This window comes from Pseudomonas orientalis, from assembly GCF_002934065.1.
Lineage (GTDB): Bacteria > Pseudomonadota > Gammaproteobacteria > Pseudomonadales > Pseudomonadaceae > Aquipseudomonas > Aquipseudomonas orientalis_A.
This window is the reverse complement of record NZ_CP018049.1, coordinates 1496183-1610866: the sequence shown is the minus strand read 5'-3', so window position 1 is coordinate 1610866 and position 114684 is coordinate 1496183. Positions and strand designations below refer to the sequence as shown.

At 56.8% G+C, this 114684-nt stretch carries 109 protein-coding genes, 2 tRNA genes and 2 pseudogenes (2 of these 113 only partly in view); 53 read left to right on the top strand and 60 right to left on the bottom strand.

Annotated elements, in window-relative coordinates:
- Both BOP93_RS07205 and BOP93_RS27310 read right to left on the bottom strand, forming a co-directional pair.
- Positions 1-447: the start of a hypothetical protein gene (locus BOP93_RS07205; RefSeq protein WP_157943462.1), read on the bottom strand. The gene continues 1956 nt to the left of window position 1, outside the view; 447 of the gene's 2403 nt are visible here — the first part of the coding sequence; the start codon lies at positions 445-447; its stop codon lies beyond the left edge, outside the window.
- A gap of 39 nt (positions 448-486) precedes the next feature.
- Positions 487-870, bottom strand: coding sequence for a hypothetical protein (locus BOP93_RS27310; protein WP_157943461.1), 384 nt, complete (start codon positions 868-870; stop codon positions 487-489).
- A 168-nt stretch (positions 871-1038) separates the two neighbouring features.
- On the opposite strand from BOP93_RS27310, the gene BOP93_RS07200 reads away from it, so the two are divergent.
- Entirely contained in the window at positions 1039-1416 is a 378-nt protein-coding gene (locus BOP93_RS07200) for a hypothetical protein (RefSeq protein WP_157943460.1), read from the top strand.
- 92 nt (positions 1417-1508) lie between these two features.
- Here the strand turns inward: BOP93_RS07200 and BOP93_RS07195 are convergent, their stop codons facing one another.
- The 3 genes from BOP93_RS07195 to BOP93_RS07185 all read right to left on the bottom strand — a co-directional run bounded on the left by BOP93_RS07195 (position 1509) and on the right by BOP93_RS07185 (position 5294).
- A complete protein-coding gene (locus BOP93_RS07195; RefSeq protein WP_104502068.1) occupies positions 1509-1727 on the bottom strand; it encodes a hypothetical protein in 219 nt (72 codons plus the stop codon).
- Complete coding sequence (locus BOP93_RS07190) at positions 1714-2043, bottom strand: hypothetical protein (protein ID WP_104502067.1); 330 nt, start codon at positions 2041-2043, stop codon at positions 1714-1716. Before BOP93_RS07190 ends, BOP93_RS07195 begins: the two co-directional genes overlap by 14 nt.
- Positions 2044-2129: 86 nt before the next feature.
- A complete protein-coding gene (locus tag BOP93_RS07185; protein ID WP_157943459.1) occupies positions 2130-5294 on the bottom strand; it encodes a hypothetical protein in 3165 nt (1054 codons plus the stop codon).
- A gap of 120 nt (positions 5295-5414) precedes the next feature.
- On the opposite strand from BOP93_RS07185, the gene BOP93_RS07180 reads away from it, so the two are divergent.
- Complete coding sequence (locus tag BOP93_RS07180; protein WP_157943458.1) at positions 5415-6290, top strand: hypothetical protein; 876 nt, start codon at positions 5415-5417, stop codon at positions 6288-6290.
- Positions 6287-6805 (top strand): hypothetical protein, encoded by a 519-nt coding sequence (locus BOP93_RS07175; RefSeq protein ID WP_104502064.1) that lies wholly within the window; start codon positions 6287-6289, stop codon positions 6803-6805. The genes BOP93_RS07180 and BOP93_RS07175 overlap by 4 nt, the downstream gene beginning before the upstream one ends.
- Here the strand turns inward: BOP93_RS07175 and BOP93_RS07170 are convergent.
- Positions 6784-7560, bottom strand: coding sequence for a hypothetical protein (locus tag BOP93_RS07170; RefSeq protein ID WP_104502063.1), 777 nt, complete (start codon positions 7558-7560; stop codon positions 6784-6786). The two genes, BOP93_RS07175 and BOP93_RS07170, sit on opposite strands and share 22 nt — an antisense overlap.
- A gap of 1 nt (position 7561) precedes the next feature.
- A complete protein-coding gene (locus BOP93_RS27305) occupies positions 7562-9139 on the bottom strand; it encodes a hypothetical protein (RefSeq protein ID WP_157943457.1) in 1578 nt (525 codons plus the stop codon).
- Between the two features lie 263 nt (positions 9140-9402).
- Between BOP93_RS27305 and BOP93_RS07160 the strand changes: the two genes are divergently transcribed.
- On the top strand, positions 9403-10143 hold the full coding sequence (locus tag BOP93_RS07160) for a hypothetical protein (protein WP_157943456.1): 741 nt from the start codon (positions 9403-9405) through the stop codon (positions 10141-10143).
- Positions 10144-10198: 55 nt separating this feature from the next.
- Here the strand turns inward: BOP93_RS07160 and BOP93_RS27300 are convergent, their stop codons facing one another.
- Together BOP93_RS27300 and BOP93_RS07150 are read right to left on the bottom strand one after the other, a co-directional pair.
- A complete protein-coding gene (locus BOP93_RS27300; protein WP_157943455.1) occupies positions 10199-12844 on the bottom strand; it encodes a hypothetical protein in 2646 nt (881 codons plus the stop codon).
- 78 nt (positions 12845-12922) lie between these two features.
- Positions 12923-15676 (bottom strand): hypothetical protein, encoded by a 2754-nt coding sequence (locus BOP93_RS07150; RefSeq protein ID WP_104502059.1) that lies wholly within the window; start codon positions 15674-15676, stop codon positions 12923-12925.
- Between the two features lie 115 nt (positions 15677-15791).
- Between BOP93_RS07150 and BOP93_RS07145 the strand changes: the two genes are divergently transcribed.
- From BOP93_RS07145 to BOP93_RS27290, 3 genes are all read left to right on the top strand, one after another.
- Positions 15792-16334: a hypothetical protein gene (locus BOP93_RS07145; RefSeq protein ID WP_162303208.1), complete on the top strand. Its 543-nt coding sequence runs from the start codon at positions 15792-15794 to the stop codon at positions 16332-16334.
- A gap of 11 nt (positions 16335-16345) precedes the next feature.
- Positions 16346-16870 (top strand): hypothetical protein, encoded by a 525-nt coding sequence (locus tag BOP93_RS27295; RefSeq protein ID WP_157943454.1) that lies wholly within the window; start codon positions 16346-16348, stop codon positions 16868-16870.
- A gap of 457 nt (positions 16871-17327) precedes the next feature.
- Positions 17328-18761: a hypothetical protein gene (locus tag BOP93_RS27290; protein WP_157943453.1), complete on the top strand. Its 1434-nt coding sequence runs from the start codon at positions 17328-17330 to the stop codon at positions 18759-18761.
- Positions 18762-19016: 255 nt separating this feature from the next.
- Here the strand turns inward: BOP93_RS27290 and BOP93_RS07135 are convergent, their stop codons facing one another.
- The 6 genes from BOP93_RS07135 to dapA all read right to left on the bottom strand — a co-directional run bounded on the left by BOP93_RS07135 (position 19017) and on the right by dapA (position 23948).
- A complete protein-coding gene (locus BOP93_RS07135) occupies positions 19017-19913 on the bottom strand; it encodes a hypothetical protein (protein ID WP_104502056.1) in 897 nt (298 codons plus the stop codon).
- 346 nt (positions 19914-20259) lie between these two features.
- Positions 20260-20349: transfer RNA gene (locus tag BOP93_RS07130), tRNA-Ser, on the bottom strand.
- 83 nt (positions 20350-20432) lie between these two features.
- Positions 20433-21146, bottom strand: coding sequence for a phosphoribosylaminoimidazolesuccinocarboxamide synthase (gene purC / locus BOP93_RS07125; RefSeq protein ID WP_065886242.1), 714 nt, complete (start codon positions 21144-21146; stop codon positions 20433-20435).
- Between the two features lie 27 nt (positions 21147-21173).
- Positions 21174-21932, bottom strand: coding sequence for an MBL fold metallo-hydrolase (locus tag BOP93_RS07120; protein WP_104502055.1), 759 nt, complete (start codon positions 21930-21932; stop codon positions 21174-21176).
- A gap of 4 nt (positions 21933-21936) precedes the next feature.
- Entirely contained in the window at positions 21937-23052 is a 1116-nt protein-coding gene (bamC, locus tag BOP93_RS07115; protein WP_057723052.1) for an outer membrane protein assembly factor BamC, read from the bottom strand.
- 17 nt (positions 23053-23069) lie between these two features.
- Entirely contained in the window at positions 23070-23948 is an 879-nt protein-coding gene (dapA, locus tag BOP93_RS07110) for a 4-hydroxy-tetrahydrodipicolinate synthase (protein ID WP_104502054.1), read from the bottom strand.
- 262 nt (positions 23949-24210) lie between these two features.
- Here dapA and BOP93_RS07105 point away from each other — a divergent pair, with 262 nt between their 5' ends.
- Both BOP93_RS07105 and BOP93_RS07100 read left to right on the top strand, forming a co-directional pair.
- Positions 24211-24771, top strand: a complete 561-nt coding sequence (locus BOP93_RS07105) for a glycine cleavage system protein R (protein WP_003189463.1) — start codon at positions 24211-24213, stop codon at positions 24769-24771.
- Between the two features lie 9 nt (positions 24772-24780).
- On the top strand, positions 24781-25254 hold the full coding sequence (locus tag BOP93_RS07100; RefSeq protein ID WP_104502053.1) for a peroxiredoxin: 474 nt from the start codon (positions 24781-24783) through the stop codon (positions 25252-25254).
- Positions 25255-25273: 19 nt separating this feature from the next.
- On the opposite strand, the gene BOP93_RS07095 is transcribed toward BOP93_RS07100, so the two are convergent.
- A complete protein-coding gene (locus tag BOP93_RS07095; protein ID WP_104502052.1) occupies positions 25274-25513 on the bottom strand; it encodes a sulfurtransferase TusA family protein in 240 nt (79 codons plus the stop codon).
- 95 nt (positions 25514-25608) lie between these two features.
- Here BOP93_RS07095 and BOP93_RS07090 point away from each other — a divergent pair, with 95 nt between their 5' ends.
- Positions 25609-27042: a M48 family metalloprotease gene (locus BOP93_RS07090; protein ID WP_057723056.1), complete on the top strand. Its 1434-nt coding sequence runs from the start codon at positions 25609-25611 to the stop codon at positions 27040-27042.
- A 64-nt stretch (positions 27043-27106) separates the two neighbouring features.
- Here BOP93_RS07090 and BOP93_RS07085 read toward each other — a convergent pair whose 3' ends face one another.
- The 4 genes from BOP93_RS07085 to rpoE all read right to left on the bottom strand — a co-directional run bounded on the left by BOP93_RS07085 (position 27107) and on the right by rpoE (position 30957).
- Positions 27107-28546, bottom strand: coding sequence for a DegQ family serine endoprotease (locus BOP93_RS07085; RefSeq protein WP_104502051.1), 1440 nt, complete (start codon positions 28544-28546; stop codon positions 27107-27109).
- Between the two features lie 233 nt (positions 28547-28779).
- A complete protein-coding gene (locus BOP93_RS07075) occupies positions 28780-29739 on the bottom strand; it encodes a MucB/RseB C-terminal domain-containing protein (RefSeq protein WP_104502049.1) in 960 nt (319 codons plus the stop codon).
- A 16-nt stretch (positions 29740-29755) separates the two neighbouring features.
- Complete coding sequence (locus tag BOP93_RS07070; protein ID WP_104502048.1) at positions 29756-30343, bottom strand: sigma-E factor negative regulatory protein; 588 nt, start codon at positions 30341-30343, stop codon at positions 29756-29758.
- A 32-nt stretch (positions 30344-30375) separates the two neighbouring features.
- The gene (gene rpoE / locus BOP93_RS07065; protein WP_003172477.1) at positions 30376-30957 is read right to left on the bottom strand and encodes an RNA polymerase sigma factor RpoE; all 582 of its coding nucleotides are present in this window, start codon (positions 30955-30957) and stop codon (positions 30376-30378) included.
- Between the two features lie 461 nt (positions 30958-31418).
- Here rpoE and nadB point away from each other — a divergent pair, with 461 nt between their 5' ends.
- Positions 31419-33035, top strand: coding sequence for an L-aspartate oxidase (nadB, locus tag BOP93_RS07060; RefSeq protein WP_104502047.1), 1617 nt, complete (start codon positions 31419-31421; stop codon positions 33033-33035).
- Here nadB and BOP93_RS07055 read toward each other — a convergent pair.
- Positions 33004-33450: a protein YgfX gene (locus tag BOP93_RS07055; protein WP_104502046.1), complete on the bottom strand. Its 447-nt coding sequence runs from the start codon at positions 33448-33450 to the stop codon at positions 33004-33006. The two genes, nadB and BOP93_RS07055, sit on opposite strands and share 32 nt — an antisense overlap.
- Entirely contained in the window at positions 33434-33688 is a 255-nt protein-coding gene (locus tag BOP93_RS07050) for a succinate dehydrogenase assembly factor 2 (RefSeq protein ID WP_003189444.1), read from the bottom strand. The genes BOP93_RS07055 and BOP93_RS07050 overlap by 17 nt, the downstream gene beginning before the upstream one ends.
- 140 nt (positions 33689-33828) lie before the next feature.
- Between BOP93_RS07050 and BOP93_RS07045 the strand changes: the two genes are divergently transcribed.
- Positions 33829-34770, top strand: a complete 942-nt coding sequence (locus BOP93_RS07045) for a YgfZ/GcvT domain-containing protein (protein ID WP_104502045.1) — start codon at positions 33829-33831, stop codon at positions 34768-34770.
- A gap of 37 nt (positions 34771-34807) precedes the next feature.
- Complete coding sequence (locus BOP93_RS07040) at positions 34808-35629, top strand: HDOD domain-containing protein (protein WP_104502044.1); 822 nt, start codon at positions 34808-34810, stop codon at positions 35627-35629.
- Here BOP93_RS07040 and BOP93_RS07035 read toward each other — a convergent pair.
- Entirely contained in the window at positions 35623-37014 is a 1392-nt protein-coding gene (locus BOP93_RS07035) for a sensor histidine kinase (RefSeq protein ID WP_104502043.1), read from the bottom strand. The two genes, BOP93_RS07040 and BOP93_RS07035, sit on opposite strands and share 7 nt — an antisense overlap.
- Positions 37007-37678: a response regulator gene (locus BOP93_RS07030; protein WP_057723066.1), complete on the bottom strand. Its 672-nt coding sequence runs from the start codon at positions 37676-37678 to the stop codon at positions 37007-37009. The genes BOP93_RS07035 and BOP93_RS07030 overlap by 8 nt, the downstream gene beginning before the upstream one ends.
- A gap of 230 nt (positions 37679-37908) precedes the next feature.
- Here BOP93_RS07030 and BOP93_RS07025 point away from each other — a divergent pair, with 230 nt between their 5' ends.
- The 5 genes from BOP93_RS07025 (at position 37909) to BOP93_RS07005 (ending at position 43124) form a co-directional block, all read left to right on the top strand.
- A complete protein-coding gene (locus tag BOP93_RS07025; RefSeq protein ID WP_104502042.1) occupies positions 37909-38892 on the top strand; it encodes a Bug family tripartite tricarboxylate transporter substrate binding protein in 984 nt (327 codons plus the stop codon).
- A gap of 148 nt (positions 38893-39040) precedes the next feature.
- Entirely contained in the window at positions 39041-39499 is a 459-nt protein-coding gene (locus tag BOP93_RS07020; RefSeq protein WP_104502041.1) for a tripartite tricarboxylate transporter TctB family protein, read from the top strand.
- 1 nt (position 39500) lies between these two features.
- Positions 39501-41015, top strand: coding sequence for a tripartite tricarboxylate transporter permease (locus BOP93_RS07015; RefSeq protein ID WP_104502040.1), 1515 nt, complete (start codon positions 39501-39503; stop codon positions 41013-41015).
- A complete protein-coding gene (locus tag BOP93_RS07010) occupies positions 41008-42036 on the top strand; it encodes an AbrB family transcriptional regulator (protein WP_104502039.1) in 1029 nt (342 codons plus the stop codon). The genes BOP93_RS07015 and BOP93_RS07010 overlap by 8 nt, the downstream gene beginning before the upstream one ends.
- Positions 42037-42191: 155 nt before the next feature.
- A complete protein-coding gene (locus BOP93_RS07005; RefSeq protein WP_157943452.1) occupies positions 42192-43124 on the top strand; it encodes a YncE family protein in 933 nt (310 codons plus the stop codon).
- 11 nt (positions 43125-43135) lie between these two features.
- On the opposite strand, the gene ung is transcribed toward BOP93_RS07005, so the two are convergent.
- The gene (gene ung / locus BOP93_RS07000) at positions 43136-43828 is read right to left on the bottom strand and encodes a uracil-DNA glycosylase (protein ID WP_104505246.1); all 693 of its coding nucleotides are present in this window, start codon (positions 43826-43828) and stop codon (positions 43136-43138) included.
- Positions 43829-43962: 134 nt separating this feature from the next.
- Here ung and BOP93_RS06995 point away from each other — a divergent pair, with 134 nt between their 5' ends.
- Positions 43963-45075 (top strand): enoyl-CoA hydratase/isomerase family protein, encoded by a 1113-nt coding sequence (locus tag BOP93_RS06995; RefSeq protein WP_104502037.1) that lies wholly within the window; start codon positions 43963-43965, stop codon positions 45073-45075.
- A gap of 4 nt (positions 45076-45079) precedes the next feature.
- Here the strand turns inward: BOP93_RS06995 and BOP93_RS06990 are convergent, their stop codons facing one another.
- Positions 45080-45514 (bottom strand): DUF3757 domain-containing protein, encoded by a 435-nt coding sequence (locus BOP93_RS06990; RefSeq protein ID WP_104502036.1) that lies wholly within the window; start codon positions 45512-45514, stop codon positions 45080-45082.
- 144 nt (positions 45515-45658) lie between these two features.
- Positions 45659-46012 carry a hypothetical protein gene (locus BOP93_RS06985; protein WP_104502035.1) on the bottom strand — a complete coding sequence of 118 codons (354 nt, stop codon included), beginning with the start codon at positions 46010-46012 and terminating at the stop codon, positions 45659-45661.
- Between the two features lie 282 nt (positions 46013-46294).
- Here BOP93_RS06985 and BOP93_RS28105 point away from each other — a divergent pair.
- The 10 genes and pseudogenes from BOP93_RS28105 to BOP93_RS06940 all read left to right on the top strand — a co-directional run.
- A pseudogene (locus BOP93_RS28105) lies at positions 46295-47059 on the top strand (MCP four helix bundle domain-containing protein); the annotation flags it as partial.
- Positions 47054-47917, top strand: coding sequence for a methyl-accepting chemotaxis protein (locus BOP93_RS28100; protein WP_370671218.1), 864 nt, complete (start codon positions 47054-47056; stop codon positions 47915-47917). The pseudogene BOP93_RS28105 and the gene BOP93_RS28100, both read left to right, overlap by 6 nt.
- A 72-nt stretch (positions 47918-47989) precedes the next feature.
- Complete coding sequence (locus tag BOP93_RS06975; protein ID WP_104502033.1) at positions 47990-48202, top strand: cysteine-rich CWC family protein; 213 nt, start codon at positions 47990-47992, stop codon at positions 48200-48202.
- A complete protein-coding gene (locus BOP93_RS06970; protein WP_104502032.1) occupies positions 48192-48884 on the top strand; it encodes a pseudouridine synthase in 693 nt (230 codons plus the stop codon). The genes BOP93_RS06975 and BOP93_RS06970 overlap by 11 nt, the downstream gene beginning before the upstream one ends.
- A gap of 303 nt (positions 48885-49187) precedes the next feature.
- The gene (locus BOP93_RS06965) at positions 49188-50072 is read left to right on the top strand and encodes an alpha/beta fold hydrolase (protein WP_104502031.1); all 885 of its coding nucleotides are present in this window, start codon (positions 49188-49190) and stop codon (positions 50070-50072) included.
- Between the two features lie 134 nt (positions 50073-50206).
- A tRNA-Gly gene (locus BOP93_RS06960) sits at positions 50207-50280 on the top strand.
- A gap of 172 nt (positions 50281-50452) precedes the next feature.
- Positions 50453-50587: pseudogene (locus BOP93_RS06955) on the top strand (DUF3833 family protein); the annotation flags it as partial.
- 21 nt (positions 50588-50608) lie between these two features.
- Positions 50609-50914: a DUF6482 family protein gene (locus tag BOP93_RS06950; RefSeq protein WP_104502030.1), complete on the top strand. Its 306-nt coding sequence runs from the start codon at positions 50609-50611 to the stop codon at positions 50912-50914.
- A 124-nt stretch (positions 50915-51038) separates the two neighbouring features.
- The gene (locus BOP93_RS06945) at positions 51039-51362 is read left to right on the top strand and encodes a hypothetical protein (protein ID WP_104502029.1); all 324 of its coding nucleotides are present in this window, start codon (positions 51039-51041) and stop codon (positions 51360-51362) included.
- Between the two features lie 87 nt (positions 51363-51449).
- Positions 51450-51950: a methylated-DNA--[protein]-cysteine S-methyltransferase gene (locus BOP93_RS06940; RefSeq protein ID WP_104502028.1), complete on the top strand. Its 501-nt coding sequence runs from the start codon at positions 51450-51452 to the stop codon at positions 51948-51950.
- On the opposite strand, the gene BOP93_RS06935 is transcribed toward BOP93_RS06940, so the two are convergent.
- On the bottom strand, positions 51951-52733 hold the full coding sequence (locus BOP93_RS06935) for a GNAT family N-acetyltransferase (RefSeq protein ID WP_104502027.1): 783 nt from the start codon (positions 52731-52733) through the stop codon (positions 51951-51953).
- Between the two features lie 180 nt (positions 52734-52913).
- On the opposite strand from BOP93_RS06935, the gene BOP93_RS06930 reads away from it, so the two are divergent.
- The gene (locus BOP93_RS06930) at positions 52914-53339 is read left to right on the top strand and encodes a low affinity iron permease family protein (protein ID WP_065893454.1); all 426 of its coding nucleotides are present in this window, start codon (positions 52914-52916) and stop codon (positions 53337-53339) included.
- 52 nt (positions 53340-53391) lie between these two features.
- Here BOP93_RS06930 and BOP93_RS06925 read toward each other — a convergent pair whose 3' ends face one another.
- The 3 genes from BOP93_RS06925 to BOP93_RS06915 form a co-directional block, all read right to left on the bottom strand.
- A complete protein-coding gene (locus tag BOP93_RS06925; protein WP_104502026.1) occupies positions 53392-53919 on the bottom strand; it encodes a DUF4142 domain-containing protein in 528 nt (175 codons plus the stop codon).
- Between the two features lie 120 nt (positions 53920-54039).
- A complete protein-coding gene (locus BOP93_RS06920; RefSeq protein WP_104502025.1) occupies positions 54040-54681 on the bottom strand; it encodes a LysE family translocator in 642 nt (213 codons plus the stop codon).
- Between the two features lie 147 nt (positions 54682-54828).
- Complete coding sequence (locus BOP93_RS06915; protein ID WP_420220223.1) at positions 54829-55737, bottom strand: LysR family transcriptional regulator; 909 nt, start codon at positions 55735-55737, stop codon at positions 54829-54831.
- A gap of 77 nt (positions 55738-55814) precedes the next feature.
- Between BOP93_RS06915 and BOP93_RS06910 the strand changes: the two genes are divergently transcribed.
- Positions 55815-56303, top strand: coding sequence for a DMT family transporter (locus BOP93_RS06910; RefSeq protein ID WP_065893448.1), 489 nt, complete (start codon positions 55815-55817; stop codon positions 56301-56303).
- Here the strand turns inward: BOP93_RS06910 and BOP93_RS06905 are convergent, their stop codons facing one another.
- A complete protein-coding gene (locus tag BOP93_RS06905; RefSeq protein WP_104502023.1) occupies positions 56304-56978 on the bottom strand; it encodes an NAD(P)H-binding protein in 675 nt (224 codons plus the stop codon).
- An 83-nt stretch (positions 56979-57061) separates the two neighbouring features.
- Positions 57062-58210 carry an L-threonine dehydrogenase gene (yiaY, locus tag BOP93_RS06900; protein WP_065886202.1) on the bottom strand — a complete coding sequence of 383 codons (1149 nt, stop codon included), beginning with the start codon at positions 58208-58210 and terminating at the stop codon, positions 57062-57064.
- 123 nt (positions 58211-58333) lie between these two features.
- Between yiaY and BOP93_RS06895 the strand changes: the two genes are divergently transcribed.
- The 4 genes from BOP93_RS06895 to BOP93_RS06880 all read left to right on the top strand — a co-directional run bounded on the left by BOP93_RS06895 (position 58334) and on the right by BOP93_RS06880 (position 63740).
- Positions 58334-59350, top strand: coding sequence for a DUF4917 family protein (locus BOP93_RS06895; RefSeq protein ID WP_104502022.1), 1017 nt, complete (start codon positions 58334-58336; stop codon positions 59348-59350).
- Positions 59351-59561: 211 nt separating this feature from the next.
- Positions 59562-60101 carry an RNA polymerase sigma factor gene (locus BOP93_RS06890; RefSeq protein ID WP_104502021.1) on the top strand — a complete coding sequence of 180 codons (540 nt, stop codon included), beginning with the start codon at positions 59562-59564 and terminating at the stop codon, positions 60099-60101.
- The gene (locus tag BOP93_RS06885) at positions 60098-61063 is read left to right on the top strand and encodes a FecR family protein (protein WP_104502020.1); all 966 of its coding nucleotides are present in this window, start codon (positions 60098-60100) and stop codon (positions 61061-61063) included. Before BOP93_RS06890 ends, BOP93_RS06885 begins: the two co-directional genes overlap by 4 nt.
- 118 nt (positions 61064-61181) lie before the next feature.
- Complete coding sequence (locus tag BOP93_RS06880; RefSeq protein WP_104502019.1) at positions 61182-63740, top strand: TonB-dependent receptor; 2559 nt, start codon at positions 61182-61184, stop codon at positions 63738-63740.
- A gap of 145 nt (positions 63741-63885) precedes the next feature.
- Here the strand turns inward: BOP93_RS06880 and BOP93_RS06875 are convergent, their stop codons facing one another.
- From BOP93_RS06875 to BOP93_RS06860, 4 genes are all read right to left on the bottom strand, one after another.
- Positions 63886-65103, bottom strand: a complete 1218-nt coding sequence (locus tag BOP93_RS06875) for a class I SAM-dependent methyltransferase (protein ID WP_104502018.1) — start codon at positions 65101-65103, stop codon at positions 63886-63888.
- A 220-nt stretch (positions 65104-65323) separates the two neighbouring features.
- Positions 65324-65941 (bottom strand): TPM domain-containing protein, encoded by a 618-nt coding sequence (locus BOP93_RS06870; RefSeq protein ID WP_104502017.1) that lies wholly within the window; start codon positions 65939-65941, stop codon positions 65324-65326.
- Positions 65942-65972: 31 nt separating this feature from the next.
- Positions 65973-66725 carry a TPM domain-containing protein gene (locus BOP93_RS06865; protein ID WP_104502016.1) on the bottom strand — a complete coding sequence of 251 codons (753 nt, stop codon included), beginning with the start codon at positions 66723-66725 and terminating at the stop codon, positions 65973-65975.
- Between the two features lie 18 nt (positions 66726-66743).
- Positions 66744-67355 carry a LemA family protein gene (locus BOP93_RS06860; RefSeq protein WP_065886194.1) on the bottom strand — a complete coding sequence of 204 codons (612 nt, stop codon included), beginning with the start codon at positions 67353-67355 and terminating at the stop codon, positions 66744-66746.
- Positions 67356-67593: 238 nt separating this feature from the next.
- Here BOP93_RS06860 and bglX point away from each other — a divergent pair, with 238 nt between their 5' ends.
- Positions 67594-69885: a beta-glucosidase BglX gene (bglX, locus tag BOP93_RS06855; RefSeq protein ID WP_104502015.1), complete on the top strand. Its 2292-nt coding sequence runs from the start codon at positions 67594-67596 to the stop codon at positions 69883-69885.
- A gap of 144 nt (positions 69886-70029) precedes the next feature.
- Here bglX and BOP93_RS06850 read toward each other — a convergent pair whose 3' ends face one another.
- The 4 genes from BOP93_RS06850 to BOP93_RS06835 all read right to left on the bottom strand — a co-directional run bounded on the left by BOP93_RS06850 (position 70030) and on the right by BOP93_RS06835 (position 73322).
- Entirely contained in the window at positions 70030-71187 is a 1158-nt protein-coding gene (locus BOP93_RS06850) for a phospholipase D-like domain-containing protein (RefSeq protein ID WP_104502014.1), read from the bottom strand.
- Position 71188: 1 nt separating this feature from the next.
- Positions 71189-71767: a YceI family protein gene (locus BOP93_RS06845; RefSeq protein WP_104502013.1), complete on the bottom strand. Its 579-nt coding sequence runs from the start codon at positions 71765-71767 to the stop codon at positions 71189-71191.
- Positions 71768-71937: 170 nt separating this feature from the next.
- Positions 71938-72252: an amidase gene (locus BOP93_RS06840; protein ID WP_104502012.1), complete on the bottom strand. Its 315-nt coding sequence runs from the start codon at positions 72250-72252 to the stop codon at positions 71938-71940.
- Positions 72249-73322, bottom strand: coding sequence for a serine hydrolase domain-containing protein (locus tag BOP93_RS06835; protein ID WP_104502011.1), 1074 nt, complete (start codon positions 73320-73322; stop codon positions 72249-72251). Before BOP93_RS06835 ends, BOP93_RS06840 begins: the two co-directional genes overlap by 4 nt.
- 185 nt (positions 73323-73507) lie before the next feature.
- Here BOP93_RS06835 and olsB point away from each other — a divergent pair, with 185 nt between their 5' ends.
- Both olsB and BOP93_RS06825 read left to right on the top strand, forming a co-directional pair.
- Positions 73508-74263: an L-ornithine N(alpha)-acyltransferase gene (gene olsB / locus BOP93_RS06830; RefSeq protein ID WP_065886188.1), complete on the top strand. Its 756-nt coding sequence runs from the start codon at positions 73508-73510 to the stop codon at positions 74261-74263.
- On the top strand, positions 74263-75054 hold the full coding sequence (locus BOP93_RS06825) for a lysophospholipid acyltransferase family protein (protein ID WP_104502010.1): 792 nt from the start codon (positions 74263-74265) through the stop codon (positions 75052-75054). Before olsB ends, BOP93_RS06825 begins: the two co-directional genes overlap by 1 nt.
- A 113-nt stretch (positions 75055-75167) precedes the next feature.
- On the opposite strand, the gene BOP93_RS06820 is transcribed toward BOP93_RS06825, so the two are convergent.
- A complete protein-coding gene (locus BOP93_RS06820) occupies positions 75168-75752 on the bottom strand; it encodes an ACP phosphodiesterase (RefSeq protein ID WP_104502009.1) in 585 nt (194 codons plus the stop codon).
- A gap of 154 nt (positions 75753-75906) precedes the next feature.
- On the opposite strand from BOP93_RS06820, the gene BOP93_RS06815 reads away from it, so the two are divergent.
- Positions 75907-76227, top strand: coding sequence for an ArsR/SmtB family transcription factor (locus BOP93_RS06815; protein ID WP_065897035.1), 321 nt, complete (start codon positions 75907-75909; stop codon positions 76225-76227).
- A 132-nt stretch (positions 76228-76359) separates the two neighbouring features.
- Entirely contained in the window at positions 76360-77415 is a 1056-nt protein-coding gene (locus tag BOP93_RS06810; protein WP_104502008.1) for an alkene reductase, read from the top strand.
- 304 nt (positions 77416-77719) lie between these two features.
- Here BOP93_RS06810 and BOP93_RS06805 read toward each other — a convergent pair whose 3' ends face one another.
- Positions 77720-78352, bottom strand: coding sequence for a TetR family transcriptional regulator (locus BOP93_RS06805; RefSeq protein WP_104502007.1), 633 nt, complete (start codon positions 78350-78352; stop codon positions 77720-77722).
- A 286-nt stretch (positions 78353-78638) separates the two neighbouring features.
- Here BOP93_RS06805 and BOP93_RS06800 point away from each other — a divergent pair, with 286 nt between their 5' ends.
- The 3 genes from BOP93_RS06800 to adeC are packed head-to-tail and all read left to right on the top strand — an operon-like array spanning position 78639 to position 84409.
- Positions 78639-79790, top strand: coding sequence for an efflux RND transporter periplasmic adaptor subunit (locus BOP93_RS06800; protein ID WP_104502006.1), 1152 nt, complete (start codon positions 78639-78641; stop codon positions 79788-79790).
- Positions 79791-79793: 3 nt separating this feature from the next.
- Positions 79794-82955, top strand: a complete 3162-nt coding sequence (locus tag BOP93_RS06795) for an efflux RND transporter permease subunit (protein WP_104502005.1) — start codon at positions 79794-79796, stop codon at positions 82953-82955.
- Positions 82952-84409, top strand: a complete 1458-nt coding sequence (adeC, locus tag BOP93_RS06790) for an AdeC/AdeK/OprM family multidrug efflux complex outer membrane factor (protein ID WP_104502004.1) — start codon at positions 82952-82954, stop codon at positions 84407-84409. The genes BOP93_RS06795 and adeC overlap by 4 nt, the downstream gene beginning before the upstream one ends.
- Before the next feature lie 46 nt (positions 84410-84455).
- On the opposite strand, the gene BOP93_RS27585 is transcribed toward adeC, so the two are convergent.
- The gene (locus tag BOP93_RS27585) at positions 84456-84605 is read right to left on the bottom strand and encodes a hypothetical protein (RefSeq protein WP_167400611.1); all 150 of its coding nucleotides are present in this window, start codon (positions 84603-84605) and stop codon (positions 84456-84458) included.
- Here BOP93_RS27585 and BOP93_RS06785 point away from each other — a divergent pair.
- Both BOP93_RS06785 and BOP93_RS06780 read left to right on the top strand, forming a co-directional pair.
- A complete protein-coding gene (locus BOP93_RS06785; protein ID WP_104502003.1) occupies positions 84591-85841 on the top strand; it encodes an OprD family porin in 1251 nt (416 codons plus the stop codon). The genes BOP93_RS27585 and BOP93_RS06785 overlap by 15 nt on opposite strands.
- 84 nt (positions 85842-85925) lie before the next feature.
- Positions 85926-86825, top strand: coding sequence for a polysaccharide deacetylase family protein (locus BOP93_RS06780; RefSeq protein ID WP_104502002.1), 900 nt, complete (start codon positions 85926-85928; stop codon positions 86823-86825).
- A gap of 171 nt (positions 86826-86996) precedes the next feature.
- On the opposite strand, the gene pcaC is transcribed toward BOP93_RS06780, so the two are convergent.
- From pcaC to pcaR, 11 genes are all read right to left on the bottom strand, one after another.
- Complete coding sequence (gene pcaC / locus BOP93_RS06770) at positions 86997-87392, bottom strand: 4-carboxymuconolactone decarboxylase (protein ID WP_065893425.1); 396 nt, start codon at positions 87390-87392, stop codon at positions 86997-86999.
- A gap of 10 nt (positions 87393-87402) precedes the next feature.
- The gene (pcaD, locus tag BOP93_RS06765; protein ID WP_104502000.1) at positions 87403-88194 is read right to left on the bottom strand and encodes a 3-oxoadipate enol-lactonase; all 792 of its coding nucleotides are present in this window, start codon (positions 88192-88194) and stop codon (positions 87403-87405) included.
- A 10-nt stretch (positions 88195-88204) separates the two neighbouring features.
- A complete protein-coding gene (locus tag BOP93_RS06760) occupies positions 88205-89569 on the bottom strand; it encodes a 3-carboxy-cis,cis-muconate cycloisomerase (protein WP_104501999.1) in 1365 nt (454 codons plus the stop codon).
- Between the two features lie 10 nt (positions 89570-89579).
- Positions 89580-90875: an MFS family transporter gene (locus BOP93_RS06755; protein WP_065886164.1), complete on the bottom strand. Its 1296-nt coding sequence runs from the start codon at positions 90873-90875 to the stop codon at positions 89580-89582.
- Between the two features lie 188 nt (positions 90876-91063).
- Positions 91064-91630, bottom strand: coding sequence for a protocatechuate 3,4-dioxygenase subunit alpha (gene pcaG, locus BOP93_RS06750; RefSeq protein WP_065886163.1), 567 nt, complete (start codon positions 91628-91630; stop codon positions 91064-91066).
- A gap of 1 nt (position 91631) precedes the next feature.
- Entirely contained in the window at positions 91632-92336 is a 705-nt protein-coding gene (pcaH, locus tag BOP93_RS06745; protein ID WP_104501998.1) for a protocatechuate 3,4-dioxygenase subunit beta, read from the bottom strand.
- Between the two features lie 17 nt (positions 92337-92353).
- Positions 92354-93556, bottom strand: coding sequence for a 3-oxoadipyl-CoA thiolase (gene pcaF, locus BOP93_RS06740; RefSeq protein WP_176717566.1), 1203 nt, complete (start codon positions 93554-93556; stop codon positions 92354-92356).
- Entirely contained in the window at positions 93553-94332 is a 780-nt protein-coding gene (locus BOP93_RS06735) for a CoA-transferase subunit beta (RefSeq protein ID WP_065936434.1), read from the bottom strand. The genes pcaF and BOP93_RS06735 overlap by 4 nt, the downstream gene beginning before the upstream one ends.
- The gene (locus BOP93_RS06730; protein ID WP_065886159.1) at positions 94332-95189 is read right to left on the bottom strand and encodes a CoA transferase subunit A; all 858 of its coding nucleotides are present in this window, start codon (positions 95187-95189) and stop codon (positions 94332-94334) included. The genes BOP93_RS06735 and BOP93_RS06730 overlap by 1 nt, the downstream gene beginning before the upstream one ends.
- 270 nt (positions 95190-95459) lie before the next feature.
- Positions 95460-96800 (bottom strand): MFS transporter, encoded by a 1341-nt coding sequence (locus BOP93_RS06725; protein WP_104501997.1) that lies wholly within the window; start codon positions 96798-96800, stop codon positions 95460-95462.
- A 144-nt stretch (positions 96801-96944) separates the two neighbouring features.
- Positions 96945-97787, bottom strand: coding sequence for a pca regulon transcriptional regulator PcaR (gene pcaR, locus BOP93_RS06720; RefSeq protein ID WP_104501996.1), 843 nt, complete (start codon positions 97785-97787; stop codon positions 96945-96947).
- 508 nt (positions 97788-98295) lie between these two features.
- Here pcaR and BOP93_RS06715 point away from each other — a divergent pair.
- Both BOP93_RS06715 and BOP93_RS06710 read left to right on the top strand, forming a co-directional pair.
- Entirely contained in the window at positions 98296-98496 is a 201-nt protein-coding gene (locus BOP93_RS06715; protein ID WP_003172389.1) for a hypothetical protein, read from the top strand.
- A 326-nt stretch (positions 98497-98822) separates the two neighbouring features.
- Positions 98823-100298, top strand: a complete 1476-nt coding sequence (locus BOP93_RS06710) for an inorganic phosphate transporter (protein ID WP_057723136.1) — start codon at positions 98823-98825, stop codon at positions 100296-100298.
- A 156-nt stretch (positions 100299-100454) separates the two neighbouring features.
- On the opposite strand, the gene ccoM is transcribed toward BOP93_RS06710, so the two are convergent.
- Both ccoM and BOP93_RS27580 read right to left on the bottom strand, forming a co-directional pair.
- Positions 100455-100571, bottom strand: coding sequence for a cytochrome c oxidase subunit CcoM (gene ccoM, locus BOP93_RS28035; RefSeq protein ID WP_017530457.1), 117 nt, complete (start codon positions 100569-100571; stop codon positions 100455-100457).
- 143 nt (positions 100572-100714) lie between these two features.
- On the bottom strand, positions 100715-100876 hold the full coding sequence (locus BOP93_RS27580) for a hypothetical protein (RefSeq protein WP_090408332.1): 162 nt from the start codon (positions 100874-100876) through the stop codon (positions 100715-100717).
- Between the two features lie 132 nt (positions 100877-101008).
- On the opposite strand from BOP93_RS27580, the gene BOP93_RS06700 reads away from it, so the two are divergent.
- From BOP93_RS06700 to BOP93_RS06690, 3 genes are all read left to right on the top strand, one after another.
- Positions 101009-101881 carry a LysR substrate-binding domain-containing protein gene (locus BOP93_RS06700; protein WP_104501995.1) on the top strand — a complete coding sequence of 291 codons (873 nt, stop codon included), beginning with the start codon at positions 101009-101011 and terminating at the stop codon, positions 101879-101881.
- A 90-nt stretch (positions 101882-101971) separates the two neighbouring features.
- Positions 101972-102442: a RidA family protein gene (locus tag BOP93_RS06695; protein ID WP_104501994.1), complete on the top strand. Its 471-nt coding sequence runs from the start codon at positions 101972-101974 to the stop codon at positions 102440-102442.
- On the top strand, positions 102439-103620 hold the full coding sequence (locus BOP93_RS06690) for an aminotransferase class V-fold PLP-dependent enzyme (RefSeq protein ID WP_104501993.1): 1182 nt from the start codon (positions 102439-102441) through the stop codon (positions 103618-103620). The genes BOP93_RS06695 and BOP93_RS06690 overlap by 4 nt, the downstream gene beginning before the upstream one ends.
- On the opposite strand, the gene BOP93_RS06685 is transcribed toward BOP93_RS06690, so the two are convergent.
- Positions 103617-103958 (bottom strand): aspartate-semialdehyde dehydrogenase, encoded by a 342-nt coding sequence (locus BOP93_RS06685; protein WP_104501992.1) that lies wholly within the window; start codon positions 103956-103958, stop codon positions 103617-103619. The genes BOP93_RS06690 and BOP93_RS06685 overlap by 4 nt on opposite strands.
- A 219-nt stretch (positions 103959-104177) precedes the next feature.
- On the opposite strand from BOP93_RS06685, the gene rapA reads away from it, so the two are divergent.
- The gene (rapA, locus tag BOP93_RS06680; protein ID WP_065886151.1) at positions 104178-107024 is read left to right on the top strand and encodes an RNA polymerase-associated protein RapA; all 2847 of its coding nucleotides are present in this window, start codon (positions 104178-104180) and stop codon (positions 107022-107024) included.
- Positions 107025-107751: 727 nt separating this feature from the next.
- Here the strand turns inward: rapA and BOP93_RS06670 are convergent.
- Complete coding sequence (locus tag BOP93_RS06670) at positions 107752-109098, bottom strand: spinster family MFS transporter (RefSeq protein ID WP_104501991.1); 1347 nt, start codon at positions 109096-109098, stop codon at positions 107752-107754.
- A gap of 248 nt (positions 109099-109346) precedes the next feature.
- Here BOP93_RS06670 and BOP93_RS06665 point away from each other — a divergent pair, with 248 nt between their 5' ends.
- Positions 109347-109703, top strand: a complete 357-nt coding sequence (locus BOP93_RS06665) for a YkgJ family cysteine cluster protein (RefSeq protein ID WP_104501990.1) — start codon at positions 109347-109349, stop codon at positions 109701-109703.
- A gap of 137 nt (positions 109704-109840) precedes the next feature.
- Entirely contained in the window at positions 109841-112105 is a 2265-nt protein-coding gene (locus tag BOP93_RS06660; protein ID WP_104501989.1) for a putative bifunctional diguanylate cyclase/phosphodiesterase, read from the top strand.
- 34 nt (positions 112106-112139) lie between these two features.
- On the opposite strand, the gene BOP93_RS06655 is transcribed toward BOP93_RS06660, so the two are convergent.
- Positions 112140-114684, bottom strand: partial view of a dermonecrotic toxin domain-containing protein gene (locus BOP93_RS06655; protein ID WP_104501988.1) — the 3' portion only. It continues 1691 nt past the right edge of the window; 2545 of the gene's 4236 nt are visible here — the last part of the coding sequence; the start codon falls outside the window, past its right edge — the gene reads right to left on this strand; the stop codon is at positions 112140-112142.

The following is a 114684-nucleotide window of genomic DNA, read 5'->3' as shown; positions in this document are numbered from 1 at the left end:
AACCATAACAATATTGAAATTCGTTAAGAAGAATCCCCAATTGTTACCCGGCAAATTTCCTTTTTTCGCCATTTTTGCTAAATAGATTGGAAGAACCAGAACACCCATAATGGCAAATGCAATACCATGGAAGACTTGCATATAATCCATTATGGCTGTTACCACCTGATTTTTCTTTGCATTAGCATCGAAAATAAATCTGTCTTTGTCGTCATTGAAAATGCCACGCAAAACAATATTAGCCATACTGGCTGTAGTATCAGACATAATCAATTGGGAGTATTGACCCATTATCGCGTTGTCTTTTATTGCATCATGACATTCTGATAACGAGGCTTCATCTGAGATTCTTGAACAATCATTTGAAGAATTAGCTGAATAGCTGAAATCACTTAATCCAAACGAAAGCAACAACAGAAGTGGTAAGAGTATTTTTTTGATAGACATTCTAAATGCGTTTTATTTACTATCATCTTAACACTTACATTAGTTTTTGCTTGAAAGCATGTCATGCCTGATTTTTGAGTTGTATTCAACAACAATCATCTTTGTTTTAGTTTCTTGAATAGTCTGATTGTCAGCCTTTGCTATGTTCAAAATCAATGATCGCAAGGATTGAACACAACGTTCTATGGATAAATCGTCGTTTGAAACGATTGGGTAATAAATCACAAACTTGTTTTTGATTGCTGCTTCGCAAACTCTACGGCTATAGGTGTGATTGACGTTTTCGATTGTCCAAAATCTTTTTGGGAATTCACTAGCCGCATGGTGCTTCAATCTGAATTCTTCACCGAACTTTTCTGTAATCACTTGCTGTGCTTGATCTTTTAAAGCATTTAATATTTCTACTTTGTCGAGAATCTTCATAATTAATGTAATAGTTGTTGTTTTATATAGTCAGTTTACACTATTAAAAAATAATTGCTTGAAGACTAATCATATCGACATAAACGCAATTTAGTGCGCAAAAACTATGACTTAACGCAGTAATTCAAAAAATAAATGATATGATGATTAAAATAGACATTATTTATCATGAACTACTACACAGCCATACGCTATAAAGGAAGAGAAAGTCTTAAGGAAACCATGACAGCAGAAGAAAAAACAGCTTTGATGTTAGACCACTCAGTTGGTTATGATATTGAACAAACACTAGGCACATACCAAACTAAAATATATCTTAAAAAAGATGGCAAAAGGGTCTTAAAATTTAATGAGCGTAAAATTTCCACTGTTGTTAAAGCAGTAAGATTAGAGTTCGTTTGCGAAGAAATAGACATTAGGGACACCGATTTAAAAAATGCAATGATTGGTTCAAAAGCTTATTATGCGATGAAATCACTTTACGAGAGAATTGATAGCACTATCCAAGAAAATAAAGAGTTCCTAGAAAAATCTAGAATCATCTAACATAAACAAAGCCCCGCACAGGGGCTTTAATGCATCTATCCGTAAAGTCCTCACCATTGACCACCAACCTACCCTACCCGCCTCAAATCACATCACAGAGGCTCACCCAAGAGGATTTTCAGCACGTTCGTTTTCACAAACACAGGTTCAGCTTTGGCGATCTGAACGCCATGGATTGCAGAACCTGGAGCTAGAACGAGATCCGCCTCGAGGCGCTGTGATTGCTTGCTGGAGACGTTCATAGACGTGATGCACATCAACGCACCACAGAGCATGGATAGAAGCTTGTAGGACGTTTTAGAAGGCTTCATTGTCATCACCTTTCTTGAAAAGCTTCGATTTGTCTTTATTCAGAAGAAAATCTTTAGCCGCCTCTTTCCTTTTATTATTCTCAATTTCTATTCTTAATTCTTCCAACCTTTGTTTTTCAGCAATTTCAAATTCAGCTTTTGCTTTTTCAAATTTATCAATCCTTTTTAACTGATTAAAATACGACCAAATTGCAAACCCCAAGATCGGCACAAAAAAGATTAGGCAAAGAATGAAATTCCAGAATTCTTTTATCGAATGAAAAAGAACCATCAGAATCGAACATATTGAAATTATCAAACCCCATTTTGCATTCATAAATATTTTCTATTGTTTGTTATTACCATGTTAACACTTAACAAACTTTTTGCTTGGAACAAAACAAAACCCCTGCCGGGGCTTTATTATGCTTGTGTGCCTTGCGCACCTTTTTTCCTCATTTGCTCAAATTCTTTGTAAGCTTGTTCTTTTTCGACTTTGCTCATGTTTTTCATTACATTTTCTTTTACTGCATTACCTTGCGTGATGATTTGAGAACCAGCAGAAATAACCATTGGGTTTTGAATTCCTTTTATCATTCTATCTATCAAGTCATCCTTTAAATCACTTCTGTAAGAAAATGCAGCAGAAAGCGCCTTATTCGTATTAGGAGTAATGTTGTTTATGTTCGTCAAAATCACAAACACTAGGAACCAGAAAACTGAAATCAAGCTCATGATACCGCCTATAACAGTACCGTCAGAGGTGCTTAATAGGTAAATAGCTGGTGTAGACAAATCAATATTATCGTTGATGAAAAGCGCAAGGAACATAAAGAATGCCAAGAATGGTAAATGACAAACCACAGCGAAAATATCGAAGATGATTGTTTTAACTTCTTTTATAGCTTCATCTTTTGTCAACAATAGACATTTCATCAATCTTATTGGCACGCTTAAAACTTGCAATTCAGCAGTAAACCAGATCACGTACAAGATACCGTTAATGATGATAAACGTTGTTAAAATCGGAATTATATAAGCAACGAATGCACCAGCAATTAACATTATAGTTACTAAAGGCATGAACACAGAAAGGATTGCGTCAATCGTTTTAATAGCAATAACCAAAGGTTTACCGACAAACGTAGCTACGATTTTAAATCCAGACCATTTGGAGCTTGAAGAACCTTGACCTACAAACCCTGTTGAAACCTTGTCTACAACAGTTGGTAATGAATCAATTCCCAAAACTGCAGTTGACGTAACACCTTTTGCAAGAGCCATTGTTTCAGCCCACTCTACCCAGTCCAAGCCCATCTGTGTAACTGCCTGACTTAAAGGCGGACGTACACGAGCCTTACAAGTTGCCATGTCTTTTATACAAGCACTTGCACCATCGTTTATAGCCAAGTCTGGATTAAGTCCAAGATATGATTTAACGCTTCTTGGGTCCATCGCTACGAATGACATGGCCCATTTTCTTAACTGGAATGTAGCCATAAATGACTGATCATCTAAACGTTCAGGGCTTATGTTCATAATTCCTGTAACACGAAGATTTGTTAAATCCACTATAGGGAAATTTACTTCACTTTGGCTTTTAACCATCTTTTTCTGATCTTCTGATGTACTAGTATTAAACATTTCTTGGTTTACATAATTTGAAGCCTCACCATTAGCGCCGTGATAAGAATAGCTTAATGCTGAACTGAGGATTTGCCCTTTAACCGCTTCTGCAGTTCTGTACATTGTCATTTGCTTTTGAGCAATGGCAATACTTCCCATAAAACCAAGCTTGGACGTTTCAATCATCTGCGCAATTAATGCATTGTATAGATTGTTTTCAGAAGCTAATGCTTGTTTTACACCAACAAAATAATTCTGCCATACTAACTCAACAGCCATTTTGTAAGCCAATTGTTGACGCTTAAACTTAATAATATCCTTAACATCTGATGAGCCAAAGATTAACAGTTTCTTGCTATCAGCATCTGGATAGATACAACCACCGCCAAAAGGCGAAACCCAGTTACGATCTTTTCTCTGTAAATCATAAAGCTCAGTATCTGGAGCAGAATTATAGTAATTAGCGAATTTACGCTCATTAACGTTTAACTCCCAATCCTTTGTACACATCTCATTCATTTTTGCTACATAAATGTTTTTACGGAAACCTTCGATAATGTTCAGTATTCTTGTACCCTTCTTATCATGCCCATGAAGAACAGAAATCACGTTTGAATAGAAATAGCCTTTCACCAATGGAGCAGATGAAATAGAAGATAATTTAAGAACATCTAGTTTTGCCGTTGAATCCACAACAGCTTTAGCCAAGGTTTTAATATCGCCTTGTAATCCCTCGTTATAACTAATCAAAGACGGATTTTTCAACATGGTTGTAGAATCTACAGACTCGCCCTTTTCGAACAACCCATAGATCAACTCATAAGCATTTTTAAAATCCCCTTCCATTCTTTCACCAGCCATTTCAGAAGCTTTAGCATTAGCGTTATTCAATTGATCAACTAAGTTACCATCATTCATTCTTTCGCCGGTTTGGTCTTCAAAATCCTGACCATTTGAACCTACATCAACAGTACCTAAAACGGTTTGAGCACCAAGAATCTGTTTGTTTTTTGTTGTATATGGAGTTACTTTCTTAATGTCGTATGAAGTAACCAAGCTGTTTGGATTGAAAACATCGCTTGCGGCTTCTGTCATGTCCATCCCTATAGTCCAACTTGTATTAGTCTTTACTTCATAATCACAATACTTAACAACATCAGCTAACAAAGCCGTTGGAGTGTAGTTAGTTGTTGATTCCCAGAAAGAAGCACTGTAGTTCGAAACAGAATTTACCGCATTGAAAAATACGTTCTGACAGCTTCTACCTTTTTCAAAAGCCATTCCCATAATTTGATTAGTATCTATGGAAATTTTCGTAACGTCCTGAGTTGTAATTGTTTCACTTTCTGAATTCATTAACTCTAAACTATGCATCATCGAAGCAAATCCAATCATATTGGCGAAAGCAATTGACCAGAATATTGCATACAAAAGAAGAACTTTTAAAACGTAAATCAACACTAAACCAGCTATGATAATAAAGGGCTTATGGATATGCGGCGCTATGAAAGACTGGTCATTAACACCGAAATGAAAAAGCAACATAAACGTACCAATGACAGATACGATTGCAAAAACACCGATATAAATATCTCGCATCTTGTCGTAAGCTGTGGTCAACATGATTGACCCTTCCTTTATTAGTTTATAACCGTATGCGCCTTCTATCTTGTGCATTCCAATTAGGTTTGCCATTGTAGAGTCATTACCCTGAATGTCTGTATAGATGCCATACAAAACATCTTCATCACAGACAGAGGGACCAACTCTTATTGAAGAAAGGTCGATTGCAGATTTTGAATCAGCATTTGAGGCTTGAAAATCACAGTTGTTGCTTGCAGTGAACAGGCTGATTTCAGCATTGTTAACTAGCTCAGGAACACTGACAGTTGTATCAGCGTTGGCAGTAACAGCAGAAAAGAGCAACACTGTACTTATTATAATTCGTTTCAGAAATTGCATAAAAAAGAATTCGTTGTTGATATTTAAATCTTAACACTTTTAAAAGATTCTGCTTGAAGCCCCTTCAAGCAAAAAAATACAGGTATGTTAATATTTAAGTAACAATCAATATCAATTATTATGAGAACATTTTCTAAAGGGCGAAAAACCCCAATCAATGACTTTGATGATTTGTCTTATGTAAAAGTCGCAACGCCATACATCAGACAAACAAAGGAGGAAATTCTAAATGCCAAGAGTTATCACGATCTTAAAGACGATCTGATAAGACACAAAGTCGGGCGTGAAGTTGGCTTTCTACTGCCTTTAAGCACCTGTGCAACTTCATCTGATTTATTCACTTATCTAACATATGAATTTATCCAAGAAAACCTAAAGAAACTCAGCATTGTTCAGCGCATCAAATGGCATTATGAATTAGACATTAAGGGGTTTTTCAGAAGACTTATGAATGATAATGATTTTGGGATTGATTACTTTGACATTCTTGGTCATTCATTCACAAATGATAAATTAGCGATAAATAAACGTCATAGAATCATCAGTGATGATTACCAAGAGGACGACATACTTTCGTGGACGAATGAAGAATTGATGTTGCAGTTTGACGCATTGCGTCTTGCTCAGTACGTTCTTCCTGAACACAAGCGCCCTTCATGCCTCAGTGAACTGACCAATTATCTTGTTGAACGCAAATTTCAAGAATTTTGGACATATTACGAAAACCAGTATAACGCATTGAAAGATGAATTCTTTCTAAAAGATCCGTTTGAATTTGTCTTTTACTCTGTTTCTATAAGGTCGAAACTTAAAACCGACTTAAAAATAGATCATGGCGCTATTCTTAACAAATACAGCAAACTCATCAATAAGAACTTTTCCACTGCAGAAGAAGAATTTCACAGATGCAGGAGCTATTTGCAAATGAATAAGCAACAAAGGTTGATATACAATATAAAACGTATACCAGCTAGACTTTTGGAGATAATTGAATGAGCAAGAAAAAAAGAAATTTTATGCAGGAAGAATTAGAGCTTGAAAACGATGTTAAAAAAAGCGGATTGGATCTTTATTCATTCATTAAATATCGAATAATGAACATGCCAGTTGATCGAAATTGCAACACATCGACTTATCTGGATATGGTACGCGCATATGCAAGAGAACAAGGCAGAAGCTACTCTTATCTAAAAGATGATTATCAATTCGTCAAAGACGTTAAGAAAATAATAGAATTTCTGGACGAGAGGTTTACAGTTTTTCCCTACACCTATTTTGAACAAAATATTGAAAATCCTTACTTTCTTAACAACCTAATGGCATTAAACCTGAATTTTGAGTTTTATGATAAGCCTGCAAGGTTTAGAAATATGCCCGCATTTGAAATAATTGACCTACTCCAAAAACTTCAAGAAGAAAGAGGAACAATCAAGAAAAAGACTTTCTATGATATGTTCCCCGATCTACAAGCTAACGGTGAAGACAGTAGTTATTTCCCCGAACCTGATTGACGATTTGCCCAATCATCCTTAACAGCACCAAAATACTGGCTCATCTTCTCTTCTGCTGATAGAGACACTTCCTCTTTGTCAGAAGCTTTGGCAATCAGAGGCACATTAGCGGGTTTATCATTATACAGTTCACTGAATGTATCCGAATGACCTTTCTTGAGTGAACGACTTAGGATATTTTTTATTTCATTTGAACTGATATTTACAGACTCTACAAAATTCACGGCTTTGTAATGAGTTAGTGCAGAAGGTACACGTTCATTTTCGGAAAAATACTTTCTGAATTCTTCACGCATATAATTATTCAATCCACGTTCAAATTTTTGTTTAGCAACAAGATGGGTATCACTTTTCTTAATACCTTTGAAAATTTCATTGATTGACCTATACACAATTTTCAGAATATCTTGCATGTCATCATCAAGCAGTACAAGAATCATCTGCCCTTCATCCGTAGCGCCAATTTTGTTAGCTTTATGAAGATGTGAGTTGATGCCTTGTGCAATTTCAAATAGTAGAAATGCAGGTTGGAGCGCTGAATAATTACCTTCTGACGTTATCACTAGGTTTCGCCCAGTGATGGCATGAGGCACCACAGGTGTGGGCTTTCGAATAATCCCCACACCCACGATGCTATCAACAATACAATCTATGACATGCTCAACATCTTCATTGAGCATATCAGGTGTAATTTCGGTTTTAAGGTCTTTCTTGCTGGTCTTTGAAAAAAACCAGCTTGCTAATAACTTCTTCATATTACGCCCCCGGAGATGTCAATATTACTTTTCTTATCTCCTTATTCAGTTCACCTTTTTCTTTCATTTCGTTGGTTTTAGTCGTGAACGTCATGTGAGCATCATCACCAATGTTTTTAATCAATGCTTGACCCATTCGTGATTTACTCAAATCCAAATCAAATGTTTTGCTCGGTTCATCAGTGAAATTTGCTGTGATTGTTTTTTTATCTTTATTATACCCAAATGATAAACTTTGTTTCTCAGCTAGATTTTCAAAATTGGTGATAATACCGGCAGATTGGTTTAAAACATTTTCTAGGGTTTTGCTCAAATCTCGTTCTGCCGTAACACCTTTCACTGTTACTGAATCAGCAGCCGGAGCCTTGGCTCCAGGTTCTTCAACCTTAGCAGTAGGTGCTTCTGGCCTAGGAGCATCAGCAGGAGGTTGAACGCCCTGTACTGGCGGATTAGCAGGTTCTTGGGGCTTCTGTTCAGCAGCAGTAGCTTTGCTATCATTCGTTGCTTGTAGCGCATCAGAGAAGATCTTATAGACGTGTTGACCCTTGGAAGGCTCATCGCTGGCAGGTTGACCCTTCACTACTTCCTTCTTACCAAGATCAGCCGTTTTCACGATGGTTGAAAGGGTTTCGCCATCAGGTTCAGCATCAAGCTTTGTGATTTTTGTAAATTCCCCCTCATTTAAATGCTCTACTTTGATACGTACTTTTTCAAAAATATCATCTAAATTCGCTTTGGATGTTTTTTCGTTGACAACTTTTGTACCGAAATTAAAAGACCCTTCAATACGTTTTAGTTTTTTCTCAGTTTCTGGCTCACTCTTATTAGCTTGCTCAACAACATCACCATCTTGATTTATTTCAAAACGTGGAGAATCATTTATTGTTGGATCTTTTTTTAAGAACTCATCAAGAATAAATTTGTACTCAGGATTGACTATATTGATACGGTACATTTCAATACCAGAATCTTTGAGCGTGTTAATAGTATTTCTAAAAAATGCTTCACCTACTTTTGTATCTGTAATCAGATCTGTGTTTAATTTTAGATTGATTTGCTTGTTGTTCTTTGAGAATTTATGCCTTGCGTTTAATCCAACATAGCTTTGGATCTGAGGACCGTCTACATCCATTCGTTGATATTTTATGGTTCCTTTCGTATCTAAAACCAAATCCATATTTTTACCAGACATGATTTCGTACTGGCTTCGACGAGTGAACATTTCTTGACCATTCGCTTTCACAAGCTTAATTAATTCCCCAAGATAATCTTCTTCTATGAGATCTTCAGTTTTTGGTTTAGGTGGCGCACCTTCTATTTCTTTACCCTGCCAGATTTTCGCGTATTCGGCTTTTTCTTTTTCTTCTTGCTCTCGCTTGTAACGTGAAGAATCTAACGAGCTAGCAGGATCATCATTAGTAGTCGGTTTTGAAACCTCATCGCCTTCTGAAATAGTTATAAGGTTTGGTACAGCACCAGTTGCGCTTTCTACATCAATACCGTTGAATTTGAGAATTTGCGGGTTAGTAATAGCTTTGTTAGAAAGGCTATCTATTTTATCTTTTGTGTCTTGACTCATGATCAATAAATGTTTGTTTAATACTAAGATTATAGCATTTTTAAAATTATCTGCTTTAGCGCCGTCTAAGAGATTTTTGGCACGGATCTTGGATCTTTTATCTTTAAGTAATATCTTAAGGTTTCTTTTTGAAAATGATTAAAGATTCTTTTGAAAATGATTTGACTACAGTTCGAAATGCTTTAAAATTGATTCCAGAAAGGCAAAAACACAAACCCTAATCAACATAAACCTTAATCATCTGAAATAAAGGAACAGAATCAATGAACGCTAAAGCCACTGAATCGAAAGCTGTTGAAACCCCTGCTGTTTCTGCCGCAAAGGAAAAATTCGAATCCAACGCATCAGCACCTTCTAATCACAATCTGGCTGTAGCTATCGCCCGCCGTGTTGTTGACCGCCTCGAGTCTGCAACAGTCTCCACAGCGATCTCTGACATTAAGGGTCAGATTCAAGAGTTGTTGAGTGCCAAAGACACAGACATTGCCAAAATCATCGAACTGACTGAAAAGCTGAAATCCAGCGACACCGACCAGCAAACAAAGAACACTAAGGCTCAGGCACTCACCAAGCAATTCACCTTGGCTGAGGTTCTGGTAGCGTTTAAGCCCCAGTACGAAGAACTGGTGTACACCGTTGCAAATGAGCTTCTAGACCGTGCCAACGTCCTTGCAACGTCCGGTGGCAAAGGTGCCAGCACCGGCAAGAAGAAGGGTTTGGATCACATCATTCAGAACACAAAAGGTGAAACCGTAACGCTTCCATCGCGTGCCGGTCGTGCCAGCAGCAACCTTTCACAAGACCGTGCTGTTTGGGACTTCCTGAACCTGCAGATCGAGACAGAAGACGGTAAAGAAGTGTTTGTACCCGGTACGCTCAACCTCAACGAAGGTGGCGAAATCCCAACGACCCGTAAGACAATCATTGAAAGCCTGTTCACTGGCAATGTGAAAGAACTCCAAGGTTTCACCATCCGCAAGGACGAAGGTGAAAACGACGAATAAAAGTAATCCCTAACACAAGAAAGCCCCTCTATAGGGGCTTTTTTTGCGTTCGATATTATAAATTCAATTTCTTCAAGGCTATTGAATAATCATCATCAGCTTCATTCCAATCCTTTACGTTACCAAAAATATGCCCATTTATGATGTTGGGTGTATTTCTTGCGACTTTCAAAATTGAGCCAATCAAAAATATTGGTAATGCCATCTTTATAAATTGCAATGCGAGAACGTTTGCTATTGACGAAAAATTACCCAAATCAGAATCTATTCCGTTTGAAATCTGAATCATTGAAGTAACGTCAAATAATTGGAATATGAAAATTGCAGATATAAAAGCAATGCAGATTGTGAAAACTACAGGATACATAAGAATCGCAAAGAATGTTCTTGTGAATTCATCCAATGGTTTGAACCAGTCAGTTGTTGGGTTTACACCATTATTATTAGAAAGAAGTATTATAAAATAAAGCATGAAAGTGTAAGTGAAATAAACGAATCCAACCAGAACGCTCAACATCACACCAAGATTTGTCATTACCACTATCAGTTGTGGGGCGTAAGCAGCGAATGCGCCCATAGCCTGCAACGTGCTACCTACTGAACTGATGAATGAAGCGAACTCAGGGACCGCCATAGCCACGGCAAGCCCTGACATAGCAACAGGTGTTAGGTGATTGCCGTACTCTGAATAACTGTTCTGTACAGACGAATCAAGAGCTTTGGCACCTACAATTTTAGCGATGATTGAAGCAGTTCCAGCTATTGATACGTTCTGTAATCCAGTCTTCACAGCCCCTATCACAGCAGTCTCTTCAGCCTTCTCTACGGCGCTTTTACGTCTGGAATTTGATAGAGCAGCCATGATTTTCAACTCAACCCCAGCGGCTAACCAACGTTCTCCTTGGAGGTGAATTGTCTGGAAGACAGAACCACAGTTGTATTTGTTAGGTGAAATCTGATTTGGGTAACTCATACATTCCGTTGTGTATTTTTCACCGAAATAACCATCATCACCGATCTGACCCCAATCTTTCAGACTTTGTAGCATTTGTGTAGCTGTTGAGATTGCCAAAACTTGTGGCTGAATAATGTCTTGTGCCCTTGCAATACCTGTATTTCTAACTCCCACAGTAAAAGGAATACTGGCAACTGTTGTCATATTCAATTCAGTTGAAGAATCCAAAAGGCTTGTTGCTGTACTGCTAGTCATTGTCAATGAATTCAACAATGATTGACCATCATCCGCAAATTTGCTTGACTGAATTTCTTGCGAAATAAAATAGGCTGGCAGTGTGATAATACTAGGATTTGTTAAATGTCTATTCCCTGCAGTCATTGCATAGTAATTGATTGAAGCAGAACAAACGTATGGAGAACTTGCGTCTGAACACATTGAAGTAACACAAGCAGCAGCCTTAGCCTGTATCGAATTTAGAGAATCTCCAGGTTTCCTGAGTGATGGTGTTGTGTCCATGTCTTCATCAGAAATACCCCCACCAGCAACAGAATTTGAGTAAGTGTTTTGCTCACATAAATGAACCAAACGCCCTTTCAAAACTTTTCCATAAACATCTTCATCAATGTTTGGGTAACGTGAAAAACCTTGAACCATATCGTTTTGAACACATTCAGCAGCAGCATAGAGATAATCAGTCATTCCGTAATACGATAATTTATCTACGGGATAATCAAGCCTATTAGCACAGGTGAAATTTTCCGCAACGAAGCTTTCAGGTTCTTCTTTTGGTTTACGCCCTCTTGAACTCAACACATGATCTACAACGTTACTAGAATCTTGAACAAGCTTTGTAAATATCTCACCTACCTTTTTATCAGTAAAAGCAGTATACGTTTTTGGCAATCCAACCTTTGATTCAAGATTTACAGTTTCCATGTTCAAATTCATGCTCATGTCAAAAGTACAATCTCCAAACTGACTGAAAATACTGTACGTATCAGAATCACGCATCAGCTTGAAAACACCAGATCTAGAAGCGCCAATATTGATATTATCCGCCCTACATAATAGGTGTTGCATCAACTCAACAACGTCATTTGTCTTTTGTCCTTTGTTGGCAGGAATGCTAATAAATGGATAATCAGTTTGGTTCAACTCCGCATTACTTGTTAGAAATTGATTAGCACCTTCAAGTGCAAAAGCTGTAAAGGCAAGATAACCAATCACAGCAAGGCTATAAGCATTCTCGCCTTTGTCATTTTTATAATATGGAATACAAGCAACGGCTAGAATAACAACGAAGAACACGAAAGAAAAAGCCATTCCCTTTTTTTGACTCTTTGAATGTTTATGACCAGAGGAAAGTTTTAACACTATAATAGCTATTAGAATTGCAATGATAGCGCCAGTGAATTTATAGATAAATTCATAGTTCAAATCATTACCACCGTTCATTGGTAGAGCAGCACCGCTATTGAACATATTGTCTACGGTAATACATTCCCATTCGCCGTGAAATAAAGGCAATCCCACAATTGAAAAATTCCTAACTGATTGAGTACCTACACAACCGATGGTTGATTCTATGAGTGGGAAAATCCCTTCTAAACGTCTTTCAGTAACTGTCTTTTCGCCTTCAACCTGTCGGTTAATTTGGGCTTGTTCTAAAGGATTTGGTAGTGCCATAGCGACATTTGAAAATGCGCCAAAGGCTAGCAGTAAATATAAAATGATTGATTTCATTGCTGTTCATATATTAGATACTTTCATGTTAACACTTCTATAGAAAATTTCTTGAACACCCATCCACCACCAAATCCGTTAGGACTTGATGGCTCTTTTGTAGTTGAATCTTTTAATCAATCCGCCCATGAAACCTTGACCTAATCTGTACCCGCCCATTGTCATAAGATTAAGTACAGCAACCATAGCATCAAGCGAATTGATTGTGCTGGTAACGAATGAACTATGTTTATCAATGCCTAATCGTTTAAAGGACTTGCTAATCATATCTAACATGAATGTTAATGATGTTAGCTGTATGCAGTAGATAGAAACATTCAAGATTACAATGAGCATTATGTATTTATTCAAAGCAAAACCGCCGATCATATCACCCATATACATATAGACAATTAAAAGAACTCTTTGAGTAACAATGCTTGAAATCTCGACGTTTGCAACGAACATTGCTAATATTGCTGTACCGCTGATCCAAGGCATCATCAATATAGCGACTATGTTATTTCTGATTCTTGTCAAGTTATTTAGGTCATTTGCTCTTAAAGCTGTAACAGCGCTTAAAACAACAAACACCATTGAAAAACAAATCCATAATTTTGAAAGAATATAAAGAAGCTGAGGAATGTATGAAGTAACTGTTAGGATCAAATACATACCTGAAATTGCAAACATCGTTGCATACAAAACGGCATTCATTAATAAATCAGCAATTCCATCCAAACCGATTAGGTACGATTGAAAGTCAAATCCTGAACGTTTACCCTTTCCTTTTTTTACTTTACCAACTTGTGCAACGTCATCGGTTTTTGCGCCATTCTGTTTCATTTCTAAAACACTGATACCAGTAATCGCAGCCGCTTTAATCGTCAAACCTACTGTTAAGGTTTTTGAAGCTGTTTCTAGAATACTTTGGCAATAGATATAATAGCTACGAACAACGTCTTGATCTGACATTAACATTCTTTTAAATTGAACGTCAGGCATTTCCATGTTCATGCCATTTGCTTTTAATAAATCGTTGTCCTGGCCTCCTGAAATTCCGTTCTGAACTATGGCTTTTTGAACCACAGCATCACCATCCATCACCGGCAATCCAGCCGAAACCACTTTCAATTGGTCTTTCAAATAATTTTCGATGCGCAATTCAGAATCTATTGTTCTACCAATGCTCTGATAATAAGCAGTATCAAGATAATCACCCTTTGCGTTTGTCTCAAACAAGCCGATAAATGGTGTAGCATTGAAATTCTTTAGTACAACAGTTTGGTAAGCCGTTAGGTTTCTCATTGTTCTATAGTTATTGAAGAAACAGAATGCACCGCACTGTATTGTCTGTTCAAACATTTTGCTCAATTGCTCAGTTTGCATTGCTTCCATATAGCTAGTGTTGAGATCCATAAGATCAGTATAAAGACCGTCTACAAGCTCTTTACGAGCCACTACATACGCTTTTTGGTAAGACTCTGCAGTGTCAGTACCTAACAGTGAGTTGCCTTCTCCAACGCAGTCTACAGAGCCACTTTCGTTTTTGATGTAATGCTCTGCTTTCATTCTTAAAGATTTATCATCAGCACACATTGCGTTAAGGGCAAGCATATTAAGCTTGAAAGTTTGACCCAACAAATCAGGGATTTTCTTACGAATCCAGTTTGCTCTAACGTCTGTATAATAAATGGTTTTAGCAGTGTTAATCACAGCCCTATATTCACCTTCTCTATCTACAAGTGAAGGAGCATTTTTTAACGCTTCTGCTAACTGGTCGCTTCTTGATTTAGCTTGATTAATATCATCATTATTAGCGTAATCTGTAGAGTACCCAATTTCGTTCATTGTTTTATAAACTGAAGAAGCCTTGTAATAGGCGTTAGGAATAGTGATTAAATCGGATTGATAAACCAAAGCAGCCGGATCTTCTGGATTAAAAGCAGAGAATTCGTAATTAGAACCAACAGCCTTGATAGTCATTGCTGGATCATTGAAGATTTTAGTAGAAATCAAACTAGCATTCTTCTTGTTGAAAACTGTGTTTAACTGGCGTGAGTTAACAGCTTCAAACATGCTTTTATTAGAAATACCGTCTATGATATTTTCAGCCATGCCGTAGGTTTGTTTACCTTGTGTAATCTCATCTTGCTTTATTGACTTGTCAATTTGTGCTTGAGTAGAAGTAGCCAATTTAGGCTTATTAACTTCCAAACCAGCCCTTTGTTGAGCAGCCATCTGATTGTTCATAAATCCTTGTTCATTCATCAAACCATGATTGTCTGAGTAAGATACAAGATATGACAATGCTGAATAATTAGCGCCGGGACCAATAAACGGCAAACATAGGGCAATAAATAAAATAGGAACTCCTACTTCCAAAATCCAATTATACCTTTCAAGATAATCACCACTTGCAACATCTAAAAGTGTTTTTATAGGAATTTGAATCAAAGACAAGACACCAAATACCCACATCCACTGATAAACGAATTTCACAGCATTGCTAATAATCTTGTTAGTTTTTAAGATGAAATTCTGAATGGCTGGGTTATAGGAATTGAATCTAGAATCATAGCTATCAATGTCTACACCTTCTTGCAATCCTATTTGTGTCATATCTCCAAACAGCGCCGTCTTTAGCATAACGCTTTTGTTTTCAGCACAAAGACGCCCGGAATCCCCATCTATTTGATCTGAGTTATCTATATAGCCACACTTGTTGAAATTCACGTTTTCAGCCGAATAGGCATGAAATGAAAATGAAAAGAGGATTGAAAGAAATACTGCCTTAATTGTGACGCTCATTTTTAATGTGTTTGTCTGATATTTCAATATTAACATTTGCATATTTTTTTGCTTGAAGCCCAAACCTGCAATTAGATTCTTTCAGTGGGAATATATACCCACTCATTCAAAGCAAATTCTCTATCATTTGTTATTATAGTAGTAACAGACAAACACATTGAAAATGAGTATCACACTATTAGATCCAGATTTTGACCCTTCGAAATTAACGGAAGCTGAAATTGACGAAGCGAAAAACAACACAATCGTTGCATTAATCCATCAAAGAAACCTGTATGAAAAAGGCTATAATAAAGTCATCAAGCTATATTTGATGTGCATTGTCAGTTGTTATTTCAGCCCTGTATTTATTTACGCATTCATTTTGGGCTTCAATATTCGTAATGGCGATAATCCTTACATTCAGAACAAAACAATCCTTCCCTTGGTAATTGGGGGGATTATTTCTACGTTCCAATTTGGCTTGTTGCTCTTTTTAATCGTTCAGTTGCAATCAGGTATACCCATAGCAGGGGCTTTTGCGCAGCTAATACTTCCATCACTTTTAGCAAGCATATTAATTCTGTGTTTCTTGTTACTTTCAAATTTGAAATATCGCGTAGAACGCAAAAGAAGAGACGTGATCTTCAATCCCGGCAGCTCCACAAAAACTAAATTCAGAACCGCTACAGACGGTTTACTAACCAAAATAATTAAATAAGAGGCTATATAATGTACAAAGTAATAAACACCAGACTTGATCCAATCTATGGTAAACGTGAAGAATTTGAATATATCTATACTCCCCATGCACCAAGCGTTTCGCCATTTGCATCTAAATTTATTGGGGAATGGTTAAAGGACAATCTTATCCAAGAATTACAAAGACGAGATATATTTGCTAAAGACATTCAGATAAGAACCTGCTTCATTGGAGCTTTTAAACCAAATCTTAAAGAGCAAGATATTCAGTATCATTACTTAATACTTAACAAAAGGAATTTTACAAGGGGTACTTGTTTTTTGATGGTAGCTACTCAAAGCCTATATAGACCTGATGTATTTGAATGGTCATTCAGCCCGATTGATCAAGACCATGAAATTAGCTTCACAATGAAAGGGTTTGAATTTGAATACGAAGAACTTCTAGAGTTCTATTTCTTGAATCCGAAAAACACAACGGCTTGTGATAACTTTTATGATTTTTTAATGGATTATGAAGACTTAATTATAATGCATTTCTCTACAAACAGATAAAGCACCCTATGGGTGCTTTTCTTATGCACAATGTAGAGAGCATTCCTAGAACTCTCTGAGCCAAAACATGAAATTAACTATGCATACTCACAGATTAACATTTTGATTTATGTTTTTAGGCTCTTGTCAAAAATATCTTTGCTTCCACTTCATCACTTTCAAAAAACCTCTGAATCTGCATATTTGATAGGTGCTTCTTTATTTTCTTCTCAATGCTGTATTTGTACTGCCTAACCTTTAAGCCCTGATAGCCGTTGTATTTCTGCTTTTTATCTTTCATTTTAGAGAATGGTTGTTGTTAATTTCAGTTTATCATAATCAAAAAATATTGCTTGGCGGCTCATAAACAGTTCAACAGGATTGGCGTACTATAATAAAGTCAATAAAAAAGCCCCGTTAGGGGCTTGTGTTTACGTTTCAAATGTTATACTAAAATCACCACAAAATTAAACAACAGATGAACTTACAATATCAGTCTACCATTTCTGTAGAAAAAACAAGCTTTAATGAAAAATATTTTGCAACTTTATTGCTCCATGGCGATTGCAAGAAAGGTTTCTTTTCCATACTCAGAGGAAAGGACAAAAAGCAATTCACGTACCCTATGTCAAAATTGCGTGATGTTCTTGAAAACCTTGATCCGCATGACGATACCTATATTACTATAAACAGATTTTTCTCTTTCGGAAGAAAGAAAACTCAATGCTCACACATCACATGCTTCTTCACTGATTTAGATACTTATAAAACTGAATATAAGGATATGCAGCCAGAAGCCATTTTAGAGCTTGTATTAGCTGAATGTGAAAAATTCCACCTACCAAACCCTACCCTTGCGCTATTCAGCGGACGTGGACTTCAATTGAAATGGTTGTTCGATGAACCAGCAAGGGCGAACTTCTCGAATATCAAGCAGTTTGAAGACGCTCAGCATTCGCTACAGGTGCTTTTGAGAAAATTTGGTAGTGATACCGCAGCTAAAGATCTATCGCGCGTGTTCAGGCTTGAAGGCACCTTGCACACTGGTGCAAAAACGTACACTCGTAACCTTCCATTGCCTACGTGCAACAGACACACATTCAGCAAATTACATCTATTGCTTACTGAATTAGTACCTGCACCGCCAGCCGCAAGAATCAAAGAAAAAAGAGTTAAAAAGGAAAAGGTCAAAAAGATTCGTATTCAGAAGGTGAAAGCAGTTAAAGAAGTTGCACCTGAAGAAGAATTCGCAAGAGTAAAATTAAGCCTTGCCGTTAATAATACTTCAAAAGGAAACAAAGCCAGCTTTCAGAAGAAAGGTTTATTGAGTCTCAACACTCAACGTTACCTTGATCTGAAAAGACTTTATAAAATGCGCGGCAATGTTACTGGTATGAGAATGCATTTCCTGATGTGGATTATGAATTTCAAAGCACTGGCTGGACAAGTAGACCTAAATAACTTTGACGAAGAAGCAAAGAAAGAGGCTGCTTTGCTTTTTGAAGATGGTGATTATAATTTGTCTGAATTGCTTTCTGTTCTGAAGAAGATGAAAGATCAAATTGCAGGGGAACACGTTGTTTTTAACGGTAAATTTTACGTTCCTTTATACACACCTAAAAACAGCACGTTGATTAACATTTTTCAAATCAATGAAGAAGAACAATCGAAAATGAAAACTATCATTGATGATGAAGAACGTGATGAAAGACATAGAGCAAGAGAAATGCAAAGAAGAAGAGAGAAAGGAGCTATTAGCAGAGAAGAATATTTAGGGAATTCAGTTTCAAAATCTAAGCCATGGGAAGCTTTAGGAATTTCTAGACCTACTTATTATAGAAGGGTTAAGGCAGGGTTAATAGTAGAAGATACTAATGAAAGTAGTGTGAGACAAGTGCGTGCTGTTATCTAGAACGAGAGATTGCATGACACAAAAAAAATGAGCCTTAAAATCTAAATAAAAATCAAAGGCTCGGAACCAAAATCAACCGCCAAATCTTTCATTAAACCAATCTTTAGCGTCCTCATGCTTAAACTTTGTAAAACAGTGTTAATCATAGTGTTCTCTGTGAGACAAGTCCGTGCTGTTATCTAGAACGAGAGACTTGCACGACAAAAAAATGTGAGGTTAAAAAAACTTGTATCAAAACCCAAAAACAAAACCGAATTAATTTTGATAAATTATTGCCGTAAACATTTCATAAGCATAATCACCTGCCTTTCCCGGACCATCTTTTGCGATATGCAAAGCTACAGCGTTTGGATTTTCATCGAAAAAATAAATAATTTCCTCATGGTCTTCAAATCGCTTCACTTCAGCAGCTTTCAAACGCAATATATCATCACCCATCATACTAACTCTATAACCGAGTGAAGTGTATTCACCAATTATTGGGATCTGATTATTTTCATCAACGAGATTGATTAACAAGCTTTTTGATTCGCCGCCTCCAATATTTACATATTCAACTGAAAACTCATCCGCGCCTCCAATATTCATGGAGTAAAGACCGATTTTATCCCAAAACTGTGTTATCTCTTTGTTTTCAATCCCAGCTAGACTTACTTCTCTACGCATTGAATCCCATTTCATACGCTCAATGATATTTCTTGCCGCTAAATATTTCAGATTAAGAGAATCACCCTTTGTTGAAATATAATGACTCATCCTTTCAGGATTCATTTTTAGCTTATGCTGTTTTATTTTTAACTTTAAATTGAAATCTTCCATTTCAAAGTCAATTACAACAACATCACCTAATATTTCATTTACCCTGATTTCCGATTTGTATTTTGACCTGCCCATTTTAGAAGGCTTGTCATCGCCCAAATCAAGTATAAAAATATCCACCCTATCTTTTTCAGTAACATAAAACTCAAGACATTTACTGTCTGACATTATGGCGAACGCGAATCCAAGCGGATTGTTTGACTTACAAAAGAAACAATCTTCATACGTTGTTAATAGCTCCCCATTTGAATTCGAAAATTCAACATCAAGTTTATTGCTCAACTCAATAAATTGATAAATCTCGGCTAAACTCAAAGCTGGCTGAATCCCCATCAGAAAATCCTCAAAAACGAGCCTGTAAGGCTCTACATAACGTTCTATTGGTGCAAGCCTACCCTTTTCACCACCGGCATAGCAAAGCGCCTCCAGGCTCTCAGGAAGGGCTTAGATTCTGTAGCAAATTCTGTAGCAAGGTGCATTGACTGGATCGAGAAGACAGACCAAAGCAACTGGTCAAATTTTGAGCAAAAAAAAGCCCCGATCCGTAGATCAGGGCTTCTTTCGTATGGTTTTGAGCTTTTCTGTAAAAATATTTGCTACAAATTTTGCTACAGAAGTTTGCTACAGAAATCTCAAAACCGACCCTCATAAGTGCTTGATTTATAAGGGTTTTTTGTAATGGCGGAGAGATAGGGATTCGAACCCTAGGTACCGGTGAAGGTACAACGGATTTCGAATCCGTCCCATTCGGCCACTCTGGCATCTCTCCAACGGCGCGCATCATAACAGTGTGTTTCACGGAAGCAAACCCCAAAGGCGATTTTTTTCCGTGCTATCAGATGCTTGCGTCGATTAAAGCGGTACGCCGAGGCGCTTGGCGACTTCTTCGTAGGCTTCGATGACGTCACCGAGGCCCTGGCGGAAGCGGTCTTTGTCCATCTTCTTCTTGGTGTCCTTGTCCCACAGACGGCAGCCGTCCGGGCTGAACTCGTCGCCCAGGACGATGGAGCCATCGTGGAATACGCCGAATTCGAGCTTGAAGTCCACCAGCAGGAGGCCGGCGTCGTCGAACAGCTTGCTCAGCACGTCGTTGACCTTGAGGGACAACTCTTTCATGCGTGCCAGTTGTTCAGCGGTGCCCCAACCAAACGCCACGACGTGGGATTCATTGATGAACGGGTCGCCCTTGGCGTCGTCCTTCAGGAACAGCTCGAAGGTGTAAGGGTTGAGCTTGAGGCCCTCCTCCACGCCCAGGCGCTTGACCAGGCTGCCGGCGGCGTAGTTACGCACGACGCATTCGACCGGGATCATGTCGAGCTTCTTGACCAGGCATTCGTTATCGCCCAGCAGTTTGTCGAATTGGGTCGGCACGCCGGCTTCTTCGAGTTTCTGCATGATGAAGGCGTTGAACTTGTTGTTCACCATGCCCTTGCGGTCCAACTGTTCGATGCGCTTGCCGTCGAACGCCGAGGTGTCGTTGCGAAACAGCAGGATCAGGCGGTTGGCGTCATCGGTCTTGTACACCGACTTGGCTTTGCCGCGGTAGAGTTCTTCACGTTTTTCCATGATGGGCTCCGCTTTGAGTGAGGTGGGCTAGGCGATGTGGCGCCAGTCGAGCCCTGAATCTTGATCGGCCAGTTGCAGCCAGTCCGGGTCGCACCCGAGGGTGTCGACGAAACATTGCCGGGCAAGCGTCGGCAGGTTGTTCTTGCTGCTGAGGTGAGCCAGGACCAGGTGTTGCAGGTCTTGCCAGCCCAACTCGTACACCAGGTACGCCGCCTGGTGGTTGTTCAAATGTCCCAGTTCGCCGCCCACCCGCTGCTTGAGAAAGTAGGGGTAATGACCGCGAGCCAGCAAATCTCGGCAGTGGTTGGACTCGATCATCAAGGCATCGAGGTCGCGGTAACCGTCCAGCACCTTGGCGCAGTAGGAACCCAGGTCGGTGAGCACACCGAAGCGCCGCTCGCCGTCACTGAACACATATTGCGTCGGCTCCTGGGCGTCGTGAGCAACGGCGACAACATTGATGCTCAGGGCACCAATCTGCAGTTGCTCGCCACCGGCCAGGAAACCTGCGGGTTCAATGGGTTTGCGCATCCCGCGCAACGTGCCGCGACTCAAGTACACCGGAAGATTGTAGCGCCGAGACAGCAAACCCACGCCATGCACGTGGTCGGCATGTTCGTGGGTCACCAGAATCGCGCTCAGCTGCGCGGGGTGAACCCCCAGGCGCAGCAGGCGCCGCTCGGTTTCTCTTAACGAGAAACCACAATCGACCAATATGTACGTGTCGTCATGGGCGACCAGCGTGCCGTTCCCTTGGCTACCACTACCGAGAACAGCAAAACGCATCGGATCAGCCCAGATTGTCCTGAATCACGCCCAACACTTTGCGCGCTGTTTCAGCCGGCGCGACAGTGTTGATGTTCTTCTCGACGGTGACTTGCACGCTCTCGCCAACCTTGCTCAAACGAACCTGGTAACGCTCGGCGCGGGTCTCGACCTCTTCCTTGGTCGGCTGGCTGCCGAACAATTTGCCGAAGAAACCTGGCTCGTCGTCTTTTTTCTCGGCCTTTTCAGCCACGTTGATGTAGTACAGACCCAGGCTGCGGTTGATGTCCTCAACGCGCCAAGGGCCTTGCTCCAGGGCGCGACCTACGCTGGCCCAGGCACGGTCCAGGTCTTCACCCAGGTTCAGCACCACGTTGCCGCTGCCATCCTCGGTGAGGCTGACGCGGCTAGGGGTATCGTAATCACGTGCGGCGAGCAGGGAAACCGAGCCGCCCTTCTCGGAGATGCGGCTCATGCTAGCCAGCATCTCGTCGACCAGCGCGGCGTCGACACCGGTATTGACCGAGCGCGGGGTGAAATCGACGCTGGCCGTGCTGCCGGCAGGCCGCTCGGCGCTGACCACATAGACTTCACTGGTATTGCGCTGTACGCCTGGCTCGATGCGCACACGTACACGGGCTTCGCTGTCGGCGGCTACACCGCCGGCCAGCAGGCGCTGGGCCATGTTGGCGGACAACTCACGGCCTTGCTGCCACGCCGTGGTGAATTCACCGGTTTGCGGGCGCTGCTCGTCGATGCGGAAACCATTGTCCTGGAAAAACTGCACCGCCACCGGCCAGACTTCGGCGGGTGGGCGCTGCGCCACGATCCAACGGTTGTCGCCACTCTTCTGCAAGCTGTAGTCGCTGGCATCAGCCACTGCCGTGATCGGCTGCGGACGTGGCACCACGTATTCACCCTTGACGGTGTCGTCGGCGACATTGCGCGGAATTGGCAGCAACGGGTCGAGGCGTTTGGCGACGCTCACGTCAGGCGGCAGTTGCATCGGTTTGGTTGCTTGTGCTTCCAGGTAATCGCTGCCGCGGTCACGGAAGTAGCCTTCCGGGCCCCATACCCAACCGCAGCCACTGGTGCTGGAGATAATCAAGGCAAGTGCGGAAAGTCCGGCCAATCGCTTCATGCGTAGTGCTTCCTCAATTAAACCAGGACGCCGGACTGGCGCAGGGCCTGTCGCAGCGGTTCGTGAAAGGCTTCGCTGAGACGGGTGAGCGGCAGACGGATACCGTCCGGCATCATGCCCATTTCAGTCAGCGCCCATTTCACGGGAATAGGGTTGGATTCGATAAACAATGTCTTGTTGAGCGGCATCAGCCTCTCGTGGATCGCGCGTGCGGTCACGGCATCACCGGCAATGGCGGCGGCGCACAGGTCGCTCATGGCACGCGGGGCCACGTTGGCGGTCACGCTGATGTTGCCTTTTCCGCCCAGCAGGATCAGTTCCACAGCGGTGGCGTCGTCACCGGAATACACCAGGAAGTCGCTGCTGACGCCGGCCAGGATGTCCTTGGCGCGCTGCAGGTCGCCCGTGGCTTCCTTGATGCCGATGATGTTCGGCACGGTGGACAGGCGGATCACCGTCTCGGCCTTCATATCGCACGCGGTGCGACCCGGTACGTTATAGAGGATCTGAGGGATCTGGACGGCTTCGGCGATGGCCTTAAAATGCTGGTACAAGCCTTCCTGGGTCGGCTTGTTGTAATACGGCGTTACCAGCAGGCAGGCGTCGGCGCCGGCCTTCTTGGCATTCCTGGTCAATTCGATCGCTTCACGCGTCGAGTTGGCGCCGGTACCGGCGATCACGGCGATGCGGCCTGCGACGCGCTTGACCACGAACTCGATTACCTGGATGTGTTCTTCCACGTCGAGGGTGGCCGACTCACCGGTGGTGCCGACCGCCACGATGGCGTTGGTGCCTTCTTGCAGGTGGAAGTCCACCAGTTTGCCCAGGCTGTCCCAGTCAAGACGACCTTGTGCATCCATGGGTGTGACCAGTGCCACCATACTGCCCGCAATCATGCAACCGCTCCTGCCGGAAAAAGAGAGCCGTAATGGTACTGGCGCCAAGATGCTTGTACAAGCGAAGTACCGTGCGAGGATGCGTTATGGCGCAACTAAACGACGGGCAATGCCATCATTGGGCCAAAGCAGCGCCTGAATCACGTCGTTCACGCAATGAAAACGCCACCTCCTAGCCCTTGGCGACGCTTTTCGCTACCCTTGATCCTTTGATCGGTACCGCCCTGGCGGTATCGACCGCTCATCGCTTTAGGAAGGCTGCATGTCCACCCCCACAGTTCGCGAACAATTCCTTGTTATCAGTGCCCTCGGCGCCAACCCCATGGAGCTGACCAACGTCCTGTGCCGCGCCAGCCATGAGAACCGCTGCGCCGTGGTGACCTCGCGCCTGACCCGCCATGGCGAGTGCAGCGCGCTGGTGCTGCAGATTTCCGGTAGCTGGGACGCCCTGGCGCGCCTTGAGACCGGCCTGCCGGGCCTGGCCAAGAAGCACGACTTCACCGTCAATGTAGTGCGCAGCGCTGCCCTGGAAAATCGCCCGCAGGCCCTGCCTTATGTGGCGTATGTCAGCTCGGCCTACCGCTCGGACATCGTCAACGAGCTGTGCCAGTTCTTCATCGACCACAATGTCGAGCTGGAGAACCTGACCTGTGACACCTATCAGGCACCGCAAACCGGCGGCACCATGCTCAATGCCACCTTTACCGTGACGTTGCCGGCCGGCGTGCAGATCAGTTGGCTGCGCGACCAGTTCCTGGATTTCGCCGACGCCCTGAACCTTGACGCGCTGATCGAGCCATGGCGCCCACAGAATCCCATGTAAGGACGTACCATGCCGGTAGCCATCGACACACCTGTAGCCGATTTCCAAGCCCAGTCCACCAGCGGCCAGACCTTCAGCCTCGCAGCCCTCAAGGGCAAGCAAGTGGTGATCTACTTCTACCCCAAGGACAGCACGCCGGGCTGCACCACCGAAGGCCAGGGCTTTCGCGACCAGTACGCAGCGTTCAAGGCCGCCAACACCGAGGTGTTCGGCGTGTCGCGTGACAGCGTGAAGTCTCACGAGAACTTCAAGGCCAAGCAGGCGTTTCCCTTCGAGTTGATCAGCGACAAGGACGAGGCGGTGTGCCAGCTGTTTGATGTAATCAAGCTCAAGAAGCTCTACGGCAAGGAATACCTGGGCGTGGATCGCAGCACCTTTCTGATCGACAGCGAAGGTGTGCTGCGTCAGGAATGGCGCGGCGTGAAAGTGCCGGGGCACGTGGACGCAGTGTTGGCGGCGGCACAGGCGCTGAACAAGGACTGATTTTGCGTTTACAAGGCCATCAGGCCTTGCGCAACCAGTAACGATACACACCGGCAGCTTCTTCTTCCTGGACCAGCGTGTGGCCCGCAAGCCTGGCAAAGGTGCGAAAATCTCGCTGGGAGCCCGCATCGGTGGCGGTGACCTTGAGTACGGCACCGCTGGCCAGTTGGTTGAGTTCCAACTTGGCCTTGAGCAAGGGCAGCGGGCAATTGAGGCCGCTGGCATCAAGTTCGGCGTCAAAGGCAACAGCGTCGGTCATGGTGTTACTCCAGGCAAACATTTGAGCGGCTTAGAATATCTGGTCCCAAGCTCAGTGTCCGGCTACAGTAAGCTCTTTGTCGAAAGGCTTTGTGCATGACTTTTTTGCGCCCTACCCTGCTGACGCTGGCCTGCCTGCTGGCCTCCCCGGCCTTCGCTGATGAGCTGCCGTCACTCGGCGACGCCAGTTCTGCCATTGTCTCGCCGCAGCAGGAATATCAACTGGGCCGCGCATGGCTGGCCTATCTGCGCGGCCAGGTCTCGCAGCTCAATGATCCACAGCTTAAGGATTACGTCGAAACCAGCGTGTACAAACTGGTCGAGACCAGCCAGGTCAATGACCGACGCCTGGAATTCATCCTGATCAACAGCCCGCAGCTCAACGCCTTCGCCGCACCCGGCGGGATCGTCGGGGTCAATGGCGGCCTGTTCCTCAATGCCCAGACCGAAGGTGAATACGCATCGGTGCTGGCCCACGAATTGGCGCACTTGTCCCAACGCCACTTTGCCCGAGGTGTGGAAGCGCAGTCGCGTATGCAGATCCCGATGATGGCTGCCCTGCTCGGCGGCATCATTGCAGCCGCGGCGGGCGCCGGCGATGCGGGCATTGCCGCGATTGCCGGCTCCCAGGCCGCCGCGATCCAGGAGCAGCGTCGATTCTCCAGGCAGAACGAACAGGAGGCCGACCGAATCGGCATCGTCAACCTGGAAAAAGCCGGCTACGACCCGCGCTCCATGCCCACCATGTTCGAGCGCCTGATGCGCCAGTACCGCTTCGACGCCAAGCCACCGGAATTCCTGCTGACGCACCCGGTCACCGAATCGCGGATCGCCGACACCCGCAACCGCGCTGAACAGGCCAAGCCTGGCGGCAAGGAAGACAGCCTGCGCTATCAGTTGATCCGCGCGCGAGTTCAACTGAAGTACGAAGATACCCCGGGCCTCGCGGCCAAGCGCTTCCAGGCACAGCTGGACGAGAACCCGAAAAACGATGTGGCGCGCTATGGCCTGGCCATCGCCCAGATCAAGGGCACCCAGCTCAAGGAAGCACGGGAAAGCCTGGCGCCATTGCTGGCCAAGGCGCCCAACGACATTACCTACAACCTGGCGCAGATCGAACTGGACATCACCAGCAACCGCATGCCGGACGCACAACAACGCACCGACCGTATGCTCACCCAGTACCCCAGCAACTATCCACTGAACCAGGTACGCGTCGACTTGCTGCTCAAACAAAATCGTACCGCCGATGCGGAAAAAGCCCTGGATGGCTTGCTCAAGTCCCGCCCGGATGATCCGGACGTGTGGTATCAGGTCGCCGAAACGCGCGGCTTGTCGGGCAATATCATTGGCCTGCATCAGGCGCGCGCCGAATACTTCGCCCTGGTGGGCGATTTCCAGCAAGCCATCCAGCAACTGGACTTTGCCAAGCGTCGCGCCGGCAACAACTTCCCACTGTCCTCGCGAATCGATGCACGCCAGCGTGAGTTGATCGAACAGGAACGCCTGGTGAAAGGGATGATGAGCTAAACCCATCGCCCACAAAAAAGCCCCGCCATCATTCGATGGCGGGGCTTTTTATTGGGCTGGAAGGTTACTCGGCCAGCTTGAAGGTGATGAAGCTGGCACGCCCCTGACGCAACACGCGCATCGACACCGAACGATTCTTCGGCAACGCCTTGGCGATGTCGGTGAATTCCTTGGTGTTATCGATTGCCTGGTTGTTCAGGTGGGTGATCACATCACCCGGCTGCAGGCCGATCAAGGCGGCTGGGCCATCCTGGACTTCCTTGATCACGACACCGCTCTTGAGGTCGAAGGTCTTCTTCTGCTCAGGCGTCAGCTCAACCACGGCAATGCCCAGGCGATTGCTGCTGCGCTCGGCACCCGGCTTGGCGTTACCCAGGGCATCCAGGGTCGCACCCTCTTCCGGGATTGCGCCAACAGTGAGCTCGACATTCTGGCGCTTGCCGTCCCGAATCACTTCCAACTTGGCTTTGCTGCCCGCTTTCAGCGCGCCCACCAGATGCGGCAAGTCGGCCGACATGATGATCGGCTGGCCGTTCATGCTCAGGATAACGTCGCCGACCTGCAGGCCACCTTTGGCAGCCGGGCCGTCATCCTGGATCTGTGCGACCAGCGCACCCGCCGGCTTGTCGAGACCGAACGACTCTGCGAGGTCCTTGTTCACTTCCTGGATCACCACACCCAGCCACCCACGGCTGACTTTGCCACCGGCCTTCAGCTGATTGGAGACGTCCATGGCCACATCGATCGGAATCGCAAAAGACACCCCCATGAACCCACCGGAGCGGGTGTAGATCTGCGAGTTGATCCCTACCACTTCGCCAGCCAGGTTGAACAGCGGACCACCGGAGTTGCCCGGGTTGATCGGCACGTCGGTCTGGATGAACGGTACGTAGTTTTCGTTTGGCAGGCTGCGACCGATGGCGCTGACGATGCCCTGGGTGACAGTGTGGTCAAAACCGAACGGCGAACCGATTGCCACGACCCACTGGCCCGCTTTCAGGTCCTGGGACTTGCCCAGTTTAAGCACCGGTAGGTCCTTGCCTTCGATTTTCAGCAAGGCAACGTCCGAACGTGGGTCGGTGCCGACCAGCTTGGCTTTCAACTCACTGCGATCGGCCAGGCGCACGAGGATCTCGTCGGCATCGGCAATTACGTGGTTGTTGGTCAGGATGTAGCCGTCAGGCGAAATGATGAACCCCGAACCCAGGGACTGCGCTTCACGCTGGCCACCGCCACCGCCACGCGGGGTGCGTGGTTGCGGCATGCCGCGCTCGAAGAATTCGCGCAGCATCGGCGGCAGGCCTTCCAGATCGGGCATTTGCTGGTTCGATACTTTGCGATCCGGCAATTTCTGCGTGGTACTGATATTCACCACCGCAGGCGAAGCCTGCTCTACCAGTTGGGTAAAGTCAGGCAGCTCGACCGCTTGCGCGGGCACGGCCTGACCCAGCACCAGCACCGTGGCGACTATGGATAGGTAAGACTTCAAACGAGGTATCGACATACAGCTCCCGTTACGACGAGCAGGGTTGAGCGACAGGGTTCAAAAAACGCCGAAAACCGCGACCGACATTTTTTGTTCCGCGAACAAACAAGGCCAGGGCCGAGAAGCCCTGACCTATAAAAAACATATAAGTTTTTTGCAAGTGAAAATGCTGATCCAGACATTTCATGCTCTCGGCAGGTACCCGGCATTAGCGCAGAGTGAAAGATCAGGATGAACACTGGATTAACGGCTCAAGGCTTGGCCGCGGTCTTTTCACCGCGAACCGACAATGCGATGCGCTCGGCGGTGCCAATCGGGATTTCACCTACAACCGTCACCATTATCTCGCCGTCCACCGTATTTAGATGGCGGGACACTGCAACCGTAGGTCCAAGCTGAGTGCGGGTCTCCGTTACGCTCGCACCGTCGGTAGATTCCAGAAACACCGAAAAGCGTGCGAGCCCATCGTCGTACATCAAGCTGTCGATGGTGGACTTGGTCTGAGGGTCTTTGCGAGATGTATTCCCAGTCAGCACAAAGCCAGGTGGCAACCAATCCAGGTGCCACGTGTTGGAGGCGGGCGTTTGCGCTGCCTTGCTTCGACCAGGCGCAACAGGCGTGCATTCGCTGCCGGGCTGCAAATCACGATCAGTGGGGGCGGAGGACGTATTCAGTCGAACAAACTGAAAGCGCTCCAACAGTCGCCCCTGCTCACTGAGCAGCAACGACTTGAGGGGTAATGCAGTGTCACGATCCAGGTGCAGCTCGAAACCATAGCGATAATGGTCACGCGGGGTGATGGACACAACCACGGCATTACGACCGGCCACGCGAGATTTTCCGATCACGGCCAGTTCGTAGAATTGATTGAGTTTTTGCGGGTCCAGCGAACGTGACGCAGCGTCACGAGAATTCCCCAGGCCGGCCACAAGTGTGCCGCTGACGCACTGGGCATGGCCGTCCACCCGTACGACTTCCTGGGCAGAGCCATCGAGCTGCAATAGCCGCTCCCGGACCTGACCGTTCTGGACGAGATGCCAGATGTCGTGGGTCGAAAAACTGCCGTTACGCTCATAAATGAACGTACCTTGAAAGCTTTGCTGCTGCTCTGCACGCCCAAGTCGAGTCAGCCAGTCTTGGGCGTCATCGGCATGGGCGGGTAGTGCAAACCAACTACTGAGCAAAAGCGTAAGGAGCGGTATGGCGCGCATAGGGCTCCTTAACGGTTCAGCGGTTTTCCAGGCTTGCTGCGCGAGCGTATGGAAGGGCACTTTCAGCATTCTTGCCAGCCGCTTCCTGCGCATGTTGACGCAGGTAGCCGGGTAGACGCTGATCCTGCCAGCCGGCTTGCCCCTGAAGCACACCGTTGGCCATAGGGCCAGCGGTATCAGAGCTTTCCTTGTAGCCAGCCAGTACTGCCGGGCCTTTGACTTGCGGACCGGCCATAACCGGTTGCTGAGTCTGCTGGGCCAGCTCGGCACCGGCGATTTCGTCCTGGTTGTACAGACGAACACCGGCCAGTACGGCGACGGTCACCGAAGCAGCGACTGCCAGGCGACCCAGGCTACGCCATGGACCACGAGCAGCTTTTGCCGGAACGGCTTCATCGGCCAACGCGGCAGAAACGGCCGCAGCAATATCCAGACGAGGGATTAGAAGATCCTTGTGCATCACCGCCCGAGCGACTTGGTAACGAGACCAGGTATCACGGGTTTGGGCATCATCAAATGCGTTGAGCACTCGACGAAGTTCCAGTTCATCCGCTTCGTTATCCATCACTGCGGACAGCGATTCCTGCAGGGCATCACGACTCATGGCGGTTCCTCTCTTGGCTGTCGCCGCTGTCTTTAGTTTTCCTGCAACAACGGTTGCAAGGCTTTGTCGATGGCTTCCCGGGCCCGGAAAATCCGTGACCTTACAGTCCCCACCGGACATTGCATGACGCTCGCAATGTCTTCGTAACTCAGACCATCGAATTCACGTAAAGTTAACGCCGTACGCAAATCTTCTGGCAGTTGCTGAATCGTTCGATGAACGGTTCCCTCGATCTCGTCGCGCAGCAAAGCACGCTCCGGCGACTCGAGATCTTTGAGGCCGTGATCACCATCATAGAATTCAGCATCTTCTGAACTGACATCACTGTCTGGTGGGCGGCGACCGCGAGACACCAGATAGTTCTTCGCCGTGTTGATGGCGATGCGGTACAGCCACGTATAAAACGCGCTATCACCGCGAAAATTGCCCAGTGCACGGTATGCCTTGATAAAGGCTTCCTGTGCAACGTCCTGCGCTTCATGGGTGTCGTGCACAAACCGCACGATCAACCCGAGAATTTTGTGCTGATATTTCAGCACCAACAGATCAAATGCGCGCTTATCGCCGCGTTGTACGCGTTCGACCAGCTGCTGATCCTCTTCCTGGGTTAGCATGAACACTCCTCGTTGTACTCGAAGGAGGCTTGCATAACTAAACGATCAGGCTTGCAAACATAGACTCGGGCTTTTCGCAAAAGTTCTCCCCCTTCAAGCAAGTTTCCGGCACGCACTGATTTGGCACACACGAAAAACGCAGCTCAGGCAACGCCGGCTGCGCGAATAATCTTGTCGTCGGTCTTCTGACGCGTCCAATGCTCCCGACGGGCCAATAAACACAACGTCTTCCCAGCTTTCGGGCAACCTGCTATTGAGTCGGGGCCTATGCAAAAAGTTCCCGCTCGCTGACCGGCTGTGAAACCGAAGCTGTGCACCGTAATCTCACAATGCCACGAATGCCTGGCTATTGTGCCGCTCCACCCCTCTATATACTAGTGGCCTGTGTGCCCCTTTGATTCGCCGATCCAGGCGTCCTGCTTGCGCCTCCTCTCCGGATCGCTTTTTGCGGAATCCATTCAATGAGCCAACAGTTTCAACACGATGTCCTGGTGATCGGCAGCGGTGCCGCCGGCTTGAGCCTGGCGCTGACCCTCCCCGGCCATCTGCGCATTGCCGTCCTGAGCAAGGGCGACCTGGCCAACGGTTCGACATTCTGGGCGCAAGGCGGTGTTGCTGCCGTGCTGGACGACACCGACACCGTCCAATCCCATGTCGAAGACACCCTCAATGCCGGCGGCGGCCTGTGCAATGAAGACGCGGTGCGCTTCACGGTCGAGCATAGCCGGGAAGCCATTCAATGGTTGATCGACCAGGGGGTGCCCTTCACGCGCGATGAGCATGCAGGCAACGACGACGGTGGATTCGAGTTCCACCTGACCCGTGAAGGCGGCCACAGCCACCGCCGCATCATCCACGCCGCCGATGCCACCGGCGCCGCCATCTTCAAGACGCTGCTCGATCAGGCCCGCCAACGGCCCAATATCGAATTGCTGGAGCAGCGCGTCGCGGTCGACCTGATTACCGAAAAACGCCTGGGCCTTGCCGGCGAGCGCTGCCTCGGCGCCTATGTGCTGAACCGCGCCAGCGGTGAAGTCGACACCTATGGCGCGCGCTTCACCATCCTTGCCTCGGGCGGCGCAGCCAAGGTCTACCTCTATACCAGCAACCCTGACGGGGCCTGCGGCGACGGCATCGCCATGGCCTGGCGCTCGGGCTGCCGAGTGGCGAACCTGGAATTCAACCAGTTCCATCCCACGTGCCTGTATCACCCCCAGGCCAAGAGTTTCCTGATCACCGAGGCGTTGCGCGGCGAAGGTGCGCACTTGAAGCTGCCCAATGGCGAACGCTTCATGCAGCGCTTCGACCCACGCGCCGAACTGGCGCCGCGCGACATCGTCGCCCGCGCCATTGACCATGAAATGAAGCGCCTGGGTATCGACTGCGTCTACCTGGACATCAGCCACAAACCGGAGGCCTTCATCAAGACGCACTTTCCCACCGTCTATGAACGTTGCCTGACCTTCAACATCGACATCACCAAAGGCCCGATCCCGGTGGTACCTGCCGCGCATTACACCTGCGGCGGCGTGATGGTCGACCAACACGGCCGCACCGACGTGCCCGGCCTGTACGCCATCGGCGAAACCAGCTTCACCGGCCTGCACGGCGCCAACCGCATGGCCAGCAACTCGCTGCTCGAATGCTTCGTGTACGCGCGCTCGGCAGCGGCGGACATCCTTGAACAACTGCCGCGCATCCCGGTACCCGCCGCCCTGCCCCGCTGGGATGCCAGTCAGGTAACGGATTCGGACGAAGACGTGATCATCGCGCACAACTGGGACGAGCTGCGGCGCTTCATGTGGGACTACGTGGGGATCGTGCGCACCAACAAGCGCCTGCAACGGGCACAGCACCGGGTGCGATTGCTGCTGGATGAAATCGACGAGTTCTACAGCAACTATAAAGTCAGTCGCGACCTGATCGAACTGCGCAACCTGGCTCAAGTCGCCGAGCTGATGATCCGCTCGGCCATGGAGCGCAAGGAAAGCCGGGGCCTGCATTACACCCTGGACTACCCGCAGATGCTGCCCGAGGCCCGCGACACTATTCTGGTGCCAGCCACCTACGGCGACTGAACTTCAAGCGGACGCGCAGGCGCCGGTGCATATCGGCGCTCTGCGAGTCGCGAGGCACACAAAGGGAGCGCACCCACCGCTCACCCTGCACGCGATAACGCAGCACCACCACCAGCGGCAGCGCCAGGCTGTCGGGCCGTAACTGCACGCTGTGCCAGCCGCGCTCGGCGCTGAACAATTGCCAGCCCTCTTCATCGCGGCGCAGGCCGCGAATCGACGAGCGATGAGTCAGCAGGATATGTCGCGGCAACACCCACGTGGCGTGGGCCAGGCACACCAGCAGGCCGAGGGAGGCAAAAGGCAGGTCGACCACCAGGCAGGCACCCAGCGCGAGCAGCTGGGCAAGCAGATACGCCGCCAGCAACAGCCGTGAGGCCTGCCAGCGGCATTCAAAACGGTTACTTGGGCTGGACACGGTCCAGGATCATCCGAACCATGCGCTGCAGCTCCGGATCTTCCGATTCGGCGCGCTCCATGAACCAGCCGAACATGTCCTGATCCTCGCATTCCAACAATCGGACGTAAAGGTCGCGATCCACCTGGTTGAGCGTTGCATAGACTTCTTTGGTGAAAGGCACCAGCAACACGTCCAATTCCAGCATGCCACGACGGCTGTGCCAGTAGAGGCGATTGATTTCTACATCTTCGACCATGGAACGCTCCTCAAATAGAGCGCAAGTATACAGGCCCGACGGCACCGGACCAGTCGGCTTTGGTCGCGCCCCATGGAAACTATGCATTTGCCGGGCGCCCCTCTATGATGCACCCATGACTTTTTAACCTGCGATGACCCATGGCCGACTCTGCTTTCTTCTGCTCCCTGACCCACGAAGGCGTTCTTGCCGTCCGCGGTGCTGACGCTGCCAAGTTCCTGCAGGGCCAGTTGACCTGCAACCTCAATTACCTGAGTGACACCCAGGCCAGCCTGGGCGCGCGCTGCACGCAAAAAGGCCGGATGCAGTCCAGTTTTCGCATCCTGTTACAAGGTGACGGCGTGCTCCTGGCCATGGCCAGCGAACTGCTCGAACCGCAACTGGCGGACCTGAAGAAATACGCGGTGTTCTCCAAATCCATACTCACCGATGAAAGCGCCACCTGGGTGCGTTTTGGTCTGGCGAATGCCGATCAGGCTTTATCCGCCCTTGGCCTGGCCTTACCGATCGAGACGGACAGCGTGGTACGTACCGAGGCGCTCATCGCCATCCGCGTCTCGCCCGACCGCGCTGAACTTTGGGCACCCGCCGAACATACCGAGAGCCTGCTCAGCCAATTGACGGTCACCCTGCCGCAAGCCGAGCTGAACGAATGGCTGCTGGGCCAGATTCGCGCCGGCATCGGCCAAGTGATGCCGCAGACCCGCGAACTGTTCATCCCGCAGATGCTCAATCTGCAAGCCGTGGGCGGGGTCAGCTTCAAGAAAGGCTGCTATACCGGCCAGGAAATCGTCGCGCGCATGCAGTACCTCGGCAAACTCAAGCGCCGCCTGTACCGCCTGAGCCTGGTTGCAGCCCAATTGCCCGAGCCAGGCACCGCACTGTTTGCCCCCAGCCATAACAGTTCGATTGGCGAAGTGGTCATCGCGGCAAAAGCCGACCAGTCAATTGAACTTCTTGCCGTGCTGCAAGCCGAAGCTGCCGACAATGGCGACATCCGTTTAGGTAGCCTGGAAGGCCCCGGCCTGCAGTTGCTCGACCTGCCCTACGCGCTGGATCGCGATCGCGAGATCCAGCGTTGATCGCTGCACCTTTTTTGCGACACCCTAGAGAGCATGAATGAACCAGCTGGCGGAAAAAGTCCAACAGGCTTTGGTGAAGGCCATCGACAACGATGACCTGGTTCTGCCGACATTACCGGAGGTGGCCATGAAGATTCGTCAGGCCGCCGAAGACCCGGAGATCAGCATCAGCCACTTGAGCAAGGTGATCGGTCGTGATACGGCCCTGTCGGCGCGCCTGATCAAAGTGGTCAACAGCCCGTTGCTGAGGGCGACTCAGGAAGTCACCGACCTGCACACCGCCATCACGCGGCTTGGCACCAATTACAGCAGCAACCTGGCCATCGGACTGGTCATGGAACAGATCTTCCACGCCCGCTCCGAGGTGGTGGAACAGAAAATGCGCGATGTGTGGCGCCGCAGCCTTGAAGTAGCCGGCGTCAGCTATGCCTTGTGTCGCCGGCACAGCCAGCTCAAGCCGGACCAGGCGGCCCTGGGAGGCCTGGTGCACCAGATTGGCGTGCTGCCGATCCTCACCTACGCCGAAGACCATTACGAGTTGCTGTCCGATCCGGTCAGCCTTAACCACGTGATCGACAGCATCCATCCGATACTGGGCGACAAGTTGCTCAGTGGCTGGGACTTCCCGGAAATGCTGGCAAAACTGCCGGGCCAGTACCTGAACCTGGAACGCGACAGCGGCCCGCTCGATTACATCGACCTGGTGCAGGTCGCCGTGCTGTTCTGTCACAACAACACTGAACATCCATTGGCGAAAGTCGACATGACGAGTGTGCCGGCGATGAAAAAACTGCGGCTCGACCCCTCCAGCGAGAAACTGCACCTTGAGCTGCATGAAGCACGCTCGATGTTCTATTGATCGCCGGCAACAAAGCTCACTCGCACTTTCAAGCCCGCCGACGCGCCATCATGCAGGCTGATCTGCGCCAGATGCGCACGGCAGATCTCGCCGACAATCGCCAGCCCCAGGCCGGACCCCATACCCTGCTGACTGCGTCGATAAAATCGCTCGAACACCCGGTCCCGCTCCTCCAGCGGGATACCCGGGCCATCGTCTTCGACTTCCAGCACCGCCGGCGCCGTGACCCGTAAAATCACGTTGCCACCCGGTGGGGTGTGGGCCAATGCGTTGTCCACCAGGTTGCTCAGCAACTCATTGAGCAGCGTCGGTTCGCCACGCAGCCACACCGGTTCGTCCGCCTCCAGCGCCAGGGCAACGCCGCGCGCATGGGCCAGCGGCGCCATGGCCATGCCCAGCTCCCGGGCCAGTTGACTGAGGTCGAGCAACTGCGCGCCGCCTTCGGCAATGGCCCTGGCGCCGTTTTCGATGCGGGCCAGGGACAACAATTGATTAGCCAGGTGAGTGAGCCGATCGGTGCCCTGGGCGGCGGTTTCCAGGGTGCTGCGCCACGTGGCCGGTTCTTCGGCGCGCAGGCCGAGTTCCAGGCGGGCCTTGAGCGCGGCCAGCGGCGTGCGCAACTCGTGGGCGGCGTCGGCAATAAACTGCGCCTGGCGTTCGAACTGGCCGCGCAGGCGTTCGGTGAAATGATTGAGGGAGCGCACCAGCGGGCCGAACTCATCCTGCACCTCCACCAGCGGCAAGGGCCGCAGGTCGTCGGGCTGGCGCTCTTCCACCGCCGTGCGCAGGCGCTCCAGCGGGCGCAACGCCGCGCTGACGGCAAACCACACCAGCAGCAGCGCACCAATGGCAAGCATGCCCAGGCGTAACAAGGTGTCGGCCATCAGGCTGCGCGCCATGGCGACACGGGCTTCGTCGGTCTCCGCCACACGCACCTCCGCCATGCCGTTCATGTTCGGCTCGGAGACAGCCTTGAGCAGGCTCACCACGCGCACCGGCTGGCCCTGATACACAGCGTCGTAGAACCGCGCCAGGGCCGGGTAATCGTCGGTACGCGGGGTGCCGGGTGGCGGCCCGGGCAGGTTTTCATAACCGGAAATCAGCTGCTGGTGGATGTCGTTGACCTGGTAATAAATACGCCCGGCACTGTCGTAGGCGAAGGTATCCAGGGCCACATAAGGCACATTGGCGCTGAGCGTGCCGTCCACCTGGGTCAAGCCGGCGGCAATGGTGCGCGCCGAGGCCAGCAGCGTGCGGTCGTAGGCGGTGTCGGCGGCTTCGCGACCGTTCCAGTAGGCGCTCATGCCGCTGGCGAGCATCAGCAGCACCAGCAACAGCGCCAGATTCCACAGCAGGCGCCAGCGCAGGCTGCTGGGCTTATGCATCGCGGGCTTCCAGCAGGTAGCCGAGACCACGGAAGGTGACAATGGCGATGGGCTGGCCATCGAGCTTCTTGCGCAGGCGGTGCACGTAGATTTCGATGGCGTCGGGGCTGGCTTCTTCGTCGAGACCGAACACCTGGGAGGCCAGTTGCTCCTTGCTCATCACCCGACCAGGCCGGGCAATGAGCGCCTCAAGCACGGCTTGCTCACGAGAGGTCAGGGTCATCAATTCGCCACCAACCGTGAAGCGCCGCGTATCGAGGTCGTAAACCAGCACGCCGCACGCCTGCTGGCGCTCGCCGCCCAACACGCTGCGCCGCAGCAGCGCCTTGACCCGCGCTTCGAGTTCCGTCAGCTCAAACGGTTTGGCCAGGTAATCGTCGGCGCCCAGGTTCAAGCCATGCACGCGGTCCTTTACATCGCTGCGGGCCGTCAGCATCAACACCGGCACATTTTTTCCACGGGCGCGCAAGCGTGCCAGCACTTCGAAACCGTCCATGCGCGGCAGCCCTACATCGAGGATCACCGCGGCGTATTCCTCACTGCTCAGGGCCAGGTCCGCGGCCACGCCATCGTGCAGTACATCGACGGTCAACCCCGTGCTCTTGAGCGCCTGGGCGACACTTTCGGCAAGTTGCAAATGGTCTTCAACCAGGAGGACGCGCATGGATTTCTACCTTATTCGGGGTGGTCGGCGCCACGCTTTGCGAGGCAGTTTACAGGCGCCGACTGCCCTGTGAAGCCCGAAAACCGTGAAAGGCAGTTGAAAGGATACTGAAAGCTTCGCCGGTTAGCATCGGGCGACGGCAGGTTACGCCTGCCAAGCTATTGAGCGATAGCACCCGAAAAACGCCTCGAAGCGTTTTCGCCAAATAAGAACAATAAATGGAGACACACATGACGTTCCCCCTACGTAAGCTCGCCCTCGCCGCCGGCTGCATGCTGTTTGCCGGCCACCTGCTGGCCGCCGACGAACCCAAGCGCCCTGAATGCATCGCCCCGGCCTCCCCTGGCGGTGGTTTTGACCTGACCTGCAAACTGGCGCAAAGCGCGCTGGTCAACCAGAAGCTCTTGAGCAAGCCAATGCGCGTGACCTACATGCCAGGCGGCGTGGGCGCCGTGGCCTACAACGCGGTGGTCGCTCAGCGCCCTGCGGATGGCGGCACCCTGGTGGCCTGGTCCAGCGGTTCGCTGCTGAACCTGGCCCAGGGCAAGTTCGGTCGTTTCGATGAAACCAACGTGCGCTGGCTCGCAGCGGTGGGCACCAGCTACGGTGCCATCGCGGTGAAAAGTGATTCGCCCTACAAGTCACTCGATGATCTCGTAAAAGCCTTGAAGAAAGACCCAGGCAGCGTGGTGATCGGTTCCGGCGGCACGGTCGGCAGCCAGGACTGGATGCAAACCGCACTGATCGCCAAGGCCGCCGGGATCAACCCGCGCGAGCTGCGTTACGTCGCACTCGAAGGCGGCGGCGAAATCGCCACCGCGTTGCTCGGTGGCCACATCCAGGTGGGCAGTACCGATATCTCCGACTCCATGCCGCACATCCTCAGCGGCGACATGCGCCTGTTGGCGGTGTTCTCCGAGCAGCGCCTGGACGAGCCGGAAATGAAAGACATCCCCACCGCCAAGGAGCAAGGCTACGACATCGTCTGGCCTGTGGTGCGCGGTTTCTACCTCGGGCCAAAAGTCAGCGATGCCGACTACGCCTGGTGGAAAGAGGCGTTCGACAAACTGCTGGCCTCCGACGAGTTCGCCAAGCTGCGTGACCAGCGCGAGCTGTTCCCCTTCGCCATGACCGGCCCGGAGCTGGACACCTACGTGAAGAAACAGGTGGCTGACTACAAGGTGCTGGCCAAAGAGTTCGGCCTGATCCAGTAAACGCCCCCTCTTTTGTGTAATGCCCCTGTAGGAGCGAGCTCGCTCGCGAAGAACTCAAAGACACCCCGTGCATCCAGACCGCACGCGTTACCGTTGACGTTCTTCGCGAGCAAGCTCGCTCCTACAAAAAGTGGCCTTGGAGTTTTCTATGCTCTTACAACGCATTTTTGCCGCCGTGCTGTTGCTGGCCTGCGCCGGCCTCGCCCTGATGGCCTGGCCGTATCAGGCGGCGTTTTCCTACGAGCCGGTCGGGCCTCGCGCCTTTCCGCTGCTGATGCTCGGGCTGATGAGCCTGGCGCTGATCTACATGCTGTTTCGCCCGCAAGCGACCAAACACACCGAAGAAGACCCGGCGCTGGACCGCGACACCCTGATCAAGATAGGCATTTGCGTGGTGCTGTTGCTCGTGTTCGCCGCCACCTTCGAATCCCTGGGTTTCATCCTCAGCAGCCTGTTGATCGGCATCCCGATGGCGCGCCTGTATGGCGGCCGCTGGATGCCCAGCGTGTTGATCGTTGGCCTCATGGCTATCGGCCTGTACCTGCTGTTCGATAAAGCCATGGATGTGCCGCTGCCCCTCGGCCTGCTCGACGTTCTGGAGAACTGATATGGATACTTTTGGCTATTTGGGCCAGGGTTTCGGCGTCGCGCTGAGCCCGTACAACCTGATCACCGCGTTGTGCGGCACGCTGATCGGCACCGTGGTCGGCCTGTTGCCGGGCCTGGGCCCGATCAACGGCGTGGCGCTGTTGATCCCCATCGCCTTCGCCCTCGGCCTGCCACCGGAGTCGGCGTTGATCCTGCTGGCCGCCGTGTACCTGGGCTGCGAGTACGGCGGCCGTATCAGCTCGATCCTGCTCAATATTCCGGGTGAAGCCTCCACCGTAATGACCACCCTCGACGGCTACCCGATGGCTCGCAAAGGCTTGGCCGGCGTGGCACTGTCGTTGTCGGCCTGGAGTTCTTTCATCGGTGCCTTTATCGCCACCTGCGGCATGGTGCTGTTCGCACCGCTGCTGGCCAAATGGGCGATTGCCTTCGGTCCGGCGGAATATTTCGTACTGATGGTATTTGCGATTGTGTGCCTGGGCGGCATGGCCGGTGACAAGCCGCTGAAGACCTTTGTGGCAGCGCTGATCGGTCTGTTCCTTTCAGCGGTGGGCATCGATGCCAACAGCGGCGTGTACCGCTTTACCGGCGACAACATCCACCTCACCGACGGCATCCAGTTTGTGGTGCTGGTGCTGGGCCTGTTCTCCATCAGCGAAATCCTGTTGCTGCTGGAAAAAACCCACCGTGGCCAGGAAGCGGTCAAGGCCACCGGGCGCATGATGTTCAACCTCAAGGAAGCCGGTGCGGTGTTCGTGGTTAACATCCGCTGCGGCTTGCTCGGCTTCATCATGGGCGTGTTGCCGGGTGCCGGTGCAACCCTGGCGTCCGCCGTGGCCTACATGACCGAAAAACGCCTGGCCGGTGCCAGCGGCAAATTCGGCCAGGGCGACATGCGTGGCCTGGCCGCCCCGGAAACCGCGATCGGCGCCTCCGCCTGCGGCGCCCTGGTGCCGATGCTGACCCTGGGCGTTCCCGGCTCGGGCACCACCGCCGTGATGATCGGCGCCCTGTCGCTGTACAACATCACCCCCGGCCCGCTGCTGTTCCAACAGCAACCGGACATTGTCTGGGGCCTGATCGCGTCGTTGTTTATCGCCAACATCATGCTGGTGATCCTCAACATCCCGATGATCCGCATCTTCACGCGTATCCTCGCCGTGCCGAACTGGGCGCTGGTACCGGTGATCGCCATCATTACCGCGATCGGTGTGTACGCGGTTCACGCCACCACGTTCGACCTGTTCCTGATGGTCGGGATCGGCATCTTCGGCTACATCCTGCGCAAGCTCGACTTCCCGCTGTCGCCGGTATTGCTGGGCTTTATCCTCGGCGGCCTGATGGAGCAGAACCTGCGCCGGGCGCTGTCGATCTCCAATGGTGCGCTGGAAATCCTCTGGTCGAGCCCGATCACCTTTGGTGTCTGGGTACTGACCGCGCTGATGCTGCTGTTCCCGCTGGTGCGCATCTACCGCAAACGCGCCTTGCAGCGTCGTGCCCTGGCCGATGTCTGAGGTCACCTTCAAACAGTGGTGGGGCACACCGCTGGTCGGCCTGGCCGGCGGTTACCTGGCCAGCCTCGTCGGCTGGCCTTTGCCCTACATGGTCGGCTCGTTGCTGGCGATCATCCTGGTGCGTTGCCTGACGCCGTGGCAGTTGGCGGAAATCCCCGGCGGGCGCAAATGCGGCCAATGGGTGGTGGGCATCGGCATCGGCCTGCACTTCACACCGGTGGTGATCGAGCAAGTGATGAGCCACTTCGGGCTGATCTTTTTCGGCGCGCTGGTCACCAGCCTGTCGAGTGTGGTCGGCGTGTGGCTGATGCGCCGCAGTGGTGAGGACCGTGCCACCGCGTTTTTCTCCAGCATGCCGGGCGGTTCCGGTGAGATGGTCAACCTCGGCGCACGCAACGGTGCCGTGTTGAGCCGTGTCGCGGCGGGACAAAGCCTGCGGGTATTAGTGGTGGTGCTGTGTGTGCCGGCGATCTTCAAATACTTGCTGGGTGGGGGCGCGCCGCAGTTTCATCCGGCCCCGGTCAATTGGCTGTGGCTGGCGTTGCTGTTTCCGATGGGCGCACTGGCGGCCTGGGGCTGGCAGCATCTGCGGCAACCGAACCCTTGGCTGTTCGGCCCGTTGCTGGTAAGCGCGACGGCCAGTGTGGTGTGGGATCTGCATATCGGCCTGCCCGATGGCGGCAGTCAGATTGGCCAATGGTTGATCGGCAGCGGTTTGGGCTGTCACTTCAACCGCCAGTTCTTCCGACGTGCGCCCGCGTTCATGGCGCGCACCTTGATGGGCACCGCCTTGACCATGGCACTGGCAACATTGGCGGCGATGGGCTTGAGCGCCCTGACCCATCTCGACCTGCGCTCCCTGACCCTGGGCATGATGCCCGGCGGTATTGCCGAGATGAGCCTTACGGCTGAAACCTTGCAATTGTCGGTGCCACTGGTGACAGCGATGCAGGTGATGCGTTTGTTGTTTGTGCTGTTCCTGGCGGAGCCGTTGTTCCGGTACTGGAATCGTCAGCCTTGAATAAGCAGCTTGTCGTGCTTGCCAGGTTTTGTGACCGTTCATCTGGACTGTCATTTCTCACAGCTGGGCATTCTCAACCACAAAGCGCATGAATTCCGGGGCAGGACTCATCAATAATCACGCAGCCTGCAGCCTGTGAACCCCTGGGAGTACACATGATGGAAGAGCCTATTCAAAGCCCCCCTGGCAATGCCCGTGCACATGCACAAATTGTGCAAACCATTGCAGTACCGGGCTCCCCCAATCGCCTGGTAATGAACCGTGCAGGAACACGCCTTTATGTGGCAAGCGCCACAGCATCGGGATCCCTCACCGTTCTAGATACCCAGCCACTTAGCGTCATACAGACGATAGAAAATCTCGGCTCCCCGATATGGCTGGCAATCAACCCGGCAGGTTCGCGCATTTACGTGAGTGACAACAGCGCCGCATCGGGAAACCCGATTACCGTTATCGAAACCGTGAGTAACAGCGTCATCGCACGCATCACGGGGTTCACGACGGTTAATGGCATGGCATTGAACTCAACCGGCACCCGGCTCTATGTCGCTGATCACGGGGCTTCGGAGTTGGTAACCATTGACACCAGCGACCACCAACGCGTAACCGAAATACCTGTGCGTTACGCCAAGGAAGTGATAGTGGCGCCGCGTGACGACACTCGCGTTTACGTTGTGTCGGATTTAGCGGGCTGGAGCATCGTAGACCTTGGAAACAAGCCGATCGTCAGGCAGCTCGCCATCGCCCCAGGCAGTCCTACTTCGATCGGTCACAGCCCACGCTATCCGCGCATTTACATCACTCACCGCGACGCGGGCCGCTTGACTATCGGTGACGCCTTGATTCCTGAAGTCAGCAAGTACATCAGCGGCCTCAACGAGCCCTGGGGCATAGCATTCAACCCCCTCAGCGAGATGGCCTATATCACTGAGCGAGGACAGATCAGCATTTATGACACCCGACTGGAACGCATGGTCGGCACGATCGCAGGTTTCGGCAGCCTGCGAGGCATTGTGGTGGCTCCGGATGGCCGCAATCTGTACGTCGCTGATATTCAAAACCAATCGATAAGCATGGTCAGTCTTTAGCAACGCACGGTTCAGACAAGCGGCAATCGCCACTCAATCGGCGCCTCGCCATTTTGCTCAAGAAACTTGTTGGCGCGGCTGAAATGCCCGCATCCCAGAAACCCGCGATACGCCGACAGCGGCGACGGGTGCACCGAGGTCAGCACCAGGTGCTTGGTGGCATCGATCAGCTTCTGCTTGCTCTGGGCATGGGCGCCCCACAACAGGAACACCAGATGCGGTTGATGCTCGCTGACCACCTCGATAACCCGATCGGTAAAAAACTGCCAGCCCTTGCCGGCATGGGCGTTGGCATTGGCGCGCTCCACAGTCAGGGTGGTATTGAGCATCAGCACGCCCTGGTCGGCCCAGCTTTGCAGGTAGCCGTGGCTGGGGATGTCGATGTTCAGGTCACGCTTGAGTTCTTTATAGATATTGACCAGCGAGGGCGGCGCCGGCACGCCCGGTTGCACCGAGAAGCATAAACCATGGGCCTGGCCGGGGCCGTGATACGGGTCCTGCCCAAGAATGACCACCTTGACCTTGTCCAGCGGCGTGGAATTGAGCGCATTGAAGATCAGCGGGCCCGGCGGATAGATCTCTTTGCCGGCGGCGTGTTCCTGACGCAGAAACTCGCGCAGCTGGCCCATGTAGGGCTTGTCGAATTCCTCGCGCAAAGCGTGTTTCCAGCTGGGTTCGAGTTTGATGCGGTCGCTGTCGGTCATGATGAGGTCGTCGAGAAAAAACAATGGGCGAACCCTAGGAAAGCCGACCCCGCTTGTCAATTGATCTGACACATCACCGACACTTTCCCACGCAGCGATCATACTGACCCTTCACCTTCAGGATTGAGGTCACGATGAATCTGCACTTCGAAGAACTCACCGGCAACCACGGCGCCCGCATCGGCATCGCCAGCCTGGATGCGCAGCAATCCCTTAACGCGCTCTCCCTGTCGATGATCCTGGCCTTGAGCGAACGCCTGGATGCCTGGGCCAAGGACGCGAGTATCGTCTGCGTCTTGCTGCGCGGAAACGGCCCCAAAGCCTTTTGCGCAGGGGGCGAGGTGCGCAGCCTGGCGATGGCCTGCCGGGAACAACCTGGCGTTGTGCCCACTTTGGCCGCGCAATTTTTTGCCGCCGAATACCGCCTCGATTATCGCCTGCATACCTATCCGAAACCGCTGATCTGCTGGGGCCACGGCTATGTGCTGGGCGGCGGGATGGGCCTGTTGCAGAGTGCGTCCGTGCGGATAGTGACGCCGAGCAGTCGCTTGGCCATGCCGGAAATCAGCATCGGCTTGTACCCGGACGTAGGTGCCAGTTGGTTCCTGTCGCGTCTGCCCGGCAAGCTAGGCTTGTTCCTGGGCCTTACCGGTGCCCATATCAATGGTCATGATGCCCTTGACCTGGGCCTGGCCGACCGTTTTCTGCGCGATGACCAGCAAGACGTATTACTCGATGGCCTGTTGCAATTGAACTGGCAGGAGCAGATCGCGATGCAGCTCAACAGTTTGTTCAAGGCCTTGACCCAGGAAGCCGTCGACCAGCTACCCGAGGCACAATGGTTGCCGCGCCGGAGGCAGATCGACGAGTGGCTGGATGTGGGTGACGTGGCAGGTGCCTGGCGCGCGCTGAGCCTGCTCAAGGATCACGCCGACCCGCTCCTGGCCCGCGCCGGCAAGACCCTCAGTGAAGGCTGCCCGTTGACTGCGCATCTGGTGTGGGAACAGATCCGACGCGGCCGTCATTTGTCTTTGGCCCAAGTGTTCCAGATGGAATACACACTGAGCCTCAACTGTTGCCGCCACCCTGAATTTGCCGAAGGGGTCCGGGCAAGGCTGATCGATAAGGATCAGACGCCCCGCTGGCATTGGCCGGATATCAATACAATTCCCGAGGCGGTAGTGAAGGCGCACTTTGACAAGGCATGGGAAGGTAGGAATCCCCTGGCAGACCTTTCTGATTATTGACAGCTTATCGCCAGCTATCCTTAACGTTAAAAGCACAGTTACCCGGTTGATTTTCCTTGCATAGATAAACCAGTTGGTCGAATGAGGCGCTATCGCGCTCCCAATGCAAACTGTCCGCCAACGACATGCCACTGGCGTCGCCTGACAGGCAAGGGCGCAATACGACAAGCTCGTCGCGCTGATTGGTGTACACACACTTTTCCACCAGCCCATTGCTTCGATCATCACCTTTCTCCGGCGCAAACACCGCGCCTGAGAAGGCATGTATGAACTCGCCGGGCTCAACCCTCGGGCCTTGCCACAGCACGCCGTTGGCCTGGTACTGGAAATAACCTGTGCCCGTCTGGATCTTCGACTTATCTGGACAGAACTGATTGCCTTGCGCTTGGCCGACGATGCAGACAATCAGTAAAAGCATGTACATCAACTGTTTGAGCATGGATGCCCCCTTCGATAACCACACAGCTTTTTCCCACAGTGAAATATATCCCTGGCCTCAAAGATAGCTGTTAATTCTGACAGTACCGACAAACGGCAGGCAAAAAAAACGGCGCATCATGCGCCGTTTTATTCAGAACTTTTGTCAGCGGTGCCCACCGCGCCCACCGCCGTGATCGCCACCACGCCCGCGCCCGCCGTTGCCCCACCGATTGTCTCCCCATCCCTGGTTGGGATACGGCCGATAAGCCGGTCTTGGGTAGTAACGTGGCGCGGGTTGGTAATAACGCGGCGCCGAATAATAACGGGGAGCCGGATAGTAGCGTGGCGCGGGTGTGTAGTAGCTGCGCCCGTAGTAACGAGGACCGCCGTAATAATAGGCGGGTGCCGGTGCGGTGTAGACCTCGGAGCGGTAGTAAGTGGTACCTCCATCGTAATAGGGCACGCAAGCTGACAGGGTCAGGCCGAGTAATGCAGTGAGCAGCAGTCGTCGATACATGGCGGCCTCCTGGACCGCGGAAGAGCACCTCCAGCGACGCTGGAGGGCGTCATTCAGATTTACTTGAATGACAGAACGTATGACATCAAAAGCAGAATCTGGTGCGTTTCAGTAACAACTTGATACATCACCAGCGGTACGCCGGAATACGTTAGCTGTATCGATTCAGTATTTTATTCAGAGGCGAAACTTTGTCGCTTACAATGATGTCATTGTGATACTGCACAATGCCACGGAGGCCTTGGTGTGCGCCTTCCCGTTACTTACCGCCGGATTCAAGTCATGAAAATTGCTACCAAGCTGCTGCTCTCATTTTTACTCTGTTCCGTGATTACCCTCGGTGTCGGCCTGCTGGGTATCAAAGGGGTCGTGCGCCTCGCCGCAGCCCTGGAATCAACGTTCTCCAACAACCTGGTGTCGGTCAGCAACACAGCTGCCACCCTGAACGGGCTGGTGGCACACAACCGTGGTTTGTACCGCTTGCTCGATGCCGGTAACGGTGACGTCGCCCAGCAGGACCGCGACCGCGTGCGCCAGGATATCGCCAACGAAGTCAAACGCAGCCAGGCGGCGTATACCACCTACCGCGCCACGCCGTTGGAAGATGACGAGCGGGCGGCGGGTGACACCTTCGACCAGATCTGGCCAACGTACCTCAGTAGCTCGGAACGCATCCTGAGCCTGCTCGACAAGGGCCAGATCGAGCAGGCACGCACCGAGCTCAATACCACCAACAATGAACTGTTCCGCCAGGCCCGCGAGCTGATCCGCGTGATGGTCGAATCCAACAACCGCCAGATCAAGGAAGGCGCAGTCGCCGCCGACGCACTGCGCGACAGTGCGCTCACCTGGATGATCAGTGGTATCGTCCTCGCCTTCATCATCGCCATTATCGTCGGCGTGCTGATCACGCGCCTGATCACCCGCCCCATCGCTCAAGCGGTGGCGAGCGCGCAACGCATTGCCGACGGTGACCTGACCCAGACCATCAGCACCGAGCGCACCGACGAGGCCGGGCAGTTGCTGGTGGCGCTGTCGAACATGCAGGGCGGCTTGAAACACACCCTGCTGGAAATCGCCAACGCCTCCGACCAACTGGCCTCCGCCGCTGAAGAACTGAGTGCGGTCACCGAAGAAAGCACCCGGGGCCTGACCCGCCAGAATGATGAAATTCAACAAGCGGCCACCGCCGTCAACCAGATGACTGCAGCCGTTGATGAGGTGGCCGGCAACGCCGTATCGACTTCGCAGGCCTCGAGCCAGGCGACCACCGAAGCCGAGGAAGGCCGTGAGCAAGTGGCACAGGCCGTCTCCGGCATGAATTCGATGGTGGTAGAAATCAACGATTCGACGAAGTCGGTGGAAGGCCTCGCCAGCCAGGTCCGCGAAATCGGCAAGGTGATCGATGTGATTCGTGGGATTGCCGACCAGACCAACCTGCTCGCCCTCAACGCAGCAATCGAGGCGGCCCGTGCGGGCGAGCAAGGCCGTGGCTTTGCGGTGGTGGCTGATGAGGTGCGGGCGCTGGCCCATCGCACACAAGTGTCCACAGTGGACATCGAAAAAATGATCGGCGAGGTGCAAGTCGGCGCCGACGGCGCGGTAGCCGCGATGAACAAGAGCCTGAGCTGGGCCAACAACACCCAGGTGCTGGCGCAGAATGCCGGCGAAGCGTTGCAACGTATCACCGCCAGTGTGGCGAAGATCAACGAACGCAACCTGGTCATCGCGTCCGCCTCGGAGGAACAGGCCCAAGTGGCGCGTGAAGTCGATCGCAACCTGCTCAACATCCAGGACCTGTCGACCCAGACCGCCGCCGGCGCGCATCAGACCAACGCTTCCAGCCAGGACCTGTCGCGCCTGGCCACCTCGTTCAGTGTGCTGGTCGGCAAATTCAAGCTGTAAGTAGCTTGGCGCCCATCGGCGCTGTATCGTGCAAGGCCACGCACACCTTGCCCGATACAGCCCGACCTGCCCATGACCACTGCAACCCTTTGCCCCGCCTGCGGCGCCCGCAACGACTGTAGTCTGGCCGACCCACGCACGGTCGACCAGGCCTGCTGGTGCTACAGCGTCACCATCGACCCGGCGGTGCTCCAGGCGCTGCCCGACGAACTGCGCAACCAGGCCTGCCTGTGCCCGCGTTGCGCCCAGGTGGACCAACAGCTGCGCCGCCACGATGCGCCTTGATCGCTTCCTCAGTAACCTGCCGCGCTTTAATCGCAAGCAAGTGCGGCTGCTGTTGGCGCAACGTCGGGTTACTGTGGATGGTACGGCGGTGAGCGACCCTCTTCATGAGGTGCTGGCGTTCAGTTGCGTGCGCGTTGATGGTGAAATACTGCAGGCAGGTACACCTGCGCGCTATTTCATGCTGCACAAGCCGCAAGGGTGCGTCAGCGCTACCTGCGATCCGCAACACCGCACTGTGCTCGATCTGCTGGATGAACCGCACAAGGACGCATTGCATATCGCCGGGCGCCTGGACTACAACACCACCGGGTTGATGCTACTCACCAATGACGGCCAGTGGTCGCGGCGACTGACGCAACCGGCGACCAAGTTGCCAAAGGTGTACCGGGTGGAAACCGAGCAGGACATCGGCCCGGACTATGCAGCGGTCTTCAGGGCGGGCCTGTACTTCGCCTTCGAAAACCTCGTCACTCAACCCGCCGAACTGGAGTTACTGGGCCCCAGGACGGCGCGCTTGAGCATCATCGAAGGCCGCTATCACCAGGTCAAACGCATGTTCGGGCATTTTGATAACAAAGTGACTGCCCTGCATCGCGAGCGCATGGGCCCGCTGCGCCTGGATGCAGCGCTTGCGCCGGGCGAGTATCGGGCGCTGACTGCCGAGGAAGTCCACCTCGTCTGACGTCCGCTCGGCCGCTGAGGGCAAAAAACCAGCTGCGCCGCTTGCGACATCCCGAGTCTGTGCTTGAATCAAGCTCACCCGCTGCAATATGACTGACGGGTCACCTATAACCTCCAAGAAACACCTTGCCGCGCCCGCGCTTGATTGACGGGCCGTCCCGGCAAACATCCGCCCTCACATCCGCTGTCGGCCAGCCGCAATCGGACCGACCTGGGCGCTCATCTTCAAGGCGTATGCCTACCTGTCATAAAGCTCGTGCAAAGTCATTTGCGCGCCCTACCCGCTTGCCAGGAGTCTTACGACATGAGGCCAGAAATCGCTGTGTTGGATATACAGGGTCAATACCGGGTTTACACGGAGTTCTATCGCGCGGATGCCGCTGAAAAAACCATCATCCTGGTCAACGGCTCAATGGCAACCACGGCGTCTTTCGCCCAGACCGTGAAAAGCCTGTACCCGCAATTCAACGTGGTGTTGTACGACCAGCCCTACGCAGGCCGTTCCAAAATCCACAACCGTCACGAGCGGATGCTGACCAAGGAAGTCGAGGGCCAGATACTGCTGGAGCTCATCGACCGCTTTGCCGCCGAACACGTACTCTCCTTCTCCTGGGGCGGTATCGCCACGCTGCTCGCCCTCGCCCAACGCCCGCAGCGCGTTGAAAAGGCCGTGGTCAGCTCGTTCTCCCCGGTCATTAACGCACCAATGCGTGATTACCTGGAGCGCGGCGTCGACTACCTCGGCAATCTCGACCGCGACCGCGTCGGCCATCTGGTCAACAGCACCATCGGCAAGCACCTGCCGTCGCTGTTCAAGCGCTTCAACCACAAGCACGTGAGCAGCCTGGCCGAGCATGAATACGGGCAAATGCACTTCCACATCAGCCAAGTGCTCAACAGCGACCGGTTGTGCTACCTCAACGCAGCCAGGCAGATCGATATTCCGGTGCTGTTTTTGAACGGCGAATGGGACGAGTACACCAGCGCCGAGGATGCCAGGCTGTTTGGCCAGCATGTCACCCACAGCAGCTTCAGCACGGTTCAAGCGACGGGGCACTTCCTGGATATGGAGCATAAAGCGGCGTGCCGGGACAGCCGGGAGGCGGTGGTAAGCTTCTTGAAAGGGCAGCGGCCGGTGAGTCGGTTACGCTATCAGCCAAGCCAGACACAACCTGCCTTTGCGATGTGAGGTGAGAACCACTGCGGGAGCGAGCTCCTGCAGTGGCACCCGCCCATCGGCAGGGGGGCGAGCGCAACATGCGATTATTTCGAAGAAAAACTTCAAATCCAGGCAAACATCTGGTACAAAGTCAGCCGCTTTGAGCGGGTATAGTTTAGTGGCAAAACGAAAGCTTCCCAAGCTTTAGTTGAGGGTTCGATTCCCTCTACCCGCTCCACTCAAATGGGCGTCCCTGTCATGCCATGGCTGACATGGGACGCATAAAGAACCGGTCCTTGTGACCGGTTTTTTATGCCTGGCGTTCAGGGCACGACAACGCTCGTCGTCGTGCCGGCCCAGCAAACCTGTACAGATATTAAATTATGTACAAGTATTAGTGCATGAGCGCAGACACCACAGTCTACGAAATCAGTTTTGACGACTGGATGTACTTGATGGACGAAGACACCTTGATCAACCGTTCGAGCATGTCCAAATTCGGCGTGGAATGGGGTCAGGTCACCTTGTTCTTTCGGCGCCAATGACTCCCTGAGTGAGGTTCCATCATGAACGTGCAGATGCTGAGCGAACTGGCTGTGAAAGGCGAAATTCTCGAACTGCAGTTGTTATCGCTGGAGGGCGGCTTGTATCTGGCGCGGGTCCGGCTGGAACAGGTCGAGAAGACATTGTTGGGTGATGATCAGCAACCGCTGCGCATCCGCTCCACCACCCACTTGCGCGACCTGTTGCAGGGCTTGCCCGCGTTTCCCTGCGTGCTGGTGCAACACAGCGTGCATGATGAGATGTGCGGGGTGCGCGAAGGGCCGATTGGAGGGTTGCGCATCCCGTTTTCGCTGAACGCGGCGCTCTAAGCTACCTTTATTGTCGGACCCGTTTTCCGAGTATCAACGATATTGATTTAAGCAGGGGCCTACAGGGAAGTGCCGTCCAGACCAAGAGAATGCAGCAACCTCAATCAGCAGCAGGACCTACAGGATGTCTTCCCCTCAGCAGGAAAATTCAAGGCAAGCAGTAAGAAAAGTCGTGGGGCTTGTGCTGATCATTCCCTTGCTGCTGCCACTGACCCCTATCCCGTTCGGACTGCGTTCCATGGCAGTGGCAGCGACCCTCGCGTGCTCCGTCTACGGCGCCTGGTACTCAATGCGACACACCAGCCGAGGGGTAGCCTTCAGCGCTATCATGCTGGCCCTGCTCAATCTTGGCGCGTGGGTGGCAATGTCGGTCCCCTCGATCATCTGGTTGATCTACTATGTCGCGGTGGCCTATGGGTCAGGCAATTGGATTCACTGGCGTTTTTAATGCCAGCAAATTCGACCGCAAGAAACCGGTTTCTCCCAGGGTTCACTGAGCGGATAGTTGCACCGGACAGCCTCAAGGATCAAGCCCATGTCATACGCCTGCAAATTCATGCCCTCCCCCATCGGCCAGCTCACCCTGGTGGCCCGCAATGACAAGCTCGGTGCCGTGCTATGGGAAACGGAACGCGAAAACCGGGTGCGCCTGGGGCAGTTGTACGAAGCCAACGACAGCCCGGTGCTCGTGGAAACAGAGCGTCAGCTGGCGGAGTATTTCGCGGGCACGCGCAATCGTTTCGAGCTGGAACTGGACTTCTACGGCACCGACTTTCAAAAACAAGTCTGGCAGGCCTTGCTGACCATCCCTTTTGGCGAAACCCGCAGCTACAGCCAGATAGCCCGACAGATCGGCAACCCCAGCGCCGTGCGCGCCGTGGGTGCGGCCAACGGGCGTAACCCCATCTCGATCATTGCGCCGTGTCACCGCGTCGTGGGGGCATCGGGGGCGCTGACGGGCTTTGCCGGTGGGCTTGAGGCCAAGCAGTACCTGTTGACGCTGGAAGATCGCGGCCAGGCAAAACTGGCCTTTTGATCATAGGTTCGGAACGGGCCCGCGAACAAAAGACGCGCAATCGAATAATCGTTGAAAACCCAACTTTCGATACAGCGGGACAGCCATCATCGACCCCTCGAGAAAACACCTGCGTGCCCCAAGCCCCGAGGCGTGAAGCAGGGCCGACTTGATCAATCGCGTGGCATAGCCTCTGGCGCGAAAGCCGGTCAGCGTGCCGACGTCACTGAGCCTTGCCTGGCCCTCACACACTGACAAGGTCAACGCACAGCCCACCTGCCCCTCGACGGACAGGATGAAGTGATAAAGGGCTTCACCGGCGTCCAACGCCCGCTGGTGCCGGGCCTGATAATGGGCGGCCGTCTCGGGCGATATCGAAAACGCACTGCCGAGCGGGCTCGCCCACTCGTTCAAGTCACGTGTCAGGCTGATCTGCACGGCCTCCTCGCTAATCGATGGCGCACAGCGTGCCAAGGGGTGAACCATCGCGGTGCTCTTTTCGGCAGGCTCAAAGCCAAGCCCGGTAAGCGCGTCGCGTAACCCGTCGACCTGTACCTCAGGCATCACGATGCGTATAGGCAATGCGGTACGGCGGATCAGTTGCAGAATCACCGGCGTCGTTTCGCGCAGGGGCGCGCTGCTCACGCGGATGAACAACGTGTTCCAAGGCGTGGAATTTTCCTCGGCAAGATAGGTATTGATACCGGCGGCATGTCGACGATACACCGCGCAGGTCGCCGCGAAAAAATGATCTTCGGTCAAGTAATAAAGCGCGTGTATGTCACGAGCGGCCTTTGCGTACATAAGGACTGTCCAGGTCAAAAACCCAGTCTTGCGCTCATGGCTCCGCAGCGCCGTAGGCGCGCTCCTAAAACCCGGGTAGAAAAATGCCTGCTTTGGTCCGACGGCCAAGTTGTAAAAAGAAATTTCAGCGACTCGTTGCGGTCAGTATTTTCATCACCCCCCTTTTGAGGAAAAACAGTCATGAAATTCTCCGCTGTCTCCCAAACTCTATCGCGCTGGGCCGGCAGCCCCCGTACGTTCTACGCGGCGGTGGCGTTGATTCTGGCGTGGAGCCTGAGCGGGCCGTACTTTCATTACAACGACACCTGGCAATTGATCATCAACACCTCAACCACCATCATCACGTTCCTGATGGTGTTCCTGATCCAGAATACACAGAACCGCGACAATGACATTCTGCACATCAAGATCGACGAACTGTTGCGCGTGTCCAAGGATGCCCAGAACGCCGTGTTGAGCCTGGACGGCCTGGACCGCAAAGAGCTTGAAAAGCTGCGCCAGGAATATCGCGATATCGGCAAAGCCGGCAGCTTGAGCCTCAACAGCAGTTGTGGTGCCGCCGCCGACGACGCGGCGCCGCCGAAAACCGATTTGAACCAGGCATAAAAAACGGCGGTTGGAGAGGATCCAACCGCCGTTTTCATTTCAAGGGGCCACTTCAACCGTCACCTTGGTGCCCCTTGCCGTAGGTCGATGCCAGCGCCCGGGCTTTTTGCAGACGCTCTTCCAACTTGGGCAGCGTCTCGTCCACCAACGCTTTAATCTCGGGCACTTCCGACGCCGCACCTTCCCGCTTGAACAGGGCGATGGCGTCTTCGTTTTCCTTGACCTGCTGCGCGGCATAAGCGGCGTCAAAGGAGTCGCCGTCCTTGAGTTCGGGCATCAGGGTTTCGGCTTTGTCGACGATCTGCTCCCGCGGGGCCACCGGCAGGTCGAGCTTTTTGGCGATGGCCGCCAGATGCTGGTTGGCCAGGGTGCGCTCGTTGATCACTTCGATGGTGTAATCCTTGATTTCCTGGGACGAGGTTCTGGCGTGGGCCATGCGGCTGGTTTCGATATCGGCCATGCCTTTGGCCGAAGCCTGCTCGATGAATTCGGCAGGCGACTGGGCGAAAGCATTGCTGGCGCCGAGGCCCAGCAGCATCGCGAAACTGGCGGTGCGTAACCGGATAGCCATGCGGCTCATGATGGGTTCCTCCAAGGCAAAAATAGGTGCGAGGGAACTGCGCCTCGCCCTGAATTCGAATTTTGCACGCGGCAAAGGTTTAGAAAAAACTTTCCAGCGCGACGAACGGTCGTTTCCGATTCAAGCGGATCTGCTTGCAAACAGGCCCGGCAACGCATGCGCCAGAGCGTTGATGGCAAACCCGATAAACATCACGCCGCACAGCTTCGTGATGAGGATTTCGTGACGCTGATACACCGTACGCACACGTTGGGCACCGACTACGCCAATCAGGATCGCGTAGGCCAGCAGGCCGCCGATAAAGCTTAAAAAAATCAGCGTGGGCAGCATCGACCACGTCAACAATTCGGCACGACTGGAGAGCAGTGCCGTGAAGGTCGCCACCGCCACCGGGTACGCCTTGGGGTTGGTCAGGCCGAACAGAACGCCGTGCCAGAACGGATGCCGCGCCGCGCCCTGAGGGGCGTCGCTGCTACGGCGCTGGGTGCGGATGGCGCGCCAGCCGAGCCAGAACAGATACAGGCCGCTGAGCACGCCGAGTACATCAAACGCACTGCTGCCGACTTCCCGCGCCCCCACAATCGCCACCAGGGCGGTGCTGCACCACACCACGTCGCCGAGCAAATGCCCACCCAGGAAACCGGCACCGGCGCGACGGCCACGGGCGGCGCCGATGCCGAACACGGCCAACACGCCAGGGCCGGGCGTAATACCGTAGATAAACCCGGAAGCAAGGACCGATAACAGCAGGGAGGGGGTCATGGGCGGGGCTCTGGCAAATTGTTGAAAGACACAGCGATTCTGCAGGTTCCGGGGCTGCGGGTAAAACTTCTATTCGTGACGGGCGACTGCAAGTTAAGCGAATTTTTCATACCCGCGCTCAGCCACCGGCAGCTTGGTAGCGACTGCTCAGCCCTCCAGCACACCTTGCACCCGCCCCTTCAACCACTGCAACCCGGCATCCCCGCCTCGTCGCGCGTGCCAGGCCAGCTCGAACGCAAACGATGGAATATGAAACGGCGGCGGTACGCTTATCAGGTGCGAGTGATCGATATCGAGCAGGCCCCGGGATGAGACGGTCAGGATCAGGTCCGTGCCCTGAATCAACTGCGGTGCCACGCCCCAGTGCGGCAGGCTGATTGCCACATGACGCCGCTCACGAATCGCGCTCAACGCACGCTCGATTTCCGGCGTGCCGCTGCCGCGCATTTCCAGCAGGACATGGGGACGTGACAAGTAGGCAGGCAGGTCCAGCACGCCGGTCTTCGGCAGGCTGTCACGGTCGACCAGACAGGTGTAATGCTCTTCGAATAATGGCGTCGTGCGCAGTTCGGCCGGCATGTCAGGGAAGACTCCGGCGGCCAGGTCGATATCACCATTGAGTATGCCGTCGACCATGCCTTCGCGACTGGCCTGGATGATCTGCAAGTCGATGCCCGGCGCTTCATGGCGTAACAGACGGACCAGCCCCGGCAGGAAAATCGCCGCGCTGTAGTCCGACATCGCCACCCGAAACCGGCGCTTGGCCGACGCCGGGTCAAAACGGTTCGGCGCCAGCAGCGCCTGCACCTGAGCCAGGGCCTCTGCCAACGGCGTAGCCAATTCGAGCGCACGGGCCGTGGCTATCAATGCGCCGCCCTGGCGCACCAGCAACGGGTCGCCCAGCAGGTCACGCAGGCGCGCCAGCGCATGGCTGACCGCCGGTTGGCTCAGGTGCAGGCGTTCGGCGGCGCGGGTGACATGTTGCTCGCTGAGCAGAGCGTCGAGGATCACCAGCAGGTTAAGGTCGACGCGTCGCAGATCATTCATCAGCTGCATGCTCGGCATAAGAATTTGGAATTTAAATTTGCGCGACGAATAACCTAGAGTCCAGCAAAACCTCTGGGAGATTGGAAATGACAACGTTGCATTGGCTGGGTCTGTTGCTGCTGGCGGTAATCGCCGGCGCCGTGGTGCCGTTTCAGAGTGCAATCAACGCCAACCTGGGGCGCGGGCTCGGCCACCCGTTGTGGGCGACGCTGGCATCCCTGCTGGTAAGCATTATTGTGTTGCTGCCGGTGATCATCGCACTCCGGCTGCCCTTGCCGAGCCTGGCCTTTATCACCCGGGCGCCGCTGTGGATGTGGGCCGGTGGCGCATTTGGGGTGTGCTTCATTTCGCTGGCATTAATGCTGCTGCCCAGGCTGGGCGCATCAGGGTTTATCGCCCTGGCCATGGCCGGGCAGATTCTGGCGTCGTTGCTGCTCGACCATTTCGGGCTGTTCGGCCTGGCGCAGCGTCCAATGACAACGCCGCGGGCGCTCGGAGCGTTGTTGTTGGTGGCCGCGGTGGTGTTGATCCAGTTCAGCGCCACGCCGGTGCGGGCAGCGGCGACGGCGGGTTGATCAGCCGCGCTCGGCGGCCAGATGATTGATGTCGCGCTGCTCCACCGCCGGTTGCGGCGCGCCATGGCGCACTGCCTGCAACATCGCACGGCCGACGGTCTCGGTGCTGACGACCCAGCTCGGCTTTATCCGACGCAAAAACGAGAGCAGCGGCCCGAGCACGCTATAGAACGCCTGGTACAACGGCGTCTTGGAACGCACGCCGTGCAACGGTTGGATGATCCCTGGCCGGAACAGATAGACCGCCTTGAACGGCAAGCGCAGCAAGGCGTTCTCGGTCTTGCCCTTGACCCGTGCCCACATTGACTTGCCCGCCTCGGAACTGTCAGTGCCGGCGCCGGACACATAGATAAACGTCATCTGCGGATTGAGCCGCGCCAGGGTGCTGGCGGCAACCAGTGTCAGGTCGTAAGTGAGGTGGGTGTATTTGACTTCATTCATGCCCGCCGAGGACACGCCCAGGCAGAAGAAGCACGCATCAAAGCCTTGCAGGAGGTTTTCCAGGGGTTGGAAATCCAGCATGTCGCTGTGCAACACCTGGTGCAGTTTGCCGTGCTCCTGGGTCAACGGCGTGCGGCCGACAGCGACCACTTCCTGCACGTCGGGCGCCAGCAGGCACTCGCGCAGCACGCCCTGGCCGACCATGCCGGTGGCGCCGAATAACAGAACTCTCATGGGGGACCTCAGCCGCAAGCTTCACGCTCAAGTTGAACGCATTCAACCTGTAGCTTAACGCCTGCAGCTCGAAGCCGCCCCTATCAAAACGCGCTGCGAAAGATCTCCTCGATCTGACGCTGATCCGCGCGCCGTGGGTTGGTCAGGCCACACGCATCCTTGAGCGCATTGCTCGCCAGCAGCGGAATATCCTGCAACCTGGCGCCGAGCTCACGCAGGCCGGCGGGAATTTCCACATCCTGGGACAAGGCGCGAATCGCGACGATAGCAGCCTGCGCGCCCTCTTCCGGGGTAATCCCCTTGATATCGGCACCCAACGCGCGAGCCACGTCACTCAAGCGCTTGGCGCTGACACTGGCATTGAAACTCTGCACGTGGGGCAGCAGCACCGCATTGCACACGCCGTGAGGAAGGTCGTACAGACCACCGAGCTGGTGCGCCATGGCGTGCACGAACCCCAGCGAGGCATTGTTGAACGCCATGCCCGCGAGGAACTGCGCATACGCCATGTTCTCCCGCGCGGCCAAGTCGCTGCCGTCACGTACCGCCAGGCGCAGGTTGGCACTGATCAATTCGATGGCCTTGATTGCGCACGCGTCGGTGATCGGCGTGGCGGCGGTGGATACGTAGGCCTCAATGGCGTGCGTCAACGCATCCATGCCGGTGGCGGCGGTGAGGCCCTTGGGCATGGCGACCATCAATGCCGGGTCGTTGACCGACAGCAACGGCGTGACATTGCGGTCGACGATGGCCATTTTCACGTGGCGGGTTTCGTCGGTGATGATGCAGAAACGGGTCATCTCACTGGCCGTGCCGGCGGTGGTATTGATCGCCACCAGCGGCAGTTGCGGCCGGCTCGATTGGTCGACGCCCTCATAGTCGCCGATACGCCCGCCGTTGGTGGCGCACAACGCGATGCCCTTGGCGCAGTCGTGAGGCGAGCCGCCGCCCAGGGACACGACAAAATCGCAGGCACTCTGTTGCAGCAACGCCAGGCCCTTCTCGACGTTTTCCACATTGGGGTTTGGCTTGGCGCCATCGTAGACCACCGAATCGATGTCCTGCAGCGCCAGCTTCTCGGCGATCATGCTGGCCACACCGGCTTTGCACAGGCCCTGGTCCGTGACGATCAACGCTTTGCGAAAACCATAATTGCGGATGGCGATCATGGCTTCGTCGAGGCAGTCGATGCCCATGATATTGACGGCGGGGATAAAAAACGTACTGCTCATGGTCGATCCTCAGGGGTTTTATACCCACAGAATCCACCGGTACCGCTTGCCGTATCTTGACCAGGATCAATGCCGGCTCGTGATAAAGTCACCGTCCAGCCGATTTCGAGTAGACCCGCCGCAATGAAGGATTTCCAGGATATTGACGCCCACCTTGACGATTGGAGCGCACTGCGCGACGCCATCGACTTCAATGGGATTCTGATCGGCAACGGCGCAAGCCGTACGATTTGGGAAGACTTTGCCTACGACTCGCTGTTTGAAAACGCTCGCACAGTGGAAGAAAAGCCCCTGAGCCAATCCGAACTCAGCGTATTCGATGCGCTGCAGACCCGCAGTTTCGAGCAGGCCCTGGGCGCGCTGAAAACCACCAGCCGCGTCAACAAGGCCCTGGCGGTCAGCTCGGCGGCGCCACGCAATCGCTACTATGCGATCAAGGAAGCACTGATCAATACGATCCACGCCGTGCATATTCCCTGGCGCCTGATGCAGCCTTCAACCCTGGCGGTCATCAACGCGGAACTGGCCCGCTACACCACGGTATTTACCAGCAACTACGACCTGCTCAACTACTGGGCAATCCTGCACACGCAGGGTATCGACGACCTGTTTCGCAGCGCCGATTCAAGCTTCGACCTGCGCGACACCCGCACCGACGCTACGCGCATTCTGTACCTGCACGGCGGCCTGCACCTGGTGCGCAACCTCGACGGTACCGCGCGCAAACTGCCGTCCACCGACAGCACGTTGCTCAGCAGTTTCGCGATCAACAACACGATCAAGACGCTGGACGATGTGCCGCTGTTCGTCAGTGAGGGCAAGGTGGAGGAAAAGCTCAAGACCATCCGCAGTTCGGATTATCTGTCGTTCTGCTATGAACAGTTGCTCACTCACCAGGGCACGCTGTGCATCTTCGGCCATGACCTGGGGCCGCAGGATAAACACCTGGTGGATGCGATCCGCCAGGCCAACATCACCACCCTGGCCATTTCGGTGTCGGGGCGCAGCGATGGGTTTATTCGCCAGCAGAAGCAGCGGTATTCGCAGTTGTTCGAAGGTACTGGCATGGAACTGAAATTCTTTGCCGCGCGCACCCATCCACTGGGTAATCCAACGCTGTCAGTGCCTGTCGAACACTGATCCAGTGAACGAAGAAGACCAACTGTGGGAGGGGGCTTGCCCCCGATAGCGGTGTATCAGCCAATGAATTTGTCGGCTGACACACCGCCATCGGGGGCAAGCCCCCTCCCACATTTTGAATGGGGTACAGATTTTAAAAAGAGACAAATGACAATAATTCTCGATATCATTCACGACCTTTCCAAGCCGTGCTGCGTCAAGAAGGATATCCATGTCTCGTCCCAAGCCCGACCCATTGTCGGCCGATGCCTGTCGCGGGTTCTATGCAGATATCCTGCATTTCCTGCGCAAACGCACGGACAACGCCAGTGACGCGGCGGACATGACCCAGGATGTGTTTACCCAATGGCTGGACTACCGCGACCGGGCCAAGGTCGAGCAGCCACGGGCGTTTCTGTTTCAGATGGCGCGCAACCTGCTGCGCGATCACTGGCGTAAACAGCAGGTACGCCGCAGTGTCCACGCCGATTCAGCCGACGCCCCCACCGAAGCCGTCACCGACGAGCAAAACGAGCCCATGGCCGCCGCGCTGCGCATCCAGCGCCTGGAACACTTGAAAGAAGTCCTCGCCGAACTCTCGCCGCGCCGGCGTGAAGCCCTTATGCTGCATCGCTTCGAAGGCTTGAGCCAGGCACAGATCGCCGCGCGCATGGGCATTTCGACGAGCATGGTGGAAAAGCACATTGCTTTTGCCCTGCTGCATTGCAAGCGACGTCTTCAACCTGGACCCGGCACGGAGCAGCCACAATGAGCCGCCTGAGCGACCTCGACGCGCTGGACATCGACGCGAGCGACGCCATTGATGCCCAAGCCGCCAGCTGGTTTGCACGCAACCGCAGCCACGCGGACCGTGTCGACAGCAAGGCCTTCGCCGCCTGGCGGGCCAACCCTGCCCATGCGCGCGCCTATGCCGAATTCGAGCAATTGTGGACCGACCTCGCCCAGTTGCAGCCATTGAACAAACCCTTGGCGCTGCCCCGGCGCAAACCGGTATGGCGCCCTGCGCTGGCAATCGCGGCCGCCTTGCTCTGCGCCGTTCTTGCCCCTCATCTCGGTGCGCCACGCGAGCTGTATCACGCCCAGGTTGCCGGCCATGCCAAGGGCATGCGCACCCTGCACCTGCCCGACGGCAGCACCTTGTATGTGAACGCCAACACCCGCATTCACGTGGATTTCACCGCGCACCAGCGCATCCTTCACCTGGACAAAGGCCAGCTGTACATCGAAGTGGCCGCCGACCAGGAGCGCCCGCTGTACGTACAAGCCGGTGAGGCGAATGTGCGAGTGGTGGGCACCGGTTTCGATGTGCGCCGCAGTGAACAGCAACTGGTGGTCAGCGTGGCCCATGGCCAAGTGGCCTTCGAACCGGATGCAAAAAGCCCTGCCACGTTGCTCCAGGCCAGGCAGCGCGCCATTTACCAGTACGCCAGGGGCACGTTGCAACAGCAAAGCCTGAACGCCGAAGACGTCGCTGATTGGCGCAGCGGGCACTTGGCGTTTCGTAACCGCGAGTTGGCCAGCCTGATCGACGAATTGAGCCTTTACCGTCCCCAGGCGCCCTTGCAGGTCAGCAAGGCGGTGGCGCAACTCAAGGTGTCGGGCAACCTGAATGTGAATGACCCGGACGCACTGCTCAACGCCCTGCCCGCCCTGTTACCGGTGAAAACCGTGACGTCCGCCGACGGCATTGTGCGAATCGAATCAAGCAAATAAGCCACACATGAGAATATTTTGCATTCGCATGTGTGGATTTTTTTGCGTGCCCCGTCTTCCTCCCGTCTGCGTTTGATACGCACACCTTTTTGGCTATTTAGCCGCACCGGGGGATCTCATGTTTCGCGCGCCTTGCCCTGCTTCGCACCTGTTTCTACGGCCGACCCTGCTTGCCACCTGCCTGGCGTTCAGCGTCAGCGCCCAGGCCGAGTCATTCACGCTGCAACTGCCGGCCCAGCCGTTGGCGACCTCCCTGAGCCAGGTGGCCCGGCAGGCGAAGATCCAGCTGCTGTTCGATGAGGCGTTGCTCAAGCATGTGCAGGCGCCGGCTCTCAAAGGGGAGTACAGCGCAGAAGAGGCGATTCGCAGCCTGCTCAAAGGCGCCGACTTCACCCTGATCAAGGTTGGCACGACCTACGTGGTGCGCGCCGATGCGGCCAGGACCACGCAAGGCCGCGCAATCCAGCTCGATACCTCGAGCGTGATCGGCACCGGCAACGAAGTGGACTCCAGTACCGTCAACCGCTCCACCCTGACCCAGGCCGACATTGACCGCTACCAGTCCAATAACATCCCCAGCCTGTTGCAGACCCTGCCCGGCGTGAGCCAGGGCGGCTCGCTCAAGCCCGGCGGCCAAACCATCAACATCCGTGGCTTCGGCGATGCCGAAGACGTGCCGATGACCGTGGATGGCGCGACCAAGAGTGGTTTCGAGCGCTACCAGCAGGGCACCGTCTTTATCGAGCCCGAGCTGATCAAGAGCATTGAGGTAGAAAAAGGCCCGAACTCACCGTTCACCGGCAACGGCGGCTTTGGCGGCACGGTCAACATGACCACCAAGGATGCCCCGGACCTGCTCAAGGACGGCCGCAACAGCGGCGCAATGCTCAAATACGGCTACTCGAGCAACGACCATGAACAGGTCTACAGCAGTGCCGTGTACGGCCGCACCGACGACGGCCGTTTCGATGCGCTGGCCTATCTGACCCAACGCGACGGCGGCGACATGAAGGTGGCCGCCAAGCTGCCCAACGAGAACAACCAGTACCCGATCAATCCTCAACGCTTGCCCAACAGCGCCCAGGATGTGGACGGCAAGCTGTTCAAGGTCAACGCTTACTTCACCGAGGAGCACAGTGTCGGCCTGTCCTACTCGCGCTCCCACAGCAACCGCTGGACGCCCTTCTCCGCCGCCAGCTACCCGACACCGCCGACCCAGCTCAACATCGACCGCTACGGTTACGAAGGTGCACTCAAGCGCTTTCTGGCGCACCGCGATACCGTCGACACCACCTGGTCGGGCAAGTACCACTACCAGCCGCTGGACAACCCGCTGGTGGACGTGACCGTCAAGTACTCCCAGTCCAACACCGAACAAAGCGACGAGCGTGACGCCACCGCGTTTTTCCAGTTGGCCACCGGCGGGCGCAAGATGGACACCGCCTACACCGACAAGCATCTGGATATCCGCAACGTCAGCCTGTTCGACACCGGCCCCCTGCAGCATGCGCTGACAGTCGGCGGGCAGGTACGCAAGCACGTGCGCGATACCGAAATGTGGATGCCCGGCAGCACCTACAATACGCCGCGCTATAACTACGGCCATTTCCAGCCAGGCTTCATGCCCCACGGCAAGGTCGACACCAACAGCTTCTTCATCCAGGACGCGGTGACCCTGGGCGACCTGACCATCACCCCGTCGCTGCGCTACGACCATGTGCGCAACCGGGGCGAAGGCAATGATGCGCCGTACTACAACAACCCTGACCCTGCGATCGGCCACGACTACAGCGACCGCACCTACACCGGCTGGTCGCCGCGCCTGGCGCTGTTCTGGACCGTCACGCCAAATGTCGGCCTGTTCGCCAACTGGAGCCAGACCTGGCGTGCGCCGGTGATCGACGAGCAATACGAAGTGCAGGGCCTGGGCAGCCGCACCGCCACCAGCGTGGACCTGGACCCGGAGCGCATCACCTCGATTACCCTGGGCAACATCACTCACTTCGACAATCTCGTCGCCCAGGATGACAACCTGCAATTGCGCACCACCTTGTTCCACAACAAGGTCGAAGACGAAATCTTCAAGGCCACCGGCGTGGGGTGCCGGAACCAGGCCGTCAACGGCGGCACGATTGGCTCCGCCTGCCCAGCGGGGGCGATGTCCAACTACCGCAATATCGGCGGCCTGACGATCAAGGGCATCGAAGTGGAGTCGATCTATAACTCTACCTACGTGTTCGGCTCGGTGTCATTCGCCTATGCCAAAGGCCAGCACGAAGGCGCCTATACCAACCCCTGGGGCCCGGACGTGGCAGCGCGGGATATCCCGCCGACCAAATGGGTGCTGGTGCTGGGTACCCACATTCCGGCCTGGGATGCCCAGGTAGGCTGGATGGGCCAGTTCATCGGCGCCACCCACCGCCTGCCCAGCGACAACTATTCCGGCGGCCCGGGCTCCGCGGTCGGCGATCTGTTCTACGACCAGTATGGCAACAAGCGCTACAACACCCAGGGCCTGTTCGCCAAATGGACACCGCAGCAAGCGTATCTGAAAGGCACCGAGGTGAACTTCACCGTGGACAACCTGTTCAACGAAAACTTCCGCCCGGCGTTGAGCGGCGACCGCGCCTATACCAAGGGGCGCGATGCGAAGATCAGCGTGACGCGGTTCTTCTGATTGCTACACCTGAACACCCGTCTTCAAGCCAAGTGGAGTCTAAATGTGGGAGGGGGCTTGCCCCCGATGACAGAGTGTCAGTCACTGGATGAGTTGCTGATGCACCGCTATCGGGGGCAAGCCCCCTCCCACATGGGGCCTATGTTCAGGCCAAGAAACCATCGGCGCGCAGCAGGGTTTCCAGGCAGTGTTCGGTGATGTGATAGAACGCCTTGAGTTCTTGGATTTTCACCAATAGCTGCGCGTTGTCCAAAGGCTCGGCACGCTTGATCGCCAGGATCATCTTGTTCTTGTTGGTGTGCTCCAACGAGATGAACTCGAACACTTTGGTTTCATAGCCACAGGCTTCGAGAAACAAGGCGCGCAGGCTGTCGGTGACCATTTCCGCCTGTTGGCCCAGGTGCAGGCCGTATTGCAGCATCGGCTTGAGCAGCGCCGGGCTCTGGATCTGCAGGCGGATCTGTTTGTGGCAGCACGGTGAACACATGATGATCGACGCACCGGAACGGATACCGGTGTGAATCGCATAATCGGTGGCGATATCGCAGGCATGCAGGGCGATCATCACGTCCAGCCGGCTCGGCGCGACGCTGCGCACATCGCCGCACTTGAACACCAGCCCCGGGTGCTCCAGGCGCGCGGCCGCTTCGTTGCAAAGGGTGACCATGTCCTGGCGCAACTCGACACCGGTCACTTCGCCTTCGGCCTTGAGCGTGTTGCGCAGGTAGTCGTGGATCGCAAACGTGAGGTAGCCCTTGCCCGAGCCGAAATCGGCAACGCGTACGGGTTGGTCGAGCTGCAACGGCGACGACGTCAGCGCATGACTGAACACTTCGATGAACTTGTTAATCTGCTTCCACTTGCGCGACATCGACGGGATCAGCGCCTGCCTGGCGTCGGTCACGCCCAGGTCGGCGAGGAACGGCCGACTCAGGTCGAGGAAGCGATTTTTCTCGCGGTTATGCTCGGCCGATGGCGCCTCACGCAATTGCTGCGGCTTGCTTTTGAACAGCGAGCTTTTGTTCTTCTTGCTGTATTCCAGCTGGGCTTCGTCAGTCAGCGACAACAGGTGCGCGTTCTTGAACGAGGCCGGCAGCAGCTCGGCAATCGCCGCCACACCGTCGGCCAGCGCCAGGTTCTTGGTGATGTCGCGGGTCTTGTAGCGGTAGACGAAGGACAGGCAGGGCTGTTCCTTGACGGTGACCGCTTTGATGATCAGCCGCTGCAGTTCGGCTTCATCACCGACGTACTTGGCCAGCACCAGCTTGATAAAGGCGTTATGCGCCAGGCTTGCGGTCAGCAGTTCGATGAACTGGGCATGATGATCCGGTGCAGAGCTGGCGGGTTGAGCGGTGACGGACATGAACAAAAACGCCTCGGGCAAAGAATGCCGGGCATTTTAGGGGGGATAACCCGCAACGGCACGGAGTTATTTGACCAGTGGTCAGTTCCAACAGCCAAGGTATATCCAAATGTGGGAGGGGGCTTGCCCCCGATGAGGGTGGGTCAGCTACAGCTAGGCTGGCTGACACACCGCTATCGGGGGCAAGCCCCCTCCCACATTTAGAACGGTGTTGCCCTGGTTATTCGAGTACGACCAGGCGGTTGGGCAGCTCATTGCGCGTCTGCGTCACCGGCACATGCACCTTGAGCAATTCACCACAGGCCTCGATGCACGCAATGAACCCGACCAGCGTTTGCCCCTGCTTCACCTGCTGGGTAAACGCCTTGACGATGCCATCCCAGTTGCTGTCGTCCAACCGCTTGGAGATGCCGTCATCCACCAGGATTTCCACATAGCGCTCCGCCTCGCTGACAAAAATCAGCACCCCGGTGCTGCCCAGCGTGTGATGCAGGTTCTGCTCGAGGAACTGACGGCGCGCCAGGTTCGAGGCGCGCCAATGGCGCACCGAGCGCGGGATCAAACGGGTGGTGACCTTGGGCAAGCGAAACACCAGGCACAGCACAATGAAGGTCGCCCACTGCGCCAGCAACAAGGTGTACATGGTCAGGTAGCCCGACAAGTAATGCACCACCCCGGGTACCACCAATGCGATCAGGCTGGCCCACAGCAACGGAATGTAGGCGTAGTCATCAGCGCGCGCAGCCAGCACAGTGACCAGTTCGGCGTCGGTCTGTTGCTCGACCCGGGCGATCGCCTCGGCCACTTGGCGCTGCTCGTGTTCAGTCAGTAATGCCATGGTTGTAGATGCTCTATTTTCGTTATTGTCATTACCAGCCGCCCGAAGCCCCGCCACCGCCGAAACCGCCACCGCCGCCGCGGAAACCACCGCCGCCGCCTCCCCCACTACCGCCGCCACCGCCACCGCCCCCACCACGCCCGATGAGGCTGAGGATAACCAGCAGGATAGTGCCCACCGGCAGGCCCATGCGATGACACAGCCACAACACGCCGATCAGCAGGATGAAGAAACCGATGGAAAGCGCGGGATTGTCCTTCGGGGCGGACCACGGATCCGCCACCCGGGCCGGCACGGCCAGCGGTTCACCGCCGACCACCTGGATCATAGCCGCCACACCGTCGCTGATGCCCTGGCTGAAATTGCCGGCCTTGAACTTGGGCGCAATCACCTGATTGATGATCACCCAGGACTGCGCATCCGTCAGCACACCTTCCAGGCCGTAGCCGACTTCGATGCGCAACTTTCGCTCGTCGCGGGCCACGAGCAACAGCGCGCCGTTGTCCTTGCCCTTCTGGCCGATGCCCCACGCGCGGCCCAATTGATAACCGTAGTCTTCAATCGGCACGCCCTGCAGGTCGGGGACGGTGACCACCACGATCTGGTCACCGGACGTCTGCTCCAGCGCCTGCAATTGCTGGGTCAGTTGCTCGCGCACCGCCGGGTCGATCATCTGGGCGTTGTCCACCACCCGCCCGGTCAAGGCCGGGAAGGTCAGGGCCGCCTGGGCCAGGCCCACGCAGCCCAGCAGCCACAGCGCCAGGCCTATCCGTAATAAACGCATCGACACCTCAAGGCAGCGTTATTTGAACTTCACCTGCGGCGCCTTATCGGCATCGGCACTGGTGGCTTCAAACGTGGCGCGGATCGGCAAGTCGCTGTACATCACGCTGTGCCACAGGCGACCCGGGAACGTGCGGATCTCGGTGTTGTAGGTCTGCACGGCCTGGATAAAGTCGCGACGGGCCACGGCGATACGGTTTTCCGTGCCCTCGAGTTGCGATTGCAGGGCCAGGAAGTTCTGGTTGGCCTTCAGGTCCGGATAGCGCTCGGACACCACCATCAAACGGCTGAGTGCGCCGCTCAGGCCGTCCTGGGCTTGCTGGAACTGCTTGAGTTTTTCCGGGTTGTCGAGGGTGCTCGCATCCACCTGGATCGAGGTGGCCTTGGCCCGCGCTTCAATCACGGCGGTAAGGGTATCCTGCTCGTGGGCAGCGTAGCCCTTGACCACTTCCACCAGGTTGGGAATCAGGTCGGCACGGCGTTGGTACTGGTTCTGCACCTGGCCCCAGGCGGCCTTGGCCTGTTCGTCCAGGGTCGGGATGTTGTTGATGCCGCAACCGCTCAGCACGCTGCTGATCAATAACAGCGCCGCGGCTTTCAAGCCCCAGCGGTAACCTTGTGCTGCTTGCATGGTGTTTCTCCTGCCCAATCTGGATGGAATGTGATGACTAACCCTATAAACCACGCGCTTGGGGCATAATCCGCCACCACTGGAATGCTTCGAGCCAATCAGCTACAAAGATGCCCAGCGCGAAAAAGAGTTCAGAGTGTGCTGCATTTATCTGAACAACACCCGAACAACAATAGACGCTCCCCACATTTTGGCCGATCAGCCTGACCGCTGTGCAGTGAGCCGAAAAAGGATATTCATGAAGAAGCTGTGTTTGCTCGGCCTTGTTGCCACTCTGGCCAGCCACCCCGTATGGGCAGAAACAAAGCCTGCTGCGCTTAAAGACAAGGACGCCTTCGTCAGCGACCTGCTCAGGCAGATGACCCTCGATGAAAAGATCGGCCAGTTGCGCCTGATCAGCATCGGCCCGGAAATGCCCCGCGAGCTGATCCGCAAGGAAATCGCCGCCGGCCGCATCGGCGGCACCTTCAACTCCATCACCCGCCCGGAAAACCGTCCGATGCAGGACGCGGCCATGCGCAGCCGCTTGAAGATCCCGATGTTCTTCGCCTACGACGTGATCCACGGCCATCGTACGATTTTCCCGATCAGCCTGGCCCTGGCCTCCAGCTGGGACATGGACGCCATCGGCCGCTCCGGGCGCATCGCCGCCCAGGAAGCCGCCGCCGACAGCCTCGACATCACCTTCGCGCCGATGGTCGACATCTCCCGTGACCCGCGCTGGGGCCGCACCTCCGAAGGCTTCGGCGAAGACACCTACCTGGTGTCGCGCATTGCCGAAGTGATGGTCAAGGCGTTCCAGGGCGCCAGCGCCGCAAATGCCGACAGCATCATGGCCAGCGTCAAGCACTTCGCCCTGTACGGCGCGGTGGAAGGCGGCCGCGACTACAACGTGGTCGACATGAGCCCGGTCAAGATGTACCAGGACTACCTGCCGCCCTACCACGCGGCGATCAAGGCCGGCTCAGGCGGCGTGATGGTGGCGCTCAACTCGATCAACGGCGTGCCCGCCACCGCCAACACCTGGCTGATGAACGACCTGTTGCGCAAGGACTGGGGCTTCAAGGGCCTGGCCGTGAGCGACCACGGCGCGATCTTCGAACTGATCAAGCACGGCGTGGCCAGGGACGGGCGTGAAGCCGCCAAGCTGGCGATCAAGGCCGGCATCGACATGAGCATGAACGACACGTTGTACGGCAAGGAACTGCCGGGGCTGCTAAAGTCCGGCGAGATCGAACAGAGCGACATCGACAATGCCGTGCGCGAAGTGCTCGGCGCCAAGTACGACATGGGCCTGTTCAAGGACCCGTACCTGCGCATAGGCAAGGCTGAGGACGACCCGGCCGACACCTATGCCGACAGCCGCCTGCACCGTGCCGATGCACGCGACATCGCGCGCCGCAGCCTGGTGCTGCTGAAGAACCACAACCAGACCCTGCCCCTGAAAAAATCCGCGACCATCGCCCTGGTGGGCCCGCTGGCCAAGGCCCCGATCGACATGATGGGCAGCTGGGCGGCGGCCGGCAAGCCGGAACAGTCGGTGACCCTGCTGGACGGCATGAACGCCGTGATCGGCGGAAAGGGCAAGATCCTCTACGCCCGTGGCGCCAACATCACCGGCGACAAGGCGGTGCTCGACTACCTCAACTTCCTCAACTTCGATGCCCCGGAAGTGGTGGATGACCCGCGCCCGGCCCAGGTGCTGATCGATGAGGCGGTGAAGGCTGCGCAGAATGCTGACGTGATCGTCGCGGCCGTGGGCGAGTCCCGTGGCATGTCCCACGAGTCGTCAAGCCGCACCGACCTGAACATCCCGCAAAGCCAGCGCGACCTGATCAAGGCCCTCAAGGCCACCGGCAAGCCGTTGGTGCTGGTGCTGATGAACGGCCGGCCGCTGTCGATTCTCGAAGAGAACCAACAGGCTGACGCGATCCTGGAAACCTGGTTCTCCGGGACCGAAGGCGGCAACGCCATCGCCGACGTGCTGTTCGGTGACTACAACCCGTCGGGCAAGCTGCCAATCACCTTCCCACGCTCCGTGGGACAGATTCCCACCTACTACAACCACCTGAGCATCGGCCGGCCATTCACGCCGGGCAAGCCGGGCAACTACACCTCGCAGTACTTCGATGACACCACCGGCCCCCTGTTCCCGTTTGGCTATGGCCTGAGCTACACCACGTTCGGCCTGTCGGACATGGCGCTGTCGTCCACCACCCTGAACAAGACCGGCAAGCTCGACGCCAGCGTCACCGTGAAAAACACCGGCAAAGTGGATGGCGAAACCGTGGTGCAGTTGTATATCCAGGACGTGGCCGGCTCGATGATCCGCCCGGTGAAAGAGCTGAAGAACTTCCAGAAAGTAATGCTCAAGGCGGGTGAAGAACGCACCTTGCACTTCACCATTACCGAGGAAGACTTGAAGTTCTACAACGCCCAGCTCAAATTCGCCGCAGAGCCGGGTGAGTTCAATGTACAGATCGGGCTGGATTCCCAGGATGTGCAGCAGCAGAGCTTTGAACTGCTCTAAACCTCAAATGCAGTAAAAAATGTGGGAGGGGCGGTGCGACGATTCGACTTGCCCCCGATTGCGGTGGATCAGTCAGCATATTTGTTACTGACCCACTGCTATCGGGGGCAAGCCCCCTCCCACATTTGATTTGAGGTGATACAACTAGCCGCGTCGGCCCAGCAGATTGACCACCAACCGATCAATCCACCCCCACACCCGCTGCTTCACCCGCCGCCACAATGGCCGCGCCTTCCAGGCCTCCAGGCTGACCGCCTGGCTTTGCGCAAAATCACGCTCGAAACTGCCCGCCACCGCCTGCGTCAATTCAGGGTCCAGCGCTTCCAGGTTGGCTTCCAGATTGAAGCGCAGATTCCAGTGGTCGAAATTGCACGAGCCAATGCTGACCCAGTCATCCACCAGCACCATCTTCAGGTGCAAAAAGCACGGCTGGTATTCAAAGATCTGCACGCCTGAACGCAGCAGACGCGGGTAATAACGATGGCCGGCGTAACGTACCGACGGATGATCGGTACGCGGACCGGTGAGCAGCAAGCGCACATCCACACCGCGTCCGGCCGCACGGCGCAAGGCACGGCGCACGCTCCAGGTCGGCAGGAAATACGGCGTCGCCAGCCAGATGCGCCCTTTGCTGCTGTTCAAGCCGCGAATCAACGACTGCAAAATATCACGGTGTTGACGGGCGTCGGCGTACGCCACGCGACCAAGCCCCGGCCCGGTCGCAGGCACCTTGGGCAACCGCGCCAGGCCGAAATGGGTCGCCGGTTTCCATTCTCGACGTGCCGCGTTGGCGTGCCATTGGCGGTCGAACAAAGCCTGCCAGTCCAGCACCAGCGGGCCGCTGATCTGCACCATCACCTCATGCCAGTCGGCCGTGTCTTGCCCAGGCGTCCAGAATTCATCGGTAACGCCGGTCCCGCCGATCACCGCGACGTCCTGGTCGATCAGCAGCAGCTTGCGGTGGTCGCGGTACAGGTTGCGCATCCAGCGCCGCCAGCTCAGGCGATTATAGAAACGCAGCTGCACACCCGCGTCGGTCAACCGCTTGCGCAGCCCGAGGGTAAACGCCAGGCTGCCGTAATCATCGAACAGGCAGCGCACCTGCACCCCGCGCTCAGCCGCGAGTACCAGCGCCTGCACCATCGCTTCGGCACAGGCCCCGGCTTCCACCAGATACAGCTCCAGATCCACTTGCCGCTCGGCGCGGGCAATGCCCACCAGCATCTGCGGGAAAAAATTCGGGCCGTCGATCAACAACTCGAAGCGGTTGGCGCTGCGCCACGGGAACACCGCGCCGCCCATGTCAGCGCGCCGTGAAGATCAGCACCGCACCCACCGGCACCGACAAGCTGATCGACTTCAACCCCGCCGCTTTGCGCAATGCCGCCACGCCGGGTTGCAGCTCGAAATCTTCGGCGCGCACCACCACCGGCTCCAGGGTCACGACCTGAAAGCGCCGATCATCCAGACGCGTGGCCAGCAGCTCGGCGTTGTAGGTGTGGGTCTTGCCATGCAAGGTGATACTCAGCGGCAGGCGCAATTCCAATTGCGCGCCGGACGCCAAATCATTGATCGGCTGCAGGTTGATCTGGGTGCTGATCAACGCTTCGGGAAACTGCTTGATCTCGAACAGTTGCTTACGCATGCGCTCGTCACGCAGCGGGATGCCACTGTTGATCGACTCCAGCTCCACCTGCACCTGGGCCGCGCCCTGGCCGTCGACCTTGCCGTGCAGCACCAGGAAGCGGTGCACTTCTGCAATCTCGGTATTTTTGGTGGTGACGAAGGACAGGCGTGAGGATTCGTTATCCAGGTACCAGTCGGCGTGGGCAGGCACGGCTGCGGCGGCCAAGAGGGCGAAGGCCAAGGGTTTGATTGACATTTAAGACTCGCGGGGAAAAACCTGAGCGAACCTTAAGCGCAATCTCCCAAGCGGCGCAAATCCAATGTGGGAGGGGGCTTGCCCCCGATGACGGTGGATCAGCAATACATCCAGTGACTGACACTCTGCCATCGGGGGCAAGCCCCCTCCCACAGAGAATCTTTGGTGTGTCAGGGGTTGAGGCGGCAGCCTTGGCGATCACCTAACCATCGCGCCGTATGCGTACGCCCCAACCCACTCGCCGTCACTTCACTGCGCTCCGGCGTGTCGACAAACGCACTGGTCGGCACGTACTGCTTCACATACCCCAGGCAATACTGCGCCGGGTTGTTCTGCACATACCGGCACGAGCAATACTCCTTGGCCGTGTACGCCGCGATGATGTCGGGGAAGGCTTGCAGGTTGACGCGTTCGTGCCAGATCCAGCCCAGCAGGGCGAGCAACAGCAGCACAAACAGGCTGGTAAACGGGCGACGGCGAATCATGACCGCACCGCCGCCAGCACGCGCTTGAGCAGTTCGTTATGCCGGTAGCTGCCGTCGCGGTCATCGCCGTAGCGCACGATCACCAGGTGTTCGTCGGGCAGCACAAACAGCGCCTGGCCCCAGTGTCCCAGTGCGGCGAAGGTGTCGGCCGGTGCGTCGGGCCAGGGTTGGGGGACGCCCTTGTTGAGCCACCATTGGCCGCCGGGCACAGCTTCATCCTGGCCCGCTTTGTAGTTGTCGAATGGCTGCCGATTGAAGGCCACCCACGCTTTGGGCAACAACTGTTGCTCACCCCAGCGCCCGTCCCGCGCCATCAGCAAGCCGACCCGCGCCAGGTCGCGAGCGGTGAGGTAGGCGTAGGACGAGGCGACGAAGGTTTCGTCGGCATCGCTTTCCCACGTCGCGTTGCGAATGCCCAATGGCTTGAACAGCGCATCCCACGGATAGCTCATGTACGCCTTGTGGCCGAGCATCCCTTTAAGCGCAGCAGACAGAATGTTGCTGTCGCCGCTGGAATAGCGAAACGCCCGGCCGGGTTCGGCGGCGGCCTCGGTATCGGCGGCAAATTGCGCCATATCCCCACGCCCACGGGTGTAAAGCATCGCCACGACAGAAGACTTCAACGGGGCGTATTCATAGTCCTCCTGCCAATCCAACCCCGAAGCCCAATGCAGCAAGTCGGCCATGCTGACCTTGGGGTGCTGTTTCATCGGCGAATAGAAGCGCGCAACGGGGTCGGTGAGCTTGAAGCGCCCTTCACCGTAGGCCACGCCGAGCACCGTGGCCATCAGGCTTTTGCTCACCGACCAGGTCAGGTGCGGGGTGCTGACGGTGGTGGGTGCGGCGTAGCGTTCATAGATGATCACGCCGTCACGAATAACCAGCAGCGCGTCGGTGCGAATGCCTTGGCGGCTGGTGTCGTCACGGGGCGGGAAAGCGTAGGCGTTCAGCGCATCGAAGGCGGGACCTGCCAGGGGTGGGCCCAGGGCCCACTCCTTTTCGGGCCAGACTTCGGCGCGGGCAGTAACGGTGACGAACAGCACAACAACGCACAACAGGCCTCGGACCATGGGCACAAACTCAAGGGGGGCATTCAAGCCCGCGAGCCTAGCGCAGGCCCATGACAGATTTGCGACATGAGGCTTGTCACCCAACCGTCACCGTAACTTCATGGAGATGACACCGAGGCTACATAGCCTGACTTTGGACAACAAAGTCGACTGGCCGCAACCTGGCCGGCACTCGGAGACTCGCTATGACTCAGATCGCCCGCATCAGCGACAAAGGCAATGAACGCCGCCTGCAAGCCGAACGCCTGGTAGGCGCACAGGCCTTGCAGGAAGCCCAGGCCCTGCGGTTCAACGTGTTCAGCGGCGAGTTCAACGCCAAGCTGAAAGGCGCGGAACTGGGTCTGGACATGGATGACTATGATGTTCACTGCAGCCACATCGGCGTGCGGGATTTGAACAGCGGTCGGCTCGTCGCTACCACGCGTTTGCTCGACCACCAGGCCGCCAGCACCCTGGGCCGGTTCTACAGCGAGGAAGAGTTCAGCCTGCATGGCTTGCTGCACTTGCAGGGCCCGATCCTGGAAATCGGCCGCACCTGCGTCGACCCGGCCTATCGCAACGGCGGCACCATCGCAGTGTTGTGGGGTGAATTGGCCGAGGTGCTCAACCAGGGTGGCTACAGCTACCTGATGGGCTGCGCGAGTATCCCGATGCACGATGGCGGCATCCAGGCCCACGCGATCATGCAGCGTCTGCGCGAGCGCTACCTGTGCAACGAGCATCTGCGCGCCGAGCCGAAAAAACCCCTGCCGGCCCTGGACCTGCCCTCCAACGTCATCGCCGAAATGCCGCCGCTGCTCAAGGCCTATATGCGCCTGGGGGCGAAGATCTGCGGCGAACCGTGCTGGGACGAAGACTTCCAGGTGGCCGACGTGTTCATCCTGCTCAAGCGCGATCAGTTGTGCCCGCGCTACGCGCGCCACTTCAAGGCGGCGATGTGATGGACCGCCTGCGCGTGTACGGGCGCATCGCCCGGGTGCTGGTGGTGGTGGCGCTGGGCCTGAGCATGGCCAGTGTGTTTGGCCTGTTCGAACGCCTGGGGGTGGCCAACTCGATGGTGCGGCGCCAGCGTTGGTCGCGGTTCTTCATGGCACGGCTGACCAATGCCCTGCCCTTTCGCGTGACGGTGCACGGCGAGGTGCCGCAAACGCCGATGCTGTGGGTGAGCAATCATGTGTCCTGGACGGATATTCCGTTGCTGGGCGCAGTGGCGCCGATGTCGTTTTTGTCCAAGGCCGAAGTGCGCACCTGGCCGGTGGCCGGCTGGTTGGCGGCCAAGGCCGGGAGTCTGTTCATTCGTCGCGGCGCGGGTGACAGCCAGTTGATTCGCAAGCAGATGACCCGTCATCTGGAGCAACGCCACCCGCTGCTGATGTTTCCGGAAGGCACCACCACGGACGGGCGCAGTCTGCGTACCTTTCACGGGCGCTTGCTGGCCAGTGCGATCGATGCGGATGTGTCGCTGCAACCGGTGGCCATACGGTATCTGCGCGACGGTGAGGTGGACTCATTGGCGCCGTTCATTGGCGATGATGATTTGCTGTCGCACCTGATGCGCTTGTTTTCCAACGACCAGGGCGATGTGGAGATTCATCTGCTCAAGCCGATTGCCTGCGCCGGGCAGGAACGCGCAGCATTGGCATATCAGGCGCAGCAGGCGGTGCAGAAGGCGTTGTTCGGGCCTTTGCCGGAGAGTGAGCAGGCGCATGTGCGACCAGCATTCGCCGCCTGAATGCTGTGAACACACTCCAAATGTGGGAGGGGGCTTGCCCCCGATAGCAGTGGTTCAGTCACTACAGACAGTGACTGACACACCGCCATCGGGGGCAAGCCCCCTCCCACATTTTAGATCTCAGTGTTCAGCTGGATACGTGCAAAGCTCTGTAATTGGGGGTAGAAAACCCGGAAATCTTCACTCAACGGCTCGTAAAGCTCGCGCAACTCACGCATCGCAAATCCCAGCGCTTCAGAGTCCGTCAACCGCCGCGAAATCCCGCGCAATACCTGCTCCATCACCGCAAACTCACGATAAGACCCCAGCCAATCATCCGCCGCCATATACGGCGCAATCTGCGCCAGCCGCCCCGGCAACGCGGGTTCTGCGGCGAGCACGCGGTACACCTGCGCGGTGAAGCGCTCCAGGGGCTGGTCGGCATACAGCGCCCAATCCCGCGCCAGGCAATGGTCGAAAAACACGTCGAGCACGATTCCGGCATAGCGCCTGCGGGTCAGGCTGAAGCGCGACAACGCCGCCCCTACCAACGGGTGGCTGTCGGTGAACCGGTCAATCGAGCGATGCAACTGGATCGCCGCTTCGATTTGCGGGTTGAACTGGCCCTGCAGGCGGCCTTTGACGAAGTCGCCATACAGGCTGCCCAGCAATTGCGCAGGCCGTTGGCCGCCCAGGTGCAGATGTGCGAGATAATTCATGGCGCGCAGTCTACCACTGCGACCAACATATCGTTATAACCCGATATACCGATTCGTGCAGAGATCAGATCAAAATCATATTTGTATATCGGGATATGACGATTTAAAGTTCGCCTCATCGCGATATAACGTTTTACGACACCGAGCCCCTGCCATGTCCATCGACCTCGACGAAATAATAAAAGCCCTGGCCCACCCAGTACGACGAGACATCCTTACCTGGCTGAAAGACCCGAAAGTGCAGTTTCCCGAACAACTGCACAACCACGAATACGGCATCTGCGCCGGGCAGATCGACCAGCGCTGCGGCTTGTCCCAGTCGACCGTGTCGGCCCACTTGGCGACCTTGCAACGGGCGGGCCTGATCACCAGCCAGAAAGCCGGACAGTGGCACTTTTTCAGACGCAACGAAGAAACGATCCAAGCCTTCCTCGCAGCGCTCATCAGCGAACTCAGCGCCCCTGCGCCGCAATAAGGAGCCGAGAATGCCGCTCTCATTGCTCATGATTCTCGCGCTGCTGGTGACCCTGACTACTTTCCGCCAGAACGGCAATGCCGACCTGGCCCCCGCGACCAACTGATCAACTTGAAGAGAAGGTACTTTCCCATGACGACTATTTTCGATCCGATAAAACTGGGCGACCTCGAACTGTCGAACCGCATCATCATGGCGCCGCTGACCCGCTGCCGTGCCGATGAAGGCCGCGTGCCCAACGCACTGATGGCCGAGTATTACGTACAGCGCGCGTCTGCCGGGCTGATCCTCAGCGAAGCCACTTCCGTAACGCCGATGGGTGTGGGTTACCCGGACACGCCGGGCATCTGGTCCAACGACCAGGTGCGTGGCTGGGCCAACATCACCAAGGCGGTACACGGCGCGGGCGGCAAGATATTCCTGCAACTGTGGCATGTCGGCCGCATCTCCCATGAGTCGTACCTCAATGGCGAGGCCCCGGTGGCGCCGAGCGCGATCCAGGCCAAAGGCCACGTCAGCCTGGTGCGCCCGCTGGCCGACTACCCCACCCCGCGCGCCCTGGAAACCGCTGAAATCGCCGACATCATCGACGCTTACCGCACCGGCGCCGAAAACGCCAAGGCCGCCGGTTTCGACGGCGTGGAAATCCACGGTGCCAACGGCTACCTGCTCGACCAGTTCCTCCAAAGCAGCACCAACCAGCGCACCGACCAATACGGCGGCTCCCTGGAAAACCGTGCGCGCCTGTTGCTGGAAGTGACCGACGCCGCCATCGAAGTCTGGGGCGCCGGCCGCGTGGGCGTGCACCTGGCACCGCGTGCCGACGCCCACGACATGGGCGATGACAACCTGGCGGAAACCTTCACCTACGTCGCCAGCGAACTGGGCAAACGTGGCATCGCCTTCATCTGTTCCCGTGAAAAAGAAGGCGCCGACAGCCTCGGCCCGCAACTGAAAAAAGCCTTCGGCGGCATGTACATCGCCAACGAACGCTTCACCAAAGACAGCGCCAACGCCTGGCTGGCCGCCGGCAAGGCCGATGCGGTGGCCTTCGGCATACCGTTCATTGCCAACCCGGACCTGCCGGCACGCCTGAAGGCCGATGCGCCGCTGAACGAGCCGCACCCGGAAACCTTCTACGGCAAAGGTCCGGTGGGTTATATCGATTATCCGACGCTGCCGATTTAACTGACCAAAACACACAACAATGTGGGAGGGGGCTTGCCCCCGATGGCGGTGCTTCAGTCAAAATTTCAGTGACTGACACACCGCTATCGGGAGCAAGCCCCCTCCCACATTTTTGACCGCATGTTTCGTCTTGGAAACATCACTTCACAGAACCGCAACAATATCGCTACAAAATACTTAGGCGGCTACCTATCAACCGCCCGCCAGCCCGTATATAAAGTCACCCCATAAATCAGGCAAAAGGACGATTGACCGTCCTTGGGCTTTACTGTTGACACAACTGGTCGCAATTACGCATTTTGTCTCAATTGCGCAGGCTCGGACTCAGGCGCAGCATGTCCAGCCCCGCGTCCACCCAGCGCTCGGCGTCCTGATGCAGTTGAAAGCTTTCAGGCACCAGCAGCCACTGGCCGATAAGGCCGTGGATGTAGGCATGAATGCACACCGCAGCACGGTTGGTATCGAGACTTTCCGGTAATTGCCCGCGATGCACCGCGTTACGCAACGTCAGGCCGATACGCAGGTTGCACTCCAGGCTATGGGCCTGGCGCTGGCGGCGCATGTCACACATTTCATCGGTGAACTCGCACTTATGAAACAGGATCTCGTTGATGCGCCGGGTTTTCGGGTCCAGGGCCACTTGATGATAGAGATGAATCAGCAGCTTGCGCATGCACCCCAACGGGTCGACTTCATCCTCGCTTTCACTCGCCCGGGCCAATTCGTCCAGGGGTTCGTGCAGCGTGTCGAGCAGGGCCTGCAGCAAATCGGACTTGTTACTGAAGTGCCAGTAGATGGCACCGCGCGTCACGCCTGCCAGGGCGGCGATGTCCGCCAGCGTGGTGCGTGCAACGCCACGTTCATAAAAGGCGTGCTCGGCGGCTTGGAGGATTTGGCTGCGGGTTTCCTGAGCTTCCTCTTTGGTGCGACGAACCATGGCAGTAAAACCTCAATCAGAACACTGGGGACTATCGTTAACGCAACGTTAATAGACGTGAACGATCATCTGAATAATTGTGGGACGACACCGTCATGGGCGCCGAACGTACTAAAATCGAGGCTTTGGGCGTTGCTTTGTCAGCATTCCGCCAAGCCTGTCAAGAGTTTACAAACAACCATGAACGTAAGTATATTGCGTAGCAAGCTACTTATCCACTCACGGCTTGTTTTTTACCCTTCCACACTTCTTGTGCGCACTCTGCGCGCCTGACCCGAGGATCTTCATGCAACTTAAGCCAGCTGTTACCGCTCTGGTCACTGCCGTCGCCCTGGCATCGCTGCTCAGCGGATGTAAAAAGGAAGAAGCGGCTCCGCCCGCTCAAACCCCTCAGGTCGGCGTGGTCACCATTCAACCGCAAGCCTTTACCCTGACCACCGAGCTGCCGGGCCGCACCACGGCCTTCCGCATTGCCGAAGTGCGCCCGCAGGTGAACGGCATCATTCTCAAGCGCCTGTTCAAGGAAGGCGCCGACGTGAAGGAAGGGCAGCAGCTCTACCAGATCGATCCATCGGTGTATGAAGCCACGCTCAAGAGCGCCCAGGCCAAGCTGACGCAGACCAAATCGATCACCGATCGCTACAAGCAACTGGTCGATGAGCAAGCCGTCAGCCGCCAGGAATACGACACCGCCGTCGCCAACCGCATGACGGCCGAGGCCGACCTGCAGAATGCGCAGATCAATGTGCGCTACACCAAAGTGTTCGCGCCGATTTCCGGGCGTATCGGCCGCTCTGCAGTGACCGAAGGCGCACTGGTCAGCAACGGCCAGGCCGATGCCATGGCTGTGATCCAGCAGTTGGACCCGATCTACGTTGACGTCACCCAGTCCTCGGCCGAAATGCTGAAACTGCGTCGTGACCTGGAAAGCGGCCAACTGCAAAAATCCGGCGACAACGCCGCCATGGTCAAGCTGACCCTGGAAGACGGCAGCGACTACGGCCAGCAAGGCAAACTGGAGTTCTCTGAAGTGTCGGTCGACCAGACCACCGGTTCCGTGACCCTGCGCGCCGTGTTCCCCAACCCCAACCATGTGCTGCTGCCGGGTATGTTCGTGCACGCCCAACTGCAAGCCGGTGTGAACAGCAAGGCCATTCTGGCGCCGCAACAGGGCGTGACCCGTGACCTCAAGGGCACTCCGACGGCCCTGATCGTCAATGCCGACAACAAGGTCGAGCAGCGTGAACTGGTGGCCAACCGTACCGCCGGCGCCTATTGGCTGGTGGAGAAAGGCCTCAACGCGGGCGACCGGGTCATCACCGAAGGCTTGCAGTACGTCAAGCCGGGCGCCGAGGTGAAAGTCACCGAAGCCGGCAACGCCAAGCCCGCCGGTTCTGCCGCTCCTGCTGCCGCTGCCGCTGCCGGCAAAGGGGAGTAATCCATGTCGAAATTTTTTATCGACCGTCCCATTTTCGCCTGGGTAATTGCCCTGGTGATCATGCTGGTCGGGGCACTGTCGATCCTGAAGCTGCCCATCAACCAATACCCGGCCATTGCGCCAACCGCCATTGATATCCAGGTGACCTACCCAGGCGCGTCCGCACAAACCGTGCAGGACACCGTGGTGCAGGTGATCGAGCAACAACTCAATGGTATCGACAACCTGCGCTATGTGGCCTCGGACAGTAACTCCGACGGCAGCATGACCATCACCGCGACGTTCAACCAGGGTACCAACCCGGACATCGCCCAGGTTCAGGTGCAGAACAAGCTGAACCTGGCAACCCCACTGCTGCCGCAAGAAGTGCAGCAGCAGGGTATTCGCGTGACCAAGTCGGTGAAGAACTTCCTGATGGTGATCGGTCTGGTGTCGGAAGACGGCAGCATGACCAAGGACGACCTCTCCAACTATATCGTGTCCAACATCCAGGACCCGATTTCTCGTACCTCGGGTGTGGGTGACTTCCAGGTCTTCGGTTCGCAGTACGCCATGCGTATCTGGCTCGACCCGGCCAAGCTGAACAACTTCCAGCTCACCCCGGTGGATGTCAGCAATGCCATCAAGGCCCAGAACGTGCAGGTGGCCACTGGCCAACTGGGCGGTCTGCCTGCCCTGCCCGGCACTCAATTGAACGCCACCATCATCGGCAAGACGCGTCTGCAAAGCGCCGAAGAATTCGCCAAGATCCTGATGAAAGTGAATCCCGACGGCTCGCAAGTGCGCCTGGGCGACGTTTCGCGTATTGAACTGGGCGGCCAGAACTACAGCATCAGCGCGCAATTCAACGGTAAGCCGGCGTCCGGTATGGCGATCAAGCTGGCCGCCGGGGCGAACGCCCTGGACACCGGTAAAGCGATCCGCGCCACCGTGGCGTCCCTGGAACCGTTCTTCCCGCCCGGCATGAAAGCCGTGGTGCCGTACGACACGACCCCGGTAGTGACCGAATCGATCTCCGGTGTGGTGCACACCCTGGTCGAAGCGATCGTGCTGGTGTTCCTGGTGATGTTCTTGTTCCTGCAGAACTTCCGCGCCACCATCATCACCACCATGACCGTACCGGTGGTATTGCTGGGTACGTTCGGGATCCTGGCGGCGTTCGGTTTCACCATCAACACCCTGACCATGTTCGGCATGATCCTGGCCATCGGCTTGCTGGTGGACGATGCCATCGTCGTGGTGGAAAACGTCGAACGGGTCATGGCCGAGGAGCACCTGTCGCCCAAGGAAGCGACCATCAAATCCATGGGCCAGATCCAGGGCGCCCTGGTGGGTATTGCCCTGGTACTCTCGGCGGTATTGCTGCCGATGGCCTTCTTCGGCGGTTCCACCGGCGTGATCTACCGGCAGTTCTCCATCACCATTGTGTCGGCGATGGCGTTGTCGGTACTGGTTGCCCTGATCTTCACCCCGGCCCTGTGCGCCACCATGCTCAAGGCGATCGATCCGGAAAAGCACGGCCAACCCAAGCGCGGCTTCTTCGGCTGGTTCAACCGCACCTTCGACAGCGGCGTACTCAAGTACGAGCGCGGCGTGGGCGGGATGATCAAGCACAAGATCCCGGCTTTCATCGTGTATGCGCTGATCCTGGCCGGCATGATCTGGATGTTCACCCGTATCCCGAGCGCGTTCCTGCCTGAAGAAGACCAGGGCGTGATCTTTGCCCAGGTACAGACCCCCGTGGGCGCCTCGGCCGAGCGTACGCAAAAAGTCATCGACGACATGCGCGCCTTCCTGCTGCATGACAAGGAAGGCGAGCCAGGCGAAGGCAAGGCCGTGAAGTCGGTATTTACCGTGAACGGCTTCAACTTCGCCGGTCGCGGCCAGAGCTCGGGCCTTGCATTCGTGATGCTCAAGCCGTGGGACGAGCGTGATTCGTCGCAGTCGGTATTCGAAGTGGCCAAGCGGGCCCAGGGTTACTTCTTCGGGGCCTTCAAGGACGCCATGGTATTTGCCATCGTGCCGCCTTCGGTTCTGGAACTGGGTAACGCCACCGGCTTCGACGTGTTCCTGCAAGACCAGGGTGGTGTCGGCCACGACAAGCTGATGGCAGCGCGTAACCAGTTCCTCGGTGCGGCGGCCCAGAGCAAGATCCTGGCGGGCGTGCGCCCCAACGGCGTGAACGATGAGCCGCAGTACGAACTGACCGTCGATGACGAGAAAGCCAGCGCCCAGGGCATCAGCCTGTCGGACATCCAGCAGACCCTGGCCATCGCGCTGGGCGGCAGCTACATCAACGACTTCATCGACCGTGGTCGGGTGAAGAAGGTGTATGTGCAGGGTGATGCGGCCAGCCGTATGTCGCCGGAAGACCTGGACAAATGGTACGTGCGCGCCGACTCCGGGAAGATGGTGCCGCTGTCGGCCATCTCGTCTGGCAAGTGGATCTACGGCTCGCCGAAGCTCTCGCGTTACAACGGTGTAGCGGCCATGGAAATCCTCGGCACGCCGGCGCCTGGTTACAGTACCGGTGACGCAATGGCGGAAGTCGAGCGCATTGCCAAGGAACTGCCGGCCGGCATCGGCTATGCCTGGACAGGCCTGTCGTACGAAGAACGCCTGTCCGGCTCCCAGGCGCCTGCGCTGTATGCCCTGTCGTTGCTGGTGGTGTTCCTGTGCCTCGCCGCCTTGTATGAAAGCTGGTCGATCCCGATTGCGGTGATTCTGGTCGTGCCGCTGGGTGTGATCGGTGCGTTGATCGCCACCAGCATGCGCGGCTTGTCCAACGACGTGTTCTTCCAGGTAGGCTTGCTGGTCACGGTGGGCCTTGCGGCGAAGAACGCCATCCTGATCGTGGAGTTTGCCAAAGAGCTGCACGAACAAGGCAAGGGCATCGTCGAGGCGGCCATCGAGGCGTCCCGCATGCGTCTGCGTCCGATCATCATGACGTCCATGGCGTTCGTGCTCGGCGTATTGCCGCTGGCGATTTCCACCGGCGCCGGCTCAGGCAGCCAGCATGCAATCGGTACCGGCGTGATCGGCGGTATGATCACGGCAACGGTGCTGGCGATCTTCTGGGTGCCACTGTTCTACGCAACCGTGTCCTCGGCCGGCGAACGTAAAAAGAAAGACACCACTGAAACTCCTAAAGAGGCTGGCCAATGAGCAAGTCGCTACTTTCCTTAGCCGTCACCGCATTCGTGCTCAGTGGCTGCTCGCTGATCCCTGACTACCAGCGCCCCGAAGCGCCGGTAGCGGCGCAGTTCCCGCAGGGGCCGGCGTACTCGTCGGCCCAGGCGCCGGGCCAGGCTGCCGCGGAGCAAGGCTGGAAGCAGTTTTTCCACGACCCTGCCCTGCAACAGCTGATCCAGACCGCGCTGGTGAACAACCGTGACCTGCGCGTCGCGGCCCTGAACATCGACGCTTATGCGGCGCAGTACCAGATCCAGCGTGCCGACCTGTTCCCGGCCGTCTCGGCGACCGGCAGCGGCAGCCGCTCGCGTACTCCGGCGCGGCTGTCGCAGACCGGCGAATCGAGCATCTCCAGCCAGTACTCGGCGGGCCTGGGGATCAGCGCTTATGAGCTGGACCTGTTTGGTCGCGTGCGCAGCCTGAGCGAAGAAGCATTGCAGAAGTACTTCGCCACCGAAGAAGCACGGCGCAGCACCCAGATCAGCCTGGTGGCCAGTGTGGCCAATGCCTACCTGACCTGGCAGGCCGACAAGGAACTGCTCAAGCTGACCCAGGACACGCTCGGCGCGTTCGAGCAGAGCTTCAAGCTGACCTCGCGCAGCAACGAAGTCGGCGTGGCTTCGGCCCTCGACCTCAGCCAGGCGCGCACCTCGGTGGAGAACGCCCGGGTGCAGCTTGCCCGCTATACGCGCCAGGTGGCTCAGGATGAAAACAGCCTGACCCTGCTGCTGGGCACCGGCCTGCCGGCGAATATCGCCAGCAAGCCACTGTCCGATGACCTGCTCAGCGAAGTACCGGCCGGCTTGCCGTCGGACCTGCTGCAACGGCGTCCCGACATCGTTCAGGCCGAGTACAACCTCAAGGCCGCCAACGCCAACATCGGTGCGGCACGCGCGGCGTTCTTCCCGAGCATCAGCCTGACCGCCAGCGCCGGCACCGCCAGCCCGAACCTGGGCGGCCTGTTCAAGGGCGGCTCGGGCACCTGGTCGTTCGCACCGCAGATCAACATCCCGATCTTCAACGCCGGTAGCCTGCGCGCAAGCCTGGACTACTCGAAGATCCAGAAAGAGATCAACGTGGCCAACTACGAGAAGGCCATCCAGACCGGCTTCCAGGAAGTTTCCGACGGCCTGGCCGCACGGGCGACCTACAAGCAGCAACTGGATGCCCAACGTGGCTTCGTCGCCGCCAACCAGGATTACTACCGCCTGGCCGAGCGTCGCTACCGCATTGGGGTGGACAGCAACCTGACCTTCCTCGACGCCCAGCGCCAACTGTTCAGTGCCCAGCAATCGCTGATCACCGACCGCCTGGCGCAGCTGACCAGCGAGGTCAACCTGTACAAGGCCCTCGGCGGTGGCTGGAATGAGCAGACGGCGAAGAACGAGCCGGTGAAAGAAGAAGCACCGGCGCTGAAGTTGTTCTGATAGCCCTGTTGTAAAAAAACCGCTTCCCTCACCGGAAGCGGTTTTTTTATGCCCGGACTTTCATCGCCAACTTGCGTTCGATCACCGCCCACAACCCGCTCTGCCCCACTTTCACCGCCCCCGCAGCACCCAGCACCATGGCGGCCACCTGCATAACCCCAATAACAACAGGTCCGACACCATGAGCACTTTCCATCCGCGCCAGCTCCTGCTGGCCAGCGTTGTCAGCAGTCTTGTCCTCCCCGCTTTTGCCGAAGAACACGGATTTCTCGAAGACGCCAGCGCCAACCTCAACCTGCGCAACTTCTTCTTCAATCGCAATTACACCAACCCGACCAAAACCCAGGGCGGCGCGCAGGAGTGGACGCAAAGTTTCATCCTCGACGCCAAGTCCGGGTTCACTCAAGGCACGGTCGGCTTCGGTGTGGACGTGCTGGGCTTGTACTCGCTCAAGCTCGATGGCGGGCGCGGCACCGGCGGCACGCAGTTATTGCCGCTGGACCACGACGGCCGCCCAGCCGATGCGTTCGGTCGCCTGGGCGTGGCGTTCAAGGCGCGTTTTTCCAGGACCGAAGTGAAGGTCGGTGAATGGATGCCGGTGCTGCCGATCCTGCGCTCGGACGATGGCCGCTCATTGCCGCAAACCTTGCGTGGCGGCCAGATCACGTCGAAGGAAATCGATGGCCTGACCCTGTATGGCGGTCAGTTTCGTGCCAACAGCCCGCGGGACGACAGCAGCATGCGCGACATGTCGATGACCGGCAAAACCGCGTTCACGTCCGATCGCTTCAACTTCCAGGGTGCCGAATACGCCTTCAACGACAAACGCACGCAAGTCGGAGTGTGGAATGCCCAGCTCAAGGACATCTACCGCCAGCAGTTCGTCAATCTGATTCACAGCCAGCCCGTGGGCGACTGGACCCTGGGCGCCAACCTGGGGTTCTTCTACGGCAAGGACGACGGCAGCGCCCGGGCAGGTGAGCTGGACAACAAGACCTGGTCAGGCCTGTTCTCCGCCCGTTACGGCGGCAACACCGTCTATGTCGGCCTGCAAAAACTCACCGGCAACAGCGCCTGGATGCGTGTCAACGGCACCAGCGGCGGCACCCTGGCCAACGACAGCTATAACTCAAGCTACGACAACGCCGAGGAAAAATCCTGGCAGGTTCGCCACGACTACAACTTCGCGGCGCTTGGTGTACCCGGCCTTACCTTGATGAACCGCTATATCAGCGGCAGCAACGTGCACACCGGCACGGTGACCGACGGCAAGGAATGGGGGCGCGAAAGCGAATTGGGCTACACCGTACAAAGCGGCAGCCTGAAAAACCTGACCCTGCGCTGGCGCAACTCCAGCATGCGGCGTGACTACAGCAACAATGAGTTCGATGAAAACCGGTTGATCGTCAGCTACCCGATAAGTCTGCTGTAAACCGGCGCCGCAGTTACTGTATGGTGCGCGCCTGCCGCTGCTGATCGCCCCAGCAGCGGCCTCTCATTCGAGCCCGCGCACAGCATGAAAACCTTCGCCTCAGCTATCGCCGTGTTCGCCCTGGCCCTGAGCCTAGGCGGCTGTATCGGCTCGCCCATCGCCCTGACGCCGCAGACCGAGCAACGCCTGCAGGCCCGGGCGCCGATCCGCTTCCTGCTGACCTTCGATGACGGCCCCAGCGCCTCGGGCTACAACAATCCGAGCCGTTCGGTGGTGGCCGATCTGGCTCATAACCCGATATTGGCGGGGATCAAGGCCGTGTTCTTCGTGCAGACCGAAGCAGCTCGCTCAGGTGGCAGCGCGCGGGGCCGCAAGACCCTGGTGCGCGAGTATGCCGCCGGCCATGTGCTGGCCTTCCACACGGCGACGGCGTTTCATACCAATCATCGCTGGCTCAATGACGCCGAGCTGGAACGCACCCTGACCCAGGGCGCGGCGGACATCGCCGCCATCACCGGCACGCCGCCCCTGCTGGTGCGGCCACCGTTCTGGAACTACGACCACCGCACGTTCGCCGCCTACCGACGCCACGGCATGCAGGTCCTGTTGACCGACCTGAGTGCCAACGACGGCAAGATCTGGGGTTTCAATGGCAGCCCACGCCGCCGCGCCAACCTGTACCGGCAGCTGTCAGTGGTGCGTGAGCGCATCGCGGCGGGTGAGTTGCCGACGGTGGACGGCGTGATACCGGTGGTGGTGACCTTCCATGACATCAACCGCTACACCGCACGGCATCTGCAGGAGTACCTGCAGATCCTGATGGACAGCGCCCGCATCAACGGCCTGAAGACCGCCGCCGAGCCCTTCTACACCGACACCGCCACCCTGCAACGCGCGGCGCTGGCCCGCACGGTCAAGGAGGTGAACGAGCCGGTGCATCTGCCGGGGGTGTGGAATTGGCTGTGGGATGCCGATGCCAACTGACTTTTACAGTCAATAAAAATCCCCTGTAGGAGCGAGCTTGCTCGCGAAAAACGTCAACGATAACGCGTACTTTCTGAATGAACGCGGTGCCTGTGAGTTTTTCGCGAGCAAGCTCGCTCCTACAGACGGCATTGGGGCAAGCCCCCTCCCATATTTTGAGCGCATTTCAACTCAGGGTTGGCGCGACTCGATACCCAACTCATCCCACACCGACTCGGCCAGATGAAACGTCGCATTCGCCGCCGGTATCCCGCAATAAATCGCGCTTTGCATCAGCACTTCCTTGATCTCGGCGCGGGTCACGCCGTTGCTGGCGGCGGCACGTAAATGCAGCTTCAACTCTTCGGTGCGGTTCATGCCGATCAGCATCGCGATGGTGATCAGGCTGCGGGTGTGCCGTGGCAAACCCGGGCGGGTCCAGATATCGCCCCACGCATGGCGAGTGATCATCTCCTGAAACTCGCTGTTGAACTCGGTCAGGGCATTGAGGCTGCGCTCCACATGGGCGTCGCCCAGCACTTCACGGCGCACTTGCAGCCCCTCGGCATAACGTTGTTTCTCGTCCACGAAAAGCTCCTCAGCGACCCAGCAGAAATTCAATCACGCGGTCGCTGAACGCAGCGCCGGCTTGTACATTGGACAGATGCGCCGCATAGAACTCGGCGTATTCGGCGCCCTTCACATGGTTCTGGATAAAGTGACCGCCGGCCGGGGGTGTCACCGCGTCTTCCGTGCCGGCAATCACCAGGGTGGGCACTTTGATCGACGCCAACTGATGACGGAAATCCGCATCGCGCACCGCCGCACAGTTGGCGGCATACCCTTGGGGCGAGGTGGCCGCGAGCATGTCGGTGATCTGCTCGGCCTGGTGGGGGTTGGCCGCGGCAAAATCGGCGGTGAACCAGCGTGCAATTGAGGCATCACGCAGTACAACCATCGCCGCCGCGCCATCGCGCAACACCGTTTCGATACGCGGGTTCCACACCTCAGGCGTGCCGATCCTGGCAGCGGTGTTGCAGACCACCAGGCGATCGAGCCGCGTGCCGGCGTTGATGCCTAACCACTGGCCGATCAACCCGCCCATGGACAACCCACAGAAATGGGCACGTTGGATGCCCAGCGTATCCAACAGCGCCAGCACATCCTGGCCCAACTGTTCGATGCTGTAGGGCCCCTCGGTGACCAGGGATTTGCCATGGCCGCGAGTATCGAAACGCAGCAGGCGAAAATGCTGGGTGAATGCCGGCACCTGGATGTCCCACATATGCAGGTCAGTACCCAGGGAGTTGGACAGCACCAGTACCGGTGCATCGGCGGGCCCATCAAGTTGGTAATGCAGTTCGCCCTCGGCGAGTTGTACGAAAGCCACAGCGTTCTCCTTACGCAGTCAATGCAAAGTGTTCGGTCACGGCGCGGCTGACCCAGGTAGAGGCCTGGCCCAGGTAGTTGGCCGGGTCGAGCAGACGGTCCAGTTCGGCCGACGACAACTGGGCGGTGACCTGCGGCTGGTCCGCCAGCACGGCACGCAAATGCCGCTGCTCGGCGACCGCGCGTTTGCAGCACTGCTCCAGCAAGTGGTGCGCGGTTTCACGGCCCAGGCGCTGAGCCAGCACGCTGCTGACGGCTTCGGCCAGCACCAGACCCTGGGTCAGCTCTAGATTGCGGGCCATGCGCTCGGCATCCACCTCCAGCTCCTCACTGACCAGCAGCGCCTGTTCCAGTGCCCCCGAGACCAATCGGCAGATCTGCGGCAAGGTTTCCCATTCGGCGTGCCACAGTCCCAGGCTACGCTCGTGCTCCTGGGGCATCGCACTGAACATCGTCGCCACCAGGCCGGGTACGCGGGTCGCGGCGCTGATCAGCACGGCGGCGCCGACCGGGTTGCGCTTGTGCGGCATGGTCGAAGAGCCGCCCTTGCCCGGCGCGGAGGGCTCAAACACTTCCGCCGCTTCGGTTTGCATCAACAGGCTGATGTCGCGGCCGAGCTTGCCAAGGCTGCCGGCGATCAGGCCAAGCACGCTGGCAAACTCCACCAGACGATCACGTTGGGTGTGCCACGGCTGCTCGGGCAGGCTAAGTTGCAGCTCGGCGGCCAAGGCCTGCGCCACCGGCATGGCCTGCTCGCCCAGCGCAGCCAGGGTGCCCGAGGCACCGCCAAACTGCAGCACCAGCAAACGCGGTTTCAATTCCACCAGGCGCTGGCGACTGCGCGTCACCGCGCCCAGCCAGCCGGCGATCTTCATGCCCAGGGTGACGGGCGTAGCGTGTTGCAGCCAGGTGCGCCCAACCAGAGGGGTCGATGCATGCCGCTGCGCCTGGGCCGCCAATACATCGCCCAGGCGCGCCAGGTCCGCTTCGATCAGCTCCAGCGCGCGGCGCAATTGCACCACCAGGCCGGTGTCCATCACATCCTGGCTGGTTGCCCCCAGGTGCACATAGCGCTCGGCCCCGGCGTCTTCAGCGGCAATCAATTTGCCCAGTGCCTTGACCACTGGAATCGCCGAATTACCCGCCGTGGCAATCGCCACACTGAGCGCATCCACGTCATACAGCGATGCCAGGCAGGCCTGGGCAATCGGCGCCACGGCGGCCTGCGGGATCAACCCGACCTGGGCCTCGGCCCGGGCCAGCGCGGCCTCGAAATCCAGCATGCCCTGCAGGCGCCCCTGGTCACAGAACACCTCGGCCATGCTGTCAGCGGTGAAATAGGCGTCGAACAGTTGGTTGCTCGTGCGCAGTGTCATAACTCATCCCTTACAAATCGTGATGCAGGTACGCCGCCTGTTTCGGCAGGCGCAAGCTGAACAGGAACGCCACGGCCATCATCGCGGTGACGTACCAGTAGAAAGTGTTTTCCATACCGATGGACTTCAGGCTCAACGCAACCACTTCCGCCGAACCGCCGAACACCGCGTTGGCCACGGCATACGCCAGGCCCACGCCCAAGGCGCGCACCTGGGGTGGGAACATCTCGGCTTTGACCAGGCCACTGATGGAGGTATAGAAGCTGACGATCGCCAGTGCCAGCGTGATCAGCACAAAAGCCAGGAACGGACTGGTGACGGTTTTCAGGGTAAGCAGGATCGGCACCGTGAACAGCGTGCCGAGGCCGGCGAACCAGAGCATGGAATTGCGCCGGCCGATCTTGTCGGCGAGCATGCCGAACAGCGGCTGCATGCACATGTACAGAAACAGCGCGCCGGTCATGATGTAGCTGGAGGTCTTGGCGTGCATGCCGACGGTGTTCACCAGGTATTTCTGCATGTAGGTGGTGAAGGTATAGAAAATCAGCGAGCCGCCGGCGGTGTAGCCCAGCACAGTGATGAAGGCTTTGCCGTGGTCACGGAACAGCGCGACGATACTGCCGGCGTCCTTGTCCTCGCGCATTTCCTTGCTGGTGGTTTCCTTGAGGGTGCGGCGCAGCAACAGGGAGATCACCGCCGCGATGGCGCCGATCACGAACGGAATGCGCCAGCCCCAGGCACGCAATTCCTCTTCGGTGAGGATCTGTTGCAGGATCACCACCACCAGCACCGCCAGCAGTTGCCCGCCGATCAGGGTCACGTACTGGAACGAGGCGAAGAAACCGCGCTGGCCCTTGAGCGCCACTTCGCTCATGTAGGTCGCGGTGGTGCCGTATTCGCCCCCCACCGACAAGCCCTGGAACAGCCGCGCCACCAGCAGCAACGCCGGGGCCCAGGCGCCGATATCCTTGTAGGTCGGCAGGAAAGCGATGACCAGGGAACCGGCGCACATCATCAGCACCGAGATCATCATGGAATTCTTGCGGCCATGTTTGTCGGCCACCCGGCCAAACAGCCAGCCGCCGATCGGACGCATCAGGAACCCGGCGGCGAACACGCCGGCGGTGTTGAGCAGTTGGACGGTGGGGTCGTCCGAGGGGAAAAAGGCCGGCGCAAAGTAAATCGCGCAGAAGGCATAGACGTAGAAGTCGAACCATTCGACCAGGTTGCCGGAGGAAGCACCGACAATCGCAAAAATCCGTTTGCTGCGTTCTTCTCCGGTGTAGTGACTGGTTTTTGTTGTCATGGTTTTTACTCAGTGGGAACGGTTATAGCCTAGACATACTTTGCAACAACCGTGTCATGCAAGCAGACTTTTGGGTATGCAGTGCCTGGGAGGGCCTCATCGGGGGCAAGCCCCCTCCCACATTGGATCTATGTGAACCCGATCAAGTGTGGGAGGGGGCTTGCCCCCGATAGGGCCCTACAGCCAACTCAATAATCGAAAAACACCGTTTCCCTGTCTGTCCCCTGCAAAACCACATCCCACTGATAAACCCCAGCCGCATCCTGCCTGGCAATCAACGTACCGCGACGCTGCGCCGGCACACACGCCAGCAACGGGTCATCCCCATTCAACGCCTCACCGTCAAAATAAATCCGCGTCAGCAAGTGCTTCACCAACCCCCGCGCAAACACCAGCACCACCAGATGCGGCGCCTGGGTCGTGCCTTGAAGCCCGGGCACACTGCCCGGCTTGATCGTAGTAAAGCGGAAGCGCCCCTCGGCATCTACCGGCACGCGGCCAAAGCCTTCGAAGTTGGGATCCAGCGCTTTGTCCTGTTCGTCTTCCGGGTGGTCGTACTTGCCGGCGGCGTTGGCCTGCCAGACCTCAAGCATGGCGTCGTTGACCACATCGCCGTTGCCGTCCACCACCTGCCCGCTGATCGCCACGCGTTCGCCCAGGGTGGCGGCGACCGTCAGGTCTTCGCGGTTCAGCCAGGTCAGGCCGATGTGGTAATACGGCCCGACGGTGTGGGACGTGGTTGCGTAAAGGCTCATCTCATTTCTCCATCGGCGTGGCGTCGCGGCCGCGCAGGACGATGTCCCAGCGGTAGCCGAGGGCATAGGAAGGAATGGTTTTTTCCAGATCGAAGCTTGCGATCAGGCGTTGCTTGGCGCTGGTGTCCGGCACGCAGTTGTAGATCGGGTCGTATTCGAGCAGCGGGTCGCCGGGGAAATACATTTGCGTGACCAGCCGTGTCAGCACGCTGGGGCCGAACAGCGAAAAGTGGATATGCGCCGGGCGCCAGGCGTTGTGGTGGTTGCCCCACGGGTAGGCGCCGGGCTTGATGGTCTGGAATTGGTACCAGCCCTCGGCGTCGGTGACGGTGCGCCCGGTGCCAGTGAAGTTCGGGTCCAGCGGCGCATCGTGCAGGTCGCGCTTGTGGTTGTAGCGACCGGCGGCGTTGGCCTGCCAGATCTCCACGAGGATGCCCGGCACCGGCAGGCCGTTTTCATCCAGTACCCGCCCGTGAATGATGATGCGTTCGCCCTGGGGCTCGCCCTCATGCTGGGCGGTCAGGTCGTTGTCTGTCTCGCTGACGCGCTCGGCGCCGATGGTCGGGCCGGTGATTTCCGACAACGAATGGGGCAGAAACACCAACGGCTGCGAGGGCGAACGCAAGTTCGTCGACTGGTAGGCCGGGTGCAGGTAGTCAGGTTGAGTGCCCGCGTGCGGGCGCCGATAACCGGGCTTGTCATTCATGCAGCAATCCTCTGTTGTTAGACGCGTTCAATCGCCAGGGCCAGGCCTTGGCCCACGCCCACGCACATGGTCGCCAAGCCTTTGCGCCCGCCGGTTTTTTCCAGCTGGTGCAGGGCTGTCAGTACCAGCCGCGCACCGCTCATGCCCAGGGGGTGCCCCAGGGCGATGGCGCCGCCGTTGGGGTTGACCTGCGGCGCGTCGTCGGCGATCCCCAACTCGCGCAGCACGGCCAGGCCCTGGCTGGCGAAGGCTTCGTTGAGTTCGATCACGTCAAAATCGGTGACCGCCAGACCGAGGCGCTCCACCAGCTTGCGCACCGCCGGCACCGGGCCGATCCCCATCACGCGCGGGGCGACGCCGGCACTGGCCATGCCCAACACCCTGGCGCGGGCGGTGAGTCCGTGTTTTTTCACCGCGTCGGCCGAGGCCAGAATCAACGCGGCGGCGCCATCGTTGACGCCCGACGCGTTGCCGGCGGTGACGCTCTTGTCCGGGCCGTTGACCGGCTTGAGTTTGGCCAGGGCCTCAAGGGTGGTGTCCCGTGGATGCTCATCATGCTCCACCACGGTTTCGCCTTTTTTATGGGCCACCCGCACCGGCACAATCTCTTCGGCAAAGAAGCCGGCGGCCTGCGCGGCAGCGGTACGTTGCTGGCTGCGCAGGGCAAAGGCGTCCTGGTCGGCGCGCGAAACATTGTAGTCGTCGGCGACGTTATCGGCGGTCTGCGGCATCGCGTCGACGCCGTATTGGGCTTTCATCAAGGGGTTGATAAAACGCCAGCCGATGGTGGTGTCTTCCAGCTTCATGGTGCGTGAAAACGCCGCATCAGCCTTGCCCATCACGAACGGCGCACGGGACATCGACTCGACGCCGCCGGCAATCGCCAGCTCCATTTCGCCGCTGGCAATCGCGCGAAAGGCCGTGCCGATGGCGTCCATCCCCGAAGCGCACAGGCGATTGAGGGTCACGCCGGGAATACTCTCCGGCAGGCCCGCCAGCAGCAGCGCCATGCGTGCCACGTTGCGGTTGTCTTCGCCGGCCTGGTTGGCGCAGCCGAGGAACACTTCATCCACGGCGCTCCACTCCACCGTTGGGTTGCGTTCGATCAACGCCTTGATCGGCAGGGCTGCCAGGTCATCGGCGCGCACCGTAGACAGGCCGCCGCCGAAGCGGCCGATGGGGGTGCGAATGGCGTCACAGATAAAGACATCGCGCATCAGGCTTCTCCCGGTGCTTGGCCATGAGCGGCTGCGGTGCGTGCTTCGAGGTCACGCAGGGCGCTCAGCTCAACCTCAGTCGGTTCGGCGGTCACCTCGACCTGGTCGGCAAAACGAATGGCCCAGCCGGTCGCCGCGACCACTTGCTCGCGGGTCACCCCAGGGTGCAAGGCAGTGACCACGAACTCATGGCTGCCCGCTTCCGGCTCCATGATGCACAGGTCGGTAATGATGCCGACCGGACCGGCACCCGGCAGCCCCAGGCGCTTACGCGAATCCCCGCCTTCGCCGTGGCCGACCGAGGTGATGAAGTCCAGCTTGTCGACAAACGAACGGGACGACTGTTTAAGGATGATCAACACGCTTTTGGCGGAACCGGCAATTTCCGGCGCGCCGCCGGCACCCGGCAGACGTACCTTGGGCTGGTGATAATCGCCGACTACCGTGGTGTTGATATTGCCGAAACGGTCAACCTGGGCCGCGCCGAGAAAGCCGACGTCGATACGCCCGCCCTGCAGCCAATAGCGAAAGATCTCACCGGTGGGCACCACGGTGTCGGCGGTCTCTGCCAACTCGCCATCCCCAATGGACAGCGGCAACACCGACGGCTTGGCGCCAATCGGGCCGGACTCGTAGATCAGCACCACGTCAGGCGAGGAGGTCAGGCGCGCCAGGTTGGCCGCCTTGGACGGCAGGCCGATGCCGACGAAGCACACCGAGCCATTCTTGAGGCGGCGTGCGGCGGCGACGGTCATCATTTCATTGGTAGAGTAGGTCATTACTTGGCCTCCTGCGCGCTGGCCAGCCTGGCCTGGAACTCGCTGAAATCAGCAGTGCCGTGGATGTATTCGTCGATCCAGGCGGTAAAGGTCCCACGGTCGCGGGCAATCGGGTCCCACGCCTGGTAGAAACGGTTATCCCGCTCGTTGTAGCCATGGGCGTAGGACGGATGCGCGCCACCGGGCACATGGCACACGGCGGTCAGGGCCCAGGTCGGCAATACGCAGCTGTTCATCGGCGCGTTCAGGTCGTCGACGATTTCCTCGACGGTGACGATGCAGCGCTTGGCCGCCAGGGCCGCTTCCTTCTGCACGCCAAGAATGCCCCATAGCAGCACGTTGCCCTTGCGGTCGGCCTTCTGCGCATGGATTACCGTTACATCCGGGCGTACCGACGGGACGGCCGCCAGCACTTCGCCAGTAAACGGGCACGTGACGGTCTTGATCAGCGGGTTGACCTTGGGCAAGTCGGAACCGGCGTAGGCCCGCAGCACCGCAAACGGCAGGCCGGAGGCGCCGGCGACGTAGGCGTTGGCCAGGTCGGCATGGCTGTGTTCTTCGATCTCCAGCGGCTGCGGCCACTGCTTTTCCACGGCGTCGCGCAGACGATGCAGGGAACCCACGCCCGGGTTGCCGCCCCAGGAGAAAATCAACTTGCGCGCACAGCCGGCGCCGATCAACTGGTCGTAGATCAGGTCAGGCGTCATACGCACCAACGTCAGGTCTTTCTTGCCCTGACGAATGATTTCATGACCTGCGGCGGTGGGGATCAGGTGAGTGAAGCCTTCGAGGGCGACGGTATCGCCGTCGTTCACGAAGCGCTTGACCGCATCGCGCAGGGTGAGAATTTCAGCCATGGGGTTGGGCTCCCGGTGTTGATCGAAAAAGGCGCTGAGGGGGGCGCCGAAGTGCTTGAAGATTAAGCCGGGGGAATGGGTCGAACAATCCGATAATCGACTCAGCGTTCGATTATCGAACGCATTATTGCCTGGCTAATTTCTTGACCGCAGATGATCCAATGTGGGAGGGGGCTTGCCCCCGATAGCGGTGTATCAGCCAGCAATTATCAGGCTGACCCACCGCAATCGGGGGCAAGCCCCCTCCCACACTTTTAACCTCGCCAGAGGTCAGGTCGCATCGGCGTGGCTGACCATGCCCTTGATCAGCACCGCTGCCGTGGCCAACCCCGCCGGAATCACCAGCGCCGTCAGCACCTGCTCGAAGTTCCAGCCCAGGCCCAGCAAGGTAGCGCCCATCCACGCACCGAGAATCGCGCCGAAACGGCCAATGCCGAGCATCCACGACACGCCGGTGGCGCGGCCCTGGGTGGGGTAGAAGCGCGCAGCCAGGGAGGGCATCGCCGATTGCGCACCGTTGACGCACATCCCGGCAATCAGCACCAGGGTCGCCAACAGGGTGATATTGCCCAGGCTCTGCCCGACCGCGTAGGCAAATACCCCCGCCAACAGGTAGAAGGTGCCAATCACCTTGTGCGGGTTGAACCGGTCCATGGCCCAGCCCACGCCGACGGCGCTCAATACGCCGCCGAACTGGAACAAGGCGCCGATAAAGGCGGCCTGCTCCATGCTGGCGCCACTGTCGCGCATCAGGGTTGGCAGCCAACTGGTGAGCAGGTACACAATCACCAGGCCCATGAAATAGGTGAGCCACAGCAGCAGCGTGCCGGCGCTGTAGGTACCGGAAAAAATCACCGCGAACACGTTGCGCGCCTTGACGGTCTTTTGCTCCGGCACGCTGAAGCCGCTGGCCTGGGCGACGATACCTGGCTCAATCGGTGACAGGGTCTTGCGTACCTTGTCGGTGCCACGGTTGCGCACCACCAGGTAGCGCGCCGACTCCGGCAACCACACCAACAGCACCGCGGCCAGGATCAACGGCAGGATGCCACCGATCAGCAGCAGGCTGTGCCAGCCGAACGCCGGGATCAGCTTGGCCGAGATAAACCCGCCACCGGCCATGCCCAGGTTGAAGCCGCAGAACATGCTGGTGACCAGCAACGACTTGTGCCGCTCGGGGGTGTATTCCGACAGCAGCGTGGTGGCATTCGGCATGCCGGCACCCAGGCCCAGGCCCGTCAGGAAACGCAGCACCAGCAATTGGTCGACATTGCTGCTGTAGGCCGAAGCCAGGCTGAAGGCACCGAACACCAGCACTGCGCCCACCAGCACCCCTTTGCGCCCGAAGCGGTCGGCCAGCGGGCCGGAACCCAGCGCGCCGAAGACCATGCCGATCAACGCGGCGCTCATCACCGGGCCGAGGCTCGCGCGGTCGATGCCCCAATCCTGGGACAGCGCGGGTGCGATAAAGCCCATGGCGGCGGTGTCGAGGCCGTCGAGGAAGACAATCAGGAAGCACAGGATCACCACGCGCCACTGGTAACGTGACAAGGGCTGGGCATTGATGAAGGACTGCACGTCCAGGGTAGAACCGACAGATGGCTGATTCATTATTTTTATTCCACACCGATGGCGGGCCAGCGACCTGGGGTCGCCATTATTATTGGAGCGCGCCCTGAAGCGCTGCCGCACATTAATAAGCCAGGGGAAACAGCGTCAATTGATCACGCCGGGTTCTGTGCGGTCACCGAACACTCAGGCGAAAAGTTGCATGCTCAGCTCGCGGCTGGCGCTGAGCATGCTCGGCAGGAACCGCTGCTCCAATTCGCTGCGGCTGACCCGCCCGGCATGGGTGCTGACATTGAGCGCGGCCAACACCTGGCCGGATGCGTCGTAAACCGGTACGGCGATCGAACGCAGGCCCTGCTCCAGTTCCTGATCGACGATGCACCAACCCTGCTGACGCACCTGTTGCAGGCATTCGAACAACGCTTCGGGCGTGGTCAAGGTGCGACTGGTCTTGGTTTGCAGGTCGGCGTGGTCAAGGTAATCCCGCAACGAGGCGTCATCCAGGGCGGCCAGCAGGATGCGGCCCATGGAGGTGCAGTACGCCGGCAAGCGCCCGCCCACGGAAAGGTCTACGGAAATCAGGCGCTGGGTGGTGGCCGAGCGGGCGATGTAAAGAATGTCGTCACCTTCAAGGGTCGCCATGTTGCAGGCTTCGTGAAGCTGTTCGCTCATGCGGTCCAGATAGGGCTGGGCCGACACGGCCAAGGGGGTCGACGATAAATAGGCGTGGCCCAGGGTCAGCACCTTGGGCAGCAACGAGTAGGTACGGCCATCGGTGGTGGCATACCCCAGCTTAATCAAGGTATGCAGGCAGCGGCGCACGGCGGCACGCGGAATTTCGGTGCGATGGCTGATCTGGGCGATGGTCAGGTGACGCTTGCGCTCCTGAAACGCCTGCACCACGGCCAGGCCACGGGCCAGGGAGGTCATGAAGTCTGGATCGCCCGTGAACGCCTGGATGCGCTTGGCCGGTGATGCCACGATCGGCGGCGCCACCGACGCGAAGGAGTTGCGCAATTGATCGTTCATTTCAGGGATCCTTTTTCTTGTTTTCAACCACAGAAGGGCTGGCTGCTATTACAAGCCGCACGGTGAGCGATGCACAAGGCAAGGGCGGCAACATTGGGCGATTATCGGACGATGATTCGATTATCGCAATTCTCGGTTGCCGAGCCTGGCACAGTACGCTGTCCGGTAAAAAGCGGCTGCCTGAGGGAATATGTTCAGCCAACACTTACGTTGTGATGTAACAAAACTCGCACATGAAGTTGAGGCTTTTTAAATTTATGCCGATAGCGTTCTTCAAATGCGTCGCTATAATGCAGCCTGTACAGAGGTCAGCCCAATTCGGTTATTGGGATCGGAGCTCGCCCGGCGCCGCATCCCGTGCGCAGGGTCGATTAAAGCAGTGGATTGAAAAAGCGATCTCAGGTCCCTACTTAAACTTGAACAGGGCGTCTGTTCAAGTATGTACACCCGAGGCGCCTTTTGGCATGAAGTTGTACCCTTATTAAACTCAACTCAATTAGGTAACACTGTGACGAAAGATGAACTGCGCGCGGAACTTGAGCGCCAGGAGCAACGTTACAAGGACGTTTACGGCGGGGAAGTCACCACCTACGCCGCCCAGCCTGAGCCGGAACGTAAGCCCTGGCGCAAGCGCGCCAGCCTGCTGGACCAGGCATTCGCCCAGGAAATCCAGAAGATCGAGCAAGAGCTCAAGGCCGAAGAGCCCTAGGGCGAGTTGAGCCCCCAGGCTTTACGGTCTGTGCCGGTCATCACCTGCGAAGGGCAGCGACCTTCAAAACCACTGGTCGGCGCCCTACTGCTGCTAACGAAATTTCATACAAATGTTTCACACATGACATTTTTGTGTCGAAACCGTGTTTTTTCGCGCCCTGGCTTTACAAATCAAGCACTTGCCAAAGCCCCGAAAACCCTGGGATGCGCCTGCGCAGGCCGGTTTTTTTCACGCTGGATTGTTACCGATGAGCAGCTAATGCATCGATTACCGAGGTTTTCTGGCATAATCGCGCCCCCTTACGACCGGGTCAGAAAACCTTCATGATCGATTTATTCAGCGGACTGGATGCTTGGGTTCTAGTGAGCCTGTTGCTCGCCCTGGCCTTTGTCCTCGCCTTCGAGTTCATCAATGGCTTTCATGACACCGCTAACGCGGTGGCCACAGTCATCTATACCAAGGCCATGCCGCCGCACCTGGCGGTGTTCTTCTCCGGGGTGTTCAACTTCCTCGGCGTGTTGCTCGGCGGTGTGGGTGTCGCCTACGCCATCGTGCATCTGCTGCCGGTGGAGTTGCTGATCAATGTGAATACCGGCCATGGTTTGGCGATGGTCTTCTCATTGTTGGCGGCGGCAATCACCTGGAACCTGGGCACCTGGTACTTCGGTATCCCCGCCTCCAGCTCTCACACGCTGATCGGCTCGATCCTCGGTGTGGGCCTGGCCAACGCCCTGATCAACGATATTCCCCTGGCTGACGGTGTGAACTGGCAGAAAGCGATTGATATCGGTGCGTCCTTGGTGTTCTCGCCGATGGCCGGCTTTCTCGTGGCAGCCTTGGTGCTGATTGGCCTGAAGTGGTGGCGCCCGCTGTCGAAGATGCACAAGACCCCGGACCAGCGCCGCAAGCTTGACGACAAGAAGCACCCGCCGTTCTGGAACCGCCTGGTGCTGGTGATTTCGGCCATGGCGGTGAGCTTCGTGCACGGCTCCAACGATGGGCAAAAAGGTATCGGCCTGATCATGCTCGTGCTGATCGGTATCGTGCCGGCGCAGTTCGTGCTCGACCTGGGCAGCACCACCTACCAGATCGAACGTACTCGCGATGCCACCGTGCATTTGAGCCAGTTCTACCAGCGCAACAATGCCACGCTCGGCGAGTTCCTGGCCCTGGGCAAAAGTGTGAAGGACGATCTGCCGGGCAAGTTCCAATGCAACCCGCAGCAGACCGAGCCGACCATCAACGCGCTGGTTGATACGCTCAAAGGTGTTTCCGACTACCACGCGTTGAGTGCCGACCAGCGCATCGAAGTACGTCGTTACCTGCTCTGCCTGGACGATACCGCCAAGAAAGTCGGCAAGCTGCCTGGCCTGGATGCGCGTGAGAAGTCCGACCTCGACAAGCTGCGCAAGGACTTGACCGCCACGACCGAGTACGCGCCGTTCTGGGTGATTCTCGCGGTCGCACTGGCCCTGGGCCTGGGCACCATGGTCGGCTGGAAACGCGTGGTACTGACCATCGGCGAGAAGATCGGCAAGCAAGGCATGACCTATGCCCAAGGCATGTCGGCGCAGATCACCACCGCCACCATGATCGGCTTCGCCAATATCTTCGCCCTGCCGGTGTCCACCACCCACGTGTTGTCTTCCGGCGTGGCCGGTACCATGGTCGCCAACAAAAGCGGCCTGCAAGGCGGCACCGTCAAGACCATCCTGATGGCTTGGGTATTGACCTTGCCGGCAACCGTAGGCCTCTCGGCCGGGTTGTTCTGGCTGGCGTCCTGGGCGCTGGGCAGCTGATCAGTCGCCTGCAATGAAAAAGGTGCGATTCGCGAGAATCGCACCTTTTTTTATGGCCTGATAATCGCTCCCACGCTCTGCGTGAGAACGATAGGCAAAAAAAAGGGCGACCGAAGTCGCCCAAAATGCCTTGCGTGCCCTGTAACCCGGAAAAACCTAAGGTTTTTTACGCTTGTTTGCGTCTTTCCAGATAAAAAATCCGAATCCAACAAAAAACAGCACCATGAGGCTTACGGTCAGCACTCCGGCAAATACCACATTATCGATAAACATGACCGGCCTCCTGCACTTGCCCTGTTGCGATAGGGCTAAGTTAATGGAGAAGGCGGAATGGAAAATTGACGGGGATCAATGTCGCCCGCGACGGGGCGTAAAGAAGGGCAATAACTGACCTGGATCAATCAAGGCCAGTTGATTCAACGTTTTTTCGGCTTGTTCTTCGACTTCTTCTTGGCTTTACCCAAGGGCATCGCCTGTTCAAACGCCTGGCGCACTTCGTTCAGGCGTTTGTCATTAAGGTCATGCACGCGCTTGGCGCGTTCGGCATTCAGGTCGATCAGCTTGTCGTCGTCACTCATGGCTTGGCTTACGTTATGGCGGGAATGCCCAATAATGCGGTCTCCCGCGCCCGACGGCAAATCAGCGGGCGACAAAATGCAGGGCATCGACCAGAATCGGCACCTTCCTTCCTCCCCAGGAGACGCAATCCGGTGGCACTGCACAAGGACCTTCCTCCGTTGCTGGCCCTGCGCGCCTTTGAGGCTGTGGCGCGGCACTTGAGCTTTATCAAGGCGGCAAATGAGTTGTCGGTAACCCAGAGCGCCCTGAGCCACCACGTGCAGAAACTTGAGCAACACTTGGGCAAACCGCTGTTTATCCGGCGCACACGTGCGATAGATCTGACGGTGGACGGCCAGCATTACTACAACGAAATCCGCCCGGCCCTGGATGCCATTGCAACCGCCACCCGCCACCAAAAAGCAGTACCCGGCCCCAGCCTGCTGCGCGTCGGCTTGCTGGCGTCCTTCGCCACGCTGTGGCTGGCGCCGCGTCTGGCCGAGTTTCTCAATCGCTACCCGCATATCCAGGTTGAATTGCTGCCCGCCATTCAATTGGCCAACGTCGCCGGTGCCGAGGTTGACCTGGCCATCCGTTACGGCAAGGGCGACTGGCCCGACGTGCACGCCACGCGACTGATGACCGAAACCCTGTCACCGGTATGCAGCCCGGCCTTCAAGGCCGTCCAATCCCACGATAGCCCGCTGTTGATGGCCACCTCACACCGCCCGTTCGAGTGGACGGATTGGTCGCAGCATTATCAGGTCGACCTTGAGCGCCACCCTCGCGTGATGCTGCATGACTACAACATCGTGGTCGAAGCCAGCGTGGCCGGCCAGGGAATCGCCATGGGCCGCCATCGCCTGATCCAGCGCAAGCTTCGCGACGGCAGCCTGGTGGAGGCGTTCGACTGGCCGCCTTACCACAGTGAGATCGGCTACTGGCTGATCACGCCTCACAGTCCGCCGAGTGAAGCGGCGGCATGTTTCATTCAGTGGCTGCAGGAAACCTGCGCCGACGCATGATTTTTTTCGATGCGTCGGTTGAGATCTATCCGTTTGTCGGCCACCGGCGCAGCCAACATGCTGGAACCTCCCCCCTCAAGAGGTTGCATCATGAGCGACTCCATCCGTCAACGCGTTCACGCCCTTGGCCTGACACTGCCGACTGCCAGCCAACCGGCGGCCAACTACATCAACCATGTCGTCAGCGGCAACCAACTCTTCATTTCCGGGCAAATTCCCCTGCTCGATGGCACGCCCGCCTATGTGGGCCGCGTGGGCGACACGCTGGATGATCAACAAGGCGCGCAGGCAGCAGAACTCGCGGCACTGGGCCTGCTCGGGCAACTGAGCGATGCCCTGGGCGATGACCTGTCGCGCGTGGTGCGCATCGTGAGGCTGGGGGTATTCATCGCCTGCACCGCCGATTTCCAGCGCCAGAGCGCGGTCGCCAATGGCGCGTCGAACCTGTTGGTCAACGCCCTCGGTGATAAAGGCCAGCATGTGCGCACCGCCGTCGGCGTGAGCAGTTTGCCGGCGGGCGTGGCCGTGGAAGTCGACGCCATTGTCGAGTTGCAACCGTGACCCCGCTGGCCATCCAACAACTGCGAGCAGCCACGCCCGGCTGCCAGGCCGGCACCGTGCACTTCAATCATGCCGGTGCTTCTCTGCCCAGCCAGGCCACCCTCGACGCCATCGTCGCGCAACTGCAACGCGAAGCCCAGGACGGTCCGATGGAGGCTGGCGAACATGGCGCCGTGCTGGTGGAGCAGGCCCGTCACGCCGCCGCGCAATTGCTCAATGCGCCCGCGTCCTCGATTGCCTTCGCCAGCAGCGGCTCGACGGCCTGGAACCTGGCGTTCCAGGCCCTGGGCCCATGGCAGCCAGGTGACCGCATCCTGGTCGGCCGGCATGAATGGGGCGGTAACCTGGCGAGCATGGCAATAGCCGTGCAAGCAGGTGCCCGAATCGACGTCATCCCCTGCGACGCGGCCGGCGCAGTGTGCCCGGTGGCGCTGGAGGCGATGATCGACGCCGACGTGAAGTTGATCAACCTCACTTGGCTGCCGGCCAACGGTGGCCTGATCAACCCTGCCCAGGCCATCGGCGAAGTGGCGCGGCGTCACGCCATCCCCTACTTTATCGACGCTGGCCAGGCGCTCGGCCAGGTGCCTGTGGATGTGCAGGCGCTGCACTGCGATGTGCTCAAGTGCGCCGGCCGCAAGCACCTGCGCGGGCCACGGGGCACGGCACTGTTGTATGTAAGACCGGCGTTTTTGCAGCGCCTGAATCCCGCCCAGCGCGATGTACTTTCAGCCCCCTGGGCCGCTGCAGGTTTCGATGTGCGCAACGACGCGCGGCGCTTCGAGACCAGCGAAGCGTCCTTTGCCTTGCTGGCCGGACTCGGCAATGCCTTGCAGGAGATCAACCAACTGGGGATAGAAGCGGTATGGGAAAGCGTCTCGCGCACCAGCGCGCGAATCCGCGAAGGGCTGCGCCAGATCCCGGGGATTTCCTTGCATGACATGGGCACGCTGCAGTCCGGACTGATCGCCTTCAACCTGAGCGGTTGGGACGCCTTCGAACTCAAGCAGCGCCTGGGCTTGCAGCGCATCAACATCGGCGCCAACGGTGTGGCCTACACACCACTGGACATGCAAGCGCGCGGGTTGGACAGCATTGCGCGAATCTCCGTCAGCCCACTCAACGACGACCGGGACTGCGCGTTACTGCTGGAGGCCTTGCGAGCACTGCGCGACTAAACCTCGATGTCGACCCATAAGCCCTGGCGTGGCGCGTCTTCAATCAGCGGCGCCACCGGCACGGTGTTGTCGGCGTTGAGCAGATCGCCGGGAATCGGCAGGTGCTGCTCAGGGTCGTCGCCGGCTTCACGCTGACGTTTTTGCTGCTCTTGCTGGCGGCGTTGTTCCTCGCGCAGCAGAAAGGTCGATTGCTCCGCATCGCCCTTTTTCAAATCGATGGTGCTCTCGTTGGAGCCCGGTTGAACCGGCATGACGGGCGGGATATCCGGCTTCTGGCGCACCGGATCGAGTTGCGACGTGACCGGCACGACACTGACGGGCAGCATGGGTGGCAACATAATCTTGATTCTCCTGATCAACAGGCTGTCGGCGCGCCCCAGGGCGACTTGAGCGCGCGCTCGCCAAGCTGTGACCCAGTCGACAGTTGTGAGTGCCCGCCACCCGTCGATTTAGCCGGCAGGCGTGCGCACCAACCCAGTAGTTTTCGTCAGAGTCCTTGGGCGTGGGGCCTTGTTCCGTTAAGATAGTCGGCTTTTTCACGGCGGGAGTCAGGCAGCATGGCGCAGCAGTATCAACCGGGGCAACGCTGGATTAGTGACAGCGAAGCAGAGCTGGGGTTAGGCACCGTTCTGGCACAGGACGGCCGCTTGTTGACCGTGCTCTATCCGGCCACTGGCGACACTCGCCAGTATGCGCTACGGAACGCGCCCCTCACCCGCGTGAGGTTTTCGCCGGGCGACAGCATCACCCATTTCGAAGGCTGGAAAATGACCGTACAGGAAGTCGACGACGTCGACGGCCTGCTGGTCTACCACGGCCTCAACGGGCAGAACGAGCAGGTCACCCTGCCGGAAACCCAACTGTCCAACTTCATCCAGTTCCGCCTTGCCAGCGACCGCCTGTTCGCCGGGCAGATCGACCCGCTGGCCTGGTTCTCGCTGCGCTACCACACCCTGGAACACACCAGCCGCCAACTGCAGTCCTCGCTGTGGGGCCTGGGCGGCGTGCGTGCGCAACCGATCGCGCACCAACTGCACATCGCCCGCGAAGTCGCTGACCGTATCGCGCCGCGGGTATTGCTGGCCGACGAAGTGGGCCTGGGCAAGACCATCGAAGCGGGCCTGGTGATCCATCGCCAGTTGCTCTCGGGCCGCGCCAGCCGCGTGTTGATCCTGGTCCCGGAAAACCTGCAGCACCAGTGGCTGGTGGAAATGCGCCGCCGCTTCAACCTGCAGGTTGCGCTGTTTGACGAAGAACGCTTTATCGAAAGCGATGCCACCAACCCGTTCGAAGACACGCAGCTGGCGCTGGTCGCCCTGGAATGGCTGGTGGACGACGAGAAGGCCCAGGACGCACTGTTCGCGGCCGGTTGGGACCTGCTGGTGGTCGACGAAGCCCACCATCTGGTGTGGCATGAAGACAAGGCCAGCGCCGAATATTCGCTGGTCGAACAACTCGCCGAAGTGATTCCCGGCGTGCTGCTGCTCACCGCCACCCCGGAACAACTCGGCCAGGACAGCCACTTCGCGCGCCTGCGCCTGCTCGATCCGAACCGTTTCCACGACCTGCACGCCTTCCGCGCCGAGAGCGAGAACTACCGCCCGGTGGCCGAAGCCGTTCAGGAGCTGCTCGACAAGGGCCGCTTGTCGCCTGCCGCGCACAAGACCATCCAGGGTTTCCTTGGTAACGAAGGCGAAGCCTTGCTGACCGCCGTCAACGATGGCGACACCGAAGCCAGCGCGCGCCTGGTGCGTGAGCTGCTCGACCGCCACGGCACCGGCCGCGTGCTGTTTCGCAACACCCGCGCCGCCGTGCAAGGCTTCCCGGAGCGCAAGCTGCACGCCTACCCGCTGCCGAACCCGGACGAATACATGGAGTTGCCGCTGGGCGAACACGCCGAGCTGTACCCCGAAGTCAGCTTCCAGGCGCAACCGGACATCGAGGAAGAGCACCGCTGGTGGCGCTTTGACCCGCGTGTCGAGTGGCTGATCGACCAGCTGAAAATGCTCAAGCGCACCAAGGTCCTGGTGATCTGCGCCCACGCCGAAACCGCCATGGACCTGGAAGACGCCCTGCGCGTACGTTCCGGCATCCCGGCCACGGTGTTCCACGAAGGCATGAACATCCTCGAACGCGACCGCGCCGCAGCGTACTTCGCCGATGAAGAGTTTGGCGCCCAGGTGCTGATCTGCTCGGAAATCGGCAGTGAAGGTCGCAACTTCCAGTTCTCCCACCACCTGGTGCTGTTCGACCTGCCGTCCCACCCCGACCTGCTGGAACAGCGCATCGGCCGTCTGGACCGGATCGGCCAGAAACACGTGATCGAATTGCACGTTCCGTACCTGGAAACCAGCCCTCAAGAGCGTCTGTTCCAGTGGTACCACGAAGCCCTGAACGCGTTCCTCAATACCTGCCCGACCGGCAACGCCCTGCAGCATCAGTTCGGCCCGCGCCTGCTGCCGCTGCTGGAAAACGCCGACGACGGCGAGTGGCAAGCGCTGATCGACGAGGCCCGTGCCGAGCGTGAGCGTCTGGAACAGGAACTGCACACCGGCCGCGACCGCTTGCTGGAACTCAACTCCGGCGGCGCCGGTGAAGGCGATGCGCTGGTCGAGGACATCCTCGAGCAGGACGACCAGTTCGCCCTGCCGATCTACATGGAAACCCTGTTCGACGCCTTCGGCATCGACAGCGAGGACCATTCGGAAAACGCGCTGATCCTCAAACCCAGCGAAAAGATGCTCGACGCCAGCTTCCCCCTGGGCGACGACGAAGGCGTGACCATCACCTACGATCGCAACCAGGCGCTGTCGCGTGAAGACATGCAGTTCATCACCTGGGAACACCCGATGGTGCAAGGCGGCATGGACCTGGTGCTGTCCGGTTCCATGGGCAACACCGCCGTGGCGCTGATCAAGAACAAGGCGCTCAAGCCGGGCACCGTCTTGCTGGAACTGCTGTATGTCAGCGAAGTGGTTGCCCCACGCTCGCTGCAACTGGGTCGCTACCTGCCACCGGCGGCGCTGCGCTGCCTGCTGGATGCCAACGGCAATGACCTGTCCGGCCGCGTGTCGTTCGTGACCTTGAACGACCAGTTGGAAAGCGTGCCGCGTGCCAGCGCCAACAAGTTCGTGCAGGCTCAGCGCGACCAATTGACGCCGCGCATCAACGCCGGCGAAGAGAAGATCGCCCCGCGTCACGCCGAGCGCGTGGCCGAGGCCAAGCGTCGCCTGGCGGCCGACACCGACGAAGAGCTGGCGCGTTTGACCGCCCTGCAAGCGGTCAACCCGACCGTACGCGACAGCGAGTTGGTGGCCCTGCGCAACCAGCGCGAGCAAGGCCTGGCCATGCTCGACAAGGCCGCGTTGCGACTGGAAGCGATTCGAGTGCTGGTGGCGGGTTGATCACTGCCTGCTGAAAAAGAGAGGCCCGCACACAATGCGTAATGCCGTTCAGTTAAGGCTTTTTGTAGGAGCGAGGGGGGCGCCTAGCTCTTGCTCGCGAAAAACCACAGGCGCCGCGTTCAATCAGGAAACACGCGTTATCGTTGACGTTTTTCGCGAGCAAGCTCGCTCCTACAGAGGGCGATGTACGCTTAACTGAACAGCATTACGCACACAATGCGGGCTTTTTTATAAGCCTTCAGGGCCTCATCGGGGCATCTACACAACTTTGTAGGCCATAGAAGCCTGCAGTAACCACGATGCGAAGCGAGCCGCTCTTGCTCTTGATCTGGCTTTTGATCTTGATCTTAGGCGCCCCGTTAAACCACGCTGGCCGAACGCAGGCTTGAATCCGTGGGCAACCCGGCAGGACGCAGGGTTAGCCGCCCCGCGCCATGGATGGCGCGTGGCGGCGGCCCAAGGATTCAAGCCGGAGAGAGGGCACACCGAGCCTAGGCGAGGTGCCGAGTGGTGGGGCAAGAGCCCTTTGGTTACTTTGGGGCTTTTCCAAAGTGACCCGCCGTCAGGGCGGAACCCTAAGTGGCCGTGACCGCAGAAACGGATATGTACTCGATCTGATCCAAAATACTGGCCAGCCAAGAGGCCGCCATCGGGGGCAAGCCCCCTCCCACACTTGACTGCGTTCACAAATCAAAATGTGTGGAGCCCCGATAGACTCACCTCGGTCTCAAGCTGTCGCCGCCGCAGCCGGCACCTCCACCGCACTCAACCCCTCCTTCATCCGCCTGGCATCACGCACAAAACTGCGCGAAGCCTGAAACAAAAACAGCATAGTCAGAAACAACGCCACCGGGATCAAGTACATGGCGTCATGCAACCCCACCGCCTTATAAGCCTCGGTCATCTGCTCGGCCCCCGCCGCGTACATTGCCGCATGCGCAAAATGATCAGACAGTCCGCCCACCACAATCGGCCCCATCCCCCCACCCAGTAGATACAAACCGGCAAAGAACAACGCCATCGCCGTGGCTCGCAGCCGCGGTTCAACCACGTCCTGGATCGCCGTGTAGACGCAGGTATAGAAGTTGTACGCAAACAACCAACCCACGCTGAACAGCAAGACGAACACGCCGATCTCGATACGCCCGGCATGCAAGGCCCAGGCGGTGGTAGCCGTGGAGATGATCAGGCTGCACGCGGCGAACAGCAGCCGGCCATTGGCGACCCGCTGGTGGATCTTGTCGGCAATCCAGCCACCCAGGGTCAGGCCCACCAGACCGGTCAGGCCGACGATCACACCGGTGGCCACCGCGGCCTCCTGCAAAGGCATCAGGAAGTAGCGTTGCAGCATCGGCACCAGGAATGAGTTGCACGCGTAGGTGGCAAAGTTGAAGCACAACCCGGCCAGCACCAGCCACAGGAAAGTCGGCACCGCCAGCACACGGCGGATCGGACGGTCGACGCGTTCCTGGGACACTTGCACCGATTCCGCCGCGCCGCGTTTGGGCTCCTTGATGTAGAACATGAACACCGCGAGGATCAGCCCCGGCACCGCGGCAATAAAGAACGGCGCACGCCAGCTGTCGAACGCCTTGACCATCGCGCCGATGGTGAAGAATGCCAGCAACAAGCCCAACGGCAGGCCGAGCATGAAGATCCCCATGGCGCGCGCCCGGCGATGGGCGGGGAACAGATCGCCGATCAATGAATTGGCGGCGGGGGCATAGCTGGCTTCCCCGATACCGATGCCCATGCGCACCAGCAGGAAGCTCCAGAAACTGCCAACCAGGCCATTGATCGCCGTCAGCCCGCTCCAGGCAAACAGGCCCCAGCCCATCAGTTTGCTGCGCGAACCCGTATCGGCCAGGCGCCCCAGCGGTAGCCCGGCGATGGCATAGACGATGGTGAAAGAGGTACCGATGATGCCGAGCTGAAAGTCGCTCAGATGCCATTCCATGCGGATCGGCTCGATGATGATCGCGGGAATGGTGCGGTCGAAGAAGTTGAACAGGTTGGCGAGAAACAGCAGGAACAGAATGCGCCAGGCATTCGCCGCTTGGGTCGAGTTCTGCATGGGTCCGTCTCTTTATTGTTATGAGAGCTGCGATGCCCACTGCATCCTGCTCAGTAGCTGCAACATAGTCAGGCTGGCGGCGCTTGTCTGTAATGATTCGTAAAGCTGATAGGGCGTGATATCCCCGAAATTACGGGACTTTCCCTACGAAAATATATCTATGCGCCCCCCTTCCCAACGGCCACGGCCCAGATAGAATGGCGAGCCTTCCCGCAGTTCCCCTTCCCTACTCTTAATCGATGACGCCCATGTCCGAAGCCAGTCCGTGTCTGAATTGCGGTGCCTGCTGTTCACACTTTCGCGTGTCTTTCTTCTGGGGCGAATGCGCCTCATCGGGCGGTACGGTGCCCGACGACCTGGTGGTGCAGATCAACCCCACGCGCGTGGCAATGATCGGCACCGACCAGAAGCCCGCACGCTGCTGCAGCCTCGAGGGAGAGGTAGGTAAAGGCACGCGTTGTTCGATTTATGAACAGCGCTCAAGCCCCTGTCGCGAGTTCGACGCCTCGTGGAGCCAGGGCGTGCAAAACGTCGACTGCGATACCGCCCGCGCCGCCTTCGGCCTGGCGCCCCTCGAAGAACGACCTTTCCCCATCAGCGCTTAGTATCAGACGCTATGGGCGACATGCAAAAAGAGTTGAATCAAAGTGCCATTATTCATGGCAAATCCCGCGAGGCTTCTATACTCGATGTCATAGGTCATCGCCTCTGGCTGTGACGCGACGCTATGACGGGACATGCTATGGAATGGCTGGGGCTGCATTTTTTCACCGACCTTCCAGACAACGGGCACTTATTACTCAATTGCAGTCATAACCCCTTTCTGGTGCTACTGGCGTACCTGGTCGCCTGCGCGGCGGGCTTCGGCACGCTGGATATGGCCGAACGCGTGGGCCACGCGGAAGACCCCAAAGCCCGCCGCAACTGGCGTTGGTTGGGCGCAGGCTGCCTGGCGGGTGGAATCTGGTCGACCCACTTCATCAGCATGCTGGCCTTCCAGGCGCCCATTGCCATTCATTACGAACTGATCATGACCTTCGCCTCGCTGGTCATCGCGCTGATCGCTTCGCTGTTCGCCATGCAAACCCTCAGTCATGCACGCCTGCGATTTCACCAGTACCTGCTGGCCTCGGTGTGGATGGGTGTGGGTATCGCGCTGATGCACTACGTCGGCATGTCGGCCATGCGCTCCCAGGCCCAGGTGTACTTCGACTCCGAGCTGTTCATGGCATCGGTGGCAATTGCAATCGGCGCGAGCCTGGCGGCATTATTGCTGTCGAGCTACCTGCGCAACGGTGCCGGCGTATTTCATCAATTGCTCAAATACGCCGCCAGCCTATTGCTCGGCGCGGGCATTCTGAGCATGCACTTCACCGGCATGGCAGCCATGCAAATGCTGGTACCCAACGGCGTGAACATGGAATTGCCGGTGGATAACAACCCCATGCAGTTGGGCCTGTCGGTGGCGGTGATTACCTTACTGGTCATCGGCAGCAGCATCAGCGCCGCCCTGGCGGACAAAAAACTGCAGCACAAGGAACGCGATCTGCGCCGGGTCAACGCGCTGCTCAGCGAACTGGACCAGGCCCGCGCCTCGTTGCAGCAGGTCGCCCATTACGACGCGCTGACCAGCTTGCTCAACCGGCGGGGCTTCAATCAGATCTTTGCGGAAAAGGTTGCTGAAAAAACTGCATCCAACGGCATGCTGGCGGTGATCTTTCTCGACATCGACCATTTCAAACGCATCAACGACAGCCTTGGGCATGACGCCGGCGACCAATTGCTCACCGTACTGGCCAGCCATATCAAGAGCTCGGTGCGCAGCCATGCCGACGTGGTCGCGCGTTTTGGCGGCGATGAGTTCTGCATTTTGATCAATATCCATCATCGCGACGAAGCGCGGCACATGGCCCAGCGCATCATGCAAAAAATGAAAGAACCCATCGAGTTGGCAGGCCGGCGCATGGTCATGACCACCAGCATCGGAATCAGCCTGTTTCCCGACGACGGCCAGACCTGTGAAGAACTGCTCAAAACCGCCGACCTGGCGCTTTACCAGTCCAAGGACGCCGGGCGCAACAGCCTGCACTTCTTCAGTTCCAACCTCAAAACCCGCGCCTTCCTGGAGCTGCAACTGGAAGAAGAACTGCGCGCCGCCCTGCGCACGCGTAACGAGCTGGTGCTGTTCTATCAGCCGATCTTCGACATGAAGCTCGGCAAGGTCACGCGCCTGGAGGCCCTGGTGCGCTGGCAGCATCCGCAACACGGCCTGCTGGCGCCGGACCGGTTTATCGGGATTGCCGAGAGCAACGGGCTGATTGCCGAACTGGACCACTGGGTATTGCGCCAGGCCTGTCACGATCTGAGCCTGCTGTCTGATCGCGGCTATACCGAACTGACCATGTCCGTGAACTGCTCGGCCCTGAACCTGGCCCGTGATGAACTGGCTGACGAAATCGAAGCCGCCCTGCGCTTTGCCAGCATTGCCGCCAATCGCCTGGAGCTGGAAGTCACCGAAAACGCGTTGATGGGCAATATCAGCAGCACTCTGGCCTTGTTGCGGCAGATCCGTGCGCTGGGTGTCTCCCTGGCCATCGATGACTTCGGCACTGGCTATTCATCGCTGGCCTATCTCAAGCGGCTGCCGCTCACCACCTTGAAGATCGACCGCTCGTTTATCCAGGACATTCCCAAATCCACCGCAGACAGTGAAATCGTGCAGGCGATTATCGGCATGGCTCATACCCTGCACTTGCAGGTGGTCACAGAAGGCGTGGAAACCCAGGCGCAATTCGAGCTGTTGCTCAAACACGGCTGCGACTATATCCAGGGCTACCTGTTCAGCCCGGCGGTGCCCTTCAACAACATCATCGGTGTGATGGAGGGGATTGGGCTACGCAACCCGCTCTCCTCCTTCTGCGTAGACGGCAGCAGGGAATTCCCATCGACAAAAGCCCCCACCCTGGGACGTATCAAACCCGCCCCTATCGTTCGTCCCATCCGCTGACCTTGCTCCTTGACCACACGATCAGCGTGCTCACTTAGGAGGGACTGGCGCTGATCCTGATAATAAACAGATTGGGGAGCTGGGTGCCGTGGCGGTTATGCAGAATGCCTCCGATCAGGTTTATCAGCCTGTTCTCTCCAAGCGCCACACGCACCCGTGCAGCGTTTTGAGGAAAGGCGTTTTCCCTGACAGCAAATCTCCCCGGCCGCCCCGTGCGGCCGAAACTGCGCACAGGTACACGAAGGAAATCAACATCTGTGACGAACGGTTCATGGATGTCAACCGGGTGTACGCAATAAAGTCCACCGTCCTGTACACGCCTGAATAAGAGTGCAGTTCCATATGTCGATGTCTCCAGTAATTCAGCACCCACGACCCTGGCCATTATCTCAGCCATCAACCCTCGCAGCGTGACCGGCCCTGGACGGGTGACAGCATGAATGAAGTGAGGGTCAAAACTGGCAGGCTCAAAATTCACACGCCGCCAGACAGGTGGTAGAGCGCCCTCATGAGCTCGGCCGATATGAATTTTCGGGTTCGCTCCTCCTGTGTGAACGGACAAATAAATAAGCGACAAAGGATCTTTCATACTTGTCTGCCCCGTGCGCCAGATACGCAGCAGGTCCACATATTCGAAGCTCTTGTGGTATTTGTTGAATATCTCCCGGGCAATTTGTCGGTGGGTCGACGTGCTCATTTCCGGGAACGCGTCCTGAACGTAAGCAGTGATCGGTTTTTCAAAAGGTCGTCGATCAATGACACGCCACGTGGAAGTACCGCGGTCATAGAGTGCGACCATCGGCTGTTCAGACGGGTTGTTTCGCAACATCAGTTCGAAACTATCAAAGTCGTTATAGGAAACGTTGGGATTTCGAATAGCCACACTCGTGTCGTACCATGTCACATCAGCGGTTGTACGATAGTAACGATCCGCTACTTTAATGAACGTACCTTCGGTCTGGGACCAGCCCGAATCCCGACTGTATACTGGCGTGTGCTTGTAGACGCTGAACGTTTCCGGTACGGCTTGCAGCGATGCACCCTCAAGGCTATCACCCCATGATCGCCACTGATTTGTCACGATCACACTCGGCCGTGCCGGCGGCAGGGTCACTGCAACCCCACTCACGCTTTGGTCGATCCCCTGCAGCCGCAGCCTTGCCTGATCCAGCGTCGTCGCCGAATTCAGGTACTGACGAAATTCACCGGGAATATCCCGCAGACCTATCGCTTGTAGTTCCAGCGGACCACTTCCCAATCGCCTGACGAGGCTAAGCTCCATAGCCCTTTCACGGCCAGCGGGGAAATCGAATGAGTCCAACACCCTGGCAGCCTGTTGCGCATCCAGGTCGGGGTAGAGCCTGGTCAGGTCATCTCGCGCCATGCGTGAGTGATAGCCGCCTCTCAAACCATACTCTGGCGAGCGTATGACCCACTCATTCAAAGTGTTCTGAGCAAGGGGCGGCAGGTGATACTGATATTCTGCCGTTTGACGAGGCTTTTGCAGGCGCCAGATGCCGGTTCCCGAGGTTTTGTCATAGGTGACCTTGTACCAGCGGTCTTTCTCCTTGAGAAAATGCTGCCCTGGCGTCGAGCCTTTTCCCGGGCGAGTGTAGATCCCTTTGCTTTCCCATCCGGACAGAGGCGTCACACCTTTCGGCGCGGCCTTGAGGGCCATGTTGTGGGGCAATTGAGGGCGAGCAGGCGGGGTGAGATGTATCGGAGCAAAACCCACGGCGCCGTCTACCAACGCTCCAACCGCATACGTGAAAGCCCTCACAAACTGATGGGTCGCCCCGACAGAGTCATCATTTTGCAAAGCATCCAGGGCCGCACTCAACGACATTGCGCTGCGCACCAGGCCGATGACAAAGGTGATTTTGGTGGGAAAAACCGCCAGTGCCAATTCCACCATCCCTTCAACAACGGTCCAGACGCTACGCACATTTGCCTCATGGGTACTGGTGGTTTTTCGATCCGCATGGGCAATGGCGGCGCGAGCCTCGACGTCGTAGTACCACTCGAGAAAATTCAAACTGATGGGCGATAACGAGACCTCGCTGCGAAAAACCCCTCTTCTGAGCGTGCTGCGCAGCCTAGGTAGCGCATCGCCGTCCATCCTTTCAAACAGGTAGTCACGCCATGCCTCGTCATTGATAAATTGCTCAAGCAGTTGCGTCATGCCGGTGAATTCACGAAATGCCCGTCCGTCTTTCGCTCGCGGGGTGTAAAGCACCACGGTATAGACCTTTGGTTTTTTCGAGATGAAAGCCAACACCCCCCTCACGAGGATGTCACGTACATAGAGCGCGGCGACCACGACTTTATAACCCTCGACTTTTGCCCGCTGACCGTTGTCGGTGGGTTGATCGAGCACGCTTTTAACCAACAGATAACTAAGGTCCTGCGGGTGCGCTAAATAATCCTTGGCGATCTTGGCTTCAATGGCATCAACCCTGAGCTGTTTGTGCATCACATTGACAAAATCCTGCTTGAGCCTGCGAGCCTCGCTGGAGGTCAGCAAACGCGTGTTCAGAAACTCAATATAGGAGCCGCCGATATCCACGTCGCGCACCAGG

Bases quoted from the DNA above. Each gene is read 5' to 3' on its own strand.
- BOP93_RS27310 (WP_157943461.1), bottom strand. From the start codon at position 870: ATGAAGATTCTCGACAAAGTAGAAATATTAAATGCTTTAAAAGATCAA.
- BOP93_RS07200 (WP_157943460.1), top strand. From the start codon at position 1,039: ATGAACTACTACACAGCCATACGCTATAAAGGAAGAGAAAGTCTTAAG.
- BOP93_RS07195 (WP_104502068.1), bottom strand. From the start codon at position 1,727: ATGAAGCCTTCTAAAACGTCCTACAAGCTTCTATCCATGCTCTGTGGT.
- BOP93_RS07190 (WP_104502067.1), bottom strand. From the start codon at position 2,043: ATGAATGCAAAATGGGGTTTGATAATTTCAATATGTTCGATTCTGATG.
- BOP93_RS07185 (WP_157943459.1), bottom strand. From the start codon at position 5,294: ATGCAATTTCTGAAACGAATTATAATAAGTACAGTGTTGCTCTTTTCT.
- BOP93_RS07180 (WP_157943458.1), top strand. From the start codon at position 5,415: ATGAGAACATTTTCTAAAGGGCGAAAAACCCCAATCAATGACTTTGAT.
- BOP93_RS07175 (WP_104502064.1), top strand. From the start codon at position 6,287: ATGAGCAAGAAAAAAAGAAATTTTATGCAGGAAGAATTAGAGCTTGAA.
- BOP93_RS07170 (WP_104502063.1), bottom strand. From the start codon at position 7,560: ATGAAGAAGTTATTAGCAAGCTGGTTTTTTTCAAAGACCAGCAAGAAA.
- BOP93_RS27305 (WP_157943457.1), bottom strand. From the start codon at position 9,139: ATGAGTCAAGACACAAAAGATAAAATAGATAGCCTTTCTAACAAAGCT.
- BOP93_RS07160 (WP_157943456.1), top strand. From the start codon at position 9,403: ATGAACGCTAAAGCCACTGAATCGAAAGCTGTTGAAACCCCTGCTGTT.
- BOP93_RS27300 (WP_157943455.1), bottom strand. From the start codon at position 12,844: ATGAAATCAATCATTTTATATTTACTGCTAGCCTTTGGCGCATTTTCA.
- BOP93_RS07150 (WP_104502059.1), bottom strand. From the start codon at position 15,676: ATGCAAATGTTAATATTGAAATATCAGACAAACACATTAAAAATGAGC.
- BOP93_RS27295 (WP_157943454.1), top strand. From the start codon at position 16,346: ATGTACAAAGTAATAAACACCAGACTTGATCCAATCTATGGTAAACGT.
- BOP93_RS27290 (WP_157943453.1), top strand. From the start codon at position 17,328: ATGAACTTACAATATCAGTCTACCATTTCTGTAGAAAAAACAAGCTTT.
- BOP93_RS07135 (WP_104502056.1), bottom strand. From the start codon at position 19,913: ATGGGGATTCAGCCAGCTTTGAGTTTAGCCGAGATTTATCAATTTATT.
- purC (WP_065886242.1), bottom strand. From the start codon at position 21,146: ATGGAAAAACGTGAAGAACTCTACCGCGGCAAAGCCAAGTCGGTGTAC.
- BOP93_RS07120 (WP_104502055.1), bottom strand. From the start codon at position 21,932: ATGCGTTTTGCTGTTCTCGGTAGTGGTAGCCAAGGGAACGGCACGCTG.
- bamC (WP_057723052.1), bottom strand. From the start codon at position 23,052: ATGAAGCGATTGGCCGGACTTTCCGCACTTGCCTTGATTATCTCCAGC.
- dapA (WP_104502054.1), bottom strand. From the start codon at position 23,948: ATGATTGCGGGCAGTATGGTGGCACTGGTCACACCCATGGATGCACAA.
- BOP93_RS07105 (WP_003189463.1), top strand. From the start codon at position 24,211: ATGTCCACCCCCACAGTTCGCGAACAATTCCTTGTTATCAGTGCCCTC.
- BOP93_RS07100 (WP_104502053.1), top strand. From the start codon at position 24,781: ATGCCGGTAGCCATCGACACACCTGTAGCCGATTTCCAAGCCCAGTCC.
- BOP93_RS07095 (WP_104502052.1), bottom strand. From the start codon at position 25,513: ATGACCGACGCTGTTGCCTTTGACGCCGAACTTGATGCCAGCGGCCTC.
- BOP93_RS07090 (WP_057723056.1), top strand. From the start codon at position 25,609: ATGACTTTTTTGCGCCCTACCCTGCTGACGCTGGCCTGCCTGCTGGCC.
- BOP93_RS07085 (WP_104502051.1), bottom strand. From the start codon at position 28,546: ATGTCGATACCTCGTTTGAAGTCTTACCTATCCATAGTCGCCACGGTG.
- BOP93_RS07075 (WP_104502049.1), bottom strand. From the start codon at position 29,739: ATGCGCGCCATACCGCTCCTTACGCTTTTGCTCAGTAGTTGGTTTGCA.
- BOP93_RS07070 (WP_104502048.1), bottom strand. From the start codon at position 30,343: ATGAGTCGTGATGCCCTGCAGGAATCGCTGTCCGCAGTGATGGATAAC.
- rpoE (WP_003172477.1), bottom strand. From the start codon at position 30,957: ATGCTAACCCAGGAAGAGGATCAGCAGCTGGTCGAACGCGTACAACGC.
- nadB (WP_104502047.1), top strand. From the start codon at position 31,419: ATGAGCCAACAGTTTCAACACGATGTCCTGGTGATCGGCAGCGGTGCC.
- BOP93_RS07050 (WP_003189444.1), bottom strand. From the start codon at position 33,688: ATGGTCGAAGATGTAGAAATCAATCGCCTCTACTGGCACAGCCGTCGT.
- BOP93_RS07045 (WP_104502045.1), top strand. From the start codon at position 33,829: ATGGCCGACTCTGCTTTCTTCTGCTCCCTGACCCACGAAGGCGTTCTT.
- BOP93_RS07040 (WP_104502044.1), top strand. From the start codon at position 34,808: ATGAACCAGCTGGCGGAAAAAGTCCAACAGGCTTTGGTGAAGGCCATC.
- BOP93_RS07035 (WP_104502043.1), bottom strand. From the start codon at position 37,014: ATGCATAAGCCCAGCAGCCTGCGCTGGCGCCTGCTGTGGAATCTGGCG.
- BOP93_RS07030 (WP_057723066.1), bottom strand. From the start codon at position 37,678: ATGCGCGTCCTCCTGGTTGAAGACCATTTGCAACTTGCCGAAAGTGTC.
- BOP93_RS07025 (WP_104502042.1), top strand. From the start codon at position 37,909: ATGACGTTCCCCCTACGTAAGCTCGCCCTCGCCGCCGGCTGCATGCTG.
- BOP93_RS07020 (WP_104502041.1), top strand. From the start codon at position 39,041: ATGCTCTTACAACGCATTTTTGCCGCCGTGCTGTTGCTGGCCTGCGCC.
- BOP93_RS07015 (WP_104502040.1), top strand. From the start codon at position 39,501: ATGGATACTTTTGGCTATTTGGGCCAGGGTTTCGGCGTCGCGCTGAGC.
- BOP93_RS07010 (WP_104502039.1), top strand. From the start codon at position 41,008: ATGTCTGAGGTCACCTTCAAACAGTGGTGGGGCACACCGCTGGTCGGC.
- BOP93_RS07005 (WP_157943452.1), top strand. From the start codon at position 42,192: ATGATGGAAGAGCCTATTCAAAGCCCCCCTGGCAATGCCCGTGCACAT.
- ung (WP_104505246.1), bottom strand. From the start codon at position 43,828: ATGACCGACAGCGACCGCATCAAACTCGAACCCAGCTGGAAACACGCT.
- BOP93_RS06995 (WP_104502037.1), top strand. From the start codon at position 43,963: ATGAATCTGCACTTCGAAGAACTCACCGGCAACCACGGCGCCCGCATC.
- BOP93_RS06990 (WP_104502036.1), bottom strand. From the start codon at position 45,514: ATGCTCAAACAGTTGATGTACATGCTTTTACTGATTGTCTGCATCGTC.
- BOP93_RS06985 (WP_104502035.1), bottom strand. From the start codon at position 46,012: ATGTATCGACGACTGCTGCTCACTGCATTACTCGGCCTGACCCTGTCA.
- BOP93_RS28100 (WP_370671218.1), top strand. From the start codon at position 47,054: ATGCAGGGCGGCTTGAAACACACCCTGCTGGAAATCGCCAACGCCTCC.
- BOP93_RS06975 (WP_104502033.1), top strand. From the start codon at position 47,990: ATGACCACTGCAACCCTTTGCCCCGCCTGCGGCGCCCGCAACGACTGT.
- BOP93_RS06970 (WP_104502032.1), top strand. From the start codon at position 48,192: ATGCGCCTTGATCGCTTCCTCAGTAACCTGCCGCGCTTTAATCGCAAG.
- BOP93_RS06965 (WP_104502031.1), top strand. From the start codon at position 49,188: ATGAGGCCAGAAATCGCTGTGTTGGATATACAGGGTCAATACCGGGTT.
- BOP93_RS06950 (WP_104502030.1), top strand. From the start codon at position 50,609: ATGAACGTGCAGATGCTGAGCGAACTGGCTGTGAAAGGCGAAATTCTC.
- BOP93_RS06945 (WP_104502029.1), top strand. From the start codon at position 51,039: ATGTCTTCCCCTCAGCAGGAAAATTCAAGGCAAGCAGTAAGAAAAGTC.
- BOP93_RS06940 (WP_104502028.1), top strand. From the start codon at position 51,450: ATGTCATACGCCTGCAAATTCATGCCCTCCCCCATCGGCCAGCTCACC.
- BOP93_RS06935 (WP_104502027.1), bottom strand. From the start codon at position 52,733: ATGTACGCAAAGGCCGCTCGTGACATACACGCGCTTTATTACTTGACC.
- BOP93_RS06930 (WP_065893454.1), top strand. From the start codon at position 52,914: ATGAAATTCTCCGCTGTCTCCCAAACTCTATCGCGCTGGGCCGGCAGC.
- BOP93_RS06925 (WP_104502026.1), bottom strand. From the start codon at position 53,919: ATGAGCCGCATGGCTATCCGGTTACGCACCGCCAGTTTCGCGATGCTG.
- BOP93_RS06920 (WP_104502025.1), bottom strand. From the start codon at position 54,681: ATGACCCCCTCCCTGCTGTTATCGGTCCTTGCTTCCGGGTTTATCTAC.
- BOP93_RS06915 (WP_420220223.1), bottom strand. From the start codon at position 55,737: ATGCAGCTGATGAATGATCTGCGACGCGTCGACCTTAACCTGCTGGTG.
- BOP93_RS06910 (WP_065893448.1), top strand. From the start codon at position 55,815: ATGACAACGTTGCATTGGCTGGGTCTGTTGCTGCTGGCGGTAATCGCC.
- BOP93_RS06905 (WP_104502023.1), bottom strand. From the start codon at position 56,978: ATGAGAGTTCTGTTATTCGGCGCCACCGGCATGGTCGGCCAGGGCGTG.
- yiaY (WP_065886202.1), bottom strand. From the start codon at position 58,210: ATGAGCAGTACGTTTTTTATCCCCGCCGTCAATATCATGGGCATCGAC.
- BOP93_RS06895 (WP_104502022.1), top strand. From the start codon at position 58,334: ATGAAGGATTTCCAGGATATTGACGCCCACCTTGACGATTGGAGCGCA.
- BOP93_RS06890 (WP_104502021.1), top strand. From the start codon at position 59,562: ATGTCTCGTCCCAAGCCCGACCCATTGTCGGCCGATGCCTGTCGCGGG.
- BOP93_RS06885 (WP_104502020.1), top strand. From the start codon at position 60,098: ATGAGCCGCCTGAGCGACCTCGACGCGCTGGACATCGACGCGAGCGAC.
- BOP93_RS06880 (WP_104502019.1), top strand. From the start codon at position 61,182: ATGTTTCGCGCGCCTTGCCCTGCTTCGCACCTGTTTCTACGGCCGACC.
- BOP93_RS06875 (WP_104502018.1), bottom strand. From the start codon at position 65,103: ATGTCCGTCACCGCTCAACCCGCCAGCTCTGCACCGGATCATCATGCC.
- BOP93_RS06870 (WP_104502017.1), bottom strand. From the start codon at position 65,941: ATGGCATTACTGACTGAACACGAGCAGCGCCAAGTGGCCGAGGCGATC.
- BOP93_RS06865 (WP_104502016.1), bottom strand. From the start codon at position 66,725: ATGCGTTTATTACGGATAGGCCTGGCGCTGTGGCTGCTGGGCTGCGTG.
- BOP93_RS06860 (WP_065886194.1), bottom strand. From the start codon at position 67,355: ATGCAAGCAGCACAAGGTTACCGCTGGGGCTTGAAAGCCGCGGCGCTG.
- bglX (WP_104502015.1), top strand. From the start codon at position 67,594: ATGAAGAAGCTGTGTTTGCTCGGCCTTGTTGCCACTCTGGCCAGCCAC.
- BOP93_RS06850 (WP_104502014.1), bottom strand. From the start codon at position 71,187: ATGGGCGGCGCGGTGTTCCCGTGGCGCAGCGCCAACCGCTTCGAGTTG.
- BOP93_RS06845 (WP_104502013.1), bottom strand. From the start codon at position 71,767: ATGTCAATCAAACCCTTGGCCTTCGCCCTCTTGGCCGCCGCAGCCGTG.
- BOP93_RS06840 (WP_104502012.1), bottom strand. From the start codon at position 72,252: ATGATTCGCCGTCGCCCGTTTACCAGCCTGTTTGTGCTGCTGTTGCTC.
- BOP93_RS06835 (WP_104502011.1), bottom strand. From the start codon at position 73,322: ATGGTCCGAGGCCTGTTGTGCGTTGTTGTGCTGTTCGTCACCGTTACT.
- olsB (WP_065886188.1), top strand. From the start codon at position 73,508: ATGACTCAGATCGCCCGCATCAGCGACAAAGGCAATGAACGCCGCCTG.
- BOP93_RS06825 (WP_104502010.1), top strand. From the start codon at position 74,263: ATGGACCGCCTGCGCGTGTACGGGCGCATCGCCCGGGTGCTGGTGGTG.
- BOP93_RS06820 (WP_104502009.1), bottom strand. From the start codon at position 75,752: ATGAATTATCTCGCACATCTGCACCTGGGCGGCCAACGGCCTGCGCAA.
- BOP93_RS06815 (WP_065897035.1), top strand. From the start codon at position 75,907: ATGTCCATCGACCTCGACGAAATAATAAAAGCCCTGGCCCACCCAGTA.
- BOP93_RS06810 (WP_104502008.1), top strand. From the start codon at position 76,360: ATGACGACTATTTTCGATCCGATAAAACTGGGCGACCTCGAACTGTCG.
- BOP93_RS06805 (WP_104502007.1), bottom strand. From the start codon at position 78,352: ATGGTTCGTCGCACCAAAGAGGAAGCTCAGGAAACCCGCAGCCAAATC.
- BOP93_RS06800 (WP_104502006.1), top strand. From the start codon at position 78,639: ATGCAACTTAAGCCAGCTGTTACCGCTCTGGTCACTGCCGTCGCCCTG.
- BOP93_RS06795 (WP_104502005.1), top strand. From the start codon at position 79,794: ATGTCGAAATTTTTTATCGACCGTCCCATTTTCGCCTGGGTAATTGCC.
- adeC (WP_104502004.1), top strand. From the start codon at position 82,952: ATGAGCAAGTCGCTACTTTCCTTAGCCGTCACCGCATTCGTGCTCAGT.
- BOP93_RS06785 (WP_104502003.1), top strand. From the start codon at position 84,591: ATGAGCACTTTCCATCCGCGCCAGCTCCTGCTGGCCAGCGTTGTCAGC.
- BOP93_RS27585 (WP_167400611.1), bottom strand. From the start codon at position 84,605: ATGGAAAGTGCTCATGGTGTCGGACCTGTTGTTATTGGGGTTATGCAG.
- BOP93_RS06780 (WP_104502002.1), top strand. From the start codon at position 85,926: ATGAAAACCTTCGCCTCAGCTATCGCCGTGTTCGCCCTGGCCCTGAGC.
- BOP93_RS06760 (WP_104501999.1), bottom strand. From the start codon at position 89,569: ATGACACTGCGCACGAGCAACCAACTGTTCGACGCCTATTTCACCGCT.
- BOP93_RS06755 (WP_065886164.1), bottom strand. From the start codon at position 90,875: ATGACAACAAAAACCAGTCACTACACCGGAGAAGAACGCAGCAAACGG.
- pcaG (WP_065886163.1), bottom strand. From the start codon at position 91,630: ATGAGCCTTTACGCAACCACGTCCCACACCGTCGGGCCGTATTACCAC.
- pcaH (WP_104501998.1), bottom strand. From the start codon at position 92,336: ATGAATGACAAGCCCGGTTATCGGCGCCCGCACGCGGGCACTCAACCT.
- BOP93_RS06735 (WP_065936434.1), bottom strand. From the start codon at position 94,332: ATGACCTACTCTACCAATGAAATGATGACCGTCGCCGCCGCACGCCGC.
- BOP93_RS06730 (WP_065886159.1), bottom strand. From the start codon at position 95,189: ATGGCTGAAATTCTCACCCTGCGCGATGCGGTCAAGCGCTTCGTGAAC.
- BOP93_RS06725 (WP_104501997.1), bottom strand. From the start codon at position 96,800: ATGAATCAGCCATCTGTCGGTTCTACCCTGGACGTGCAGTCCTTCATC.
- pcaR (WP_104501996.1), bottom strand. From the start codon at position 97,787: ATGAACGATCAATTGCGCAACTCCTTCGCGTCGGTGGCGCCGCCGATC.
- BOP93_RS06710 (WP_057723136.1), top strand. From the start codon at position 98,823: ATGATCGATTTATTCAGCGGACTGGATGCTTGGGTTCTAGTGAGCCTG.
- ccoM (WP_017530457.1), bottom strand. From the start codon at position 100,571: ATGTTTATCGATAATGTGGTATTTGCCGGAGTGCTGACCGTAAGCCTC.
- BOP93_RS27580 (WP_090408332.1), bottom strand. From the start codon at position 100,876: ATGAGTGACGACGACAAGCTGATCGACCTGAATGCCGAACGCGCCAAG.
- BOP93_RS06695 (WP_104501994.1), top strand. From the start codon at position 101,972: ATGAGCGACTCCATCCGTCAACGCGTTCACGCCCTTGGCCTGACACTG.
- BOP93_RS06685 (WP_104501992.1), bottom strand. From the start codon at position 103,958: ATGTTGCCACCCATGCTGCCCGTCAGTGTCGTGCCGGTCACGTCGCAA.
- rapA (WP_065886151.1), top strand. From the start codon at position 104,178: ATGGCGCAGCAGTATCAACCGGGGCAACGCTGGATTAGTGACAGCGAA.
- BOP93_RS06670 (WP_104501991.1), bottom strand. From the start codon at position 109,098: ATGCAGAACTCGACCCAAGCGGCGAATGCCTGGCGCATTCTGTTCCTG.
- BOP93_RS06665 (WP_104501990.1), top strand. From the start codon at position 109,347: ATGTCCGAAGCCAGTCCGTGTCTGAATTGCGGTGCCTGCTGTTCACAC.
- BOP93_RS06660 (WP_104501989.1), top strand. From the start codon at position 109,841: ATGGAATGGCTGGGGCTGCATTTTTTCACCGACCTTCCAGACAACGGG.